The organism is Pseudomonas sp. CFBP 13719 (assembly GCF_014842095.1).
GTDB lineage: Bacteria > Pseudomonadota > Gammaproteobacteria > Pseudomonadales > Pseudomonadaceae > Aquipseudomonas.
The window spans coordinates 1-115,343 of sequence record NZ_JACYVB010000012.1 but is presented as its reverse complement, the minus strand read 5'-3'; the positions used below and the strand labels follow the sequence as shown (position 1 = coordinate 115,343).

General features: G+C 59.9%; 98 protein-coding genes, 2 tRNA genes, 1 other RNA gene and 3 pseudogenes (1 of these 104 running past the window's edge). 40 read left to right on the top strand and 64 right to left on the bottom strand.

The genetic code is table 11. The annotated features are described in order from the left end of the window. Window positions 1-203, bottom strand: partial view of a DNA/RNA nuclease SfsA gene (gene sfsA, locus IFT57_RS25315; protein WP_192153062.1) — the beginning only. It extends 511 nt beyond the left edge of the window; 203 of the gene's 714 nt are visible here — the first part of the coding sequence; it begins with the start codon at window positions 201-203; its stop codon lies beyond the left edge, outside the window. Continuing rightward, window positions 200-1,375 (bottom strand): pyridoxal phosphate-dependent aminotransferase, encoded by a 1,176-nt coding sequence (locus IFT57_RS25310; RefSeq protein WP_192153061.1) that lies wholly within the window; start codon window positions 1,373-1,375, stop codon window positions 200-202. Before IFT57_RS25310 ends, sfsA begins: the two co-directional genes overlap by 4 nt. Window positions 1,376-1,618: 243 nt before the next feature. Between IFT57_RS25310 and dksA the strand changes: the two genes are divergently transcribed. The 13 genes from dksA to IFT57_RS25245 all read left to right on the top strand — a co-directional run bounded on the left by dksA (window position 1,619) and on the right by IFT57_RS25245 (window position 18,529). Beyond that, window positions 1,619-2,062 (top strand): RNA polymerase-binding protein DksA, encoded by a 444-nt coding sequence (gene dksA / locus IFT57_RS25305; protein ID WP_122480168.1) that lies wholly within the window; start codon window positions 1,619-1,621, stop codon window positions 2,060-2,062. A 64-nt stretch (window positions 2,063-2,126) separates the two neighbouring features. Continuing rightward, window positions 2,127-3,014: a tRNA glutamyl-Q(34) synthetase GluQRS gene (gene gluQRS, locus IFT57_RS25300; RefSeq protein ID WP_192153060.1), complete on the top strand. Its 888-nt coding sequence runs from the start codon at window positions 2,127-2,129 to the stop codon at window positions 3,012-3,014. Between the two features lie 92 nt (window positions 3,015-3,106). Next, window positions 3,107-3,283, top strand: a complete 177-nt coding sequence (locus IFT57_RS25295) for a hypothetical protein (RefSeq protein WP_003250005.1) — start codon at window positions 3,107-3,109, stop codon at window positions 3,281-3,283. Next, the gene (locus IFT57_RS25290; RefSeq protein ID WP_192153059.1) at window positions 3,267-6,221 is read left to right on the top strand and encodes a sensor histidine kinase; all 2,955 of its coding nucleotides are present in this window, start codon (window positions 3,267-3,269) and stop codon (window positions 6,219-6,221) included. The genes IFT57_RS25295 and IFT57_RS25290 overlap by 17 nt, the downstream gene beginning before the upstream one ends. 22 nt (window positions 6,222-6,243) lie before the next feature. Next, window positions 6,244-7,677 carry a sigma-54-dependent transcriptional regulator gene (locus IFT57_RS25285; RefSeq protein WP_122800109.1) on the top strand — a complete coding sequence of 478 codons (1,434 nt, stop codon included), beginning with the start codon at window positions 6,244-6,246 and terminating at the stop codon, window positions 7,675-7,677. Window positions 7,678-8,384: 707 nt separating this feature from the next. Next, a complete protein-coding gene (locus IFT57_RS25280; RefSeq protein ID WP_192153058.1) occupies window positions 8,385-9,764 on the top strand; it encodes a polynucleotide adenylyltransferase PcnB in 1,380 nt (459 codons plus the stop codon). Window position 9,765: 1 nt separating this feature from the next. Beyond that, the gene (gene folK, locus IFT57_RS25275) at window positions 9,766-10,242 is read left to right on the top strand and encodes a 2-amino-4-hydroxy-6-hydroxymethyldihydropteridine diphosphokinase (protein WP_192153057.1); all 477 of its coding nucleotides are present in this window, start codon (window positions 9,766-9,768) and stop codon (window positions 10,240-10,242) included. A gap of 284 nt (window positions 10,243-10,526) precedes the next feature. Further along, the gene (panB, locus tag IFT57_RS25270) at window positions 10,527-11,327 is read left to right on the top strand and encodes a 3-methyl-2-oxobutanoate hydroxymethyltransferase (protein ID WP_192153056.1); all 801 of its coding nucleotides are present in this window, start codon (window positions 10,527-10,529) and stop codon (window positions 11,325-11,327) included. Then, window positions 11,324-12,193: a pantoate--beta-alanine ligase gene (panC, locus tag IFT57_RS25265; RefSeq protein WP_192153055.1), complete on the top strand. Its 870-nt coding sequence runs from the start codon at window positions 11,324-11,326 to the stop codon at window positions 12,191-12,193. Before panB ends, panC begins: the two co-directional genes overlap by 4 nt. Before the next feature lie 219 nt (window positions 12,194-12,412). Continuing rightward, window positions 12,413-14,077, top strand: a complete 1,665-nt coding sequence (gene pgi, locus IFT57_RS25260; RefSeq protein ID WP_192153054.1) for a glucose-6-phosphate isomerase — start codon at window positions 12,413-12,415, stop codon at window positions 14,075-14,077. Between the two features lie 110 nt (window positions 14,078-14,187). Continuing rightward, on the top strand, window positions 14,188-15,204 hold the full coding sequence (locus IFT57_RS25255; protein ID WP_122796333.1) for a class I SAM-dependent rRNA methyltransferase: 1,017 nt from the start codon (window positions 14,188-14,190) through the stop codon (window positions 15,202-15,204). A 113-nt stretch (window positions 15,205-15,317) separates the two neighbouring features. Beyond that, on the top strand, window positions 15,318-18,227 hold the full coding sequence (locus IFT57_RS25250; RefSeq protein WP_192153053.1) for a DUF748 domain-containing protein: 2,910 nt from the start codon (window positions 15,318-15,320) through the stop codon (window positions 18,225-18,227). Then, on the top strand, window positions 18,224-18,529 hold the full coding sequence (locus tag IFT57_RS25245) for a DUF2845 domain-containing protein (RefSeq protein ID WP_192153052.1): 306 nt from the start codon (window positions 18,224-18,226) through the stop codon (window positions 18,527-18,529). The genes IFT57_RS25250 and IFT57_RS25245 overlap by 4 nt, the downstream gene beginning before the upstream one ends. A 101-nt stretch (window positions 18,530-18,630) precedes the next feature. On the opposite strand, the gene IFT57_RS25240 is transcribed toward IFT57_RS25245, so the two are convergent. From IFT57_RS25240 to rlmE, 16 genes are all read right to left on the bottom strand, one after another. After that, window positions 18,631-18,981 (bottom strand): BON domain-containing protein, encoded by a 351-nt coding sequence (locus IFT57_RS25240; protein WP_122714829.1) that lies wholly within the window; start codon window positions 18,979-18,981, stop codon window positions 18,631-18,633. 319 nt (window positions 18,982-19,300) lie between these two features. After that, the gene (gene pnp, locus IFT57_RS25235) at window positions 19,301-21,406 is read right to left on the bottom strand and encodes a polyribonucleotide nucleotidyltransferase (RefSeq protein ID WP_122480180.1); all 2,106 of its coding nucleotides are present in this window, start codon (window positions 21,404-21,406) and stop codon (window positions 19,301-19,303) included. Window positions 21,407-21,657: 251 nt separating this feature from the next. Then, entirely contained in the window at window positions 21,658-21,927 is a 270-nt protein-coding gene (gene rpsO / locus IFT57_RS25230; RefSeq protein WP_043190760.1) for a 30S ribosomal protein S15, read from the bottom strand. Window positions 21,928-22,070: 143 nt separating this feature from the next. Beyond that, window positions 22,071-22,988 (bottom strand): tRNA pseudouridine(55) synthase TruB, encoded by a 918-nt coding sequence (gene truB / locus IFT57_RS25225; protein ID WP_192153051.1) that lies wholly within the window; start codon window positions 22,986-22,988, stop codon window positions 22,071-22,073. A 5-nt stretch (window positions 22,989-22,993) separates the two neighbouring features. Then, entirely contained in the window at window positions 22,994-23,395 is a 402-nt protein-coding gene (rbfA, locus tag IFT57_RS25220; protein ID WP_122796337.1) for a 30S ribosome-binding factor RbfA, read from the bottom strand. A 111-nt stretch (window positions 23,396-23,506) separates the two neighbouring features. Then, window positions 23,507-26,023, bottom strand: coding sequence for a translation initiation factor IF-2 (infB, locus tag IFT57_RS25215; RefSeq protein WP_122796338.1), 2,517 nt, complete (start codon window positions 26,021-26,023; stop codon window positions 23,507-23,509). 26 nt (window positions 26,024-26,049) lie between these two features. Then, the gene (gene nusA, locus IFT57_RS25210) at window positions 26,050-27,531 is read right to left on the bottom strand and encodes a transcription termination factor NusA (protein WP_122480184.1); all 1,482 of its coding nucleotides are present in this window, start codon (window positions 27,529-27,531) and stop codon (window positions 26,050-26,052) included. A gap of 59 nt (window positions 27,532-27,590) precedes the next feature. After that, window positions 27,591-28,049, bottom strand: coding sequence for a ribosome maturation factor RimP (rimP, locus tag IFT57_RS25205; protein ID WP_049858705.1), 459 nt, complete (start codon window positions 28,047-28,049; stop codon window positions 27,591-27,593). Between the two features lie 131 nt (window positions 28,050-28,180). Then, window positions 28,181-28,257 (bottom strand) — tRNA-Met (locus IFT57_RS25200). A 96-nt stretch (window positions 28,258-28,353) separates the two neighbouring features. Continuing rightward, window positions 28,354-28,439: transfer RNA gene (locus IFT57_RS25195), tRNA-Leu, on the bottom strand. 54 nt (window positions 28,440-28,493) lie between these two features. Next, on the bottom strand, window positions 28,494-28,880 hold the full coding sequence (gene secG / locus IFT57_RS25190; RefSeq protein ID WP_122480186.1) for a preprotein translocase subunit SecG: 387 nt from the start codon (window positions 28,878-28,880) through the stop codon (window positions 28,494-28,496). Between the two features lie 4 nt (window positions 28,881-28,884). Then, window positions 28,885-29,640, bottom strand: a complete 756-nt coding sequence (gene tpiA / locus IFT57_RS25185) for a triose-phosphate isomerase (protein WP_192153050.1) — start codon at window positions 29,638-29,640, stop codon at window positions 28,885-28,887. 66 nt (window positions 29,641-29,706) lie between these two features. Next, complete coding sequence (glmM, locus tag IFT57_RS25180; protein ID WP_122480188.1) at window positions 29,707-31,047, bottom strand: phosphoglucosamine mutase; 1,341 nt, start codon at window positions 31,045-31,047, stop codon at window positions 29,707-29,709. 16 nt (window positions 31,048-31,063) lie between these two features. Further along, a complete protein-coding gene (gene folP / locus IFT57_RS25175) occupies window positions 31,064-31,915 on the bottom strand; it encodes a dihydropteroate synthase (RefSeq protein ID WP_122480189.1) in 852 nt (283 codons plus the stop codon). Between the two features lie 36 nt (window positions 31,916-31,951). After that, window positions 31,952-33,862 (bottom strand): ATP-dependent zinc metalloprotease FtsH, encoded by a 1,911-nt coding sequence (ftsH, locus tag IFT57_RS25170; RefSeq protein WP_185795388.1) that lies wholly within the window; start codon window positions 33,860-33,862, stop codon window positions 31,952-31,954. 197 nt (window positions 33,863-34,059) lie between these two features. Continuing rightward, window positions 34,060-34,704, bottom strand: a complete 645-nt coding sequence (gene rlmE, locus IFT57_RS25165; protein ID WP_122480191.1) for a 23S rRNA (uridine(2552)-2'-O)-methyltransferase RlmE — start codon at window positions 34,702-34,704, stop codon at window positions 34,060-34,062. A gap of 100 nt (window positions 34,705-34,804) precedes the next feature. On the opposite strand from rlmE, the gene IFT57_RS25160 reads away from it, so the two are divergent. Continuing rightward, window positions 34,805-35,113, top strand: a complete 309-nt coding sequence (locus IFT57_RS25160) for a YhbY family RNA-binding protein (protein WP_049858703.1) — start codon at window positions 34,805-34,807, stop codon at window positions 35,111-35,113. A 141-nt stretch (window positions 35,114-35,254) separates the two neighbouring features. Here IFT57_RS25160 and greA read toward each other — a convergent pair whose 3' ends face one another. From greA to grpE, 7 genes are all read right to left on the bottom strand, one after another. Then, window positions 35,255-35,731, bottom strand: a complete 477-nt coding sequence (greA, locus tag IFT57_RS25155; protein WP_122480192.1) for a transcription elongation factor GreA — start codon at window positions 35,729-35,731, stop codon at window positions 35,255-35,257. Next, complete coding sequence (gene carB, locus IFT57_RS25150; protein WP_122714823.1) at window positions 35,728-38,949, bottom strand: carbamoyl-phosphate synthase large subunit; 3,222 nt, start codon at window positions 38,947-38,949, stop codon at window positions 35,728-35,730. The genes greA and carB overlap by 4 nt, the downstream gene beginning before the upstream one ends. Before the next feature lie 125 nt (window positions 38,950-39,074). Further along, window positions 39,075-40,211 (bottom strand): glutamine-hydrolyzing carbamoyl-phosphate synthase small subunit, encoded by a 1,137-nt coding sequence (carA, locus tag IFT57_RS25145; protein ID WP_192153049.1) that lies wholly within the window; start codon window positions 40,209-40,211, stop codon window positions 39,075-39,077. A gap of 326 nt (window positions 40,212-40,537) precedes the next feature. After that, a complete protein-coding gene (dapB, locus tag IFT57_RS25140; protein WP_122480195.1) occupies window positions 40,538-41,341 on the bottom strand; it encodes a 4-hydroxy-tetrahydrodipicolinate reductase in 804 nt (267 codons plus the stop codon). A 17-nt stretch (window positions 41,342-41,358) separates the two neighbouring features. After that, window positions 41,359-42,486 (bottom strand): molecular chaperone DnaJ, encoded by a 1,128-nt coding sequence (dnaJ, locus tag IFT57_RS25135; protein WP_122480196.1) that lies wholly within the window; start codon window positions 42,484-42,486, stop codon window positions 41,359-41,361. A 187-nt stretch (window positions 42,487-42,673) separates the two neighbouring features. Continuing rightward, window positions 42,674-44,593 carry a molecular chaperone DnaK gene (gene dnaK / locus IFT57_RS25130; protein ID WP_122480197.1) on the bottom strand — a complete coding sequence of 640 codons (1,920 nt, stop codon included), beginning with the start codon at window positions 44,591-44,593 and terminating at the stop codon, window positions 42,674-42,676. 116 nt (window positions 44,594-44,709) lie between these two features. Next, window positions 44,710-45,276 carry a nucleotide exchange factor GrpE gene (grpE, locus tag IFT57_RS25125; RefSeq protein ID WP_122480198.1) on the bottom strand — a complete coding sequence of 189 codons (567 nt, stop codon included), beginning with the start codon at window positions 45,274-45,276 and terminating at the stop codon, window positions 44,710-44,712. Between the two features lie 228 nt (window positions 45,277-45,504). On the opposite strand from grpE, the gene recN reads away from it, so the two are divergent. Further along, window positions 45,505-47,178 carry a DNA repair protein RecN gene (recN, locus tag IFT57_RS25120; RefSeq protein ID WP_122480199.1) on the top strand — a complete coding sequence of 558 codons (1,674 nt, stop codon included), beginning with the start codon at window positions 45,505-45,507 and terminating at the stop codon, window positions 47,176-47,178. 158 nt (window positions 47,179-47,336) lie between these two features. On the opposite strand, the gene fur is transcribed toward recN, so the two are convergent. Further along, entirely contained in the window at window positions 47,337-47,741 is a 405-nt protein-coding gene (fur, locus tag IFT57_RS25115; RefSeq protein ID WP_122480200.1) for a ferric iron uptake transcriptional regulator, read from the bottom strand. Between the two features lie 98 nt (window positions 47,742-47,839). Between fur and IFT57_RS25110 the strand changes: the two genes are divergently transcribed. Continuing rightward, a complete protein-coding gene (locus IFT57_RS25110) occupies window positions 47,840-48,361 on the top strand; it encodes an outer membrane protein assembly factor BamE (RefSeq protein ID WP_192051255.1) in 522 nt (173 codons plus the stop codon). Window positions 48,362-48,422: 61 nt separating this feature from the next. Here IFT57_RS25110 and IFT57_RS25105 read toward each other — a convergent pair whose 3' ends face one another. Together IFT57_RS25105 and IFT57_RS25100 are read right to left on the bottom strand one after the other, a co-directional pair. Next, window positions 48,423-48,734, bottom strand: coding sequence for an RnfH family protein (locus IFT57_RS25105; protein WP_192153048.1), 312 nt, complete (start codon window positions 48,732-48,734; stop codon window positions 48,423-48,425). Next, window positions 48,727-49,161, bottom strand: a complete 435-nt coding sequence (locus tag IFT57_RS25100; RefSeq protein ID WP_122480203.1) for a type II toxin-antitoxin system RatA family toxin — start codon at window positions 49,159-49,161, stop codon at window positions 48,727-48,729. Before IFT57_RS25100 ends, IFT57_RS25105 begins: the two co-directional genes overlap by 8 nt. A 257-nt stretch (window positions 49,162-49,418) precedes the next feature. On the opposite strand from IFT57_RS25100, the gene smpB reads away from it, so the two are divergent. After that, a complete protein-coding gene (smpB, locus tag IFT57_RS25095) occupies window positions 49,419-49,901 on the top strand; it encodes an SsrA-binding protein SmpB (protein WP_043190812.1) in 483 nt (160 codons plus the stop codon). A gap of 32 nt (window positions 49,902-49,933) precedes the next feature. Here smpB and IFT57_RS25090 read toward each other — a convergent pair whose 3' ends face one another. Then, window positions 49,934-50,716, bottom strand: a complete 783-nt coding sequence (locus tag IFT57_RS25090; protein ID WP_185795392.1) for a GntR family transcriptional regulator — start codon at window positions 50,714-50,716, stop codon at window positions 49,934-49,936. 179 nt (window positions 50,717-50,895) lie between these two features. On the opposite strand from IFT57_RS25090, the gene IFT57_RS25085 reads away from it, so the two are divergent. The 6 genes from IFT57_RS25085 to IFT57_RS25060 all read left to right on the top strand — a co-directional run bounded on the left by IFT57_RS25085 (window position 50,896) and on the right by IFT57_RS25060 (window position 55,581). Then, window positions 50,896-52,596: a lactate permease LctP family transporter gene (locus IFT57_RS25085; RefSeq protein WP_122800094.1), complete on the top strand. Its 1,701-nt coding sequence runs from the start codon at window positions 50,896-50,898 to the stop codon at window positions 52,594-52,596. 216 nt (window positions 52,597-52,812) lie between these two features. Further along, window positions 52,813-53,085, top strand: a complete 273-nt coding sequence (locus IFT57_RS25080; RefSeq protein WP_192153047.1) for a hypothetical protein — start codon at window positions 52,813-52,815, stop codon at window positions 53,083-53,085. Between the two features lie 78 nt (window positions 53,086-53,163). Continuing rightward, window positions 53,164-53,556, top strand: a transfer-messenger RNA (tmRNA) gene (gene ssrA, locus IFT57_RS25075). A 193-nt stretch (window positions 53,557-53,749) separates the two neighbouring features. Then, complete coding sequence (locus IFT57_RS25070) at window positions 53,750-54,730, top strand: hypothetical protein (protein WP_192153046.1); 981 nt, start codon at window positions 53,750-53,752, stop codon at window positions 54,728-54,730. A gap of 2 nt (window positions 54,731-54,732) precedes the next feature. Then, a complete protein-coding gene (locus IFT57_RS25065) occupies window positions 54,733-55,014 on the top strand; it encodes an STAS-like domain-containing protein (RefSeq protein ID WP_192153045.1) in 282 nt (93 codons plus the stop codon). Window positions 55,015-55,347: 333 nt separating this feature from the next. Next, window positions 55,348-55,581, top strand: a complete 234-nt coding sequence (locus IFT57_RS25060) for a hypothetical protein (protein ID WP_192153044.1) — start codon at window positions 55,348-55,350, stop codon at window positions 55,579-55,581. A gap of 271 nt (window positions 55,582-55,852) precedes the next feature. On the opposite strand, the gene IFT57_RS25055 is transcribed toward IFT57_RS25060, so the two are convergent. From IFT57_RS25055 to IFT57_RS25030, 6 genes are all read right to left on the bottom strand, one after another. Beyond that, window positions 55,853-56,449, bottom strand: coding sequence for a hypothetical protein (locus IFT57_RS25055; RefSeq protein WP_192153043.1), 597 nt, complete (start codon window positions 56,447-56,449; stop codon window positions 55,853-55,855). A 231-nt stretch (window positions 56,450-56,680) separates the two neighbouring features. Next, a complete protein-coding gene (locus IFT57_RS25050) occupies window positions 56,681-56,899 on the bottom strand; it encodes a hypothetical protein (protein WP_192153042.1) in 219 nt (72 codons plus the stop codon). A gap of 3 nt (window positions 56,900-56,902) precedes the next feature. After that, window positions 56,903-57,088, bottom strand: a complete 186-nt coding sequence (locus IFT57_RS26900) for a hypothetical protein (protein WP_342030379.1) — start codon at window positions 57,086-57,088, stop codon at window positions 56,903-56,905. Beyond that, a complete protein-coding gene (locus tag IFT57_RS25040) occupies window positions 57,021-57,449 on the bottom strand; it encodes a hypothetical protein (protein ID WP_192153040.1) in 429 nt (142 codons plus the stop codon). The genes IFT57_RS26900 and IFT57_RS25040 overlap by 68 nt, the downstream gene beginning before the upstream one ends. After that, entirely contained in the window at window positions 57,446-57,775 is a 330-nt protein-coding gene (locus IFT57_RS25035; RefSeq protein ID WP_192153039.1) for a phage holin, lambda family, read from the bottom strand. Before IFT57_RS25035 ends, IFT57_RS25040 begins: the two co-directional genes overlap by 4 nt. 63 nt (window positions 57,776-57,838) lie before the next feature. Beyond that, window positions 57,839-58,531 (bottom strand): hypothetical protein, encoded by a 693-nt coding sequence (locus tag IFT57_RS25030; protein ID WP_192153038.1) that lies wholly within the window; start codon window positions 58,529-58,531, stop codon window positions 57,839-57,841. 189 nt (window positions 58,532-58,720) lie between these two features. On the opposite strand from IFT57_RS25030, the gene IFT57_RS25025 reads away from it, so the two are divergent. Then, window positions 58,721-59,197 (top strand): hypothetical protein, encoded by a 477-nt coding sequence (locus IFT57_RS25025; protein WP_192153037.1) that lies wholly within the window; start codon window positions 58,721-58,723, stop codon window positions 59,195-59,197. A gap of 107 nt (window positions 59,198-59,304) precedes the next feature. Here IFT57_RS25025 and IFT57_RS25020 read toward each other — a convergent pair whose 3' ends face one another. Genes IFT57_RS25020 through IFT57_RS25010 form a run of 3 tightly spaced genes read right to left on the bottom strand, consistent with a single transcriptional unit; the run spans window position 59,305 to window position 61,155 of the window. After that, a complete protein-coding gene (locus IFT57_RS25020) occupies window positions 59,305-59,679 on the bottom strand; it encodes an antiterminator Q family protein (RefSeq protein WP_192153036.1) in 375 nt (124 codons plus the stop codon). Next, window positions 59,676-59,966: a hypothetical protein gene (locus IFT57_RS25015; protein WP_192153035.1), complete on the bottom strand. Its 291-nt coding sequence runs from the start codon at window positions 59,964-59,966 to the stop codon at window positions 59,676-59,678. The genes IFT57_RS25020 and IFT57_RS25015 overlap by 4 nt, the downstream gene beginning before the upstream one ends. Beyond that, complete coding sequence (locus IFT57_RS25010) at window positions 59,959-61,155, bottom strand: replicative DNA helicase (RefSeq protein ID WP_244657428.1); 1,197 nt, start codon at window positions 61,153-61,155, stop codon at window positions 59,959-59,961. The genes IFT57_RS25015 and IFT57_RS25010 overlap by 8 nt, the downstream gene beginning before the upstream one ends. Here IFT57_RS25010 and IFT57_RS25005 point away from each other — a divergent pair. Next, a pseudogene (locus IFT57_RS25005) lies at window positions 61,145-61,921 on the top strand (tyrosine-type recombinase/integrase); the annotation flags it as partial. The gene IFT57_RS25010 and the pseudogene IFT57_RS25005 overlap by 11 nt on opposite strands. Before the next feature lie 98 nt (window positions 61,922-62,019). Then, a complete protein-coding gene (locus IFT57_RS25000; RefSeq protein WP_192153033.1) occupies window positions 62,020-62,709 on the top strand; it encodes a hypothetical protein in 690 nt (229 codons plus the stop codon). Window positions 62,710-62,952: 243 nt separating this feature from the next. On the opposite strand, the pseudogene IFT57_RS24995 reads toward IFT57_RS25000, so the two are convergent. Further along, window positions 62,953-64,227: pseudogene (locus IFT57_RS24995) on the bottom strand (YfjI family protein). Between the two features lie 871 nt (window positions 64,228-65,098). On the opposite strand from IFT57_RS24995, the gene IFT57_RS24990 reads away from it, so the two are divergent. After that, window positions 65,099-65,437: a hypothetical protein gene (locus IFT57_RS24990; protein WP_192153032.1), complete on the top strand. Its 339-nt coding sequence runs from the start codon at window positions 65,099-65,101 to the stop codon at window positions 65,435-65,437. 211 nt (window positions 65,438-65,648) lie between these two features. On the opposite strand, the gene IFT57_RS24980 is transcribed toward IFT57_RS24990, so the two are convergent. Continuing rightward, the gene (locus tag IFT57_RS24980) at window positions 65,649-66,047 is read right to left on the bottom strand and encodes an Ltp family lipoprotein (RefSeq protein ID WP_244657427.1); all 399 of its coding nucleotides are present in this window, start codon (window positions 66,045-66,047) and stop codon (window positions 65,649-65,651) included. A 177-nt stretch (window positions 66,048-66,224) separates the two neighbouring features. After that, the gene (locus IFT57_RS24975; protein ID WP_192153031.1) at window positions 66,225-66,797 is read right to left on the bottom strand and encodes a hypothetical protein; all 573 of its coding nucleotides are present in this window, start codon (window positions 66,795-66,797) and stop codon (window positions 66,225-66,227) included. 968 nt (window positions 66,798-67,765) lie between these two features. Between IFT57_RS24975 and IFT57_RS24970 the strand changes: the two genes are divergently transcribed. Continuing rightward, window positions 67,766-68,101 (top strand): GrlR family regulatory protein, encoded by a 336-nt coding sequence (locus IFT57_RS24970; protein WP_192153030.1) that lies wholly within the window; start codon window positions 67,766-67,768, stop codon window positions 68,099-68,101. 420 nt (window positions 68,102-68,521) lie between these two features. Beyond that, window positions 68,522-69,838 carry a hypothetical protein gene (locus IFT57_RS24965; protein WP_192153029.1) on the top strand — a complete coding sequence of 439 codons (1,317 nt, stop codon included), beginning with the start codon at window positions 68,522-68,524 and terminating at the stop codon, window positions 69,836-69,838. A gap of 251 nt (window positions 69,839-70,089) precedes the next feature. On the opposite strand, the gene IFT57_RS24960 is transcribed toward IFT57_RS24965, so the two are convergent. Continuing rightward, window positions 70,090-71,574: a hypothetical protein gene (locus tag IFT57_RS24960; RefSeq protein WP_192153028.1), complete on the bottom strand. Its 1,485-nt coding sequence runs from the start codon at window positions 71,572-71,574 to the stop codon at window positions 70,090-70,092. Window positions 71,575-72,013: 439 nt separating this feature from the next. Next, window positions 72,014-73,156: a hypothetical protein gene (locus IFT57_RS24955; protein ID WP_192153027.1), complete on the bottom strand. Its 1,143-nt coding sequence runs from the start codon at window positions 73,154-73,156 to the stop codon at window positions 72,014-72,016. A 522-nt stretch (window positions 73,157-73,678) separates the two neighbouring features. Here IFT57_RS24955 and IFT57_RS24950 point away from each other — a divergent pair. After that, a complete protein-coding gene (locus IFT57_RS24950) occupies window positions 73,679-74,200 on the top strand; it encodes a GAF domain-containing protein (protein WP_192153026.1) in 522 nt (173 codons plus the stop codon). Between the two features lie 48 nt (window positions 74,201-74,248). Here IFT57_RS24950 and IFT57_RS24945 read toward each other — a convergent pair whose 3' ends face one another. Then, window positions 74,249-74,569, bottom strand: a complete 321-nt coding sequence (locus IFT57_RS24945; protein WP_342030380.1) for a helix-turn-helix domain-containing protein — start codon at window positions 74,567-74,569, stop codon at window positions 74,249-74,251. A 23-nt stretch (window positions 74,570-74,592) separates the two neighbouring features. Between IFT57_RS24945 and IFT57_RS24940 the strand changes: the two genes are divergently transcribed. Both IFT57_RS24940 and IFT57_RS24935 read left to right on the top strand, forming a co-directional pair. Beyond that, window positions 74,593-74,898, top strand: a complete 306-nt coding sequence (locus tag IFT57_RS24940) for a hypothetical protein (RefSeq protein ID WP_192153025.1) — start codon at window positions 74,593-74,595, stop codon at window positions 74,896-74,898. Between the two features lie 938 nt (window positions 74,899-75,836). Beyond that, window positions 75,837-78,032: a TonB-dependent receptor gene (locus IFT57_RS24935; protein WP_192153024.1), complete on the top strand. Its 2,196-nt coding sequence runs from the start codon at window positions 75,837-75,839 to the stop codon at window positions 78,030-78,032. On the opposite strand, the gene IFT57_RS27140 is transcribed toward IFT57_RS24935, so the two are convergent. Beyond that, a complete protein-coding gene (locus tag IFT57_RS27140; RefSeq protein ID WP_274605220.1) occupies window positions 78,029-78,151 on the bottom strand; it encodes a hypothetical protein in 123 nt (40 codons plus the stop codon). The two genes, IFT57_RS24935 and IFT57_RS27140, sit on opposite strands and share 4 nt — an antisense overlap. A 180-nt stretch (window positions 78,152-78,331) precedes the next feature. Between IFT57_RS27140 and IFT57_RS24930 the strand changes: the two genes are divergently transcribed. Continuing rightward, complete coding sequence (locus IFT57_RS24930) at window positions 78,332-79,225, top strand: hypothetical protein (RefSeq protein WP_192153023.1); 894 nt, start codon at window positions 78,332-78,334, stop codon at window positions 79,223-79,225. A gap of 74 nt (window positions 79,226-79,299) precedes the next feature. Here the strand turns inward: IFT57_RS24930 and IFT57_RS24925 are convergent, their stop codons facing one another. Next, window positions 79,300-79,581, bottom strand: coding sequence for a BrnA antitoxin family protein (locus IFT57_RS24925; protein ID WP_192153022.1), 282 nt, complete (start codon window positions 79,579-79,581; stop codon window positions 79,300-79,302). Window positions 79,582-79,767: 186 nt separating this feature from the next. Here IFT57_RS24925 and IFT57_RS24920 point away from each other — a divergent pair, with 186 nt between their 5' ends. After that, the gene (locus IFT57_RS24920; RefSeq protein ID WP_192153021.1) at window positions 79,768-80,337 is read left to right on the top strand and encodes an isochorismatase family protein; all 570 of its coding nucleotides are present in this window, start codon (window positions 79,768-79,770) and stop codon (window positions 80,335-80,337) included. On the opposite strand, the gene IFT57_RS24915 is transcribed toward IFT57_RS24920, so the two are convergent. From IFT57_RS24915 to IFT57_RS24890, 6 genes are all read right to left on the bottom strand, one after another. Further along, a complete protein-coding gene (locus tag IFT57_RS24915) occupies window positions 80,250-81,347 on the bottom strand; it encodes an ABC transporter ATP-binding protein (protein ID WP_192153020.1) in 1,098 nt (365 codons plus the stop codon). The two genes, IFT57_RS24920 and IFT57_RS24915, sit on opposite strands and share 88 nt — an antisense overlap. Then, entirely contained in the window at window positions 81,344-82,372 is a 1,029-nt protein-coding gene (locus tag IFT57_RS24910) for an ABC transporter ATP-binding protein (RefSeq protein ID WP_192153019.1), read from the bottom strand. Before IFT57_RS24910 ends, IFT57_RS24915 begins: the two co-directional genes overlap by 4 nt. Then, on the bottom strand, window positions 82,369-83,256 hold the full coding sequence (locus IFT57_RS24905) for an ABC transporter permease (RefSeq protein ID WP_192153018.1): 888 nt from the start codon (window positions 83,254-83,256) through the stop codon (window positions 82,369-82,371). Before IFT57_RS24905 ends, IFT57_RS24910 begins: the two co-directional genes overlap by 4 nt. Before the next feature lie 13 nt (window positions 83,257-83,269). Further along, window positions 83,270-84,220, bottom strand: a complete 951-nt coding sequence (locus IFT57_RS24900; protein ID WP_122480235.1) for an ABC transporter permease — start codon at window positions 84,218-84,220, stop codon at window positions 83,270-83,272. A 60-nt stretch (window positions 84,221-84,280) separates the two neighbouring features. After that, the gene (locus IFT57_RS24895; protein WP_199869129.1) at window positions 84,281-85,957 is read right to left on the bottom strand and encodes a peptide ABC transporter substrate-binding protein; all 1,677 of its coding nucleotides are present in this window, start codon (window positions 85,955-85,957) and stop codon (window positions 84,281-84,283) included. Window positions 85,958-86,079: 122 nt separating this feature from the next. Further along, window positions 86,080-87,414 (bottom strand): NAD(P)/FAD-dependent oxidoreductase, encoded by a 1,335-nt coding sequence (locus IFT57_RS24890; RefSeq protein ID WP_192153017.1) that lies wholly within the window; start codon window positions 87,412-87,414, stop codon window positions 86,080-86,082. A gap of 138 nt (window positions 87,415-87,552) precedes the next feature. Here IFT57_RS24890 and IFT57_RS24885 point away from each other — a divergent pair, with 138 nt between their 5' ends. Next, the gene (locus IFT57_RS24885) at window positions 87,553-88,356 is read left to right on the top strand and encodes an IclR family transcriptional regulator (RefSeq protein ID WP_192153016.1); all 804 of its coding nucleotides are present in this window, start codon (window positions 87,553-87,555) and stop codon (window positions 88,354-88,356) included. A gap of 11 nt (window positions 88,357-88,367) precedes the next feature. Here IFT57_RS24885 and IFT57_RS24880 read toward each other — a convergent pair whose 3' ends face one another. After that, window positions 88,368-89,669, bottom strand: coding sequence for an NAD(P)/FAD-dependent oxidoreductase (locus tag IFT57_RS24880; RefSeq protein ID WP_192153015.1), 1,302 nt, complete (start codon window positions 89,667-89,669; stop codon window positions 88,368-88,370). A gap of 465 nt (window positions 89,670-90,134) precedes the next feature. On the opposite strand from IFT57_RS24880, the gene IFT57_RS24875 reads away from it, so the two are divergent. Further along, entirely contained in the window at window positions 90,135-91,478 is a 1,344-nt protein-coding gene (locus IFT57_RS24875) for an MFS transporter (protein ID WP_122714783.1), read from the top strand. 9 nt (window positions 91,479-91,487) lie between these two features. Here IFT57_RS24875 and IFT57_RS24870 read toward each other — a convergent pair whose 3' ends face one another. Beyond that, window positions 91,488-92,447, bottom strand: coding sequence for a sensor domain-containing diguanylate cyclase (locus IFT57_RS24870; RefSeq protein ID WP_122795791.1), 960 nt, complete (start codon window positions 92,445-92,447; stop codon window positions 91,488-91,490). Window positions 92,448-92,450: 3 nt separating this feature from the next. Then, window positions 92,451-93,449, bottom strand: coding sequence for a response regulator (locus tag IFT57_RS24865; protein ID WP_122800063.1), 999 nt, complete (start codon window positions 93,447-93,449; stop codon window positions 92,451-92,453). Window positions 93,450-93,958: 509 nt separating this feature from the next. On the opposite strand from IFT57_RS24865, the gene IFT57_RS24860 reads away from it, so the two are divergent. The 3 genes and pseudogenes from IFT57_RS24860 (at window position 93,959) to IFT57_RS27345 (ending at window position 97,654) form a co-directional block, all read left to right on the top strand. Next, complete coding sequence (locus IFT57_RS24860; protein ID WP_122714780.1) at window positions 93,959-95,545, top strand: aldehyde dehydrogenase (NADP(+)); 1,587 nt, start codon at window positions 93,959-93,961, stop codon at window positions 95,543-95,545. A 192-nt stretch (window positions 95,546-95,737) separates the two neighbouring features. Continuing rightward, window positions 95,738-96,799: pseudogene (locus tag IFT57_RS27350) on the top strand (methyl-accepting chemotaxis protein); the annotation flags it as partial. After that, the gene (locus IFT57_RS27345; protein WP_446731006.1) at window positions 96,791-97,654 is read left to right on the top strand and encodes a methyl-accepting chemotaxis protein; all 864 of its coding nucleotides are present in this window, start codon (window positions 96,791-96,793) and stop codon (window positions 97,652-97,654) included. The pseudogene IFT57_RS27350 and the gene IFT57_RS27345, both read left to right, overlap by 9 nt. Window positions 97,655-97,761: 107 nt before the next feature. On the opposite strand, the gene IFT57_RS24850 is transcribed toward IFT57_RS27345, so the two are convergent. The 6 genes from IFT57_RS24850 to IFT57_RS24825 form a co-directional block, all read right to left on the bottom strand. Further along, complete coding sequence (locus tag IFT57_RS24850) at window positions 97,762-99,180, bottom strand: hypothetical protein (RefSeq protein ID WP_192153013.1); 1,419 nt, start codon at window positions 99,178-99,180, stop codon at window positions 97,762-97,764. A gap of 76 nt (window positions 99,181-99,256) precedes the next feature. Further along, entirely contained in the window at window positions 99,257-100,153 is an 897-nt protein-coding gene (locus tag IFT57_RS24845; RefSeq protein ID WP_192153012.1) for a LysR family transcriptional regulator, read from the bottom strand. A gap of 68 nt (window positions 100,154-100,221) precedes the next feature. Next, on the bottom strand, window positions 100,222-100,803 hold the full coding sequence (locus IFT57_RS24840; protein WP_122480247.1) for an NAD(P)H-dependent oxidoreductase: 582 nt from the start codon (window positions 100,801-100,803) through the stop codon (window positions 100,222-100,224). A gap of 202 nt (window positions 100,804-101,005) precedes the next feature. Beyond that, on the bottom strand, window positions 101,006-102,220 hold the full coding sequence (locus IFT57_RS24835; protein ID WP_192153011.1) for an aldose 1-epimerase family protein: 1,215 nt from the start codon (window positions 102,218-102,220) through the stop codon (window positions 101,006-101,008). A 158-nt stretch (window positions 102,221-102,378) separates the two neighbouring features. Next, on the bottom strand, window positions 102,379-103,269 hold the full coding sequence (gene mmsB, locus IFT57_RS24830) for a 3-hydroxyisobutyrate dehydrogenase (RefSeq protein WP_122480249.1): 891 nt from the start codon (window positions 103,267-103,269) through the stop codon (window positions 102,379-102,381). Window positions 103,270-103,278: 9 nt separating this feature from the next. Next, window positions 103,279-104,805: a CoA-acylating methylmalonate-semialdehyde dehydrogenase gene (locus IFT57_RS24825; RefSeq protein WP_122480250.1), complete on the bottom strand. Its 1,527-nt coding sequence runs from the start codon at window positions 104,803-104,805 to the stop codon at window positions 103,279-103,281. A gap of 100 nt (window positions 104,806-104,905) precedes the next feature. Here IFT57_RS24825 and IFT57_RS24820 point away from each other — a divergent pair, with 100 nt between their 5' ends. Further along, complete coding sequence (locus IFT57_RS24820; RefSeq protein ID WP_192153010.1) at window positions 104,906-105,841, top strand: LysR family transcriptional regulator; 936 nt, start codon at window positions 104,906-104,908, stop codon at window positions 105,839-105,841. Between the two features lie 28 nt (window positions 105,842-105,869). Here the strand turns inward: IFT57_RS24820 and recD are convergent, their stop codons facing one another. From recD to recC, 3 genes are read right to left on the bottom strand one after another with little or no spacing between them, the layout of a single operon-like run. Beyond that, window positions 105,870-107,951: an exodeoxyribonuclease V subunit alpha gene (gene recD, locus IFT57_RS24815; RefSeq protein WP_192153009.1), complete on the bottom strand. Its 2,082-nt coding sequence runs from the start codon at window positions 107,949-107,951 to the stop codon at window positions 105,870-105,872. Next, window positions 107,948-111,643 carry an exodeoxyribonuclease V subunit beta gene (gene recB, locus IFT57_RS24810; RefSeq protein WP_192153008.1) on the bottom strand — a complete coding sequence of 1,232 codons (3,696 nt, stop codon included), beginning with the start codon at window positions 111,641-111,643 and terminating at the stop codon, window positions 107,948-107,950. The genes recD and recB overlap by 4 nt, the downstream gene beginning before the upstream one ends. Further along, window positions 111,640-115,119, bottom strand: coding sequence for an exodeoxyribonuclease V subunit gamma (gene recC / locus IFT57_RS24805; RefSeq protein WP_192153007.1), 3,480 nt, complete (start codon window positions 115,117-115,119; stop codon window positions 111,640-111,642). The genes recB and recC overlap by 4 nt, the downstream gene beginning before the upstream one ends. Between the last annotated feature and the right edge of the window lie 224 nt (window positions 115,120-115,343).

Genomic DNA, 115,343 nt, shown 5'->3' with positions numbered 1-115,343 from the left:
TCCCACGTGCCTGGAAGCTTGCGTTTGGGGTCGCTGGAGCGGGTGAACCACACGCGGCCACCGGGCATCATGCAGTTGAGCATCGAGCCGGTGTTGGGACAATGGATAGTCATCCGCTCACCGCTTTCAAGTTCGATGTCGGCCAGAAACCGTTTGTAGCGCTGGATCAGACGCCCCTGCTCCAAGGCCGGCGAAAAAATCATCGCGCCTGCCAGCTCTGCAGGCCACGGGCAATTCGCGCGACAGCCTGCTCCAACCGCGGGAGACTTTGGGTATAGGCGAAACGGACGTGGTGGCTGGCCTTGTAGCGGCCGAAATCCAGGCCGGGCGTGAAGGCCACGTGCTCGGTTTCCAGGAAATGCTGGCAGAACGCAAAGGCATCGTCGCTGAATGCACTGATATCGGCATACAGGTAGAACGCACCCTCAGGTTCCACCGCAATCCCAAATCCCAGGGCACGCAAGGCGGGCAACAAATAGTCACGGCGGTGACCGAAGGCTTCGCGGCGCTGCTCGAAGATCTCCAGCGTAGCCGGTTCGAAGCAGGCCAATGCTGCATGCTGCGCCATGCTCGGTGCGCTGATGTACAGATTCTGCGCCAGTTTTTCCAGCTCAGGGATGGCTTGGGGCGGCGCGACCAACCAGCCGAGCCGCCATCCGGTCATTCCGAAATACTTGGAAAAACTATTTAGAACGAAAGCATCGTCGTCCACTTCGAGCACGCTGGTAGCCGTCGTGCCATAGGTCAGGCCGTGGTAGATCTCGTCGACCACCAGATGCCCTTGCCGCGCCTTGACGGCTTGGCTCAATGCGCTAAGTTCGTCCTTGTTCAGGAGCGTGCCGGTAGGGTTGGCAGGCGATGCCACCAATGCACCGACGCTGTGCTCGTCCCAGTGCTGCTCCACCAGTTGGGCGTTGAGTTGATAGCGCTGTTCGGGGCCCACCGGCACCAGGTGCGCGGCGCCCTCGACCAAGCGCAGAAAATGCCGATTGCACGGGTAGCCGGGGTCTGCCAGGAGCCAGTGCTTGCCCGGATCGACCAGCAGGCTGGCGGCCAGCAGCAAGGCTCCAGAGCCGCCCGGCGTGATCATGATGCGCTGCGGGTCGATGTCCAGGCCGTAACGCTGCCGGTAGAAACCAGCGATGGCCTCGCGCAGCGCCGGCAGCCCTCGTGCTGCGGTGTAGCGGGTATGGCCAGCGGCCAATGCGGCCTGCCCGGCGGCAACGATAGGGGCCGCCGTGGTGAAGTCCGGTTCACCGATTTCCAGGTGGATCACGTCATGACCCTGGCTCTGCAATTCATTGGCACGGGCCAGCAGCGCCATCACGTGAAAAGGTTCGATGGCGCGACTGCGGGCGCTGTAGAGCGGAGCCATGGGTATTCCTTGCGACGAAGAAAAAGCCGATTCTACCCAACCTTTGCATCGAACGTTTCGCCGAACGTGCGATCGAAACCCACCAGATCGTGCCTGCGACGCAGGCGTTCCGGGCACGACAACCGGGAGTAGCGCGTGCTGGTTCGATCTGGTAAGTTCGCCGGCTTGCAGTCGCAGGGCCGGCGGGTGTCGGAGAGGGATCATCCTGCGCAATGGATTAGTAGAGCGAGAGGCGGTTGATTCATGCCCACCAATGAAAAGCAACAAAGTACTGGCAACTTTTCCGGCTTCGCTCCCTACGTTGCGACGAAGGGCGAGGAATACATGGGCGCGCCGATGCGTGCTCACTTCACCAAGATCCTGAACAAGTGGAAACAAGACTTGATGCAGGAAGTGGATCGCACCGTCGACCACATGAAGGATGAAGCCGCCAACTTTCCAGACCCGGCCGATCGGGCCAGCCAGGAAGAGGAATTCAGCCTCGAACTGCGCGCGCGCGATCGCGAGCGCAAGCTGATCAAGAAGATCGACAAGACGCTGCAGTTGATCGAAGACGAAGAGTACGGCTGGTGCGAATCCTGCGGCATCGAGATCGGCATTCGCCGTCTCGAGGCGCGCCCGACCGCCGATCTGTGCATCGACTGCAAGACCTTGGCGGAAATCAAGGAAAAACAGGTCGGCAAATGACCTGTCGACAAAGGGACGCCACGGCGTCCTTTTGTTTTTGTATTGCCCGTAGAATCCCGCACCCATGACTACCCTTCCTTATATAGGTCGCTTTGCTCCGACCCCGAGCGGCTACCTGCATTTCGGCTCCCTGGTGGCCGCCCTGGCCTCATGGCTGGACGCGTGCGCCGCAGGTGGTCGCTGGCTGCTGCGTATGGAGGACCTGGACCCGCCCCGGGAAGTCGCCGGTGCGCAAACGGCCATCCTCAAGACCCTGGAACGCTACGGGTTGCAGTGGGATGGCGAGGTGGTTTACCAGAGCCAGCGGCATGCGGCCTACCAACAGATAATCGACCGCCTGTTGGCACAGGGACTGGCTTATGCCTGCACCTGCTCACGCAAGCAGCTCGAACCCTATGGAGGGATCTACCCCGGCACGTGCCGCAATGCCGGACATTCCACGCAGGATGCCGCCATCCGCGTGCGCGTCCCCGAACTGCGGTATCGATTCGAGGACCGCGTACAGGGGATGTATTCACAACATTTGGGAGACGAGTCGGGGGATTTCGTCATTCGTCGTCGCGACGGCCTGTATGCCTATCAATTGGCGGTGGTGCTGGACGATGCGTGGCAGGGAGTGACCGACATCGTTCGCGGTGCCGATCTGCTCGATTCGACGCCGCGCCATCTGTATCTGCAGGAGCTGCTAGGGTTGCCGCAGCCGCGTTACCTGCATGTTCCCTTGATCATCCAACCCGATGGCAACAAGCTGGGCAAAAGCTACCGGTCGCCGCCTCTGGATGCGGACCAGGCTGCGCCACTGCTGGTGCGTGCCCTGCGGGCGTTGGGCCAGCGGCCCGAGGCGGACCTGGCGCACGGCAGTGTGGAAGATGTGTTGCGCTGGGGTGTGGAGCATTGGGACAGCGGTGCGATTCCCCGTGTGCGCACGGTGGCAGAAGCGCAGCTGGAGTAGTGATCGGCTGGTGCCCGGCTCTTCGCAGCGACACGCCGATCCGCTACCATCGCCGCACTGTTTTCGCACACTTACCCTACCCCGAGGCCAGCATGTATATCTATCGTTTGGTCCTGCTTCTGGTGGTGGGGATCTACCTGTTCTCCCCCGCCATCATGGACTGGTGGATCGAGCCCACCGGCGCGTGGTACCGACCTTACCTGCTGTGGCTGATTCTGATCGTGGTGACCTTTATCCTGCAGAGCCAGCGTGATGCCGATGAGCTTTAGCCTTACCCAGATGCTGCTGGTCAGCGCAGCCTACCTGCTGGTGCTGTTCGCCGTGGCCTGGGTCAGCGAGCGCGGCATGATCGCCCGGGCAATCATCCGTCATCCGCTGACCTACACCTTGTCGCTGGGTGTCTACGCGAGCGCCTGGGCGTTCTACGGCACCGTGGGCCTGGCTTATCAGTACGGCTATGGTTTTCTGGCCTGCTACCTGGGGGTTTCCGGCGCATTTCTGCTGGCGCCGGTGTTGCTGTATCCAATACTCAAGGTCACCCGCACCTACCAGCTGTCGTCGCTGGCGGACCTTTTCGCGTTTCGCTTTCGCAGCACCTGGGCCGGCGCGCTGACCACCGTGTTCATGCTGGTCGGCGTACTGCCCCTGCTTGCACTGCAAATCCAGGCGGTGGCCGATTCGATTGGCATCATGACTCGCGAACCGGTACAGAACCGCGTGGCGTTGAGCTTCTGCGTGCTGATCACGCTGTTCACGATCTTCTTCGGCTCGCGCCACATCGCCACCCGCGAGAAACATGAAGGCCTGGTATTTGCCATCGCCTTCGAATCCGTCATCAAGCTGATCGCCCTGGGCGGGATCGGCCTGTATGCCTTGTACGGAGTGTTCGACGGCCCGCACGATCTGGAGCAATGGTTGCTGCAGAACCAGGCTGCACTCGCTTCGCTGCATGCGCCGCTGCAGGAGGGGCCTTGGCGCACGCTGCTGCTGGTGTTCTTCGCCTCGGCGATCGTCATGCCGCACATGTATCACATGGTCTTCACCGAAAACCTCAATCCGCGTGCGCTGGTCAGTGCCAGTTGGGGGCTGCCGCTGTTCCTGCTGCTGATGAGTCTCGCCGTGCCGCTGATTCTGTGGGCCGGCCTGCGCCTGGGCGCGACGACCAGTCCGGAGTTCTTCACCCTTGGCATCGGCATTGCCGCCAACAGCAAATCGTTGGCGCTGCTGGCTTATGTAGGCGGACTTTCCGCGTCCTGCGGGCTGATCATCGTCACCACCCTGGCGCTGTCCGGCATGATGCTCAACCACCTGGTGCTGCCGCTGTATCAGCCGCCGGCCGAAGGCAACATCTACCGCTGGTTGAAATGGACACGCCGGGCGCTGATCGTCGCCATCATCATGGCCGGCTATGCCTTCTACCTGCTGCTGGGCGCCAAGCAGGATCTCGCACACCTGGGGATCGTCGCCTTTGTCGCCACGCTGCAGTTTTTGCCGGGCGTGCTGTCGGTGCTGTACTGGCCCACCGCCAACCGACGCGGATTCATCGCCGGTCTGCTGGCCGGCATGGCTGTCTGGCTGGTGACCATGCTGCTGCCGCTGATCGGCAACCTGCAAGGCTTCTACATTCCGCGCTTGAACATGATCTACGTGCTCGACGATACCAGCTGGCACATGGCAGCCATCGCTTCGCTGGCTGCCAACGTCCTGCTGTTCACGCTGATCTCGCTGTTCACTGCCGCCAGCAGCGAAGAAGTCAGTGCTGCCGAGGCGTGTGCGGTGGATAACGTGCGCCGCCCGCAGCGGCGCGAGCTGCATGCCGCCTCGCCCCAGGAGTTCGCCACGCAACTGGCCAAACCATTGGGCGCCAAGGCCGCCCAGCGCGAAGTGGAACAGGCCCTGCGCGACCTCTACCTGCCCTTCGACGAGCGCCGACCCTACGCCTTGCGGCGTCTGCGCGACCGGATCGAGGCCAACCTGTCCGGGCTCATGGGCCCCAGCGTGGCGCAAGACATGGTCGAGACGTTCCTGCCCTATAAATCGGGCAGCGAGAACTATGTCACCGAGGACATCCACTTCATCGAAAGCCGGCTGGAAGATTATCACTCGCGCCTGACCGGCCTTGCCGCCGAGCTCGATGCGCTGCGTCGCTATCATCGGCAGACCCTGCAGGAACTGCCCATGGGCGTTTGCTCGCTGGCCAAGGACCAGGAGATCCTGATGTGGAACAAGGCCATGGAAGACCTGACCGGCGTGCCCGCCCAGCATGTGGTCGGCTCGCGCCTGGTCACCATCAGCCAGCCATGGCGCAGCCTGCTGATCGACTTCATCAACGTGCCAGATGAGCACCTGCACAAGCAACGCCTGGCGCTGGATGGGCAGACCCGCTGGCTTAACCTGCACAAGGCCGCCATCGACGAGCCGCTCGCGCCGGGCAACAGTGGGCTGGTGGTGTTGGTCGAGGACCTGACCGAAACGCAGATGCTCGAAGACAAGCTGGTGCACTCCGAACGGCTGGCCAGCATCGGCAGGCTGGCGGCCGGGGTGGCCCACGAGATCGGCAACCCGATCACCGGCATCGCCTGCCTGGCGCAGAACCTGCGCGAGGAGCGCGAGGAAGACAGCGAGATCACCGAACTGAGCAGCCAGATTCTCGAGCAGACCAAGCGCGTGTCGCGCATCGTCCAGTCACTGATGAGCTTTGCCCACGCCGGCGGCCACCAGCACAGCGACGAGCCGGTCAACCTGGCCCAGGTGGCGCAAGATGCCATCGGCCTGTTGGCGCTGAACAGGCGCAACTTCGAGATCCAGTTCTACAACCTGTGCGATCCGGAACACTGGGCCGTGGGTGATCCACAACGCCTGGCGCAGGTGCTGATCAACCTGTTGTCCAACGCCCGAGATGCCTCGGTGGCAGGCGGCGCGGTGCGGGTCAAGACCGAAGCGTGCGAACACACCGTCGACCTCATCGTCGAAGACGAAGGCAGCGGCATTCCCAAGAACATCATGGATCGGTTATTCGAACCGTTCTTCACTACCAAGGACCCGGGCGAAGGAACCGGACTGGGGCTCGCTCTGGTCTATTCCATCGTTGAAGAGCATTATGGACAGATCACCATCGACAGCCCGGCCGATCCCCTGAGCCAGCGCGGTACCCGAATTCGGGTGACATTGCCGCGTCATGTCGAAGCGACGTCCGCTGTGAACTGAGACCGTCGAGAGAATTGAATCAATGCCGCATATTTTGATCGTCGAAGACGAAACCATCATTCGATCTGCCCTGCGTCGCCTGCTCGAACGCAACCAGTATCAGGTCAGTGAGGCCGGCTCCGTGCAGGAAGCGCAGGAGCGGTTCAGCATCGCATCGTTCGACCTGATCATCAGCGACCTGCGCCTGCCGGGTGCCCCAGGCACCGAACTGATCAAGCTGGGCGAGGGCACACCGGTGCTCATCATGACCAGCTATGCCAGCCTGCGCTCGGCAGTGGACTCGATGAAAATGGGCGCGGTCGACTACATCGCCAAGCCCTTCGACCACGATGAAATGCTGCAGGCCGCCGCGCGCATCCTGCGCGATCGCCACAACGCACCCGCGGCAGCGGCAGAGCGCCCGGCGAACAAGGCCGGCGCGGAAAAGCCCGCCGCGCAGAATGCCAATGGCGATATCGGTATCATCGGCTCCTGCCCGCCCATGCAGGACCTCTACAGCAAGATTCGCAAGGTCGCCCCGACCGATTCGAACGTGCTCATCCAGGGTGAGTCCGGCACCGGCAAGGAGCTGGTCGCGCGGGCACTGCACAACCTGTCCAAACGTGCGAAGGCGCCGATGATCTCGGTGAACTGTGCGGCGATCCCGGAAACATTGATCGAATCCGAACTCTTCGGTCACGAGAAAGGTGCGTTCACCGGCGCGAGCGCCGGACGCGCCGGGCTGGTCGAGGCTGCCGATGGCGGAACGCTGTTTCTCGACGAGATCGGCGAGTTGCCCCTCGAGGCCCAGGCGCGCTTGCTCCGCGTGCTGCAGGAAGGCGAGATTCGCCGCGTGGGTTCGGTGCAATCGCAGAAGGTCGACGTTCGCCTGATTGCCGCAACCCACCGGGACCTGAAAAGCCTGGCCAAGCTGGGGCAGTTTCGCGAGGACCTCTACTACCGACTGCACGTGATTGCCTTGAAGTTACCCCCCCTGCGCGAGCGCGGCGCCGATGTCGGCGAAATTGCCAAGGCGTTCCTGATTCGCCAGAGCGCCCGGATCGGACGTACCGACCTGCGTTTCGCCGCCGACGCCGAGCAGGCGATTCGTCAGTATTCGTGGCCAGGTAACGTGCGCGAACTGGAAAATGCCGTCGAGCGCTCGGTGATCCTCAGCGAGAGCACCGAGATATCGGCCGAGTTGCTGGGCATCGACATCGAACTGGCCGACCTGCAGGACACTGACGACTTCGTCGGCCTGCCTTCCCAGCAGAACGGGGCGAACAATACGGCCCACGATCCTACCGAAGATCTCTCCCTGGAAGATTACTTCCAGCACTTCGTGCTGGAGCATCAAGACCACATGACCGAGACCGAACTGGCGCGCAAATTGGGCGTCAGCCGCAAGTGCCTGTGGGAGCGTCGTCAGCGCCTGGGGATCCCACGGCGCAAGTCGAGCGTGGCCAGCGAAAGCTGATACGTTTCAGCTCTAGCCCGCGGGTTTGCGCGGGTTGACGGGTAGCCGTGACAAACTGTTACCCTAGGCTTGCGACGTAACAAGACACGGTTCCATCGGTAACGAATCCAGGGTCGATTTCAGCCCTCGATCATCGCCTTCAGACGCGCAAAGCCCCGCTCTACAAGGGTTTGCAAAAGTTGGCATGGGACCTGCTATATCTCTGGTACAAGAACAACAACAAGCAAGCAAACCCATAACAAGAACAAGACGAATCGACTCACGCATAACAAGAACAACACGGCGGAGGCGCAGCTAACTGATTCTTTTGGAGAGGCGTTGTATTCGGGGAAACCCGCAGCCAGGCAGAGAACTACAACAACTGCTTTGAAGCAGATGCCAGAACTGGTTGGATCACATTGATCATCACAGCACAGCGACCAAAGCAATCCGTTTGCTCTTGCTCCCGAATAGGGAGACACCCCCGAACCCAGGTTCGGTGGGCAGGGCACTCAACAAAAACAAAAAGCCCGACAAAAAACAAAAACAGAGCACGCAACTACTTCTTGGGGAGCTTCGGCTCCCCTTGTAGTTTCCGGCTTTTGTCCTGCCGCTTGCGCCGACCGGTGCAGCCTCCTACACCATCCCTCGACTAAATGCTAGAATCCCCGCCCATCATGCGGTCGTTCTTCGTATATGGCCGAAAATCCCTTCAAACAGTGCATCCCATGCTGAAGAAGCTGTTCAAGTCTTTGAATACTCCCGCGCGTCATCCGCAGCACCGGCGTACCACGCCCGAAGTGCTCAATGCTGGCCAACACTCGCTGCAGCGCAGCCAGTTCAGCCGCCACGCCGTGGGCATCGTCGAACGCCTGCAGACCGCTGGCTACCAGGCCTATCTGGTAGGCGGTTGCGTACGTGACCTCATGCTGGGCATCGTGCCCAAGGATTTCGACGTCGCTACCAGCGCCACGCCGGAGCAGGTACGTGCCGAGTTTCGCAACGCCCGAGTGATTGGCCGACGCTTCAAGCTCGTGCACATCCATTTCGGCCGCGAGATCATCGAAGTCGCGACTTTCCGAGCCAATCACCCGGAAGAAGACGACGAACAGGATGTCCATCGTTCCTCGAGCAGCGAGAGCGGACGCATCCTGCGCGACAATGTCTACGGCACCTTGGAAGACGACGCCCAGCGCCGCGACCTCACCATCAATGCGCTGTACTACGATCCGGTCAGCGAGCGCATTCTGGACTACGCCAATGGCGTACACGACGTGCGCAACCGTCTGATTCGCCTGATCGGTGATCCGACCCAGCGTTATCAGGAAGATCCAGTGCGCATGCTGCGCGCGGTGCGCTTCGCCGCAAAGCTGGATTTCGGCATCGAGAAGCACACGGCCACGCCGATTCGCGAGCTGGCGCCGATGCTGCGCGAAATACCCTCGGCGCGGCTGTTCGAGGAAGTGCTCAAGCTGTTTCTGTCCGGCCATGCCGCCGACACATTCGAGATGCTTGTCGACCTGCACTTGTTCGATTCGCTATTTCCAGCCACCACGCAGGCGCTGGAAGACACCCCGACCTATACCCATACGTTGATCAGCGAAGCACTGCGCAACACTGACTTGCGCATCAAGCAAGGCAAGCCGGTCACCCCAGCCTTCCTGTTCGCCGCCCTGCTCTGGCCAGCGTTGCCGGCACGCGTACTGCGCCTGCAGAGCCGCGGCATGCCGCCGATCCCGGCAATGCAGGAAGCAGCCCATGAACTGGTTGCCGAGCAATGTCAGCGCGTCGCCATTCCCAAGCGTTTCACCATCCCGATTCGCGAGATCTGGGACATGCAAGAGCGCCTGCCGCGCCGCAGCGGTAAACGTGCCGATCTGCTACTGGACAATCCGCGTTTCCGCGCCGGCTACGATTTCCTCCTGCTGCGCGAAAAGGCCGGCGAAGAGACCGAAGGCCTGGGTGAGTGGTGGACCGACTATCAGGACTGCAACGACAGTGAACGCCGCGAGATGATCGCAGACCTGGGCGGCAAGGATGAATCAGGTGCGCCACGCAAGCGTCGCCGTACCGGCACCAAACGCAAGCGCGCAGAAGGCGACGAGTAACATGCAGCGCGTGCACATCGGCCTGGGCAGCAACCTGGAAAGCCCGCAACGGCAACTGCGCGAGGCGTTGCAGGCCCTGGCTGCACTGCCGGACACCACGTTGACAGCGGTTTCTTCGTTCTATACCAGCGACTCACTGTTACCCGGCCAGCCTCGCTATACCAATGCCGTGGCAGCCCTCGACACCGAGCTGGCGCCACTGCCGCTGCTCGATGCGCTGCAGGCGATCGAGCACGAGCAGGGCCGCGAACGTATCGAGCGCTGGGGGCCGCGCACCCTGGACCTGGATATCATCACCTATGCCGACCGGGTGATCGACGAACCCCGTTTGAAGGTGCCGCACTACCATCTGCAGGCACGCGCGTTCGTGCTGTATCCGTTGGCCGAACTGGTTGACGAGGGCTTCATGCTGGCGGACGGCCGCAGCCTGCGCGCGCTTCTGGCTGCCTGCCCGTTCGCGGGGCTGGAAAGACAGTAGCGCAGGTAGGGCCTCTTCGCGGGCAGAGCCCGCTCCCACAGGGAACCTGTGGAATTGAGCTCTATGCACAAAGAGGTGGATCTCACACGGAACCTGTGTCAGCGAGCTCTGCCCACGCAGAAGCCTTCAACCCAATTGACTTCCCCGGTCGTGCTCACGACTATAGGCGGCCCGTCGCACCCCTGAGGTGCCAAACGGCGCGAAACCAACCTTTATGAGTGGGTTTCCAAACATCACGACAGATGATGTTGTGTCGATACAGCGCCAGCCCGAGGATACTTTTCATGCCCGAACTTACCCTGACCGCCCTGCAGAGCCTCAAGCTCAAGGGTGAAAAGATCACCATGCTGACCTGCTACGACGCGACGTTCGCCCACGCCGCCTGCGCGGCCGGTGTCGAAGTATTGTTGGTGGGCGATTCGCTAGGCATGGTGCTGCAGGGGCATGACAGCACGTTGCCCGTGACCGTGGCGGACATGGCCTACCATGTCGGCTGCGTGAAACGTGGCAACCAAGGCGCCTTCATCGTTGCCGACCTGCCGTTCATGGCCTATTCCACCTGCGAGCAAACTCTGGCCAACAGTGCGCTGTTGATGCAGGCCGGGGCGCACATGGTCAAGCTCGAAGGCGCTGCCTGGCTCGCCGAGTCGGTGCGCTTGCTGGCCGAGCGCGGTATTCCGGCCTGCGTTCATCTGGGGCTGACCCCGCAATCGGTGAACCTGCTGGGCGGCTACAAGGTACAGGGCCGTCAGGACATCCAGGCACGCCAGATGCGTGCCGACGCCATTGCCCTGGAGCAGGCCGGAGCGGCCATGCTGCTGCTCGAATGCGTGCCCGTGGAGCTGGCTGCCGACATCGCCCAGGCGGTGAAGATCCCGGTGATCGGCATTGGCGCCGGCAGCGCAGTCGACGGCCAGGTGCTGGTTCTGCACGACATGCTCGGGCTCTCCCTGAGCGGCCGCGTGCCGCGGTTCGTGAAAAACTTCATGAACGGGCAGAGTGATATTCACGGCGCCCTGCGCGCCTATGTCGCCGCCGTCAAGGCGGTGGATTTTCCCGCACCCGAACATGGATTCGCCTCATGAACACCGTCAAGACCGTACGAGAACTGCGCGCCGCCGTGGCCCGTGCCCGTGGCGAAGGCAAGCGTATCGGGCTGGTACCGACCATGGGCAACCTGCACAGCGGTCATGCCGCGCTGGTCGCCAAGGCCACCCAGCGTGTCGATTTCGTCGTGGCGAGCATCTTCGTCAACCCTTTGCAATTCGGCGCCGGCGAAGACCTGGACAAGTACCCGCGCACCCTGGCGGCCGATCAGGAACGGCTGGTGCAGGCAGGCTGCAGCCTGCTGTTCGCACCTTCGGCGGCGGAAATGTACCCCGACGGCATGGCCGGGCAGACCCGAGTGAGCGTTCCGCAGTTGTCCGAGGGCTTGTGCGGCAGCAGTCGTCCAGGCCATTTCGAAGGCGTGGCGACGGTGGTCAGCAAGCTGTTCAACATGGTCCAGCCGGACCTGGCCGTGTTTGGCCAGAAGGACTACCAGCAACTGGCCGTGATTCGCGCGCTGGTGCGCGACCTCAATATGCCCATCCAGATCATCGGCGAGCCGACCGTGCGCGCCGAAGACGGCCTGGCCCTGTCATCGCGCAATGGGTATCTGAGCCAGGAGCAGCGTGCTCAGGCGCCTCTGTTGTATCAGGTGCTCAGCCAGGTCGCGGCGCAGATAAGCCAAGGCCGTCGCGACTATCCGCTGCTGCTGGACAACGCCAGGCAGGTCATTGCCCAAGCCGGCTTCGCTCCGGAGTACCTGGAAGTTCGCCACGCCGTGACCTTGCGTCCAGCCACTGCCGAAGACCGCGACCTGGTGATTCTGCTCGCGGCGAATCTTGGCACTACCCGACTGATCGACAACCTGCACCTGGACCTCGATCACGACACTCAACACGGCTGAACCGCGACAGCTTGAAAGTCCCTCGCGCATCGTTCACTAGGCGCAGACAGAACGCGCGCGGCGGTTTAAGGTGGTGCAGCGTCCGAACCGTGCATTGGCAGCCGATCAGCGGCCCGCAACCACCCTGGCCGCCTGTTGGATCTTTTGATGCAGCAGGCACGCAACCGGCCGAGCGTTCCAATGTCCAAAGGCAGTTCAAGAAAAAGGAAATTTGCAGCGATGGCGTACTACCGAACCCCGCATGACGTGACCACCCTGCCCGCTTGGCAGGCGCTAACCCAACACCGCGCTGCCATGCAAGACTTCAGCATGCGCGATGCCTTCAATGCCGACCCACAGCGCTTCGAACATTTCTCCCTGAGCGCCTGCGGCCTGTTCCTCGACTATTCGAAAAACCTGATCGACGCCCAGACCCGCGACCTGCTGGTGCAACTGGCCAACGAAGTCGACCTGCAAGGCGCGATCAAGGCGATGTTTGCCGGCGAACTGCTCAACGCGTCCGAAGGCCGTCCGGCCTTGCACACCGCATTGCGCCGCCCTGTGGGCGACAAGCTCAATGTCAACGGCGTCAACGTGATGCCGGACGTGCACAAGGTGCTCAACCAGATCACCGAGCTGGTCACGCGCATCCATGACGGCCTGTGGCGTGGTTACACCGAGAAGCCGATCACCGACGTGGTGAACATCGGTATCGGTGGCTCCTTCCTCGGCCCGGAACTGGTGTCCGAAGCCTTGCTGCCGTACGCCCAGAAAGGCGTGCGCTGCCATTACCTGGCCAATATCGATGGCAGTGAGTTCCACGAGCTGTCGGCCAAGCTGCGTGCCGAGACGACCCTGTTCATAGTCTCCTCGAAGTCGTTCAGCACTCTGGAAACATTGAAGAACGCGCAGGCCGCGCGGGGCTGGTACCTGGCCCAGGGCGGCTCGGAAGCCGAGTTGTACCGCCACTTCATCGCGGTGTCGAGCAACAATGCCGCAGCCGTCGAGTTCGGCATCCGCGAAGAAAACATCTTCCCGATGTGGGACTGGGTCGGCGGGCGTTATTCGCTGTGGTCGGCCATCGGCTTGCCGATTGCCATGTCGATCGGCATGGCCAACTTCAAGGAGCTGCTGTCGGGCGCCTACACCATGGACCAGCATTTCCAGTCGGCGCCGTTCGAACAGAACATGCCGGTGCTGTTGGCCTTGCTGGGGGTCTGGTACGGTAATTTCTGGGATGCCAAGAGCCACGCGATCCTGCCGTACGACCATTATTTGCGCAACATCACCAAACACCTGCAGCAGTTGGACATGGAGTCCAACGGCAAGAGCGTGCGCCAGGACGGCACGCCGGTGAACATCGATACCGGCCCGGTGATCTGGGGTGGCGTCGGCTGCAACGGCCAGCATGCCTATCACCAGTTGCTGCACCAAGGCACCCACATGATCCCGGCCGACTTCATCGTCCCGGTGGTGAGCTTCAATCCGGTCGCCGACCATCACCAGTGGTTGTTCGCCAACTGCCTGTCGCAGAGCCAGGCGCTGATGCTGGGCAAGAGCCGCAGCGAGTCCGAAGCCGAACTGCGCGAGCGCGGTATGGCCGAAGACGAGGTGCAGAAACTGGCGCCGCACAAGGTCATTCCCGGCAACCGTCCGAGCAATACGCTGGTGGTCGAGCGCATCAGCCCGCGTCGCCTGGGCGCCCTGGTGGCCATGTATGAACACAAGGTGTTCGTGCAGAGCGTGCTGTGGGGCATCAACGCTTTCGATCAGTGGGGCGTGGAACTGGGCAAGGAGCTGGGCAAGGGTGTCTACCAGCGCCTGATCGGTGAAAACGAATCGCTGGCCGAAGATGCCTCTACCCAGGGCCTGATCAACTATTTCCGCGGTCGTCATCGCGGCTGACCCTGGATATCCCGCGGCGCTGCAAGCCAGCGTCGCGGTGGTTCGATACCCCGTTGCACCGGGCAATTGATGTAGAATTGCCTCCCTTCTTTTTGCGTCAGGCACCGTGCATGTCCGCTTTGATCCAGGCGCTGCGCGCCGCCCTCGACGTCCGCTCCTCACTGCTCGAGCAACTGCATGAACAGGGCACTGATTGCTATCGCCTGTTCCATGGCAGCCAGGAAGGTGCCGGTGGCTTGACCGTCGACCGCTACGGTCCGCAACTGCTGATCCAAAGCTTTCATCAGACGCTGACACACGAAGACCTGCTGGCCCTGCACGGCGCCGTCGAGCAACACCTGCAGACGCCGCTGCTGCTGGTGTATAACGACCGTTCACGAGGCAACTCGCGGATCGACCGGGACGACACGGTGTATCGTGCCGAAGACGCGGCGCTGGTCGACATGATCGGACACGAATGGGGTTTGAATTATCGCGTACGCGGACGGCATCCCGGACAGGACCCGTTGCTGTTTCTCGACCTGCGCAACGCGCGCGGCTGGGTCAAGCGAAACAGTGCTGGCAAAAGCGTGTTGAACCTGTTCGCCTACACCTGCGGCGTAGGCCTGAGCGCGGCAGCGGGCGGCGCCCGCGAGGTGTGCAACCTGGACTTTGCCGAAGGCAACCTGGCGGTCGGTGCGGAGAACGGCACGCTGAACCCCGATCTTGCGCCCATGCAGTTCATCCAGTCGGATTACTTTCCCGCCATTCGGCAGCTGGCCGGGTTACCCATCACTGCGCGTCGCGGGCAGAAACTGCCGGACTATCCGCGCCTGCAGCAACGTCAATACGATCTGGTCTTTCTCGACCCGCCCGCCTGGGCGAAGAGCGCGTTCGGCACGGTCGACCTGCTGCGCGATTACCAGAGCCTGCTCAAGCCCGCGATCCTTGCCACGGCCGACAACGGCGTACTGGTCTGCTGCAACAATTTGGCCAAGGTCAGCCTCGACGACTGGCGCGATCAAGTGCTGCGCTGCGCCGAAAAAGCCGGACGGCCTGTGCGTGAATACGCGGTGCTGAGCCCAGCCGCCGATTTCCCTTCCAGCGACGGCCATCCACCGTTGAAGACGCTGATCCTGAATTTCTAGTTTTCCTACAGCAACTGGTGAAAATTCCATGACTTACGCGGCCTGAGTCATAGGAACCGCATTGACGTGCCATACTCCAAGCACCTCAGATCACGTCAGATGGCCTCATTTCCATGTCCAAAGGATTGAAACGCACCGCCGCCACCCTTGTGGCGCTGGTGGCGCTGTACGCTCTGCTCGGCTTCCTGATCCTGCCCGGCATCGCGCTGCGGGTTGCCAATCAGCAGTTGGCAGACTATTCCACTGTTCCTGCCCAGTTGCAGCGCCTGGAATTCAATCCGTTCAGTCTCGAGCTGACCTTGTGGGGGCTGAAAATCGGTGAGCCTGGCGCCGAGCAGGTCGGTTTTGACCGGCTGTACGCCAATCTGCAACTGGACAGCCTGTGGACCGGCGCGCTGCATTTGGTTGCCGTGGAGCTGGAAAAGCCCCGGACCGAAGTGCTGTTCGACAAAGACGGCAAGCTCAATCTGAGCAACTTGTTCAAGCTTCCCGCCGGCGACCCTGCCACACAGGACCAGCCTTCCGAACCTTTCGCGTTGCGCATCGACAGTATCAAGCTGGTCGATGGCTATCTGCATTTCAAGGATCTGCGTCCCAGCCAGCCGATCGAGTTTCTCTACGACTCGATGAACCTGGAGCTGCAGAACCTTAGTACGCTGCCGGACGATCACGCCGATATGACCCTAGTGGCCAACAGCCCTCAAGGCGGTCGTATCGACTGGCGCGGGCGAATTGGTCTGAGCCCGGTGTCTTCCCAGGGCTCGCTGAAGGTGACCGATGCACAGATGAGCGTCTGGTGGCCGTACGTGCGTGACAGCGTGCCCCTAGTTCTGGAAAAGGGCGTACTTTCCCTCAGTGCCGACTACAACCTGAACCTGGCCAAGCAGACCGAGCTCACCCTGAACAAGGTAGCCCTCACCGTTGCGCCCTTCGCGATCGCTGCCCCCGATGGTCGCCCCCTGGCGCGGCTCGAGCACCTGGAGGTCAGCGACACATCGGTCGATCTGGTCAAGCAGTTGGTCAGGGTCGGCCAGATACGCAGTCGCGGCCTGGAAACCTGGGCCGCCCGCGAAGCGGATGGGCAGCTCGATTGGCAAAAGCTGTTCGCCAGCCCGACGACGGCGCAGGTGCAGGCACAGACGCCAGCACCCAGCAAGCCGCCAGCCGCGCCAGCCAAGCCTTGGCAGGTTCTGCTCAAGGATGTGCAGTTGCGCGACTACCGGGTGCATCTGGCAGACCGCGTGCCGACCGACAACGTAGCGGTGGAGCTTGGCCCCCTCAACCTGGATCTGCGTGACTTCGACAGCCTCAACGGCGCTCCCTTCACCCTCAAGCTGGACACCGGGCTGGGCAAGCAAGGCCACCTGCAGGCCAGCGGCGAGGTCAGCCTAGCCCCGGTTGCCGCACGCCTGAAGGTCAGCACCCAAGACATCGACCTGCGGGTCGCTCAGGCCTATATCAGCCCGCTGATTCGCCTGGAACTGCGCAGCGGCATGCTCGACAGCGATCTTGCTGTGCAACTGACCAGCACCGAACCCTTGGCGATGACAGTGTCAGGCCGCGCTGAAATCGATCAGTTGCACACGCTCGATACCCTCAAGGAACGCGATTTCGTCAAATGGCAGCACCTGACTCTCGACGGCCTCGACTATCGCCATGGCGATCGTCTGGAGATCGAGCGGGTGCAGCTGCAACAGCCTTACGCACGCTTCATGATCAACGAAGACCGTACCACCAATATCGACGACCTGCTGATTCCGCAACCCGCGCAGCCCGCCAACTCGGCCAATGCGGGGAAACCCGCAGGTGCTGAAAAACCTCTGGGTATTCGCATCGGCGCCGTGGACATCGACAATGGCTCGGCCAACTTTGCCGACTTCAGCCTCACTCCGAACTTTGCCACGGCGGTTCAGCAACTCAACGGGCGCATCGGTACGATCGACAACCGTCAGGCCAAGCCCGCACGCATCGACATCCAGGGCAAGGTCGACCGCTACGCGCCGGTGACCATCGCCGGTGCGCTGAATCCGTTCGACCCTATGGCCAGCCTGGATATCACCACCAGCTTCAAACGCGTCGAGCTCACCACCCTGACACCCTACTCAGGCAAGTTCGCCGGGTATCGCATCCGCAAGGGCCGTCTGAACCTCGACTTGCACTACTTGATCACCAAGGGCCAGCTCAAGGCAGAGAACAAGCTGCTGGTGGAACAGCTGCAACTAGGGGACAAGGTCGACAGCCCGGATGCAGTCGATCTGCCGCTGCGCCTGGCCATAGCGCTGCTCAAGGATTCCCAAGGCAGGATCGCCATCGAACTGCCGGTGAGCGGCGATCTGAACAGCCCGCAGTTCAGCGTCATGCCGATCGTCTGGCAGACCCTGCGCAACCTGATGGTGCGTGCCGCCCAGGCGCCGTTCAAGTTCATCGGTGGACTGGTCAGTGGCGGCGGCTCGGAAGACCTCAGCACGGTGTCGTTCCGTCCCGGGTCGGATGAATTGAGCGCCGAGGCCCAGGCGGCCTTGATGAAGCTGGCAGCGGCCTTGAAGGAACGCCCCACACTGCGTCTGGAAATCGAAGGCACCAGCGCTCAAGCCAGCGACGGGCCGCTGATTGCCCAACAGCGCCTGGAGCGCGAGTATCAAAGCACCTACTATAAGATGGCTCAGCGCCGCGGCGACAAAGTCCCCGCCACCGCCGCCGAGATGCAAGTACCCGAAGACGACAAGCCTGCGATGCTCGAGGCCATCTACCGCACTCGCCTCAAGGGCCAGCCGCCGGTGGAATGGCAGCAGCTGGAAAGCCGTGTCCGCACCGACCGGCTGCGCGAGGCGGTACTCAAATCATGGGCGTCGAACAATGCCCTGCTGCGTCAACTGGGGCAGGCGCGTGCAGGCAGCATCAAGGACTTTCTGGTCGACAAGGGCCAGTTGGCGGACGAGCGTGTGTACTTCATCGATGCAGCCCTGGGCCAGGCCGAAAAAGATGGGCGCATCATCACTCCCCTGCATCTGGATGCCGAATGAACAAATTGACTTGGATCACCTGCGTACCGTTGCTGCTGGCACTGTGCACCTCAGCCAGCGCCGCCTCGACGATGCGTTGTGGCAATACTCTGGTGTCGCTGAACGACCGCACGGTTCAGGTCGAACAGAAATGCGGCGCGCCTGCGAGCAAGGCTCAGACGGGCTACGAACGATCGGGGCCGATCAATCGACGCGTCGAACTGCCGATAGAAGAGTGGGTGTACGGACCTTCGAACGGTATGAGCCAATACCTGAAGTTCGTCGGCAGCAAACTGGTGCAGATCGAAAGCAGCCGCAACTGACTCATCATTGTCCGACTGCGTTAAAGACGCTCATAAAAAAAGCCCCGTCGCATGGCGCCGGGGCTCTCAGTGGCCACGTCCCTGTGGCCTTCGCATGAAACTCACTCGGCTTTCAGGCCATCGGCGGAAACTGCTTTCACGCCTTTGATTGCCTTGGTGATACGCACGGCAGTAGCTTTCTGAGCATCGGTCACAGCAACGGTCGACGACAGGGATACCACGCCTTTGTTGGTTTCTACCTTGATGTCGGTGCCTGGAATGCCTTTCTCGGTGACCAGATCGGACTTGACCTTGGTGGTGATCCAAGTGTCGGAGGTTGCTTCTTTGGCGTGAGTCACTTCACCAGCAGCAACAACCATTGGAGCCTGGGTGGACTGTTGAGCGAAAGCAGCGTTGGCCATGGTCATGGTCAGCGCGGTAGCAGCAGCGGCAGCAATAGCGAACTTCTTCATACGAGTCACTCCTGTTTTTTGAAAGGTCTGCACCATTTAATGTCTTGGTGGCAGGTGACAAGGATATTGCAGACCTCGTGCCAACCCGCCAACATCGATAAAATCCTTTATTATCAACAACTTGAAATTCTGCCAAAAAACGTCTTTCGTGCAAGTTGCACGTCTGCGGGTAATTTTGCGTGCAAGTTGCAAGTTCGCAAAAGTTCCCTGACGTTTTAGAACGCCTTGACTGAGCACTCCCAACAAAGCGCAAGCTACTGAGCAAACTCTAGTCGAAAAAAAAGAGCCCCGAAGGACTCTTTTTCTCACGCCGGCGAGTTTAGGCGCCCGAAGCCTTTGCAGCAGCAACGTCCTTGATGGACAGCTTGATACGGCCGCGGTTGTCCACGTCCAGTACCAGTACTTCCACTTCTTCGCCTTCCTTGAGGATGTCGGTCACTTTCTCGACGCGCGCATCGCTGAGCATCGAGATGTGAACCAGACCGTCCTTGCCTGGCAGGATGTTGACGAAAGCACCGAAGTCGACGATGCGCTCGACCTTGCCCACGTAGATCTTGCCGATCTCGGCTTCTGCGGTGATACCCAGAACGCGCTGACGCGCTGCTTCAGCTGCTTCCTTGGATTCGCCGAAGATCTTGATCGAGCCGTCGTCTTCGATGTCGATCGAAGCCTTGGTTTCCTCACAGATGGCGCGGATGGTGGCGCCACCCTTGCCGATCACGTCGCGGATCTTGTCGGTGTCGATCTTCATCGCGATCATGGTCGGCGCGTTTTCCGACAGCTCGGTACGCGAAGTGCCGATGATCTGGTTCATCTGACCGAGGATGTTCAGGCGCGCTTCCAGCGCCTGGCCCAAGGCGATTTCCATGATCTCTTCGGTGATACCGTTGATCTTGATGTCCATCTGCAGCGCGGTAACGCCCTTGGCGGTACCGGCCACCTTGAAATCCATGTCGCCGAGGTGGTCTTCGTCACCGAGGATGTCGGTGAGAATGGCGAACTTGTCGCCTTCCTTGACCAGGCCCATGGCGATACCGGCAACCGGTGCTTTCATCGGCACACCGGCGTCCATCAGTGCCAGGGAAGCACCGCAGACCGACGCCATGGAGCTGGAACCGTTGGACTCGGTGATTTCCGATACCACGCGGATGGTGTACGGGAACACGTCGGCGGCTGGCAGCATGGCCTGTACCGAACGACGGGCCAGACGGCCGTGGCCGATTTCACGACGACCCGCGCCGCCCATGCGACCACATTCGCCCACCGAGAACGGAGGGAAGTTGTAGTGCAGCATGAAGGGGTCTTTCTTCTCGCCTTCCAGGGTGTCCAGCAACTGAGCGTCGCGGGCAGTGCCCAGAGTCGCCACGACCAGCGCCTGGGTTTCACCGCGGGTGAACAGGGCCGAACCGTGGGTTTTCGGCAGAACACCGACTTCGATGTTCAGCGGGCGCACGGTCTTGGTGTCGCGACCGTCGATACGTGGCTTGCCGTTGACGATGTTTTCGCGAACGGTGCGGTATTCGATCTCGCCGAAGATTTCCTTCACTTCGGCTGCGGTTGGCTTGCCTTCTTCGCCGGAGAACTTGGCGATCACCTGGTCACGCAATTCGCCCAGCTTGGCGTAGCGATCGGCCTTGACGGTAATGGTGTAAGCCTGGGAAACGGCATCGCCGAATTCGCCACGGATTGCGCCCAGCAGCTCGGTGTTCCAAGCTTTCGGAGTCCAGCTCCAGGTGGGCTTGGCGGCTTCTGCAGCCAGCTCGCCGACGGCCTTGATGACCGATTGGAACTCATCGTGGGCGAACAGCACGGCGCCCAGCATCTGGTCTTCGGTCAGCTCTTTGGCTTCCGATTCAACCATCAGCACGGCGTCTTTGGTACCGGCCACGACCATGTCCAGGCTCGAAGCCTGCTGCTGCTCGTAAGTCGGGTTCAGCAGGTAGCCAGTGCTCTCGTGGAAAGCCACGCGCGCAGCGCCGATCGGGCCGTCGAACGGAATGCCGGAAATGGCCAGGGCCGCCGAGGTACCGATCATCGCAGCGATGTCCGGATCGGTTTTCTTACTGGTGGAAACGACGGTGCAGACGACCTGCACCTCGTTCATGAAGCCTTCTGGGAACAGCGGGCGGATCGGGCGATCGATCAAACGCGAGGTCAGGGTTTCTTTCTCGGAAGGACGGCCTTCACGCTTGAAGAAACCACCGGGAATCTTGCCGGCAGCGTAGGTCTTTTCCTGGTAGTGCACGGACAGCGGGAAAAAGCCTTTGCCTGGATCGGCTTGCTTGGCACCTACCACGGTGACCAGTACGGTCACGTCGTTATCGACGGTGACCAGCACGGCGCCGGAGGCTTGACGGGCAATACGGCCCGTTTCGAGGGTTACGGTCGATTGACCGAATTGAAACGTCTTGATTACCGGGTTCACGGTTTCCTACCTTCTGTTGGCTCTTGGGGGAACTGGTTTCTTGCGAAATTCTTGGGCAGAGCGGGGAATCGGCCCCGTTGACCGTCCAGATACAACTTGAGGCTGGAAACCTGCCCGCCCCCGCGGAAAACCCGCTGGGGTACGACAGACAACCAACCTCAGGATTGCGCGTGGCGCCCTCGCAGGCCCGGACTTGAGCCCAGGCCTGCGAACATGGCAAACCACGCTTGTCACCGCGTGTCGAGCCGCTATTAGCGACGCAGACCCAGACGACCGATCAGGGCGCTGTAACGGGTGACGTCCTTGCCCTTCAGGTAGTCCAGCAGCTTGCGGCGCTGGTTGACCATACGGATCAGGCCACGACGCGAGTGGTGGTCCTTGCCGTTGGCCTTGAAGTGACCCTGCAGCTTGTTGATGTTGTGCGTCAGCAGTGCAACCTGCACTTCTGGCGAACCGGTATCACCAACGGCTTGCTGGTAGTCGGCAACGATTTGAGCTTTGTCTTCAACGCTAAGAGCCATGAGGCATCTCCACTATCAAGGGCACTGCACGCAGTGTCCAACAGGCCAGGGCAAAACCCTGTTTTCATGAGAAGAGGTGCGACCGTGCCTGTTGACAGCCGTCCTCGACCAGCCGCCACGAATACCGTGGCGACCGGGATCGGTCATTCCGACCGAATCAAGCGACGTGGCGCAATGCGCCCGTCTTCGCTCACTTCACCGATACCGATGAAGCGACCATTGTGATCCTGTACCCGCACCATGCCGAACTTGGGAGCTTCGGGAGCCCTCACCGGCTGGCCGTGGAGCCAGTAGAACGCGCTGTGCTCCGAGAACTGCAGCAGAGGCCAATCCTGCAAGCCGCTGTCCGAAGGCAGCAGGAACCTGTCCACTGCCTCGTTGCCGCCCTCGGCATGCACGGCTTCGAGCTCTTCGAGCGTAACCGTCTGCGTCAGGCTGAACGGGCCCGCTTGCGTGCGACGCAGTTCTGCCACGTACGCACCGCATCCCAACGCCTCGCCGATGTCTTCGACCAGGGTCCGAATGTACGTGCCTTTGCTGCAGTCCACGGCGAACCTTGCAGTGGTCTGCTCGCAGCCAAGCAATTGCAGCCGCGCAATAGTAACAGAACGCGGCTCGCGCTCCACTACTTCACCGGCACGTGCCAGCTTGTACAACGGCTGCCCATCGCGCTTGAGCGCCGAGTACATCGGCGGTATCTGGCTGATCTGGCCGCGGAAACGAGGCAATACCGCCTCGATGTCGGAGTGACCGACGGTCACCTCGCGGGTCTGCAGAACCTCGCCCTCGGCATCCGCCGTGGTCGTGGTCTTGCCCAGCTGCGCCAGGGTCTCGTAGCCTTTGTCGGATTCGAGCAGGTACTGGGAAAACTTGGTCGCCTCGCCAAAGCACAGCGGCAGCACACCGGTCGCCAATGGATCGAGACTGCCGGTGTGACCGGCCTTCTCGGCATTGAGCAGCCAGCGCACTTTCTGCAGCGCGGCGTTGGATGTGAACCCCAGTGGCTTGTCCAGCAGGATGATGCCACTGACATTGCGACGGATACGCTTGACCTGAGCCACCGGGATTACTCCTTGGGCTCTTTGGCCGACTCGTCCACGTGATGCTGGCTGTCTTCGGCCACGGCACGCTCGATCAACGCCGACAGATGAGCGCCGCGGCTCACACTCTCGTCGTAGTGGAAGTGCAACTGCGGCACGCTGCGCAGCTTCATTTCCTTGGCCAACTGCATGCGCAGGAAACCGGCGGCCGAGTTCAGCACCTTGATGCTCTGGGCGATATCAGCAGCGCTGTCCTGGCCCATGACGGTGATGAAGATCTTGGCATGACCGACATCGCGGCTGACTTCGACCGCTGTGATGGTGACCAGGCCAACGCGCGGATCCTTGACCTCGCGACGGATCAGTTGCGCCAGCTCGCGCTGCATCTGATCGCCGATACGCTGGGTACGGCTGTATTCTTTTGCCATGTTTCATTACCTGTAACTAGAGCGGCAAACGCCCGATCAGGCTGGGCCGGATCGGGCGTTGCGTTTAGAACCGGCCCGGCACTGGCCGGACAGGTTCCTGGAGGTCGCAGCTTAGAGAGTACGAGCCACTTGGACTTTCTCGAAGACTTCGATCTTGTCACCGACCTTGACATCGTTGTAGCTCTTGACGCCGATACCGCATTCCATGCCGGCACGCACTTCGGACGCATCGTCCTTGAAGCGACGCAGCGATTCCAGCTCGCCTTCGAAGATCACGATGTCTTCGCGCAGTACACGGATCGGACGGTTGCGGAAGACCACACCCTCGATGACCATGCAGCCGGCGATCGCACCGAACTTCGGCGAACGGAACACGTCACGCACTTCGGCGATACCCAGGATGTTCTCGCGAACATCGCTGCCCAGCATACCGGTCAGCGCTTTCTTGACGTCTTCGATGATGTCGTAGATCACGTTGTAGTAACGCATATCCAGACCTTCCTGCTCGACGATCTTGCGCGCGCCAGCATCGGCCCGCACGTTGAAGCCGAACAGTACCGCTGTCGAAGCCAGCGCCAGGTTGGCATCGGATTCGGTGATACCACCGACGCCGCCACCGACCACACGCACTTGCACTTCGTCGTTGCCCAGGCCGTTCAAGGCCCCCTGCAACGCTTCCAGCGATCCACGGACGTCGGATTTGAGGACGATGTTGAGCGTCTTCTTCTCTTCCTGGCCCATGTTCTCGAAGATGTTTTCCAGCTTGCCGGCATGAGCACGGGCCAGCTTGACTTCGCGGAACTTGCCTTGACGGAACAGAGCCACTTCACGGGCTTTCTTCTCGTCGGCAACCACGCTCATCTCGTCGCCCGCATCCGGGGTACCGTCAAGGCCCAGGATCTCGACCGGAATGGCCGGACCGGCTTCCTTGATCGGCTTGCCGTTCTCGTCGAGCATGGCACGTACGCGGCCGTAGTTCGAACCGACCAGCACCATGTCGCCCTGACGCAGCGTACCGTCCTGAACCAGCACGGTGGCCACTGGGCCACGGCCCTTGTCCAGGCGCGATTCAACGACCACACCGCGGCCGGGAGCCGATGGCGTTGCGGTCAGTTCCAGTACTTCAGCCTGCAGCAACACGGCTTCGAGCAGTTCGTCGACGCCAGTACCCTGCTTGGCCGAAACCGGTACGAACGGGGTGTCGCCGCCCCACTCTTCCGAAGTCACACCGTGAACCGACAGCTCGCTGCGGATACGGTCCAGGTCGGCACCTGGCTTGTCGATCTTGTTCACTGCAACCACCAGTGGCACGCCAGCGGCTTTCGCATGCTGAACGGCTTCGATGGTTTGCGGCATCACGCCGTCGTCCGCCGCGACCACCAGGATCACGATGTCCGTCGCCTTGGCACCACGGGCACGCATCGCGGTAAACGCGGCGTGGCCCGGGGTGTCGAGGAAGGTGACCATGCCGCGTTCGGTTTCGACGTGGTAGGCACCGATGTGCTGGGTGATACCGCCGGCTTCGCCTGCAGCAACCTTGGCACGACGAATGTAGTCGAGCAGCGAGGTCTTGCCGTGGTCGACGTGGCCCATGACGGTCACGACCGGTGCACGAGCGAACGCCTCACCCTCGAACTTCAGCGATTCGGCCAGGGAATCTTCCAGGGCGGTGTCGCTGACCAGGGTCACCTTGTGACCCAGCTCCTCGGCAACCAGCTGGGCAGTTTCCTGATCCAGCACCTGGTTGATGGTGGCTGGCGTGCCCAGCTTGAACATGAACTTGATGATCTCGGCAGCCTTGACCGACATCTGTGCGGCCAGATCGCCAACAGAGATGGTCTCGCCGATTTTCACGTCACGTACCAGCGGCCCGGTAGGGCTCTGGAAACCGTGGGCGTTGCGCTTCTTCAGCTTGCCCTTGCCACGACCGCCACGACGGAAGCCATCGCTCTCTTCGTCGGTGGTACGCGGTGCGGCGCGCGGCGTCGGAGCCTTTTCCTTGACGGTGGCACGGTGAGGCTGGTTCTTGCGCTCGCCATCACTGTTGCCACTGCCGCTGCGACGGTCGTCGTTGCGCGGCTTGTCGGGACGACGAGGCTCTTCCTTCTTGCGCTCGGGAGCCGGTGCAGGTGCCGGGGCGACCGCAGCCACTTCGACGCTTGGCGCCGCAGGAGCTTGGGTCGCGACGGCAGGGGCGTCGGCCTGAGCGGTGCTAGGCTGCTTGCGCGTTTCTTCTTCGGTACGCGAACGCGTGTCCTGCTCAACCTTCTGACGGGCAGCATCATTCGCTGCGCGACGCTCGTCGAGCTCGCGCTTCTGCTCGGCCTGGATCTCTTCCGGGCTGCGCTGAACGAATACCTTCTTCTTGCGTACTTCTACGCTGATGCTCTTGCTACCGGCCACACGCAGGGTGCTTTGGGTCTTGCGCTGCAAGGTAATCTTGCGCGGTTCTTCCGCTTTCGCCTTGTGGCTGCTTTTCAAATGAGTCAGCAGAGCCTGCTTCTCATTGTCGGTCACAACTTGTCCGGCGTCGGTGTGCGGCAGACCTGCCTCACGCATCTGCTGAAGCAGGCGCTCTACCGGTGCGGCGACCTCTTGGGCCAATTCTTTCACCGTGACTTGCGTCATGCACTTCTCTCCTCAGGCCGCGCCAATTACTCGAACCAATGGGCTCGGGCGGCCATGATCAACTTGCCGGCACGATCTTGGTCAATGCCGTCGATGTCGAGCAGGTCGTCAATCGACTGCTCGGCCAGGTCTTCGCGGGTAACTACGCCGCGCACCGCCAGTTCCATCGCCAAATCCTTGTCCATACCCTCAAGCGAGAGCAGGTCTTCGGCCGGATGGGCGTCTGCCAGCTTTTCCTCTGTAGCGATGGCTTTGGTCAACAAACGATCCTTGGCCCGAGCGCGAAGCTCGTTGACGATGTCTTCGTCAAAGCCGTCGATGTTGAGCATCTCTTCCAACGGTACGTAGGCAATTTCTTCCAGGCTTGTGAAGCCTTCGTCGACCAGTACCTGGGCCAACTCTTCATCGACTTCCAGCTCGTCGATGAAGTTGCGCAGGATGTCACCGGTTTCCGCTTGCTGCTTGGCCTGAATGTCCGACTCGGTCATCACGTTCAGTGTCCAGCCGGTCAACTGGCTGGCCAGACGCACGTTCTGCCCGCCACGGCCAATTGCCTGGGCCAGGTTGTCGGCACCCACGGCGATGTCCATGGCATGGGCGTCTTCGTCGACGATGATGGCCGCGACTTCCGCCGGGGACATGGCATTGATGACGAACTGTGCCGGGTTATCGTCCCAGAGGACGATGTCGACGCGCTCGCCGCCCAACTCGCCGGACACAGCCTGCACACGCGATCCGCGCATGCCGATACAGGCACCTTGCGGGTCGATGCGCTTGTCCTTGGAGCGAACGGCGATCTTGGCGCGCGAACCCGGATCACGGGATGCGGCCATGACTTCGATAAGGCCTTCAGCGATTTCCGGCACCTCGATACGGAAAAGCTCGATGAGCATTTCCGGCGCGGTACGCGAAAGAATCAGTTGAGGACCTCGGTTTTCGGTACGAATTTCCTTGAGCAGCGCGCGCAAGCGCACACCGACACGGAAGGTTTCGCGCGAAATGATATCTTCCCGAGCCAGCAAGGCCTCGGCATTGTTGCCCAGATCGACGATAACGTTGTCACGGGTCACTTTCTTGACCGTGCCAGAGATGATCTCGCCCAGTCGTTCACGGTAAGCATCCACCACCTGGGCGCGCTCGGCTTCGCGAACTTTCTGCACGATCACCTGCTTGGCGGTCTGGGCAGCGATGCGACCGAACTCGATGGAGTCGATCTTCTCTTCGATGACATCACCCACTTTGGCTTCGGGGTGCGTCAGTACAACCTTGCTTGGCCAGGTTTCGATGGCCGGATCGTCCAGGTCGTCTTCTTCGACGACTGTCCAGCGACGGAAAGTTTCATAGGAGCCAGTGTGGCGATTGATTTCCACACGAAGATCCACTTCGTCTTCGAAGCGTTTCTTGGTCGCGGTCGCCAGAGCAATCTCCAGCGCTTCGAATATTACGCCTGCCGGTACACCCTTTTCATTGGATACCGACTCAACAACCAGCAGTACTTCTTTGCTCATCGTACGCCTCGCCTTTCGCAAGCCATTGGATCCGCGGGACCCGCAGTATCTGGCACGTCTCAGTCAAAACTGGGAATGATATTGGCCTTGTCGATCGAATCGATCGGCAGCAGGAACTCGTGTTCGTCTACTCGAATCACGACATCCTGGTCCTCCACACCATGGAGAAGGCCCTGAAAGTTGCGTCGTCCTTCGAAAGGGGCGCGCAGCTTTATCTTTACTTGTGCTCCGGCGTACGCGGCAAACTGTTCGATGGTGAACAGCGGGCGTTCCATGCCTGGAGAAGAAACTTCAAGGGTGTATTCGACGGTGATTGGATCTTCAACGTCCAGTACACCACTGAGCTGGCGGCTGACAATGGCGCAATCGTCCACCAGCACTCCGCCCTCTTTATCGATATAGACACGCAAAAGTGAATGGCGGCCTTGAGCCGAAAACTCAATACCCCAGCATTCATAGCCAAGGGCCACGACCACCGGGGCCAACAAGGCCTGCAACTGTTCTAGCTTGCTCGACACCTGAACCCCCTCGTGCATGCTGTGCAAATAAAAAATGGGCGAAGCGCCCATCCCGGATACGCCGTTGAATACCGGCGCTAAGAACTGTCCAGCTAACAAAAAGCCCCTTTGAAAAGGGGCTTTGCTAAAACTGGTTGCGGGAGCTGGATTTGAACCAACGACCTTCGGGTTATGAGCCCGACGAGCTACCAGACTGCTCCATCCCGCGACAAAGCTGGGGCGAAAGTATACGACCGAACCCGTTTTGGGTCAATCCAAGCTTCCACCGACAAGAAAGCCCGCAACAGCGGGCTCTCCTGATAATTGGTACCGAGAAGGGGACTCGAACCCCTACACCCTATGGGCACAACCACCTCAAGGTTGCGTGTCTACCAATTCCACCACCTCGGCAATACAACGTGTGAAACCCTTACCGCTTTTGTAACCCTGACACTCTTGCGAGTATCACTTTTGCCCTTGAGCCTGAGGAACGTCGGTAGCAGGAGCTACGTCGGTCTTTTGCTCTTGGAGCACCGGAACATCATCTGCTGCCGGCTTTTGCCTAGGTGCTTCGATGACCGCTGGATCTGGCAAACCTACTTGAGTCAGCTGTTGAGCTTTCTCTTTAGCAAAGTAACCTAAACCCAAGCTGGTTATGAAGAAACAGGCGGCAAGTATAGCAGTAAACTTACTAAGAAAGGTAGAGGAACCTTGGCTTCCGAAGACAGTATTTGATGCACCTGCCCCGAATGACGCGCCAGCGTCCGCACCTTTGCCCTGTTGCAGCAAAACCAGAGCGACAACGCTCAGTGCACCCAACAGATGAAGAACGACTACGACTGTTTCCAGCATTTTCTCAGTTTCCCGCGGCGCGACAGATCGCACCGAAATCATCTGCATTCAGGGAAGCACCACCAATGAGGCCCCCATCGATATCCGGCATGCCGAACAGTTCGGCCGCATTGGCCGCTTTGACGCTACCGCCGTACAACAGCCGCACAGCTTGTGCGACCTTGGCATCTTCTGCCGTCAACTGAGCCCGGATGGCGGCGTGCACATCCTGAGCCTGTTGCGGCGTGGCAGTCAGCCCGGTGCCAATAGCCCAGACCGGCTCGTAGGCAATCACCGCATGGGTGAAGGCTTCGATACCCAAGGCTGCAATGACGCTGCCCAGCTGACGACCTACAATTTCCAAAGTCTGACCGGCTTCGCGCTCTTCAAGGGTTTCCCCCATGCAAAGCACTGGCGTCAGGCCGGCCGCTTGTGCGGCGCGGAATTTCTCGATCAGTTGCTGCTCGCCTTCGCCGATGACCTGGCGACGCTCGGAGTGACCGATCAGAACCAGCGAACAACCGGCATCGACCAACTGGCTCGAGGCGGTTTCGCCGGTCAATGCACCTTGCTCGGCCTGAACCGCGCAGTTCTGCGCACCGACAGCGATGCGGCTGCCCTGCAGACCCTCGACCACATGGTCGACGAACAACAGGGGCGGGAACACCGCAACCTCGACAGAGTCGGGCAAGGACTGTTCGGACAGACCCTTGATCAGCTCGGCGACGCTGGCGCGGGTACCGTGCATTTTCCAGTTACCAGCTACCATGGGGCGACGCATGCTGTACCTCGTCGATCAAAGTGGGCGCAGATGTTACCCAACGCAACGTTCACTGGCAAGCCGTATTCAGGCGCAAACTTCACTCACCAGCCTGGCAAGCTCATCGGCGTAGCCACGCACGACTTTTTCGTCGTCGCCCTCGACCATTACCCGCACCAGCGGCTCGGTCCCGGACTTGCGCAACAGCACGCGCCCACGACCACCCATGGCCTCGGTCACCCGCGCGCAGGCTTCCTTGACAGAGGGGTGCTCGACCGGATTGACGTCGCCACCGGCAAAACGCACGTTGACCAATACCTGAGGGCACTTGCGCAGCCCCTGACGGGCGTGTGCAAGGGTTTCGTCACGGCGTTTGAGGGCCAGCAGCACCTGCAGCGCAGCGATGATCGCATCGCCCGTGGTGGTGTGATGGCAGCAGACGATGTGCCCGGAATTCTCGCCACCCAGCTGCCAGTCGCGCTCCTTGAGCTCGGCCATCACGTAGCGGTCGCCAACGCTGGCGCGAACGAATGGGATGGACAGGTCCTGGAAGGCCAGCTCAAGGCCAAGATTGCTCATCAGGGTACCGACCACGCCACCGTGCAGCTTGCCGCGCTCGTGGAGATCGCGGGCGATGATGAACAGCAAGTCGTCACCATCGACGATGGCGCCCGTATGGTCGACCATCAATACGCGGTCACCGTCTCCGTCGAAGGCGATGCCCAGGTCGGCATGGCCTATCAGCACGGCAGCCTGCAACGCTTCCATGTGGGTCGAGCCGCAATTGTCGTTGATGTTCAGGCCATCGGGCGCGGCAGACAGCACGGTGACCTGTGCGCCCAGCTCGCGAAAGACATTGGGTGCGACCTTGTAGGTGGCGCCATGGGCACAATCGATCACCAGCTTGAGGCCGGCGAAGTCAGTCGTGGTGGGCACGCTGCTCTTGCAGAACTCGATGTAGCGGCCGGCGGCATCGTTGATGCGCGAGACTTTGCCCAGCTTGCTGGACTCGGCCACCGTCATCGGCGCATCCATGAGCTCTTCGATCATCGACTCGACTTCGTCGGGCAGCTTGGTGCCCTGGCCGGAGAAGAACTTGATGCCGTTGTCATCGTGCGGATTGTGCGAAGCACTGATGACGATGCCGGCCTCGGCATGGAACGTACGCGTCAGGTAGGCAATGGCGGGCGTGGGCATCGGGCCCAGCAACAGGACGTCGGCGCCGGCCGCAGACAGACCGGCCTCCAGCGCCGATTCGAACATGTAGCCGGAGATCCGCGTGTCCTTGCCGACCAGCACGCGGCAGGCGCCCATCTTGCGGAACGCCATGCCGGCCGCCCAGCCCAGCTTGAGCATGAAATCAGGGGTAATCGGGTACTCGCCGACACGACCACGAATGCCGTCGGTGCCAAAATATTTCCTGCTCATAAGTACTCCGTAATTCTTATTCGGCCGCTTCAACGGCGGCGATCATCCGAACGACATCAATCGTTTCGGCCACATCGTGGACGCGCAAGATCTTCGCACCCTTGGTCATCGCCAAGGCCGCCAGGGCCAAGCTGCCATTGAGGCGCTCAGCCACCGGCTTGTTCAGGGCCAACCCGACCATGCTCTTGCGCGAAACACCTACCAGCAAGGGCCGCCCGAGCGCATGCAGCGCCTGCATATGCTTGAACAGGCTGAGATTGTGCGCATGCGACTTGGCGAAACCGAAGCCTGGGTCGAGCAGTATACGCTCTGCAGGGATGCCGACCGAAGCACAGGCGTGCATGCGTTCGGACAGAAAGCCTGCCACCTCGCCCAGCAGGTCGTCGTAGTGGGGATGGTCCTGCATGGTGCCAGGCTCGCCCACCATGTGCATCAAACACACCGGAAGGCCAGTGGCCGCAGCAGCGTCCAGTGCGCCGTCACGGCGCAGCGCGCGCACGTCGTTGATCAAACCGGCGCCGAGCCGTGCACTTTCGCGCATGACTGCCGGCGTGGAGGTGTCCACCGAAATGATCACATCCAGTTCGCGGTTGATCGCTTCGACCAAAGGCGCGACACGCTCAAGTTCTTCCACCGCAGACACAGCTCGAGCGCCTGGGCGTGTCGATTCGCCACCGATGTCGATCAAGGTTGCGCCGGCATCGACCATCGCCTGCGCATGACGCAGGGCCAGATCGCGCTGGTTGAAGCGGCCACCATCGGAAAAGGAGTCGGGGGTGATATTGAGGATGCCCATGACGTGCGTCTGGGCCAGATCGAGAACCCGGTTGCCGCAAGGCAACCGAGTGGGGTATTGCGAAGGGGTCATGTCAAACCTTAGGTATCGAGCGTTGAGGCGTCTGTATCAGACCTCGGCCGCTGGCCCACCGATGGGTGTTTCAGGACGCGGATCCGGTGCGATGGTCGTGCCCGACGAACCCGAACCACCGCCGGACCAATCGCGAGGCTCACGCGGTGTACGGCCCGCCATGATGTCATCGATCTGATCGGCATCGATCGTCTCGTACTTCATCAGCGCGTCCGCCATCGCATCCAGCTTGTCACGGTTATCCGTGAGGATCTGCCTGGCCGTGCCGTAGCACTGGTCAATGATACTGCGCACTTCGGAGTCGATCACCTTGGCAGTTTCGCCCGACACCGCAGCTGCACCACCGCCACCGCCTCGACCCAGGTAACCCTGGTCTTCGTCTTCCGCGTAGAGCAATGGCCCCAGCTTCTCGGACAAGCCCCACTTGGTAACCATGTTTCGAGCGATCTGGCTGGCGCGCATGATGTCGTTGGACGCACCGGTGGTGACGCCATCGAAGCCCAGTGTCATCTCTTCGGCTATACGACCACCGTAAAGCGAGCAGATCTGACTGATCAGTGCGCGCTTGGAGAGGCTGTAGCGATCCTCTTCGGGCAGGAACATGGTCACACCCAGCGCGCGACCGCGCGGAATGATCGAGACCTTGTAGACCGGATCGTGCTCGGGCACGACGCGACCGACGATGGCATGGCCCGCTTCGTGGTAAGCAGTGTTCTGCTTCTCTTTCTCGGACATGACCATGTTTTTGCGCTCGGCGCCCATCATGATCTTATCCTTGGCGAGCTCGAATTCCTTCATCTCGACAAGGCGCTTGCCATTGCGGGCAGCGAACAGCGACGCTTCGTTGACCAGGTTGGCCAGATCGGCACCGGAGAAACCCGGTGTACCGCGAGCGATGACCGCAGGGTTCACGTCGTCGCCCAAGGGCGCTTTCTTCATGTGAACCTTGAGGATCTGCTCGCGACCGCGGATGTCCGGCAGACCGACCACAACCTGACGGTCGAAGCGGCCTGGACGCAGCAGCGCAGCGTCGAGTACGTCTGGACGGTTGGTCGCGGCAATGACGATTATGCCGTCATTCATTTCAAAGCCGTCCATTTCGACCAGCAACTGGTTGAGTGTCTGCTCGCGCTCGTCGTGACCACCGCCCATGCCGCCGCCACGATGGCGACCCACGGCATCGATTTCGTCGATGAAGATGATGCAAGGCGCGTGCTTCTTCGCCTGCTCGAACATGTCACGTACACGGCTGGCACCGACACCGACGAACATCTCGACGAAGTCCGAACCGGAAATGGTGAAGAACGGTACCTTGGCTTCGCCGGCAATGGCCTTGGCCAGCAGCGTCTTACCAGTACCGGGCGGGCCGACCATCAGCACGCCGCGGGGAATGCGACCGCCCAGGCGCTGGAACTTGCCTGGATCGCGCAGGAATTCGACGAGTTCGCCGACTTCCTCCTTCGCTTCGTCGCAACCGGCCACGTCGGCCAGGGTGGTCTTGACCTGATCTTCGGAGAGCAGGCGCGCCTTGCTCTTGCCGAAGCTCATCGGGCCGCCCTTGCCACCCGCCCCGCCTTGCATCTGGCGCATGAAGAACATGAACACCGCGATGATCACCAGGATCGGGAAGCTGGCTACCAGTAGCTGGGTCCAGATGCTTTGCTGTTCAGGCTGCTTGCCCTCGACCACGACCTTGTTGTCCACCAGGTCGCCGATCAGGCCGTTGTCCTGTATGGCAGGCCGGATGGTCTTGAAGGCATCGCCATCGGTACGCTTGCCGGTAATGACATAGCCATCCACGGCAACGCGCTCGACCTTGCCGTCCTTCACCTGCTGGATGAAGTCGGAATAGTTGAGGGTCTGCGGCTCATTGGGGCTGGAGAAGTTGTTCATGACCGTCACCAGGACGGCGGCGATGATCAACCACAGGATCAGATTCTTTGCCATATCGTTCAATTCGCTACCCTCTGAAGCCTGCTACCCGCAACCCGCGCAGGCGTGCTTCGCATGATGTTCACCGGCCAAACTTACTACATTGCCTACGGCTCCGCAGGCGGCGTCTGTAACCTTTTGTGAAACTTTGACTGCGTAATCTTCGTTTATGCTCAGCATGCCGCGCCATTTAATAAAAGCTATCGACAGCCTCAGACCTCATGGTCCGGCTTTTCCGCACCCTTGAAACCACGGCCCAGCAGGTACTGCTCGCGCGAACGGTCACGGGACGAGGAAGGCTTGCGCATCTGGACCTTCTCGAACATCTGCCGAACGGTCTTGTGATACACGTCGAAACCTTCACCCTGGAAGACCTTGATCAGGAAATCCCCGCCCGGACGCAGCACCCGGCTGGCCAGGTCGAGCGCCAGCTCGCAGAGGAACATTGCACGCGGCATGTCGACTGCGGCCAGTCCACTCATATTGGGGGCCATATCGGAAATCACAAGGTCGACCTGCGAATTACCGACAGCTTCGAGGATCTGCGCCAGCACTGCATCCTCGGTGAAGTCGCCCTGGATGAAGGTGACATCTGGGATGCTGTCCATTTCCAGGATATCGGACGCAATGAGTCGACCCTGGCCACCAATCAGACGACTGGTCACCTGGGACCATCCGCCAGGCGCTGCGCCCAGGTCGATGACACTCATGCCGGGGCGGATCAGGCGGTCGCGCTCCTGTATTTCCAGCAGCTTGTAGCTTGCACGCGAACGATACCCGTCTTTCTGCGCCATCTTGACGTAGGGATCGTTGAAGTGTTCTTTCAGCCAATTGAGGCTTGTCTTGGAACGGGCCACGGGGCACCTCGAATAACGGGTCGTGATTAACTGGGCGGAGCCGAGGGCGCTCGGGTAAACTGGCCGCCGCTTTTTACAAGATCAGATGAAGGGTCAGATTATGCCGCTCACTCAAGAGCAGAAGAAACAGTACAAATCGATTGGTCACCATCTGAAGCCGGTTTTGATGGTTGCCGACAATGGTTTGACTGAAGGTGTTTTAGCAGAATTCGAACGCGCCTTGAGCGATCACGAGCTGATCAAGATCAAACTCAACATCCTCGACCGCGAACAGCGCCTGCAAGCCGTTGCCGAGCTGTGCAAGGTCGGCCGTGCCGATCTGGTTCAGGTCATCGGCAAGATGGCCCTGGTTTACCGCAAGAATCCGCAAGTGAACAAGCAACTGTCGAACGTGCATCGCTTTCGCTGATGCGCGTGCCGATCCTCGAGGTCGCGCCATGCGCACCCTCGAGGGCACCGGCTTCTCTACCGGCATCAGGCCGGTAACGCCCAATACCGGTAGTACCATAGCGCCCGGATGACGGCACTCACGCGCCGCCACGGTAGCCGATCAAACGTGGGCGACTTCGACGATCTCGTACTCGATCACACCGCCGGGGGTTTTCACCGTGACCACGTCGCCTTCTTCCTTGGCGATGAGGGCACGCGCGATGGGCGAGCCATGGGACAGCTTGCCGCCCTTGATATCGGCTTCGTCCTCACCAACGATCTTGTACTTCACGCGTTCGTCGGTTTCGACATTGGCGATTTCCACGGTCGTGCCGAAAATCACCTTGCCGGTTTTCGGAATCGTGGTGACGTCGATCACCACGGCGTTCTGCAAGCGCCCCTCGATGTCACGGATACGCGCCTCGACCATGCCCTGCTCCTCGCGGGCCGCATGGTATTCGGCGTTTTCCTTGAGGTCGCCCAACTCGCGCGCCTCACCGATGGCCTGGCTCAGGCGCGGACGCTCGACCTTGCTGAGTTTTTCGTGTTCTTCCTCCAGGGCACGATGGCCCTGGACGGTCATTGGGTACTTGATCATGCGTTGAGTCCTGCGTGGAGATCCTGCAAACGGCGCACGGTCTTTTCAGGACCGAACTTGAGCGCTTCACAGATCGCTTCGCCAGCGGCAATGGTCGTGGTGCAGTAGATCTTGTGCTGCAAGGCGTTGCGACGGATCGAGTAAGAATCGGCGATCGACTGACGGCCTTCGGTGGTGTTGATGATCAAGGTGACTTCGTCGTTCTTGATCATGTCGACCACGTGCGGACGACCTTCGGTCACCTTGTTGACGCGACGTACCTTCAAACCGGCGGCTTCGATGACGCGTGCGGTGCCTGCGGTGGCAACCACTTCGAAGCCCAATGCGATCAGGTCGCGGGCCACGCCAGCCACCAGCGGCTTGTCGTCGTCACGCACGCTGATGAAGGCCGTACCGCCGGTCGGCAGCACTTCGCTGGCGCCCATCTGCGCTTTGGCGAAGGCTTCGCCGAAGGTGTCACCGACACCCATCACTTCACCCGTGGATTTCATTTCCGGGCCAAGGATCGGGTCGACGCCAGGGAACTTGGCGAACGGGAACACCGCTTCCTTGACGCTGTAGAAGTTGGGAATGATTTCCTTGGTGAAGCCGATTTCCTTCAGGGTCTTGCCGGCCATGACGCGTGCGGCAATCATCGCCAGCGAAGTGCCGATGCACTTGGACACGAACGGCACGGTACGCGAGGCACGCGGGTTGACTTCGATCACGTAGATCTTGTCGCCCTGCAGGGCCAGTTGCACGTTCATCAAGCCGATGACACCCAGCTCCAGGGCCATCTTCTTGACCTGCTCGCGCACTTCGTCCTGCACGTGGGCCGGCAGCGAGTACGGTGGCAGCGAGCACGCCGAGTCACCGGAGTGAACACCGGCCTGCTCGATGTGCTGCATGATCGCGCCGATGACCACGTCGGTGCCGTCGCACACCGCATCCACGTCCATCTCGATGGCGCAGTTGAGGAAGTGGTCGAGCAGCACCGGGCTGTCGTTGGAAACCTGTACGGCTTCACGCAGGTAGCGCTTGAGCTCGTCGAGTTCGTAGACGATCTCCATGGCGCGGCCGCCGAGCACGTACGACGGGCGCACGACCAGCGGATAACCGATCACGCCAGCAGCGCGAATGGCTTCTTCTTCGCTGCGCACGGTCGCGTTCGGTGGCTGCAGCAGGTTCAGGCGCTGGACCATCTGCTGGAAGCGCTCGCGGTCTTCGGCGCGGTCGATGGAATCAGGGCTGGTGCCGATGATCGGCACGCCGGCTTCTTCCAGGGCGCGGGCCAGTTTCAGCGGGGTCTGGCCGCCGTACTGGACGATGACGCCCTTGGGCTTCTCGACGCGCACGATTTCCAGCACGTCTTCGAGCGTCAATGGCTCGAAGTACAGGCGGTCAGAGGTGTCGTAGTCGGTGGACACGGTTTCCGGGTTGCAGTTGACCATGATGGTCTCGTACCCGTCGGCGCGCAGGGCCAGGGCCGCGTGAACGCAGCAGTAGTCGAACTCGATGCCTTGGCCGATACGGTTCGGGCCACCGCCCAGGATCATGATCTTGTCGCGGTCGGTCGGGTTGGCCTCGCACTCTTCCTCGTACGTGGAGTACAGGTAGGCGGTGTCGGTGGCGAACTCGGCGGCGCAGGTGTCGACGCGCTTGTAGACCGGGAACACGTCCAGCTTGTGACGGTGACGACGCAGATTCTTGTCCGTGATGCCCAGCAGCTTGGCCAGACGCTGGTCGGAGAAACCCTTGCGCTTGAGGCGGAACATCAAGGCCTTGTCGATATCGGCCAGACCCAGGGTCTTGACCTTCTCTTCTTCCTTGATCAGGTCTTCCATCTGCACCAGGAACCAACGGTCGATCATGGTCAGGGCGAAGATGTCGTCCACGCTCATGCCGGCGCGCATGGCGTCGGCAACGTACCAGATGCGCTCGGCGCCCGGCACGGTCAGTTCACGCTTGAGGATGCCGTTGGCTTCGGGGCTGCTCAGGTCGACTTTAGGGTCCAGGCCACTGACGCCCACTTCCAGGCCGCGCAGGGCTTTCTGCAGCGATTCCTGGAAAGTCCGGCCGATGGCCATGACTTCACCCACGGATTTCATCTGGGTGGTCAGGCGCGCGTCGGCTTTCGGGAATTTCTCGAAGGCGAAGCGTGGCAGCTTGGTGACGACGTAGTCGATCGACGGCTCGAACGACGCCGGGGTCTTGCCGCCGGTGATGTCGTTCTGCAGTTCGTCGAGGGTGTAGCCGACGGCCAGCTTGGCCGCGACCTTGGCGATCGGGAAGCCGGTGGCCTTGGAAGCCAATGCCGAGGAACGCGACACGCGCGGGTTCATCTCGATCACGACCATGCGGCCGGTGTCCGGGCAGATACCGAACTGCACGTTGGAACCGCCGGTTTCCACGCCGATTTCGCGCAGCACTGCCAGCGAGGCGTTGCGCAGGATCTGGTATTCCTTGTCGGTGAGGGTCTGCGCCGGTGCGACGGTGATCGAGTCACCGGTGTGCACGCCCATCGGGTCGAAGTTCTCGATGGAACAGACGATGATGCAGTTGTCCTTTTTGTCGCGGACCACTTCCATCTCGTACTCTTTCCAACCGATCAGCGATTCGTCGATCAGCAGTTCCTTGGTTGGCGACAGGTCCAGACCACGGGCGCAGATCTCTTCGAACTCTTCACGGTTGTAGGCGATACCGCCGCCGGTACCGCCCATGGTGAACGATGGACGAATGATGCACGGGAAGCCGAGCTTCTCCAGCACGGCGTTGGCTTCTTCCATGCTGTGGGCGATGCCCGAGCGTGGACAGGCCAGGCCGATGGACTTCATCGCCTTGTCGAAGCGCGAACGGTCTTCGGCCTTGTCGATGGTGTCGGCATTGGCACCGATCATTTCCACGCCGAACTTGGCCAGAACGCCTTCGCGCTCCAGGTCCAGGGCGCAGTTCAGGGCAGTCTGGCCACCCATGGTCGGCAACACGGCGTCCGGACGCTCTTTCTCGATGATCTTGGCCACGGTCTGCCACTTGATCGGTTCGATGTAGGTGGCGTCGGCCATGTCCGGGTCGGTCATGATGGTGGCCGGGTTGGAGTTGACCAGAATGACGCGGTAACCCTCTTCGCGCAGGGCCTTGCAGGCCTGGGCGCCGGAGTAGTCGAATTCGCAGGCCTGGCCGATGACGATCGGGCCGGCGCCAAGAATCAGGATGCTTTTCAAGTCTGTACGTTTTGGCATGGTTCTCACTCAATTGCGCAGTTCAGCCGGCTGCCCGCCTGAACTTTATTGGGCGGCGCCCTGGCGGCCTGTCCGTCTTCGACGGGGCCAGCCGGGGCGCGCGTTACACACGGGTCCGACAGTGATCAGCGGCGCTTGGCCATCGATTCGATGAAGCGGTCGAACAGCGGCGAGACGTCGTTCGGACCGGGGCTGGCTTCAGGGTGACCCTGGAAGCTGAACGCGGCCTTGTCGGTCAGCTCGATACCTTGCAGGGTGCCATCGAACAGCGATTTGTGGATCGCGCGGACATTGCTCGGCAACGTCGCTTCATCTACTGCGAAACCGTGGTTCTGGCTGGTGATCATCACCACGCCGCTGTCGACATCCTGCACCGGGTGGTTGGCACCGTGGTGACCATGACCCATCTTGACGGTCTTGGCGCCGGCGGCCAGGGCCAGCAACTGGTGGCCCAGGCAGATGCCGAAGACCGGAATCTCGGTCTGCAGCACTTCCTTGATCGCCTGGATAGCGTAGTCGCAGGGCTCTGGATCGCCAGGGCCGTTGGACAGGAAGACGCCATCGGGGTTGAGCGCCAGCACGTCGGCGGCCGGGGTTTGCGCAGGTACCACGGTGAGGTGGCAGCCGCGCTCGACCAGCATGCGCAGGATGTTGACCTTGACGCCGTAGTCGTAGGCGACCACATGGTAAGGCAGCTCGCTGTTGGGCACATCGGGGTGGCTGTCGGATTTCAGCTCCCAGACACTGGAGCGCCACTGGTAGGTGTCCTTGGTGCTGACTTCCTTGGCCAGGTCCATGCCCTTGAGGCCGGGGAAGGCGCGCGCGGCGGCAATGGCGGCCTCTTCGCTGATGTCGTCACCGGCCATGATGCAGCCGTTCTGCGCGCCTTTCTCTCGCAGGATGCGGGTCAGGCGGCGGGTGTCGATGCCGGCGATGGCAACCACGTTGTTGGCTTTCAGGTAGTCGTCCAGGGCCATGGTGTTACGCCAGTTGCTGGCCACCAATGGCAGGTCGCGGATCACCAGGCCTGCGGCCCAGACGCGATCGGACTCGGCATCTTTCGGGGTGGTGCCAGTGTTGCCGATGTGGGGGTAGGTCAGGGTGACGATTTGCTGGGCATAGGAAGGATCGGTAAGGATTTCCTGATAGCCGGTCATGGCGGTGTTGAACACCACCTCTCCAACGGTTTGCCCGTCGGCTCCAATGGCTTCGCCGCGAAAGATGCTGCCATCGGCAAGGGCGAGTATGGCTGGCTTAGTCAAGAAGACCTCCCGTAAATAAAGCCTGAAAGGGCGATCGCAGGTTGTAAAAAAGCGGAATGCCGTATGGATACGTCACCCCGCTTCTTTTCATCGAATTATCTGCGCGCTTTTAGTGGACACACTAAAGCTGTAGCTTACAGAAAAGAGGGGTTTTGGTCTACCGCGAATGCGGTGCAGACTTGAGGGAATGCGACTTTGGGCCGCCTCCCCCTTGTAGGAGCGGTCATCGGCCGCGAAGAGGCACCGCGGTGTGTCAGCAAGACCGCGGCGTCTGGTTCGCAGCCGATGACCGCTCCTACGGGAGGAGCGAGCCTGGCGCAGCTGGATCAATGCAGGTCCAGCACGTCCTGCATGTCGTAGAAGCCTGGGGCGCGGCCGTCGAGCCAGAGGGCGGCGCGTACCGCTCCCTTGGCGAACGTCATGCGGCTGGACGCCTTGTGGGTGATCTCGACGCGCTCGCCGTCAGCGGCGAACAGCACGGTGTGGTCACCCACCACGTCGCCAGCACGCACAGTGGCGAAACCAATGGTCTGGCGCTCGCGCGCGCCGGTCTGGCCTTCTCGACCATACACCGCCACCTTTTTCAGATCGCGACCCAACGCGCTGGCAATCACTTCGCCCATGCGCACGGCCGTGCCCGATGGGGCATCGACCTTGTGCCGGTGATGGGCTTCCATGATCTCGATATCGACGTCGTCGCCCAACACGCGCGCAGCGGTGTCGAGCAACTTCAGGCACAGATTGACGCCGACACTGAAGTTGGCGGCGAAGACGATGGGGATATCCTTGCCCGCCTCGGCCAGCAACGCCTTTTCTTCGGCACTGAAACCGGTGGTGCCGATGACCATGGCCTTGCCCGCCTTGCGGCAGAACGCCAGGTTCTTCAGCGTTACCGTCGGATGGGTGAAGTCGATCAACACATCGAACTCCTCCGCCACCTTGGCCACGTCGCCCGACAGCGGTACGCCGATCCGCCCCAGCGCAGCCAGCTCGCCGGCATCGGCGCCCACCAACGTGCTGTCCGGCCGATCGACCGCCGCCGTCAAACCGGCGCCGGGCGCCAGTTGGACCGCTTCGATCAAGGTCTTGCCCATGCGCCCGGCGGCGCCCATCACAGCTATACGTCGCATGCTCGAATCCTTATGCCTTACAGGTCGCCGAAGAAACGCTTCACACCCTCGAACCAACCATTGGCCTTCGGCGAATGGGATTCGTTGCCCTCAAGCGAAGTGCGGAATTCTTCCAGCAACTCACGCTGACGACGGTCGAGGTTGACCGGCGTTTCTACCGCCACCCGGCACATCAGGTCGCCGGCACCGCCGCCGCGCACGGGCGCAACGCCTTTGCCACGCAGGCGGAACTGCTTGCCGGTCTGGGTGCCTTCCGGAATCTTCAGCTTGACCCGACCGTCGAGGGTCGGCACTTCCAGCTCGCCGCCCAATGCCGCATCGGTGAAGCTGATCGGCACTTCGCAATACAGGTGCTTGCCGTCGCGCTGGAAGATCGCGTGCTCGCGCACGTTGATCACCACGTAGAGGTCGCCGGTCGGGCCACCCTGCATGCCCGCCTCGCCTTCACCCGACAGGCGAATGCGATCACCGGTGTCGACGCCCGAAGGCACCTTGACCGACAGGGTCTTGTACTCTTCGACACGGCCTTCGCCATGGCACGAGTCGCACGGGTCAGAGATGATCTTGCCCTGGCCATGGCAGCGCGGGCAGGTCTGCTGCACCGAGAAGAAGCCCTGCTGCATGCGCACCTGGCCGATACCGCCACAGGTCGGGCAGGTGATCGGCGCCGAGCCTTTCTTCGCGCCACTGCCATCGCAGGGCTTGCAGTTGACCAGCGTCGGCACACGGATGCTGACCGTGGTGCCGCGCACAGCTTCTTCCAGGTTCAGTTCGAGGGTGTAGCGCAGGTCGCTGCCACGCTGGGCGCCACCGCGGCCATTGCCGCCGCGACCGCCACCGAAGAAATCGCTGAACACATCGCCGAAGATATCGGAGAAATTCTGGCCGCCGAAACCCTGGCCACCGCCCCCCATGCTCGGGTCTACGCCGGCATGACCATACTGGTCGTACGCCGCGCGCTTGCTTGCATCGGACAGCACTTCATAGGCCTCGTTGGCCTCTTTGAAGGCTTCTTCCGACTCCTTGCTGTCGGGGTTGCGATCCGGGTGATGCTTCATCGCGAGGCGGCGATAGGCCTTCTTCAGATCTGCTTCGCTGGAGCCGCGCTCCACCCCCAGAACCTCGTAATAGTCACGCTTTGCCATAAGTCTTTTTACTCTTTTGGGAGCCAGCACGCAGGGGCGCCGCTGACCGCGCCGCCAACATCCGATCGCTGTCGCATGTTGTTAAAATTCGTGTATTCCAGACACGCCAACGCGGGAGCAAGCCCCCGCGCGGCGACATCCTACCAGTCACCGTGCAAGCACAGTCAACCGGCCGACCAACAAGTGTTTACTTGTTGTCTTTGACTTCTTCGAACTCGGCATCGACAACGTCGTCGTGCTTGCCGGCTTCTTCCGCTGGCTGGGCAGCAGCACCTTCAGGCTTCTCGGCCTGGTCGGCGTACATCTTCTGCGCCACTGGAGCGGAGACCTTGGACAGCTCTTCGACCTTGGCATCGATGGCCGCCTTGTCGTCGCCCTTGACCGCAGCTTCCAGCGCCACGACGGCCGCTTCGATGGCGGTCTTCTCGTCGGCAGTGACCTTGTCACCTGCGTCGGCGACCATCTTGCGCGTCGAGTGCACCAGTGCATCACCCTGGTTGCGGGCAGCGGCCAGCTCTTCGAACTTGCGGTCTTCTTCGGCGTTGACTTCAGCGTCACGCACCATCTGCTGAATCTCGTCCTCGGACAGACCGGAGTTGGCCTTGATCACGATCGACTGGGTCTTGCCGGTAGCCTTGTCCTTCGCGCCGACATGCAGGATGCCGTTGGCGTCGATGTCGAAGGTCACTTCGATCTGCGGCACGCCACGTGGCGCTGGCGGGATCTCGGCCAGGTCGAACTTGCCCAGCGACTTGTTCTGCGCGGCTTGCTTGCGCTCGCCCTGCAGGACGTGAATGGTCACAGCGCCCTGGTTGTCGTCGGCCGTCGAGAATACCTGCGATTTCTTGGTAGGAATCGTGGTGTTCTTCTCGATCAGCGCAGTCATCACGCCACCCATGGTTTCGATACCCAGGGTCAGCGGGCTGACGTCGAGCAGCAGCACGTCTTTCACGTCACCGGCCAGTACGGCGCCCTGGATGGCAGCACCCATGGCGACGGCTTCGTCAGGGTTGACGTCCTTGCGGGCTTCTTTGCCGAAGAAGTCGGTGACCAGCTTCTGGACCAGCGGCATGCGGGTCTGACCGCCGACCAGGATCACGTCGTTGATCGCGCCGACGTCGATACCGGCGTCTTTCATGGCGATGCGGCAAGGCTCGATGGTGCGCTGAACCAGGTCTTCGACCAGCGATTCCAGCTTGGCGCGGGAGATCTTCACGTTCAAGTGCTTCGGACCGGTCGCATCTGCAGTGATGTACGGCAGGTTGACGTCGGTCGACTGGCTCGAGGACAGCTCGATCTTGGCTTTCTCAGCGGCTTCTTTCAGGCGCTGCATGGCCAGCGGGTCACCCTTGAGGTTCATGCCGCTTTCTTTCTTGAATTCGTCTACGAGGTAGTCGATCAAGCGGATGTCGAAGTCTTCGCCGCCCAGGAAGGTGTCGCCGTTGGTGGCCAACACTTCGAACTGGTGCTCGCCATCGACTTCGGCGATTTCGATCACGGACACGTCGAAGGTACCGCCACCCAGGTCATAAACGATGACGGTGTGGTCGCCCTTGGCTTTGTCCATGCCGTATGCCAGTGCAGCGGCAGTCGGCTCGTTGATGATGCGCTTGACGTCCAGACCGGCAATACGGCCGGCGTCCTTGGTGGCCTGACGCTGGCTGTCGTTGAAGTAGGCCGGCACGGTGATGACCGCTTCGGTGACTGCTTCGCCGAGGTAGTCTTCGGCGGTCTTCTTCATCTTTTTCAAGATTTCAGCCGAGATCTGCGGCGGTGCCATTTTCTGGCCGTTGACTTCGACCCAGGCGTCCTTGTTGTCGGCTTCGACAATTTTGTACGGGACCATCTGAATGTCTTTCTGCACGACGTCTTCGGCGAAACGACGGCCGATCAGGCGCTTCACTGCATACAGCGTGTTATGCGGGTTGGTGACGGCCTGACGCTTGGCCGACTGACCGACGAGAATTTCGCCGTCGTTGGCGTAAGCGATGATCGAAGGTGTGGTCCGAGCGCCTTCGGCGTTCTCGATGACCTTGGCCTTGCCGTTTTCCAGAATGGAGACGCAGGAGTTGGTTGTCCCCAGGTCGATACCGATAATCTTGCCCATGTTTCTTCTCCTGGCACTAAGGCCCGAAAATTTTGGATTTGGTTGCCGCAGCAGTGGTGGCTGTCTGCGGTAGCACTTAAACGCTTGACACTAAGATGGGGGCCACTTGGCCGATTTCAAGCCTGCTCGTCGATCGAAGGCGAAACCGGTGCGGCGGCCTTGCTGACCACGACCATGGCCGGGCGCAGCAGGCGTCCATTGAGCTGATAGCCCTTCTGGAAAACCTTCAAGACACTGTTGGGCTCGACATCCGCGCTTTCCTGCATCGCCATGGCCTGGTGATGCTCGGCGTTGAATGGCTGGCCGTGCGGGTCGATGGCTTCCAGGTTGTAGCGCTTGAGGGTGTCCTGAAACATTTTCAGGGTCAGCTCCATGCCTTCGCGCATCGGACGAATGCTTTCGTCGTCGGCGCTGGACAGCTCGATACCGCGCTCGAGGCTGTCGAGCACGGGCAGCAGGTCGCCGGCGAACTTCTCGAGGGCGAACTTGTGCGCCTTTTCCACGTCCTGATCGGCACGACGGCGAACATTCTGCAGGTCGGCTGCTACACGTAGCGACTGGTCCTGAGCAGTGGCGAGCTGCTCTTCGAGCAGCTGCACGCGTGCGGTGAGGTCTTCGGCGCCAGCGCTGGCAGCCTGATTAGCGTCTAGATTCTGATCGTCCAGATTCTGTTCATCAGCCATTGGTTCTCTCCTCTCGATAACGTCCGCGAGGTCGACTCGCGCTTCTGACCGGTATATGGGGTCGCAAATTCGCTCTTCAAGGGCTGACGACCAGCGGCTGAGTGCGGACTTTCGAACGAAGCGATAAAAAACCCAGGCATCAGGCGAAAACGAGCTAAGGACCAATATTGTCAGCCCTGTATAAAACACTGTATAAATAACCAGACATTCATGCCTGGGGGCGGTCTTATGCTGGTGCACCTGTCCGTACACAACTATGCCATCGTCGAACATCTCGACCTCGAACTCGAGCGCGGGATGAGCGTGATCACGGGCGAAACCGGCGCCGGCAAATCGATCATGCTCGATGCGCTGGGCTTGGCCCTGGGCGACCGCGCCGACAGTGGCGTGGTCCGGCCCGGAGCAGACAAGGCCGACATCCTTGCCACTTTCGATCTGGTCGATATCCCCGAGGCCAGCACGTGGCTTGCCGAGCGCGACCTGGAAACCGACGGCCCCTGCATCCTGCGCCGGGTGATCACGGCCAAGGGCGGTTCGCGCGGCTATATCAACGGCACCCCCTGCCCGCTCGGCGACCTCAAGTCGCTGGGTGAGCTGCTGATCGATATCCATAGCCAGCACGAGCATCAGTCGCTGCTCAAGACCGATACCCATCGCCGCCTGCTGGATGAATACGCCGGTGCCAGCGACCTGGCCCGGCAGGTGCACCTGGCTGCGCAGAAATGGCGCCAGACCCGCCAGGAACTCGAGCGCCTGTCGGACTCCGGTGACGAACAGCGCGCACGTCACCAGTTGCTCAGCTACCAGCTGGAAGAGCTGGAGAACCTCGGGCTGGGCGAGAACGAGCTGGAGCAGCTGGAACAGGAACACAAGAACCTGACCAACGCCGAAGCCCTGTTCGGCATTTGCCGCCAGGTCATCGACCATTGCAGTGAAAACGATTCGGGCAACGTGCTCAGCGCGCTGACCGCCAGCCTGAATCGCCTGGGCGGCGTCAGCAATGCTCCGAACGCGTTGGGCGAAGCGGCCTCGATGCTGGCAACGGCGCAGATCCAGGTCGAAGAAGCCGTGGGCGAACTCAATCGCTTCCTTGATCATTTCGAGGCCGATCCGGCGCGCTTGCAGCATATCGAGGAGCGCCTCGACACCATCTATACCCTGGCGCGCAAACACCGCGTTCACCCGACCGAAGTGGTGGCGCTACAACACCGCTTGCTCGAAGAGCTGGAAGGGTTGAACGCCAGCGACGAGTCAATCGAGCAACTGGGTGAAGAGCTGGCGGCCTATGCACGCCACTACCAGGAAAAAGCCGGTGAGCTGACCGGACTGCGCACCCACGCCGCCGCGCAACTGGCCGCCGCAGTGGAGGTGGAAATCCAGCGCCTGGGCATGCCCGGCGGACGATTCACCATCGAGCTGCGCGCCAATGCCCACGAGGACTTGCACCCCAATGGCCTGGAGCAGGTCGAGCTGTTGGTCAGCGCCAACCCTGGCCAGCCGATGAAACCCTTGGCCAAGGTGGCTTCGGGTGGCGAGCTGTCGCGGATCAGCCTGGCAATTCAGGTGATCACGGCGCAAACCTCGCGGGTTCCGACGCTGGTGTTCGACGAAGTGGACGTGGGCATCGGTGGGCCGACAGCCGAGATCGTCGGGCAGTTGCTGCGGCGCTTGGGTGAGCGCGGGCAAGTGCTGACCGTGACCCACCTGCCGCAGGTGGCGGCGCAGGGGCACCATCACCTGTTCGTGCACAAGGTGCGCGGCAGTGACGAGACGCGCACGGCGGTGTCGAACCTGGGCAAAGGTGAGCGCGTTGAAGAGGTGGCGCGGATGCTGGGCGGGATTGACCTGACCAAGGAATCGCTGGCACATGCGAAGAAGATGGTGGTGACGGCCAAGGGGTGAGGGTGGCCGGGCGGGCCTCTTCGGGGGCACTGCCCCCCTCCCACAGGAGGTGTGGCCCTACTCCTGTGGGAGCGGGTTCTGCCCGCGAAGAGGCTCTGACTGATTCACCCCAACAAAAAAGGCGACCCCAGGGTCGCCTTTTTGCATCACTCCTGAAGTTACTTGGGCTTGCGCACGTACAGCACCAGGTTGTGATCCACCAGCTCGTAACCATGCTCGCTGACGATTTCCTTCTGGCGGCGCTCGATCTCGTGGTCGGTAAACTCGATCACGTCACCCGAGTCGACATCGACCATGTGGTCGTGGTGCTCGCCGTCTGCCAATTCGAACACGGCATGGCCGCCATCGAAGTTGTGACGTGCTACCAGACCTGCCGCTTCGAATTGGGTCAGAACACGGTAAACCGTGGCCAGACCCACATCTTCGCCCGCTTCCATCAGCGCCTTGTAGACTTCCTCGGCGCTCATGTGGCGTTGCTGTGCCGACTCCAGCATTTGCAGAATCTTGACCCGTGGAAGGGTCACCTTGAGGCCGGCTTTACGCAGTTCGCTATTATCAACCATGGTCAGCTTTCTCAACGATGCGGCTTCGCAGCATCTCTTAATACGGGTATGATCGGGGTTTACGTTGTCCCAGCCAAGATAGTGGAAGTCGCCCACCGATGCAAAACACCAAGCACTTGCTAACCAGCCTCACCTTCGTGGGACTGCTCGCACTCGCCGGTTGTTCATTCCCCGGGGTTTACAAAATCGACATCCAGCAGGGCAATGTCGTCACACAGGACATGATAGACCAGTTACGGCCCGGAATGACCCGTCGGCAAGTAAGGTTTATCATGGGCAACCCCCTGTTGGTCGACACGTTTCACGCCAATCGCTGGGATTACCTGTACAGCCTGCAGCCAGGCGGCGGCGAACGCCAGCAGGAACGCATGAGCGTCATGTTCAACGGCAACGACCAACTGGTCGGCCTCTCTGGCGATTTCATGCCGGGCGTGAGCAAGGACCAGGCAATTCTGGGCAGCGACACCGACACCAACGCTACGCCCCAGCAGGGCGAGCCACAGAAGGCCGAAGAGCCACCCAAGCCTGGGTCGATGCTCGACGATATCCAGCGCGACGTGGACGGCGTGAAGACCGTTCCCGTCCCAGCGCCTCAGCCGCTGGACGTTTCGCCGCAGTAAGCAGGCGATACGAAAAAAGCCCGGTCATGCCGGGCTTTTTCATGGGCGGAGGAAAGTTATCTCAACGCGCTTTGCGCCCTTGCGCCGCTTTGGCCGCGCGCAATCGTCGCACCTCTTTCGGGTCCGCGAGCAACGGCCGGTAGAGCTCGATGCGGTCACCGGATTGCAGCACGTGCTCGGCGGGCGAATCCAGCAGCTTGGCAAAGATGCCTACCGGGCACTGACTGAAATCTACATTTGGGAAGCGCTGGACAATGCCCGACATCTCGATCGACTGGGCAACGGTTGTGCCCTCAGGCACTTGCAGCCCGATCAATGCCTGATCATCGACCGCGGCATACGCCACTTCGATGTCGATCAGGTGCTCAACCATGCAGTTGCTTGGCGCGCTGGCAGAAGGCATCCACCAAGGTGTTGGCGGCCTGATTGAACAGCGGACCCAAGGTGGCGCGAATGATCGGGCCGGCGTAGTCGAAGGAGAGGTCCAGACTGATCTTGCAGGCCTTCTCGCCCAGCGGCTTGAACACCCACACTCCGTGCAACTGGTTAAACGGACCTTCTTCCAGGTTCATTTCAATGGAGCTGCCGGGCACCAAGGTATTGCGAGTCACGAAATGTTGACTCAGCCCACCCTTGGCAATGTCCAGGTTGGCGCGCATCAGAGTGTCGGTTTCTTCGAGGATGGTGGTGGACGAACACCAAGGCAGAAACTCGGGGTAGCGGGACACGTCGTTGACCAGGTCATACAGGGCCTGAGCAGGATAAGGCAGCAGGGCCGAGCGTTGAATATGGGTAGTCATGCGGGCGTCACTTCCAAAGCTGGGCGGCGGACGCGAGAATCCGCGCCGGCCGAACGACGCCAACGGCGCCTTGAAAATAAGGTAGGCATGCCAGCAGACAGGGGGCACGCCAACGAAATCACGGGGCTTCTTTGTCGACAGCGGCAAAGCGCAGGCTATCCATAAAGATCAGGTATTGTCCGGTATTCATTGCAAGCGCTCAAGCGCATAGCAATACCGTAGCCGAGAGCGCAACGACTGCCTATAATGCGCGCCCTATGGCCAAATTAAAGAAACACCCTACAGGGACCATCGCGCAGAACAAGAAAGCGCGACACGATTACTTCATCGAACACCGTTTCGAGGCTGGCTTGGTCCTGGCCGGTTGGGAAGTAAAAAGCCTGCGTGCCGGCAAGGCGCAACTGGTGGACAGCTACGTGCTGCTCAAGGACGGCGAAGCCTGGCTGATGGGTAGCCACTTCACCCCCCTGACCACGGCCAGCACCCATGTGATCGCCGACCCGACGCGCACCCGCAAACTGCTGCTCAACCGCCGCGAGCTGGAAAAGCTGTTCGCCCAGGTTCAGCAGAAGGGCTATGCCTGCGTGGCCTTGTCGATCTACTGGAGCAAGCACTTGATCAAGTGTGAAATCGCTCTGGGCAAGGGCAAGAAGGAATACGACAAGCGCGATACCGAGCGCGAGCGCGATTCCAACCGCGAGCTGCAGCGTGCCGTGCGCAACAAGGGCAAGGAAGACTGATTCCTTCCTCCTGCAGCACTGCCTTGCCGCGTCTACCGGCCTGATTCCTGCAGGCCGCTGCGGCGCTGCGCGCGAGCGGTGCGTTGCACCGTCTGCCGTGCCTCGTCGAGCACGCCCTGCACATAAGTGATATGCAGGCTGGCCAATTCACGTGCCTGCTCCGCCTGACCGCTCACGATGGCCTGAAACAGCTGGCGATGCTGCGCGATCAACTTGTCTCGGGTTTCTCCGCTGTGCCGGTGCATGCCACCGATGTTCACCACCATGTTGCGCTTGAGCATGTCGAACAGCCCTCGCACGGTGTGCAGCAACACCGCGTTGTGACTGGCTTCGGCAATGGCCAGATGGAAGTTGGCATCGGCCACACCCTCCTCTTCCCGCGTGGCGTCCTCGACTCGGCGGTAACAGTCTTCCAAGACATCCATGGCCTGCCTCAGTCGATCGCGATCAATCTCGGTGGCGCGCTGCGCTGCATAGAAGGCGCACGACGCTTCCAGGGTATGACGAAACTCGAGCAGGTCACGCTGGCTTTCCGGATTGCTTTCCAGCAACGCCAACAGCGGATCGCTGAAGGTTGAGCCAAGCGTGTGGCAGACATAATTGCCCCCACCCTGACGGCTGACCAGCATGCCCTTGGCCACCAGTTTCTGGATGGCTTCACGCAACGAAGGCCGCGACACACCGAACTGCTCGGCCAGCGCCCGCTCGGCCGGCAAACGCTCGCCTGCCCTTAGCGTGCCTTCGAGAATCATGGCCTCCAGACGCTCGACGATGCCATCGGACAAACGCCGCTGACGGACTTGCTCAATACCCATGGGTGGCTCCAACACACGATTGCCCTGGCCGCACTCGACCAAAGTAATAGACAAGGAAATTGACAGCCCCACGGCTGCGTCCTAACCTGACCGGAACTTATTGTAAATTGGTATTACCAATTCCTGCAATACAGCGCCGTAGCGCCAAGCCTTCCAAAAAAAACAAGGGGCCTCAGTCTATGCAAACCTGGCAGCAGATATACAACCCGCTCGGCAGCCTCGGGCTATCCGCCCTGGTAGCTGTCATTCCCATCGTGTTCTTCTTCTTGGCGCTGGCCGTATTCCGCATGAAGGGGCACGTCGCCGGCAGCATCACCCTGGCGCTGTCCATCGTGCTGGCGATCTTCGCCTACGGCATGCCGGCCGACATGGCACTGGCTGCCGCTGGCTACGGCTTCATGTACGGGCTGTGGCCGATTGCCTGGATCATCGTCGCCGCCGTGTTCCTGTACAAACTCACGGTCAAGAGCGGTCAGTTCGAGATCATCCGCAGCTCGGTACTGTCGATCACCGACGACCAACGCCTGCAGGTGCTGCTGATCGGCTTCTGCTTCGGCGCGTTTCTGGAAGGCGCCGCAGGCTTTGGCGCACCGGTCGCCATCACTGCCGCCCTGCTGGTAGGCCTGGGCTTCAATCCGCTGTACGCGGCAGGCCTATGCCTGATCGCCAACACCGCACCTGTCGCTTTCGGCGCATTGGGTATCCCGATCATCGTGGCCGGCCAGGTGACCGGCATCGACCCGTTCAAAATCGGCGCCATGACCGGCCGCCAACTGCCGTTGCTGTCGTTGATCGTACCGTTCTGGCTGGTGTTTATCATGGACGGCCTGCGCGGCGTCCGGGAGACCTGGCCGGCAGCATTGGTTGCAGGCCTGAGCTTCGCCATCGTGCAGTACCTGACCTCCAACTTCATTGGCCCGGAACTGCCGGACATCACCTCGGCGCTGACCAGCATCGTCTGCCTGACCTTGTTCCTGAAAGTATGGCAGCCCAAGCGCAGCGCCAGCACTGATCAAGTGGCCGTGAGCGGTGGTGCTGCGGTAATGGGTGGCGGACCTGCGGGCAAAACCTCGGCGGTGGGCGGCTCCACACCAACGCCCTACAGCCTGGGAGAGATCCTCAAGGCGTGGTCGCCGTTCCTGATCCTGACCGTGCTGGTCACCATCTGGACTTTGAAGCCATTCAAAGCCATGTTCGCGCCGGGCGGCGCCATGTACAACTTCGTGTTCAACTTCGCCATCCCGCACCTGGACCAAATGGTGCTCAAGACCGCGCCCATCGTCGCCACCGCAACGCCAATGCCCGCCGTGTTCAAGTTCGACCCGATCTCGGCCACTGGTACAGCGATCCTGTTCGCCGCGATCATCTCGATGATGGTGCTGCGCATCGACATCAAGACCGCATTGAAGACATTCGGTGAAACCCTGTTCGAACTGCGCTGGCCGATCCTGTCCATCGGCATGGTGCTGGCGTTCGCCTTCGTCACCAACTTCTCGGGCATGTCTTCCACCATGGCGCTGATCCTGGCAGGCACTGGCTCCGCGTTCCCGTTCTTCTCGCCGTTCCTGGGCTGGCTGGGCGTGTTCCTGACCGGCTCGGACACCTCGTCCAACGCCTTGTTCGGCTCACTGCAAGCCACCACCGCGCACCAACTGGGCGTCAGCGATGTACTGATGGTGGCCGCCAACTCCAGCGGCGGCGTGACCGGCAAGATGATCTCGCCGCAGTCCATCGCCGTCGCCTGCGCCGCCACCGGCCTGGTGGGCCGCGAGTCCGACCTGCTGCGTTTCACGCTCAAGCACAGCCTGTTGTTCGCCACCATCATCGGCTTGATCACCCTGGCGCAGGCCTACTGGTTCACCGGCATGCTGGTGCACTGATTCCTGGCCGATATGCGTCCAACACACCCAACCTGGGGGCGATGTCGCCCCCTTTTGGTGCTAACTGAATTTATTTACATCCGCACACGTTTTCAACAGAACCCCTGCAAATGGGCGAAGTCCATTCATCAGGCCCGCAAGCAATCGGGCTATTTCTGACTGCGGACGCCGATCCTACCGAGGAGCGCCGAGTCCACCTTGAGTAAGGAGATTCTTATGAAGCGTACCTATCTGTCCGGCCTGATCGTAGCCTCTGCCCTGACCGCATCCCCTGTGTTCGCCGCTGACGACCTGTGCGAAGTGAACATGCAGAAGCTGAACGACGCCAAGACCACCTCGATGCAGCTCGGCGACCCAGCCAAGAGCCAATACGACGACGCGTACAAAGCCGCCATGGCCGCCCACGCTGCCAAGGACGAAAAAGCCTGCATCTCGCACTCCACCGACGCCATGAACATCCTGATGGATGCTCAGAAAAGCAAAGGCTGATCGCCAAGCCAACCATGGGGTTGGCCTGACGCCGCAAAATGACGTAGACTACGTCTCCCCTGCCTAACCGCAGGGACTGGGGCCGATTAGGATTCGACGCCGGTTGCGAAACTCTAGGTGCATGCCGACTTGGTAACAGAAGTCGTAAATCAACTGTTGCAACTTTCTATAGTTGCCAATGACGAAACCTACGAGGGCCAAGCTCTCGCTGCCTAACGGTAGCTGAGCCGCTCTTCTGGCTACTTCGGTGCCAGCGATCATCAGGGGATGCCTGTAAACCCAAAGTGATCGTCACGCAGAACAGGATCGTCGTGTAGCACGCTGTGGGCAAAGCGACTAAAACTTACACAGCTCGTCCAATGCACCCTGCCAGTCGGGCGGCTGCGGATTAACTCAGTAGACACGGCTAAGCATGTAGTACCGACAGCGGAGTACTGGCGGACGGGGGTTCAAATCCCCCCGGCTCCACCAAACAAGTACGGCAAATCAAGCACTTAGCGAAAATCGCAGGTGCTTTTTTTGTGTCCGAATGGGCTGGTTTGGCTCAGGAATGACAGCTTAATGACAGCACAGCGATTGGTGCCTGGCTGATCACGCGTCTGCGGGCAAAATGCGTTGTTCAAGCGCAGTTCATAGTTTTTTATCCCCTTACAGGACGTTACCGTTGGCCGGACTCATTGCTGCACTCAACATGCTTCCAGAGCGCTTAGCACTCCATGATGGCGAGCATTTGGCGCTTCCAAAGCAGTACTACAGCTCCGGCTATGTAGCAGTGTTGGCGGCTTTTTTACGGAATCAGGGCCTCGCCTCTGAGCAGTTCTCTTGCCACCACGAGTACAACGATGGGTACCTGAGAGCGATCGGCCTGTCTAAAGCGGTTTGGGGTATTGATAACTACAAGCAAAAACGCATAAATGCGGGTGCAACCTACGCACCACTTACGCATTTGGGATCAAGAGACGCAGTTGATGAAGGAACCGGTCAGATCAACGGCTGCCTCAGGGCTATGGCCAATTCTTCATCGGTAAATTACGCTCGTAGTCCGGTTTTTGCTGAACTGTTAGCTGTCGTTGGTGAACTTCACGACAACGTTTGGTCTCATGGTATGGACAGTGGGTTTTCGACGGCTCAGCGTCGGAATTGTCCGAAAGATGGACCTCTCATTGAGTTTTCTTTAGCAGACTGTGGAATGGGCTTTCGCAATGAGCTACAGCGAGCTAAAGTCAAGGACGTCGACACTGATCGCGCTGCCATTGAGTGGTGCATTCAGAAGGGAAACAGTAGCAAGCTGGCAGCGAAAATCGATCCTTGGGCACAGAGCGTCCCGGAAGGATTCGTAGGCAGTTCTCCGTTTGCTAAGGGAGTGGCCACTTATCAGAATACCGGGAATCATCACCAGGGTTTGGGACTCGCAAAGCTTTTTAGCCTTGCCAAGCAGTACGATGGGCTTCTGTATCTGGCATCCGGAAGCCACTACCTAGCACTTCAGAATGGCAATATCGCGTACCACGAGCTTGCTTATCCCTGGCAGGGTGTCGCTATCTCCTTAGCGATCAAGGAATCCAGCTTCATTGTTGGAGGCTATCCTGCCCAAGACGTTGATTCTAACGACATTTTCGAATTGATGAACGCATTACGAGGCTAATCATGGAAGCGTATACCTTTCAGCGCACCGACCTAGCGTCCCGCTCATTAGCAGCTCAGGAACGAGCAACCATCGAGACACTGCTCCAGAATAGCGATATGGTAAATGTCGATCTGGGCCGTGTGTCGTCTATCTCGGAGTCCTATGCGGATGAGTTATTCGGGGTACTCGTGCTTCAACGCGGTCTTGAGTACGTTACCAAGCATCTCCGCATCATTAATGCTGCCGACAACGTACTTCGTCCCATCGCTGTCGCCATGAAGCGCAGAACCATCGCTGCCTAATGGTTGCCGAAGAAAAAACCCCACACGACCCTGTGCTGGGGTTTTTTTATGCAAAAAATCAGAAAGCTTCTCAGTCCTCGCCGAAAGCTTAGAGCTCCTCGCCTCCTCGGCATCAAGCCACGGTAGGCGCGACAAGCAGCAAACCGTCCAAGGATCTGGACCGCATATATCGGCCTACTCAAGCGCCTGCAACGCATCACCTGGCACCTCATAATCCGATGCCATGCTGGCGTACGCTGGGGGTGACGACGCCCAATTTAAGCTGATGTTTTGCAAATAGAATCCGGCTGCAATAGGGTGGTTAGAGACCATCTATACCCTAGGAAATCGTTCATGGCTTTTTCTCCCGATGAAATTGAAAAGATACGTCAGATGCTCGCCAATGCTCCCCAGTATCCCGATCTCGCAAAGCTCATCGCAGATGGGCAGATTTCCAAAAAAGCAGGGGGCTATGAACCCATCACTCAAGCTGGATTTGACGCACTCCGCCCGTTCGCCAGGAGCGTCACTGTCAACCAAGAAACTCATAAATCAATTATTAAGCTGTACCCCAATCGGCGAAAGTAGGCGCTATAGAAGCGCCCGCCGTACGCCTTCGCTCACCACCACATCCAAGTAGCTGTAGTTGGCATTCTATTGAGCCATGATATCCCCACGAAAGCGCACTGTAGCCATTCGGCTTGGGTCGACTTCGCCGCTGGGCTTGACTCCCACCGACCGGACGTAAGCCCCAATGTCGTTCTCTACCCTCGGCGAACAGCGACCGATAATGGCCTTGACCATCTTCAGGACCTTGCTTTCGCTGGTATGTAAGCGGGGCTTGGCCGCCTACGCCGTATCAGTTGCCGTTGTAGAAGTAGTCGCGGAACGGCTGAACAGTGGCATCCTTGGTCAGGTTTAGCTTCATCAGCCTCAGCCTGCCGACGCCACCCAAGCCCTGGAATCGGGTCCAGACCTTTTTGGTATTAGCGCCGGTAGTGAACTGAAGCGACCAGCGAGTTTCCGTTGCAGCCGCCACGAATCGACTGGACGCCAGAGTGGTGCCGGGGAAAGCATGGCCGGCGCCATCGTCTGCGCCGGTGTTGATCTGCAACTGAGGGTAGTTCCCGGTGAAGCTGGCGGTTCTGGTACCGCTGACAATGTATGTCGTGGACGGCTCCACAGCCAGGCCTGAGGCAGCGTCGTTCGACGTGGTGAAGTTGTCGAAATTTCCAGATGCGCCGGTGTACTCGATAAATGGATTGCCGCCGTTGAAGCCTGCTTCGGTCTTTCGTACGTAGGCGGGGTCAGCGGACCACCCAGCGAGATCGGCCGCGAACTTGTAGTTCTGGATCAGCTGCAGACCGCGGCGATCGCCGCTGCTGGCAATGACTCCTGGAATTGAGGCTTTGATGCCTGCTCCAGCAGTTATTCCATTGCCTGCCGCGACGGTCATAGCTCGTCGATCTCATAGATGGCGTTTCCAGTCGGAGTTACACGGAATAAGCCGCGCCCTAGCCATAAGGCCTGACAGGCAGTTTCTGAAAATGTGAACGCAGGAACCCACTTATCGCCGACTGGTTTCTCCACAACAACCGTGCCGGACGTGATTGCAGCAGTTACCACAAGTGGCGAATTGGACCAGCGCCAGGCGCGGCTCTACCCGCTTAAGTACTAGCTTCATGAGTTACTCCGCGCCACGAAATGGCGGTGGTGAATTTGTGGAGCGGCCTGCATCGGCGTTCAGCGCGCGGCGTCCGCTCCGGGCCAGCACCATGTCTTGGCACCGATGGATAGCAGCGCAGAACTCGGTCTGCTCCATCGGGTGCTCAACAGGCAGCGCCAGGTAGGCGTTCCACACTTCGCCGAGCAGCCGCGCTGTGGTGGCTTCCTGATCGGTGGGCATCGGCTATTTGCTCTGGCTGCGCTTGATCTGCGCGTCGACTTGATCGGCACAGGTATCGAGCAGATTGACCGCGCGATCCTTCAGCGCCCAAAGGTCGCCGTTCAGCGCCAGGTTGTCATCGCTATCGCTGACCCGCTCGCACGGCACCATTATCGGCGCTTCCAGCCTTACCGCTGATGTCTTTACCACCGCCGGCTGCGGGCTTGCCGCGCAGGCCGTCAGGCAAAGGCTGATCAGCCCACTTGCGAACAGCCGGGCTCTTACGCTTGAGGTCTTCAAAGTCCTTCCTCGCTTGGCGGGCCTTGTCTTCGCTGGCCTTGAGGCGCTGCTGCAGATCGGCCATGTAGTTGGCGTTACGCTTGGCCTCGGCCTGGAGCGTCGTGATGGTCTTCAAGCTTTCGGTGTTGGCTTCGGTTGCATCCTTGGCCGCTCGTGTCTGCACCGTCACCTGCCCCTCTAACGCGATCACGCGGTACTGCTGGATGGCAATGAGCAGTGCAGCCACCAAAGCGATGATCAGTGCAGCGGCAATGTTTTTGAGCAGGCTCATAGGCTTTCCGCCTTGCGTCCCAGGAACTTCACGATCATTTCGCGGATGACGGTCACACCGACAAAGCCGATTGCACCGCCGGCGGCAACGGACAGGCTCGAAGGCCACTCCATCCACTCGATGACGCTGCTCGCGGACAGGCTCAGCCCGCCACAAATCAGCGACTCCAGCAGGACGCGCCGCTTGCTGGTCTCTTTGGCCTCGTACAACACCCGAAGCCCAGAAATTACCGTTGCCATGATCGCTCCTTGCCAGAGAGGGTTGGCCAGGTACAGGCGAAGGTGCAGCCATACCTGGGCCCAGAGGTCAGGGTCTTTCTCTGGCATGATTGAAATCCGAATGCCTCCCCGGGCGGGGAGCGGTTGGTGAATAGGCCGGCGGCGCCTGCATCAGCGCGCGGCGCGAAAGGCTTTGTAGATCAGTCCACCCGGCTCCAACGCTTTCCGTACGATTTCGTTCAGATGCGCCGGATTGTTCAGCCGAGCCTCCACCGCGCCGATTCTCGCAGCGATTGCATAATCCGATGCGGTGCGCTCCGACATCTCTTTGAGAACCAAGTCGACCGATTTGGGCTTGGGTATTTGCGCGGATTTAATATCGGCAACGCCAATGTTGAAGCCTGCGGCCACGTACTTTCCGTCAAGCACCTTCAATGTCACGCCCATCTTGGCATTACGAACTTCCGCCTTGGGGATGTAAGTGACGCCGTCAATGACGACGAAGGGATCTGGCTGTGGCGCTTGGGCACCTTCCGACAGCACCACACGTATTACCCCGCCGACCTCCAGTCTTCCGCCCTTGTGCATTTTCCAGCCGGAGACACCCGGCACATAGTTATGACTTTGCATCGTGTGCTCCATTTGCGAAAAAGGCCCGCCGAAATGGCGAGCCTTGGAATAGGTGCAGATGCCGGGTGCTGATCGGCCCGGTTGCTTCGTCTTGGCACTCAATGGGCGGTTCACCCTCGAAGCGCATTCCGCTCTGCGCGCATCAGCCTGCGCATTCATCTGCATAACGCGACGTCTTTCCACCAGTCCATTGAGGCCGCCTTGGAGCAAATCACGATGTTTGGGGCGCTTCAATTGTCGGTGTTCTTCGTGTCATTAACGACCGTAAATACCGTGTATAGGCTTGAACAAGCCAGGGTAGGATTTGGTGAAATTCATATTCGATTTGACACCGCTTTCTCAAAATCAAGTCTATATTTTCTCTACACCTGTTTTTTGCGGTAGGTGGCAACCGATATCGGAGCCAACCACAAGGAACGCCTAATGAAACGAAGCATCTTGATTCTTCTCGCTGCACTCCTTCCCTCGATCGCGCTGGCCAACTGCCCTGAGGGATTCGTTCGAATCGGCACCATGGAGAAAGAAAGTAATGGCCAATTCGGTAGAGAGGCAAAAGTTCCAGCCGAGCTTGCGCAAGTGAACCTTCCCCCAAGATTCGTGGTAGACACCAATTACCAGCAAGGCGACTTTCAGGCGGCGGGCGGGGACGCGAGACCGGTTATGAATGCTGGCGATATTCCACCAGGATTCTTTCTTAAGGCCAAAGGTTCTGAGTCGCCCAACTGCGCAGGCTGGTCTATACAAAAGCCTGAGACAAAAGTGCTACAGCGGAATGGAAATGTCATTCTACAGGAGGCCTTAGCTATCCGTTTGTACTGCCATTCAGGTAGCGGAGAAATCTGCAAAAGCGGCTCAGGATGCAACGTTTCGGTCGAGGTTTGCGCAAAGCAGGGCAAATAACAAGAAGCCCAGAGGGCGTATAGCGCTCTGGGCTTTCCTGTCGTGTCGCGCTGAAAGCTAAACACCGTGCCATGAAAACAGGTGTTTATCCGCCCGGAAAGAACTTTTTACGGAGCCTCACGCAAATGCTCCCGCGCTGAGTCAATCCAGGCCACCCCGGCCTTGATAATCTCCCGCGCCTTACGCTCAGCCATCCGGTTCTGTTCACCAATCCTGATGGCCGTCCACTTGGCCCCGAAGTAGAGCCAGACGAAATCGCCCATCTGCTGGTAGGGCTTGATCAGCCTGGCCACTGCGGCATCGACGACGAGTGCAGCGTCGTCGGTCAGCGTGTAGGTGATGCCCGAGGTGGCCGCAGCAGCCCCGTGCGATGGCGAGACATACCGAGGCACGCCCATGCCGTCCATGCGCCAGCTCCCCCACTGCTCGAGCAGCCACTCGGTGTCGCCCAGGGGTTTGTTAATGTAGGTACGCTTTTTCATGCAGCCCTCCGGGGCGGGTTCGGATCAGTGTCGAGGCCAAACAGTTCACGCAGCAGCGCGTTGGCGATCTTGTTCTTCGCGTTGCCGTCGGCCACCCAGCTTTCAGCGTACGCGCCGAACTTCAAGGGACCTTGATACCCGTGCCAGTCGGCCACCAGATCCATGAATGCGGCGGAGCCGATGCGGCCATTGGGCTTGTCCAACAGCAAGCGGTTGGCGCGCTTGAGGAACGTGCGTTCGCCTTCGTTGAGGGTCTTGCGCTGCACTACCGACGATAAATTACTCATGATCTTTCCTCCCCTCCCGACTGCTAAACCTGACTACTCGCCCCATCTCGACCTGCTCTTCAGTGGGCGGCTTGCCAGCGAACGGCACGAAGCGCACGTAATGCCCCTGGGCCTGCACCATGCAGGACCCCGGCGTGGCGTGACGGCATTTGCCCACGATCAGCTCGGTAGCACCGTTCTGGCCTTCCTCGCTTTCCTTGTCGCAATGCACCAGGATCACCACGTCGGCATCCTGCTCGATCTGGCCGGAATCACGCAGGTCGCTCGGGCGCGGCTTCTTGTCGGGGCGATTGGTGGGGCCTCGGTTCAGTTGCGCCAGCACGATCACGGGCACTTGCAGTTCCTTCGCCAGGTTCTTCAGTCCGGTCGAGATCTTGCCCACCTCGAGCGTGCGGTTCTGCCCACCACCCTCTGAGGCGATCAGGGTGATGTAATCCACGACAATGACGTCGAGGCCTTCATGCTTCTGGCACTGCCGCGCGATTGAGCGGATGCGCGCCAGGGTCATCCCGGCCTGATCATTGACGTAAAGCCGGGCCTTCTGCAGCTTGCCCACGGCACCGGTGATCTTTGGCCAGTCGTCATCCTGGATGGTGCTGCCTTCGTCCAGTCGACTGAGATTGACGGCGCCCATGGAGGCGATACCGCGCGTGATCAGCTCTTCCTTGGTCATCTCCATTGAGAACACCAGGCCAGCACCGCCGAGCTGGGTGGTGACGTGCTGTGCGACCTGCAGGCCGAGGATCGTTTTGCCCGACCCGGTGAGGCCGGCCACCACGATCATGTTGCCCTTGCGCAGCCCTCTCACAATCTCGTCCAGATCCGGCAGGCCAGTCGAAAGGCCGCGCGGGGCGTTGCCGTTGTACTTGGCGTCTATCAGGCTCACCACGCCCGGCAGGATGTCAGCCGCCGAGTGATAGTCAGGCTCGCCATCGTCTAGATCCCGCAGATCGGCAGTAGCTTGCTGAGCCAAAGCAATAATCTCCGCCACAGGGCGGTCATCGCTTGCGCTGTCGCGGATGACTTCGGCGGCATGTACCACGCGCCGCAGAGCTGAGCGCTCCAGCACCACACGGAGGTAGGCCTTCCAGTTCGCTGTGCTGGGCGTGTTCTTGGCGATGATCCCTGCGAAAGCCATGGTCCTTTCGCCGCTGGGCAAATACGGATGCACGTCGTCGAGGGTCAGCAATAAGACGCTGAGCAACATCCAGAGCTGCCTCCGTTCGGCTCTTAATGATGCATGCGACGAGGAGCTGATCGAGGTCAACCCGCTGGCTGGCTGGACGTATTCCCGCAAGGAGGCGCCGCCGAAAGACGATGACGTAGACCCGTTCAGCCCGGATGAACAGGCCGCAGTCCTGGGTGCTCTCAATGGCCAGACACGCAACCTAGTGCAATTCGCGCTGTGGACCGGCCTGCGCACAAGTGAACTGGTGGCCCTCGACTGGACAGACGTTGACTGGATTCGTGGTGAGGTGGTTATCAGCAAGGCCATGACCCAAGCGGCAGGCGGTGTAGCAGAAATGACAAAGACCTCTGCGGGTCGACGGAGCGTGAAGCTACTACGCCCTGCCCTGGAGGCGCTGAAAGCTCAGAAGGCTCATACCTTCCTCGCTGACCAAGAAGTGTTTCAGAACTCCCGAACTCTTGCGCGATGGGCCGGAGATCAACCGATCCGCAAGACCATGTGGATGCCAGCCATGAAAAGGTCAGGTGTTAGGTACCGCCGCCCTTACCAAACCCGACACACCTACGCCTCGATGATGCTGTCCGCCGGCGAGCATCCTATGTGGGTGGCGCAGCAGATGGGGCATACCGACTGGACGATGATCGCGCGAGTCTACGGTCGCTGGATGCCTTCAGAAAGACATGACTCTGGCGCGAAAGCGGTAGATCTGTGGGCGCCTCAAGCTTATACCTGCATAATACCGGCTTTGAATAATCGCTACGAATAGGTTGCCTCGCGCTTACGGTACGGGGGGCGGAGATAGAAATGGCAAGGAAGTTAGAAGTTGACGAGTATGTATTCGTCCCAGCATCAAGATTTAATGGCATGGAAGACTTGTCCTCTGTGGTTTGGAGGACGAAAGTCGTAGAGGCTGGGCACGGAAAAGTAAAAATCCAGATGCGCGATGGAAGCATCTCGGACTGGATTGGATCATCACTATGCCATAGGAACATAGGGGTACTGATTGTTACGCTGGGTGATCTCGCGACGGAAGATACGTTGTTGGACCCACTGGCAAAGTCGGTTCTGCAGTTTTGTCGCTTGCTTGTCCCCGACGACCAAGTCAGGGCCTACAAGATTAGATCAGTAAATGAGCTAAAGGCTATCTGGGGCAAAGACCACGCGAACTACTCCCACGTGATTTTTGTAGGGCATGGGAGCAAGAGAGGTCTCAATTTCGCCATCGATGGTTGGGCGACGCCGGAAGTATTGAATGAAGCTTTCCGGAAACGGGGCGCCGCCCCAAAAGTGTTCATTTCGTTGTGCTGCCAGACCGGATTTCAAGCAGTGGGAGGTGTGCTTTCCAAGATGCCGATCTGCTCGCAGTTTATTGCTCCGTTCCACAGCGTCCACGGAGCAATAGCTTCTCAGTTCGCGCAAACATTTTTGGCATTCCATTTGCTGCAGGGCGAGACCACGGGTGTTGCATTCAATCATGCAAGAGAGAGCACGCCTGGCAGCACTAGCTTCAGGCTGTGGAGAAATGGGCGATTGAAAGCCGGCCCTGCCGTATGACCATTTGACCTTAATGACAGCAAAATGACAGCCTTCGCGATGCAACCCGCGCAAAGTGCGCATGGGACGGGGGTTCAAATCCCCCCGGCTCCACCAAATCTGCAGAAGAAGGCGCCTTAGGGCGTCTTTTTTTGTGTCTGGAATTCAGTGAATACATAAATGTCAGCGACACCAGCGGCTGCTATTCGAGCGTCTGGCTCCTTTCGACGCTGAGCGGGTTGATTTCGTAGCGCTTCATGAGGGTTAAATATGGCGCACCTCGAACGTGGGGCCGTCGGTGATCAGCCGCTGGTGATCAAGCAACTCGACCAGAAGCTTGGCGGGATGGCGACTGCTCTTACGGGCAAATTGGGGACTGACGCGATTCAATTCACAGATACTGAAACGCGGCCAATCTTTGACCTGTAGCCATCGCAGCAACCGGTCCGCCTCTTCCTTTACCCGACACACTAGCTCCTGCTTAGTCAGACGTGGGATCTAGGTGAGGTAGTAGCCGACTAAAGCGGAGGCCCGTTGGATATGGTCGACCTCCACGACTCTGCTCTCCTCCACAGCTGAGAGGATGCCGGCGACGCGCAGCAGGTTATCGGCGACCTTTGATCCGCTGGGCCGTACGCTGGCTAGCTCGCCAAACTCTCCTAGCTGAGCTTCGATAGCATCATGCAAATCAAACCAGCGACGACGTGCCAGCGGACTAAGGCTCAGCTCTGACAGCTGCAAGGCTCCGTCAGCGGCTAGTAACCAAGGCTGATAAAACAGAGCTGAAAGGCGGTAATGATAGCGCTTGAGGGCGGCGTGTTTAGACAAGTCGACAGCCTGGTAGCTACGTTGCCCGGCTAGACTGGTGGGCCAGGTCATCAAGCAGCGCCCTAGAATGTCTTGTCCTTGTAGCAACGGGTCACTGAGTAACTGCATTGCCAAGTACGGTTGCAGCATCAGGTGCAGGCTTAGGCGTCGGCCATAGGCTCGTAGGCTTTCGCCGGCCATGGAGCGAGCGCGATCAATCGGGCTACCGTCCCAATGCGACGACAAGGTCGTGACCGCTTTTAAACGGTTGTCCCGACTCGTGGTGCTGCTGCCAAGGAACTGTCCGCCTTCGTCACAGAACAGCCCCATGCTCGGCAAATCATGGCAGAGCCCCTTGATCAAGGCCTCGATCGTCGGGTCTGTGGTGATCAGCCGAGGGGCCGAAGGCTCCGCTTCAAGCGGTATGCTGTTTGTAGGGTCGGAATCGGCAGAATTGTTACGCTGCGCCTGTCACTGTGCGGCACGGTATCGGGCAAGTTGTTCGCGATAGCGCTGCCACTGCTCACGCTCCCATTGCCGTGCCGGCAGCAATGCAAATCAATCTGCCGCTATTTTACGATCCCCTGACGCAGCCACCGTGATCAGGTACAGCGACAGGGGATAATGTCTCCCGTCGAGCTGTAAGCCCGCATGACCTTGGGTGGCCAGCGCCAAGGTGGCCAACACCGATTGCGCGGCCAGTGCTTAGGGCGCGCCGATGACCTCGGCCATGCGCTCAACCGCAGGCCCAAGAATCCCACCCAGTGCCTGCACCGGATAAGGCTTGACCTCCGGATTCGACTCAATCAGCAGTCGAGATGGTCATGGTAGTTCAAGCTTCGGATCTAACTGCTGCATGGGCCCTCTCTCGATCATTACTGGTTGTCCTTACATAGTCCCGCCACGGGCGTTGAGTGTTATCAGAGATCAAGGCCCCTGCGCCCTGTGAGGTGTTCACTGACGCGGAACGAACGGCTCCTTACGCCCGGGAGCAAGGGCAGGAACCCATTAATCTGGTCTCCTTAAACGGATCCGGAGATGCGGGCGGATGGAGGCAGCGCCGACTGACGAGTTCGGCACCTGGAGATGCTGGGTGGGAGAAGGCAACAACATCGACACCTGGCGCATGCCTGAATGTCAGTCAGGTGCGGCCCCTCCATGGCTGCGGCACCGGTGCCTGTGTCGTTGCGGATGGCGACGAACCGGATTTGTCAGGCCGATTGTTTCGGGGAGATTTGCGGCAATGCCCTTTACGACGTGGCTTGCAGCAGTGGTACGTGCGCCCATCTCTTTCCAGGAGAAAGAGACGGACGTAGTCTGGCGCAGCGAAGTGTGCCGGAAGGTGAGGTTGCTGCAACGCAGCGAGGTAGGTTCATCGTCTGCCGCAGTAGACAGATTGGTAGAGAATGCATCCGTCACTCTTGGGGAGTGACCGTGCGAGCCGCCGGACGCTAATCGCACTTCGGGAGAACCACCACGTAAGTGGCATAGCCTTGAAGGTTCTGGCTACCTGGGCAGGTGCTGTCAACGACAGCGGTCCGTGCGCCAATTTTTATACTCACTCAAAATAGCGCTCAAGCGTAATAGTCAACGCGTGCAATAAGTGGCGACTGTCGCCGATTTTGTCGCCATGCTCCAGACCACGTTCTACGTGGGTTGTCGCGGGCGTCGCCGCTGTCGCCACACATACATCCATGCTCAACGAAAAGATTCGCGCACATTGAATGGCGCTGCGCTTGATGGAAATCGCGGGCAATTACTGACGAGTGAAAGCAGGCGTGGCGTTCATGAAGTTGAACATGGAGGGGTGGAGCGCGGCGGCGGAGAGAAAAAGCGAGTGAACCCTCTGATCGGCGCGATCAAAGATCGCTTGATCGGAGGGTTTGGCGAGAAAAGCAAATCTCAAATATCAATTACAGACTCAGGCATCAAAACTGGATGATTGGGAGGTGACTGCCTCACGTCGCATGATCAGCGTCTGCTGCAACCGCAGCAAAAAACCTGCTTCAAACGCCTCTTGCGGATCACCTGGACGATGACGTTTTCGGTTCTGAGACAGCGCCCACCATAACGGTAATGATGAGCCCTCAAGCCAAGTCTATGCGTAACGAACACCCTCCTTTATTACCGGAGCGAACTCATCAAGCCGTTTTTCAGCAACCATCTGCATGTTTTGCCCCGTAGGTTGCTTGGTCCACAGTGTATTTTTCTCCAGCACTCGAGGAGAGTTGCTTAATGAGGCCTTTGCACGAGAAGCCCATCATATTGAGATACTGCTTCGCAGACCTAACCGCCTGCTGGTTCCAATCAATATTCATGCTGTCCACTGCTATCGTAGCGTCAGAAACGTCGAAACCCTGTCCAGCATCAGATGAAAGCTGATGAATAAGCCCATTCCGTGAGAAGCCCGTCATGCTGAGATACTGCTTCGCTGATCTGACTGCATTATTTTGAGGTCCAGTCAAATCTCCAGCCCATGAGGGAGCAGCAGCAAAAAAAGCGACAGCCAATATTACTTTCAAAAAATTCATCGGAATATCTCTAGAACCCATGTAGCGCCTCTAACGGCCTTAAAATTCTTGTCTTACGGCTCAACTTTACATGACACGTCCCTTTGAGGGTACTAAGCGAATTTCCTCGGCTTTCACCTGGTCAATCAGTGCCTGCAGCTGCGGAGATAGGCCAAAAATCACGTTTATTGCGAGAGTCATTTTTTCCTTGATACTGAGCTACCGGACGACGTTGAACTCAACAGACTCGTGGCTAGCTAGACAAGCCGCCTTCTTGTCGACGCCATTTAATTTTAAGTCATAGGTTAGACGTACTGAGCCGTTCGGAGCTTCGTAAAAGCCTTGGTTGGCAATTGTAGCGCCGGGAAGTTTCTCAGCCAATTGGACTGCACAACGAGGTTCAGCATACGCACGGGAAACCGGATCACTCGTAGCCGGCGTGCCCATCTCGATCTGTGTCCGAGTGTAGAAGGTGTTGTAAAGCTGGCCGCTTCTCACTTCTTTGCACTGTACATAAAACTTCGGGTCCACTGGGTCAGAGTCGGTATCGGGCATCGCATACTCAACTGAGGAGCACTTCTCCTGCCTGCGGTGCATTTCAACCAGCGGAGCGAGCAGCGGTTGCCACTTAGCAAACTTGTCCAGTTTCTTACAACCTTCCCCGCAGCCGCCGATCTTTTCGGGAATGGCGCCGGGTGTGATCGGAGCAAGGTGAAGTACAGCTGCTGGCTTGGATTCCTGACCACAGCCGGCCAAGAGCACGGTGACGCTTAAAACGATGAGATATTTCAATGCGGAGTTTCCTTTTTCCGTCAATTAGTATTTTCGAGACTTCGTTTTGCTGAGTTGACGCAATCGCCGTATCCGCTAGCGTCCTCGCTGTCATCGTAAACTTCATCGCAGATCTGCTTCGCTTGCTGGGTCGAGGATGCTGTATGTGCCGGTGGATTGCAGGCTGAAGTATTCGCCGCAATTATCGCGGCGATAATCAAACCCAAAGCTATCAGCGTATGACGGGGCTCCATGATTCGGTTTCCTCGAACAGTTTGTCAGTCGTTGTCCTTGCCTACCGTCACTCCATCCACTGTCAGGGTCAGGAAAACAGGCCAAGTCGAGCCGTTCTTGATATCCCACACATAAAAGTGCTTGCCAGGAGTGCCCATGATCTGTGAGTTGTCCTCGACCTGGCGTCTCGCCTGCTCATCCGGCGCGATTACCTGGAGGGCGTAACACGGACGGCCGGTATCTAAGTCATACGGACCAGCCTGTCGCCGCAATCGAGAGCCGGGGGGCAGAGTGATTTTGTGTTCGTTTTTACCACTGCCAATGATCTTTTCCTCGAACTCGTTGCTGCATTGATAAAGCGTTCATAAGTCCTCGGCCATAGACGCCTCAAGCTTGGCCCAAGCAAGCTTCTTGAAAGGCAATATTAAAACACCTGAAGGGCAGCAATCGGCCGATTCTGTTGAAAAAGTCGGCTTCGAATTCCACCGCAGAAAAATACGCGCCTCAGATTGAAATCTGAATTTTTCGCAGTAGGTTCAGGACTTGGATTTCTCGTAACGACGTGCAAAACAGGTGTCTTCACCCATCAGTATTCGAGCATTTCGTGCAAACCGACTTTTTCAACAGAGTCGGCCAATAGCAGTCAGTCGGATGCTCCCAGCAAAGAAGTACGATTCACGCTGTTACAAAATACCTTCTCAGTATTTTTCAGGGTACGACTACGCTCAGTGATCCTAGACCATTGAGGTTTCGTTATGACAAATGGAATTTTTCACGTTGATTTTCGCGCAAGCACTGGTGACTACGGTGATGGGTTGGTGGTTGTAAAAGATGGCACAGTAAATGGAGGTGATCCTCACTACTTATATCCAGGGAAAGTACCTACCGAATCGGGCTCGTTTGAATCTCAATTCATTGTGAGAAAGTGGCGCGATGGTAATACAAATGTGTTTGGGGTTGATAATTACACCCTTGACGCAAAGGGACACGTCAACTACGAAAATGGAACCCTTGAATTGCAAGGTAGCGTGTCCGGTGCCCCTCACCTGACCATCCAACTGAAAGGGAAAAAAATTCAAAGCGCTATCTAAGTCAGTTGAGTAGATCAGTTGAGACTGTCGCTAATAATAGCGGCAGTCTCTAGTGCGATCTGAACGGCCGAGGCTGAGCTGTGACGACCGACAAAAAGTCGGCCAGAAACCGCCGGTCAAATGCGACCCGAAACATAGCCCCCATAGTCAAATCTCGTAGTGAGTTGGCTTCCCTAGGAAAATTGTATATGATTCGACCTTGATCGCGATAAAGGCCAGCGGCCATTATTGATATAAGTACAACTGAATGATTTAAGAGCAATCCAGATAGATTTATTTGTCGCCCTCAGATTGAGCACCAATAACTCTATCGAAAACTAAACCGCAGGTGTAAAAATCGAAACATCACAATACGCTTCGTAAGTTAACTGAAAGACCTATCGCTGAATTGGAGATCACGTGAGGACTCTGGAAAGTATTTTGAATGACCTACAAACTCTCGAGGTGAGGTTTCAGGCGCACGAAAGAGAGTGGAAGTATCTTAAAAGTCATCATGAATTTCAATTCGATGCAGGTATGAACTTCAAGATTGCAAAACTTTATGAAGAAGGTTGCAGCTGTGCTCATTACTTGGCTGGTGGTTTGAACACCAATGACCTCAAAAACTCCTCGGTACTACTTGATGAATACATTTCACAGGTGATATCCGCCACGCCAGAAGAAGACTACTACAAAAATATACGCAAGCACGCAGAGGGTGAGGCAAATAGTAAGTACCCAACAAACTACACTGTCAAATACATGCTCAGGCAGTATGAGCAACAGTGGGCGGACATACAGCGAGCGCAGCAATTCATCAATGAACTTAAAGGCCTTTCAAATTATCAACCGCTGCGTATGCTTGACCCTATGCAGGTCATTCGAACACGCGTGAAGCACTGGGAGCAGAACGCCCAACTTCACGTGAATGCTAGCGAAACCAATTTAAGATCTCATCTTGTCTCAGAGCTACGAGAAAAAGGATTCAATGCCACCGCTGAAACCCATGCTTTTTTGGGGCATTGCGATATTGTAATCAGCCACCATCAAGGATCAGAGGAAATTGGAAATTTATTAGTTTCAGAGTGCAAATTCTGGGATGGTCCGATGGTACTGTTCGACGCGATATCACAGGTTTGCGGCTACACAACTCCTAATGACATACACGCTTCTGTAATAATGTTTGTTAGAACAGATTTTAAAGATGCCTGCGACAAAGCGCTGCAAACCCTTATCACGCACCCAAGCTATGGAGGTAACGCGAAAGGAAAAGACTATATAGAATTCTTATTGAAGCCCGCTCAAAATCCGGACCTTAAGATTCAAGCCTCCCTACTGCTATGTAACTTAACCATAAAAAAATATACTCGCGCGGATATCATCCCGTCCCCAGTCAGGCAATTCAACAAATATTTAGAAGATGCATTTGCAGAAGGTGAATGCAGGTGCTCCCGCTGCAAGGAAAGTGGAGGTGACGAAACTGGATATTCCCTCAAGCATACGTTTGAATTTTCTGGAGGCCCTGGCAATCGCCGGTTCTCCATAACCACCGCAGATACTGTTTTGAGCGCATTGAAAAAATCCTGGCTATCCTTCTATAAAAAAGAAATGATAACCCTTGGTGATTTCCCATTAGATTTTATCGAAAAATTTGTCGACTCAGAGCTTCAAGATCGGTTGAGACCGCTGTTTTTGGCTAGTGGGTTGGCGATCGAAAAAGACGAAAAGCTAATTTTTAACTATCACTCAAACTACTAGGCTAACGACTGCCATCGGTGAGCTACTGGTTCCGCACACAACTGTATGGGTTAGGTGCCGCACCAGCCCATGTAGCTCCATCAGGGCGACAGCTTAGGCGCTGGCCTATGCCTTCGAGCAGGAAGTAGATAGCATCCGCTTTTGTAGATGCTCGACGTCCGCTCCTGGCCGATTTCTGTCTGCCACGACAGGCGGGAGTCGGCCAAGAGCGAAAAGTGCCCACTAGATCTGTCCTCTTTCTGTATATTCCATTAGTTATAGTTTTTTGCCTTAGATGCCAACGAAGCCACCAGCAGGCCTACTGATATCAAACCAAAAAATGACATGGCTGCCCCGATCATATTAAGTGCTTCACTGGCCTGATTTATTTCCAGTATCGAGACATTCGTATAAGACTGAAAGGAAAATGTAATCGATCTTAACGCATCGCTATAGGTGCTAGAGTCTTGCTTGAAATAACCGAGTGACGAAGTTATAGAAATAATAACTATTGAAAATAGTATTATATTAAAAGGTCTCTCCCCATACCCCCAATATAATTCTTGTATAGACATCCATAAGTAACCAATCAGCGCATATAATCTGCCCCCTATTCCTGTGGCAGACTTAGCACTTGAGAAAGTTTCCCACCTGTGTTTTCGGTCTGATTTCTTCTCTGTCAAAAAATGCTTTCCAGCCAAATCAGGATACCCTAAGTGTGAAAAAATCATTTTTGCAGACTTGTGGAAGTTTTTCTTTTCATTGGGTGAGGAATTAAATATATCAGAGTATTCTAAGCGACAATCTAAAAGCTCGGTAGCAGACAGCTTCAGATCAAGTCGCCGCGACCTTATCGAAGACCTGTCAAGCTTTGAGTTGCTCAGCTCAATCTTGTGATCGCCATGCTCAAACTGACAGGAAGATAAACCGCCGTTTTTTACGGTAATTTCAACTGAACATTGATGAAACGTTATCGCGTGAATCGAACCAACAACTTTGAAGTTTCTCAATTTAGAAAATGCGATGATTTGAAAGCTGGTGATGATTGGAGAGATAAGCGTCAGGTTGTCAATGTTTGTAAATTCGAGATTCTTTTCTCCCACTACACCGTCTGCTATTTCTACTCCGCCTCCACCAAGCTTGAGCAGTTCGAGCCTCGGTGGAGCTTTTACAAAAGGCATTGATTTTAATGAGTCCGCGGTAAAGCGCGGCATGAATAATGGTATGTTGAGTTGTATGTTTGAATTACTGTTCAAATAGTCTGAGGATTTTGACGTTCTTCCTGAAGGCGTAAAGAACAGAGCGATACCCCTGATGTCTTTTAGCTTGTTAGGAAAAGCCCATTCCATCCTAGAATAGGCCCAATCAATATAGCTTACAAAAAAAACCTGTCTCAAAATCTTAAAGCGAGCTGTATTTCCAGATTCGTTTTTTCCAAAAAACTCATATCTTACAACTTCATTGGCGGGGAATTCTTTAAAAATTGAGACTCCCACGTCGTGTTCGATATACGTTGCATTTTCTCCGTAGGATTTTATGAATCTGGATGGGCCGTGAAACAACAAATCTGCTTCAGTCAATCCAACCTGTTCAGAAAGCCATAAGGAAAAATAAGGTAAACTATCAAACAAGAATGCGACAATCCTAGGGAAGTCATGCTGTCGCCTCCAATTATTAAAGTCTTCATCCTTCCAGAACAACCAGTCACTTGGCGCAAGCTCAATATTTTCTGTGTATTGCTTACTACTTGCTAACATATTATCTTTCCTTGTGGATCGAAGAAGACACGCTCGTACATTAATTTAAGCCAATAAACTTTTAATCAAAAGTTGTAGGATGTCTACTTACTATATCAACGCCAGCATTTTGGCATGACAGTCGCGCTCATAACCTTGTCTATTTTCTCCAGCCTTCTCACTGAGATCAGCAAGGATCGTTGACCGGCCGAATTGGGCACGTTGCACTTCATTGGTAAGCAATAGCTTCAGTAGTCCCCCTCGGCAGCCGCGGTTGATTCGCGATAGATCGGGGGATTTGCTTAAGAAAAAAAGGGGAAATATTGATTATGCAGACTGTCCGCTTTTGGCCGGAAGCTACAAGCGGAACTGAGTTATTAATCCACCTTCTACGTCTTGCTGATCGATATCACCTTCTCCCGCGCGGCTAAAACCCTGAAGAAAATTGTGCCAGTTTAAATCAGACGGCGTCCGCATCGATTGAAGTAATAAATTGCCGAGACACCAATGATTTATCATTATGTTTTGATGTCATTGACATACTTAAAGGGTCGAAATCATTCTGAGCTATCTCTTTTGCTAAAAATAAGTCTTTAGGTAATGGTATCTCTGCAAACGGATTGTAGTATAGGTGTAGACCATCTAGATGAGTTTCTCGGTGATTCGAGGGCTTGCATAGCGTAACGTCTGAACCACAGACTAAATGGCCGTTAAAGTATCTATGAGAAAATATATCGTGACCGGATTCAATTTCTACATGATGCTTACCTATCATGTCCAAACCCTCTTTTACCATAAACTCTACGACACCCATTTCTCGGTATCTTGTGGACTTCACAAAGCCATCAACATTCGTGCCTATTAGAGCTTTGCTAAACATCCCTACGGTTGAGAAAATTATCGCGCTAATTTCCTTGTGGCTATCGTTTGTGAATATTCCGAACTCGACTGGCTTACTATTTTCGTTTAGTGCTCGGTGAATGACCGGTCTGCCATTACCTGTTTTGCTGTCGACACCGTATAGTGCACGATTAATTGCGATATTATTTTGAGAAAATGACAAGTGAGTATCAAAAGGAGCTACCGCTAACACAAATGGATTGCCCTTGACGTGATCTAGTGACGAATATGGGTGCTTCTTTTTTCCTGCCAAGAATAATTCGCGCTTATCCCTTATTTTGCCCACCAGCTTTATTGCACTTAGATCATAGAATCGTTCACCATCCAATTTATTTTCAGCAGCTCGCCCTTTTGCACTGTGATATTCGACCGCTCCATTAGATCTATGATTAGAGGTGACCGCCTCAATATTTAAAATCCTACCCGACGAATGAATCAAACAAAAGTCCGGGCTTTCCTTTGAGTAGTCAACCTTAAACCCAAGATCACCGAAAGCTTTATTTAGATATAATTCCCAAAAGCTGGAGTTGAATGACAACTGGAATTCTTTAACAAATTTTTTCCACTCTTTTCTGCGCTGACTGAGACCGGCAGACCATTCATTTATATTATCTCTGGCCTGTGCGTAACAGGCCTGATCGATTATATTTTTGACATCTGGGTGTAAATTTCTCTCTTCAACTTCAAGCTTGAATAAATCCATTTAAATTAACTCTCTAAGGCGCGATGGTTACGTGTTTTCTGTAGGGACGCAGATCTTACCTCATAGGCGAAAAATTATTTAGAGCCTGATCGCTGACCGGCTACTATTGGCCGGGTTCTGCCGTTCACCACCTTCAGCCTCCTATCAAGCGCAACCTGTATCCCGAGAGCGGCAGGAAGATCACCCCCAAATCAAAGATGAGAAGCAAAGGCGTAAAATCGATTACAAGCGCCAGGCCAGAGCGTGGATATCTCGTGGGGTATTCCAGTTGGTATTCCAATCAAAAATAAAAAATAAAAAATAAATTTATCTTCAATAATCAATGCCATAGGATGTCAATTCAGATTACCCCGGCCACCAAACAAGCTTAACAAACCAGACACCTTGCGTAGCGCACAACGGCTTTTCTGTACCTGAATGCTCGGTTTTGGCTGCATAGCGCCCGTGTCACAACATCGCTCCATCTCCCCCTTGCAGAACCTCGCCCACAGGTCGAAACTGCACCAAACGACGAGGTACCCCATGGCACTCGACTACCCGCCCAGCCTTCTGTCCCAAGAAGAACGAGCAGCCATTGCTGAAATCGAAGCCACCACCAACATCCTGCGGTTAGTGACCAGGCTCACCAACATGCGCTTCGCCGCGATCACCAAATTTGGCGATGCTGAATTGGTAATCTGCTCCGTGCACGATTCCGCCGACCTGGGAATTAATGCGGGTGAGGCTTTTCCGCTGGAAGACACGATCTGCAGCGAGTTTCAGCGGGACCCTGTGCCCTTACTTATTCCGAAAGTCAGCCATGACCACAGCTTCGCCTCACGACTGATCGTCAAGACTTATGATCTGGACAGTTATGTAGGCGTGCCCATTTTCCTGCCTGATGGCCGGTTGTACGGAGCGCTTTGCGCGATTGATTCACGACCTGTGCTGTTCGAAGATCCTGATCTGTGCGAAACGCTCGAGATTTTTGCCCGGTTGATCGGGTGTATATTCTTTGCAAGCTTGGTGGTGAAGGTGGCGAGTTCCGCGATTGAGTTGGAGTGATTTTTGGAAGGTGACGGCAGGGTCAGTTACACATGCACACCTTCCCCTTCACACCCCTCGCATCACCTCCCCTCCTTCCACCCCAATCGCCTCACAAATCTCCAGAAACTCCACCACATCCAACCTCCTCTCCGCATTCTCCACCTTGGAGATATAAGACTGTGGCCTCCCCACCCGCCGTGCAAGCTCAGTCTGGCTCAGTCCCTTTTCTTTCCTGCACGCGATGAGTGCCCGGATCAGCGTGGAATAGCGTTCTGTATGGATGGATTTCATAAGGACTGCCGAATGACGATTCGGCTCCTTAAGTAAACCCAAAACAGGATTATCCCAAAATAGGATAGTGATGCTATGGTTAGCTTCAGCTTTCACATCAGCCAAGAAGGGGAATGGTCATGGAACGTCCATCACAATCGCTCAAGCTCGTCGGTTCGGATTTCACTGTAGGCAGCCGAGAATTCTTGCCGGCTCCGATCACCAAGGAAGAGATCCTCGAAGGCATCTGCCACTGCGTGCTGGAGCGCTGGCATCAGCTTGCTCCTGAAAACCAGACCGCGTTGGGTCTGGACACCAGCACTGCCGAATCGCCCGACGAGCAGGCAATACAGTCGGTGACTTGGCTGCTGCTGGAAGCCGCAGGTTTAGCTGCACGGAAGGCGAGGCAAGAACAGAACAAGCGATTGGACACTGCCGATTACTAACGGCGAAGCGTCCTACCCCATCGGACTAAACCCCGAACCCGCCGAACAATACCGCTCCCGCAGTGCCGGATTCCGCTCTGAACGGCACTGCTCCTTGAACCACTGCTTCGCGCCTTTCCTGCACTCGCGGTATTCAATCGATCCAGTCCGGTAACCGCTGCACACGCTACCGTAATCCACCCGGTTATCGCTGACACTCCATGAAGCGGTGTATGAATTCTTCCTGTCCCAACCGAGTATTTGGTGCGACTCAGAGCTACTGCTGCTACCAGCGCGCCGAACTGGCGTAGAACCCTGCCCCGCCTTGTACTCCGCCAGATACTGCGCCGACACCATCCCCTGCACCGCCCGTTCTTCCCGCGTAGGCCGAGGCGCATCTCCATACCGACAGCGCAACGTCTGATCAGTAATCGCGTTGTTAGCGCCCATGCACTCCTGCAGGCTTTTTGGCACAGCTGGAGCTACTGCTCGCACAACGGGCGCAGATACAGGAGCAGGTTCAACAACTGGTCGTTCCGCCCGCTCAACCAATTGAGTCGCCGGCACAGCGCGAACCGGCTCCAGATGCGCCGTAACCCGAGACCAGTTCATCCCCACTGCAACCACTGGCACCAACACCCAACACCACCACTCCGGATGCACACGTTGTTGAATACGCGGACGCGGCGCTATGGGCTCGTCGAACAGGTCGTCTTGAGGGCTCATTTGAATTCCATTTCCCAGACAAAGGTAGAAACACCATCACTGAACTACCTATCGGTAGCCCTTTGCCATTCTTTAGTCGTTGCCCCTGCGCTGCACCTTCATGGTGCCGTGTGAAAATCCCCTCAAAAAATCGTTAACGCTTTGTGAAACTCTTGTTAGGATATTCGACTGAGATTCATTCGCACCTGCCAGGAAGGCACCCTTTAACTTCTTTCATCGTCGGAATCCCTTCCATGGCCCTTCGTTTTCCTTCTCGCCCTACTCTTCTGGCGGTGTGCTGCTCTGTGAGCATCGGCGCCCACGCTGCGGATGCTCTCGTGCTCGATGCCACGTCGATCGACGCGCAAACCAACAAGACCACCAAAGGCGCTTCACCCGATGTGTTTGCCGGTGGCCAAGTCGCGCGCGGTGGGCAGATGGGTGTGCTGGGCAATCAGGACAACATGGATGTGCCGTTCACGCTGACCAGCTATACCTCGAAGCTGATCGAAGATCAGCAGGCGGAGGACGTGGGCGATGTGTTGCTCAATGATCCGTCGGTGCGTCAGTCGTTTGGTTTCGGCAACCAGGCGCAGGTGTTCGTGATTCGTGGTTTGCCGCTGTCCAGTGATGACATTTCCTACAACGGTTTGTATGGGGTGTTGCCGCGGCAGATCATTTCCACCGATGCGGTGGAACGGGTCGAGGTGTTCAAGGGGCCAAACGCTTTCATCAACGGCGTGAGCCCGACGGGGACCGGGCTGGGCGGCAGTGTGAACCTGGTGCCCAAGCGGGCAGGTGATGAGCCTATCCGTCGTTACACGCAGGACATCAGTACCGATGGCCGCGTGGGCGAGCACCTGGACCTGGGCCAGCGGTTCGGCGAGGACAACCGTTTCGGTGCGCGGGTGAACCTGGCGCAGCGCGAGGGTGATACGGCGATCGACGACGAGGCGCAGCGCACCAAGCTGTTTACGCTGGGGCTGGATTATCGGGGCGACAACTTCCGCCTGTCCGGCGATTTTGGTTATCAGAAACAGCGCATCAACAACCTGCGCAACTCGGTGCGCCTGGGCACGATCACGAGCATTCCGCGGGCGCCGGATGCCAGCCATAACTATGGCCAGGATTGGACCTACAGCCAGACCGAGGACACCTTCGGCATGTTGCGTGGCGAGTGGGACCTCAACGAGGACTGGACGGCCTACGTGGCGGGTGGCGCGAAGCACACGCGTGAGAACGGTGTGTACGGCACGCCGGTACTGACGGATTCGAACACGGGCGCGGCGACCATCGGCGGATCGAAGATTCCGCACGACGAAGACAATGCCACGTTCATGACCGGGATCAACGGCAACCTGCAAACCGGGCCGGTCAGCCATCAGATCAGCCTGGGCGCGTCGAGCATCTGGACCGAGCAGCGCAATGCCTATGAGTTCTATCAGTCCACGGGTACCACCAACATCTACAACACCGCCTCCTTGGCGAAGCCGACTGCGGTGAGCTTCGCGGCCGGTGACATGAGCGACCCAGGCATCACCGGCAAGACGCGCAACCGCAGCCTGGCGGTGTCGGATACTTTGGGTTTCTTCGACGACAAGGTGCTGGTGACGGCCGGGCTACGGCGCCAGCAGTTGCTGGTGCAGAACTATGCCTATGAGTCGACCACTGGTGTCGGTGGCTCGCGCACTTCCATGTACGACGAGGCGATCACCACGCCGGTGTATGGCATCGTCTATAAGCCAGTAGAGTCGGTGTCGCTGTTTGCCAACCGTATCGAGGGGTTGTCGGCAGGGCCAACGGCGTCGGGTCAGGTCGTCAACGTGGGTGAGGCGTTTCCGCCGGGACGCACCAAGCAGGTGGAAGCCGGGATCAAGCTGGACAAGCAATCGTGGGGTGCCACGTTGGCGGCGTTTCGTATCGAGCGGCCGACTGACGGCTTCACGCAGAGCTTTGCAGCCCCCGGTGGCGGCACCGTCGATGTGTACGTACGCGATGGCAAGCAGGTCAACCGCGGGGTGGAGTTGAGTGTGTTCGGCGAGCCGGTGGAAGGCTTGCGCTTGATGGCCGGCGGTACACGCCTGCAGTCAGAACTCGAGGACACAGCGGGCGGCTTGAACGACGGCAACCACGCCATCGGCGTGCCGACGTTCCAGCTCAATGCGACGGTGGACTGGGACGTGCCGGGGCTGAACGGCCTGGCGCTCAACGCCCGTGCACTGCGCACCGGCGGCCAGTATGCGGACCAGGCGAACACATTGAGCCTGCCCACCTGGAACCGCTTCGACGCGGGCGCGCGTTACACCTTCAAGGTCGAGCGCAAGGCCGTCACCCTGCGCATGAACGTGGAGAACATCACCGACAAGAACTACTGGGCTTCGGCCAACGGCGGCTACCTGACCCAAGGTGAGCCACGGCTGGTGAAGTTTTCCGGGACGGTGGATTTCTAAAGGGTGATGGTGTGCGGGCGCGGACGCAGCAGGAGCAATTCCTGGTCCACGCCCAGCGCGTCGATGCACTGCAGTGCGTTGTATGCGCGTAATGCTTGGCCAACTACCACGTCACCCATTTCAGTTTCGAGTTATTACCTCGGCCTTTTCTTGAAAAACAGTCCTGTTAGGATGCCCCCCCTCTTGATGGCCTGGCAGGACAAAACACCTCCAGCCGCATTGGACAGGGTGGCCAACGGCTGGCCATTTCCTGTGACTCAAGCTTTATTGATCCTCCGGGTAAGGTTTCAGGTACTGATATGCAATGGTTGAAGGACAAGTACGCGGCCACTTCAGTGGCACATCGGCTTTATATGGTTTCGATAGTTCTAGTCTGCTTGGGTTTGTTACTGTCCAGAAGCTGGGGCACGGCCGCTTTGGATGTAACCAGCATGATCGCTGCTGGCTTCATGATTGCGGGCTTCATCATGTGGTGTCTGCCAGTGGCCCGCTGGATGCGTAAGAAATGGCATAAGCCGTTGTACAAAACGCCTATCGTTCTGTTGCACTTGTTAGCACTGCTGGTCGCAACCGGGTTATCGCGCTTTGCAGTTTCCGAAGCATTGGGCTTGCCGCCGCAGTCTTTCGATCTGACGGTTGGCCTGCTGGCGTTGCTGTTCTATATACCGGCGTGGATGGTGGTGGTGGCGCTTTTGCTGTTCCTTGGTGGACTGCTGCTGCTTGCAGTCACAGGTGTTGCGGTGGTTGTTTTTGCTGCTATTCAGATGGGTGCCTCATTCCTGAAGATCTTCGGCGTTAGTTACTCTCCTCAGTTCAATCCGGGTATGGCGTTGTTCCACTCCGGAGGCGCTATTGCAGCTGGCATGGTGCTGGTTGCGTGCTATTCGTTCTTCACTGACAGCTATCAGCCTTGGGTGCTGTCGGCGATCAGAACGACTGCCGTGATCGCCGACTTTCACCCCGCCCCGAATTACCCCGATGTAAGACCCGGCGAAAGAATTCACCCGTTGGATAACGGTTACACAGCCTATGCACAGGAGCAGCCTGACCACAGCATCGTGATTGGCGTCAGGACGCAGGAAGCCAACGCACATGATCAGCCGTTGGCCAATCCCATCCCCTCTCCGGGGCAGCTGATGAAACCGCTGTTTGAGCGGTTGTCTGTTCCGGTAGAGTCGGGAAAGGCGTCCTGAACGAAGCAGCAGAACCGCGCGTTCATCCGTAAGAAGCTGGGCATGGCCGCGATGTTCGCGACGAAAACCCGCCGTTAACTCTGCAGATCCGAAGGGTCATGGGTCTTGAGCCAGTCCGCCAACGCCGCATTCATACGCGTCTGCCAACCAGGTCCAGAGGCTCGGAATTCAGCAAGCACGGCAGGTTCGATGCGAATTGAAATGCGCTCTCGCACAACACCGGCCTTGGGCCTGCCGCGACGGATCGCTCGAGTACCTTCGTACTCGTCGGCGCGCTCGAAAAAGGCGTCGGTCAGCTCCGGAGCATCGTCAGGGTCGATCCAGTGGATGTCGGTAGCGGTCTTGTTCTCGCTCATTGGCTTTCCTCATGGAAATGATGCGGCGGACGGGATCCACACCTCGAGGATCACCCGCGCGTGCACAGGCCTGCGGCGCTGAAGATCATAGCTGTTTCAGGTACGCCTGCCACGCACCCCCCCATTGAACGCCCCTGTCCCTTACCGCACACTGCCCCCCATTCTTTTCCAATCAAACGGCCTTCCATGAGCGACCAGCCCAACCCCATCCCTCTCATCATCCTCGACGTGCAAGACGCCATCGACCAGCCGAAGTGGAATGGCAAGAGCAACCCCGGCTACCTGGAAACCATTCAGCGGCTGCTGCAGCTTTGGCGTTCGAATGGCTGGCCGGTGATGCACGTGAAGCACGATGAACCCACACCCACTTCGACCTACCACACCCACGGCCCATGGAATGGCATCAAGCAAGAAGTTGCCCCGCTGGACAGTGAACCGGTCATTACCAAACAGCAGAACTGCGCGTTCATCGGTACCGATCTGGATGCCGCGCTCAAGCAGATGCAGGTGACGCGTTTTGTGCTGACGGGCGTGGTTATCCACAACAGCATGGACGCCACGGTTCGGGTGGGGAAAGCCTTGGGTTACAACATCATTCTTCCATCGGATGCCACGACGGCGGTGCCGGTCACCGCAGCGGACGGCACCGTTTGGGATGCTGAAACCGTTCATGATCTGACGTTGGCGATACTCGGTAGCGAGTATGCCGAGGTGGTGCTAGCCAGCGATGTCGTCGAGGCGCTCGGGCTGGCGTGAGCGGTGAGCGGCGAAACCAACTTCAAATCATCCCGAATACACGCCACCCCATGCGCCACTCCTACCTCCCTCAACAGCGGCCGATCCTGCGCGCAGGCGGGCAGCACGTACGGGCAGCGGGTGCGAAACGCACATCCCGAAGGCGGTGAAATAGGGCTTGGGATATCGCCCTGCAGCACGATCCGCTGCCGCCGCTGCCCCGGTTCGGGCATGGGGATCGCCGACATCAGTGCTTCGGTGTACGGATGGCGCGGGTTGCTGAACAGCTCGCGGGTAGGCGCGATTTCGACGATGCGGCCCAGGTACATCACGGCCACGCGGTCGGCGATGTGACCGACCACGGCCAGGTCGTGGGTGACGAACAGCATGGTCAGGTTCATCTGCCGGCGGATGCGCGCGAACAGGTTGAGCACCTGAGCCTGGACCGATACGTCGAGGGCGGACACCGGCTCGTCGGCCATGATGAATTCGGGTTCCAGGGTCAGGGCGCGGGCGATGCCGATGCGCTGGCGCTGACCACCGGAAAATTCGTGGGGGTAGCGGTCCAGGTACTGCGCCGCAAGGCCGACGGTTTCCAGGGCCTGGCCAGCTTTTTCGCGGCGCCCGGCGCCGTCGAGTTCGGGGTTGTGGAAGCGCAGCGGCATGGCGAGGATTTCGCCGACGCTCATGCGCGGGTTGAGGGAGCCGTAGGGGTCCTGAAAGATCATCTGCATGCGCTTGCGATAGGGTTTGAGCAGGCGGTCGTTGAAGGGCGTGATTTCAGTATTGTCGAAGACGATGTGCCCGTCGGTGGGCGGGTCGAGCATCATCAGGCTGCGGCCCAGGGTGCTCTTGCCCGAGCCGCTTTCGCCTACCAGGCCGAGCACTTCGCCACGGGCGATGCTCAGGTCGACGCCATCCACGGCGCGGACCAGGTTGTCGTCGCGGTCGCGGCGGCTGGCGAGAAACGTCTTGCGCACGGGGAAGTGTTTTTTCAGGCCGACGACGTCGATCAGGGGACGTTCTTTCATCGTGCACCTCCGTGTTCGACGGGCAGTTCGCGCCAGCGCACGCAGCGCAGGTCATGGCCCAGTTCGATTTCTTCGAGATCGGGCGCCTGGCTGTCGCAGCGGCCGGCGATGCTGTAGGCGCAGCGCGGGTGGAACGCGCAGCCGCTGGGCGGCGAACTGGGGTCGGGGACAAAGCCGGCGATGGTGCCCAGTTCACCCTGCGCCAGGCCGGCCTGTTCGAAGCGCGGCACGGCGGCCAGCAGGCCGCGGGTGTAGGGCATGCGCGGCGAGGACAGCACCTGGCTGACGCTGCCCTGTTCGACGATACGCCCGGCGTACATCACCATGACCCGGTCGGCGATTTCTGCGACGACGCCGAAGTTGTGGGTGATGAACAGGATGGCCATGCCGTTCTTTTTCTGCAGGCTGCGCAGCAGGTCGAGAATCTGCGCCTGCACGGTCACGTCCAGCGCCGTGGTGGGCTCGTCGGCGATCAGCACGTCCGGCTCCATGGCCAGGGCGATGGCGATCATCACCCGCTGGCGCATGCCGCCGGACAGCTCGTGCGGATAACAGTCCAGGCGCTTGACCGGCTCGGGGATGCCGACCTGCTCCAGCAGTGCCAGCGCTCGAGCACGGGCGTCGGCCTTGCTCAGCGACTGGTGGAAGCGGATCGCTTCGGCGATCTGGTCGCCCACGCGGTGCACCGGGTTCAGCGAGGTGAGCGGTTCCTGGAAGATCATCGCCACCCGATTGCCGCGCACGTGGCGCATCTGCTGCTCGCCCATCGCCACCAGGTCGATGGGCTTGCCGTGGTGGTCGGCGACGATGGCGCTGCCGTCGATGCGGGTTTTCGGCGCCTCGGCCAGCAGCTTCATGATGGCCAGACTGGTAACGCTCTTGCCTGAACCACTTTCGCCTACCAAGGCGAGGGTTTCGCCGGCGCCGATGGTGAAGTTGATGTCGTGGACCACGGGGACGTAGCCGACACCCTTGCGGAAGGCGACGTTGAGGTGCGCCACGGCGATCTTTTCATCTGCGTTCATTTAAGGTCGCTCCTGCCGTCCAGCGCGTCGCGCAGGCCGTCGCCGATGAAGTTGAAGCTGGTCACCGCCAGGGTGATGGCCAGCCCGGGAATGATCGCCAGCCAGGGCGCCTTGCCCAGGTACTGTTGGGCGGCGTTGAGCATGTTGCCCCAGCTGGGCAACGGTGGCTGGATGCCGTAGCCGAGGAAGCTGATATAGGCCTCCAGCAGGATGGCGTTGGCGATGGTCAGGGTGGCCGCGACGATGATCGGGCCGATGGCGTTGGGCATCAGTTCGCGGAACATGATCCAGCGGTTGCTGGCGCCGATCATGCGTGCGGCCAGGGTGAAGTCGCGCTCGCGCAGCGAACGGATTTCAGCCTCGACGATGCGCGAGATTTCCATCCAGCTGGTCACGGCGATGATCAGGGTGATCATCATCGGGCTGGGCTTGGTGAACGCTGCCAGCACCAGCACCAGGAACACGCTGGGAAAGGACAGAAAGGCATCGACGAAGCGCATCAGGCCGGCGCCGACCCAGCCGCGGTAGTAACCGGCAACGACGCCGATCAGGGTGCCGATGACGATGCTGATGAGCATGGCGCAGAAACCCACCATCAGCGAGATGCGCCCGGCGTTGAGCAGGCGCGCGGCGGTGTCGCGGCCCAGGGCGTCGGTGCCCAGGTAGTGATTACCGGTGAGCGGTGGCGCGAAGCGGTTGCGGATATCGATAGTCAGGTCGTTGTAGTGCAGCAGGTAGGGGCCGAACACGCAGGCCAGCACCAGCACGGTGATCATCACCACGCCGAGCACGGCCAGTTTGCGGCGCATGAAACGGCGCAACGTCGGGTTGGCCAGCCATACCCAACGGGGCGAAGCAGGCAGGCAGCGAGTGGCAGTGGTCATCGGCAGTACTCCTTCAGGCCAGCCGCACGCGGGGGTCGGCGACGCCTATCAACAGGTCGGCGAGCAGGTTGCCCAACAGCACCAGCACCGCCGAAAACATCAGGATGCCCATGATCACCGGGTAGTCGCTGTAGCCCAGGCTGTCGAGGAACAGCCGGCCCATGCCGGGCCAGGTGAACACCGTTTCGGTGACCAGCGCGCCACCGAGAATGGTCGGGATCTGCAGCCCGGCCAGGGTGATCATCGGCAGCAGCGCGTTGCGGATGACGTGGTGGGTGAGCACCCGGCGATAGGGGACGCCCTTGGCGCGGGCGGTCCGGACGAAATCCTGGTCGATCACGTCCAGGGTGGCGGAGCGCATGTAGCGGCTCCAGATCGCCACGTTGACCAGGGCCAGCACCAGCACCGGCAGTACCAGGTGAATGGCGTAGTCACCCAGGGATTGGTCACCGATGGTGTACATGTTGCCGGCCGGCAGCCAGCCCAGGTGCAGGGAGAAAAAGAAGATCGCCACCAGGCCGAACCAGAACGTGGGAATCGACAGCGCCACCATCGCGCCCACCGTGGCCAGGGTGTCGAACACCGAATAGCGGCGCACTGCGCCGAGCACGCCGACCCAGGTGCCGATGACGATCGACAGCACGGTCGAGGTGCCCATCAGCAGCAACGTTGCGGGCAGGTGTCCGGCGATCACGCTGAGCACCGGACGGCCGTCGCGAAACGAGTGGCCCCAGTCGCCGACGAACAGGTGGCTGAACCAGTCGATGTACTGCACTAGCAGCGGCCGCTTCAGGCCCAGCTGCTCGGCGATGCGGTCCAGTTCGGCCTGGCTCATGCCGGGGTTCAGGGCGAACTGCGACATGGGCCCGCCGGGGGCCAGGTTGAGCACCATGAAGCCGATCAGCGAAACCAGCACCAGCACCACGGCGCTCTGCCCCAGGCGGTTGAGAATGTAGTTGGGCATGCGTCAGATCCTCTGCAGTACGAACGACGCCGGGCCGTGCGGCCAGGCGTGGGCGTGCATTCAGGTCCAGGACCAGGTGTTGACGTTCCAGGGTTCGATGCGCAGGTTGATGTTGCCGGTGAAGCCCTTGAGGCCCGATTTGTAGCCGCGCACGTAGGTGTACTGGAACAGCGGCAGAATCGGCAGGTCCTGACGGATGAGGTCCTGAACCTGCACGTACACCGCCTTGCGCTGGGCGACGTCCTGCATAGAGGCGCCCTGGGCCAACAGTTCGTCGACCTTGGCGTTGACGTACTGCGAGTTGTTCTGCCCGGCGCCACCCTTGGCATTGGTCGACTGCGAACCGAAGTAGTCGCGGGTGTCGGGGTCGGCCCCGGTGAGGAAGTTGTTGCCGACGATCACCGAGTCGAATTTGGACTGCACCCAGTACTCGCCCCACATCACGGCGGGCGGCAGGTTGGAGATTTTCATTTCCACGCCGATGGCCAGCCAGGTCTGCTGGATGAACTGCTGGGCCTGTTCACGGATCTGGTTGCCAGCGGTGGTGGAGTTGGTGAACGACAGGCGCACCCCGCCCTTCTCGCGAATGCCGCCCGCACCCGGTTTCCAGCCCGCGTCATCGAGCAGTTTGCTGGCCGCTTCGATGTTGAAGCTTTGCTTGGGCAGGTTGGGGTTGTAGTAAGCCGACTGCTGCGGCATGTAGGTTTCGGTGGGCAGCACCAGGCCGAAATACAGCTCGTCGATGATGGTCTTCTTGTCGATGGCCATGTACAGCGCCTGGCGCACGACGGGGTCCTTGAACTGCGGGCGCTCCATGTTCAGCGTTACCGATTCGATGGTGGCCACCGGCAGGATCACCACGGTGCGTCCGGCCAGGTCTTTGGCTTCTTCGTAATGGTCGGGGGTGATGCCCTGCATCGCGGTGACGTCGATGTCGCCGGTCTTGAACTGGGTATAGAGCACGGTGAGGTCGGGGATGTACTTGAAGATCACGCTTTCAAGCTGCGGTTTGGTGCCGTAATAGTCCGGGTTGGCCTTGAGCTGGATATGGTCGCCCGCCACCCGCGTGCCCCACCTGAACGGGCCGGTGCCGATCGGCGCATTGTTGAACGGCGCGGTGTTGACGTCGGCGGCAGCCGAGAGGATGTGCTTGGGCAGTATGAACGTGGACGACAGAATCGACGCGTAGGGCGCGTAGGACTTCTCCATGCGCCAGTGGATTTCGGTGGGCGACACCACGGTGATGTCGCGGAGCAGGTCATGCCCCGCGCGGCGGCCACTGCGGAAATTCGGCGAGACGATCAGTTCCAGGGTGTACTTCACGTCATCGGCGGTGAAAGGCCGACCGTCGTGCCACTTCGCGTCGCTGCGCAGCTTCACCTTCCATTGCAGGCCGTCGGCAGAGATACCGCCGTTGGCCACGGTCGGCACTTCGGTGGCCAGGGCCGGGACGAATTCGCCAGTGGGCGCAATGCCGAACAGCGGGTCGAACACGTTCCAATGGATGCCATCATCCACCTCGATGTGCGGCATGTGCGGGTTGAACACCGTGGGCTCCTGGGACAGGCCGATGATCACCTGCCCGGACGGCGGCGCGGCCATGGCCGCGAACGATTGGCTGCTGCGGCCCAAAGGCAGCAAGGTGCCCGCAGCACCGATGATGGCCATGGCCAGCGCCTGGCGGCGGGTTGGGTTCAACAGGCTGTTACCTTTGTTCGAGTCATCGCGTCGCGACATGCTGAAGCTCCCACTGTGAGGAAGAAAGGGCAGGTGGCAGGCGCTGGAAAGCGTCATGGACGCTGGACCCGGGCTCGTTCGGACGAGCTTCTGAAGGGGTGTTGCCGTTTGAACGGGTGGTTCTAGAATCCGGAAATGGGCCGTGGGTTGGAGCCGTCGGTAAAGCGCGAGAGACGGAACGCTTGCGGGTCGACGATCGGGGTTTCGCCGGTGACCAGGTTGGCCATCAGCCGCCCGGCCGCCGGGCCGATGCCAAAGCCATGACCGGAGAATCCGGTGGCGATGAAAAAGCCAGGTACGCCATCCACGGCCGAAATCACCGGCACGGCATCGGGCGTGACATCGATCATGCCGCCCCAGCGCTGCGCGACCCGTACGTTGGCGAACACCGGAAAGGCGCGGGTCAGGCTGGCCAGGGCGCGGTTGGATTGGCGGATCGACGGCACCGGGTCGAGCACGCGGCGGTATTCGAAGGGGCTGGCTTCGTCCAGCGCCCAACGCTTGGGCAACACCGCTTCCTGGAAGAAACGCTGGCCCAGGCGAAACGACAGGGACTTGTGCTCCTGCTGCAGAGCAGGCCAGAACTGCCGCGCGTAGCGAAAGGAGTCGGGCACGATGTCAGCAATGTTCTCGTGGCCAGAGGCAACCGTGTAGCCACCGTCCTGGCGTTTGCGCACGGCAAAATCCATCGCCCAGATGGCTGCTTCCGGACCGCCCTGCAGCGGCGTGGTGCGGATCACTGAATTGAGTACCTTGAGCTGGGGCAGGTGCACCTTCAATGGCGAGCAGAACAGGCTCGACCAGGCGCCGCCGGCCAGCACCACGGACGTGCAGGCGATCGGGCCACGCTCGGTGATGACGCCACTGACCCGGCCCGCTGCGCGCTCGATGCCGCGCACCGCGCATTCGGTGAGGATCACCGCGCCCCTGGCCCGGGCCGCTTCGGCAATCGCCGGAGCGGCCTGCTGCGGCTCGGCGCGACCGTCGTCGGGGGTGTACAGCGCGCCCTTGATCGGTAGCCGCGCGACACCAGGCAGCAAGCCGGCCAGGTCGGTGCCCGAGACCATCCGCGCACGCACCGGGTACTCGTCCAGGTTGGCCTTCCAGCGCTCATGCTCCGCGTAGCTTTGATCATCCGCGCAGGTGAAGAGAATGCCGGAGCGGGTGTAGCCGACGTCCTTGCCAATGCGCGCGGCCAGGTCGTTCCAGATGCTCAGCGCATGAGCCATCAAGGGCAACTCGCGCGGATCACGGCGCGAGATGCGTACCCAGCCCCAGTTGCGGCTCGACTGTTCGTGGCCGATGCCACCTTTTTCGCACAAGGCCACTTTCAAGCCGCGTTCGGCCAGCTCCAAGGCTGTGGATGCACCGACGATGCCGCCGCCGATCACCACCACATCGACTCGGTCCGGCAGGTGTTCATCGCCCTGTACAGGTACTACGCGAGGTCCAGGCATCGGTTGCTGTCATCCCTGTGGATCGTGGTGAGAAGGACCGTGAGGGCCCGGATATTGCACTGCACTTGCCGCGCCTGCCAGACCTGGCCTTTTGCTTGGTGCGGGTTCGGCCATTGTCGTTTCCAGGGAGAGCTACACATGCCCCAAACCGACTCATCCCCAGCTCGTCTGCCGCGCTGCACGACCCAGGGCACGCAAACGCTGGACCGCTCCTTCGACATTCTTCAGGCGATTGCCGCGCGCGGCGAGCCTGGCGCGACCATCGAAGAACTCAGCGCCGATACCCGGCTCAGCCGCGCGACCCTGTATCGGCTGCTCAAGGCAATGAAATCCTACGGCTTCGTGCGCCTGCCACGGCTGCGCGGGCCTTACTTCCTGGGTTACCAACTGCTTAGCCTGGGTGCCCAGGCCGGCAACACCGGTGGCGTGCGCGAGCTCGCCCGCCCGGCCCTGCTGCGTCTGTGCGAGACCTTTCAGGACAGCTTCTTTCTGTTCGTTCAGGATGGCTACTACGCCCTGTGCCTGGAACTGCACGAGGGCGCCAACCCCACCCAGAGCTTTGCCGATTGCGTGGGCGCGCGAGTGCTCAGCGGTGTCGGCCAAGGCTCGCTGGCCCTGCTCAGCCACCTGCCGACCGCAGCACGCGCGCAGATTCTGGAGCACAACGCGCCGCGCCTGCTGCGTGAATACGCCATCAGCGACAGCGCCCTGCGCTCGACTTTCAAGCAGGTGCGCCAACAGGGTTACGCCTGTGGCCTGGCTGATCGCGTACTGCCGCTGCACACCGGCGTGGCGGTGCCGATTCTGGACGCCAACGCTGCCCCCGTGGGCGCGCTGAGCTGCGCCCTGCCGAGCGTGCGCATGACCCCGCTTTATCAGCAACGGCTGGTGCAAGCCATGCGCCAGGAAGCGGACCGCATCGCGCAACGGCTCGGGGCTTGAATATGAGCGTGTCATCGGGCGAACCGAGCGAAACGAAACGGCGCGGGATCGACCAAAGGCGCGCTGCCGGTAATCAGGTCCGCCATCAAATGCCCAGCACCCGGACCGATACCGAAACCGTGCCCGGAGAAGCCGGTGGCCAGGTAGAAACCGGGCAGGCTCTGCACCTGGTCCATCACCGGCACGATATCGGGCGTGACGTCGATCAATCCGGCCCAGCGCTGCTCGATCCTGGCCTGGGCGAAGATCGGAAACTGCTCGGCAAGCATGCCTAGTGCCTGGTCGAGGTAGGCATCCACCGGCTTGGGGTCATACAGGCGCTGTGTCTCGAACGGTGAAGCCTGGGCATTGCTCCAGCGCTTGGGCGTGTTGAGCTCTTGCCAGCTCTGGCGGGTCAAGCGCAGGCGGTATTCATGGTGATGGGCCCTGACCATGGGCAGAAAGTCAGGCAGGTAGCGAAAGCTGTCCGGTACCAACGCCGCGACGTTGGCGTTGCGCAGGGCGACGGTGTAGCCGCCATCGGCACGCTTTCTGAAGGAGACTTTTTCGGTAGCTACCGCGCATTCCGGCCCGCCCGGTAACGGCGCCGTGCGCATCACCGAACCCAGCACGCGCAGTTGCGGCAGGCGGATACCCAGGTTGCCGCAGAACAGGCTCGACCAGGCACCGGCCGCGAGCACCACGCTGTTGCATTTGATTTCGCCCAGCTCGGTAACTACGGAGCTGATCTTGCCGCCCGAGGTTTCGACACTGCGCGCGGCGCAGCGCACGAACAGCTTCGCGCCCCGTGCTCGGGCGCCTTCGGCGATGGCCGCGGTGGCGATGTCCGGCTCGGCGCGGCCGTCGCTCTCGGTGAACAGCGCGCCGGTCCAGGAAGACGGCACCTTGGCCTGGAGGCGGGCTTGAATCTGCGCGGTGTCGAGCAACCGCGCTTCGATACCCAACGGCTTGGCCTGATCCAGCCAGGTCACCTTGGCCGCCAGCTCCGCGGCGGACTCGCAGGCATAGAGAATGCCTGAGCGGGTGAAGCCGGTGTCGTGCTGCAACTTCGCGGCCCAACTGTCCCATAGCTTGAGACTGGCAATCGCCAAAGGCACTTCAGCGACATCGCGGCCCATGGTGCGCACCCAGCCCCAGTTGCGTGAGGACTGCTCGTGGGCGATGCCACTCTTTTCCACCAGCACCACCGACACGCCCCGTTCGGCCAGGAAGAACGCGGTGCACACACCGACGATGCCGCCACCGATGATCACTACATCGGCACTGTCAGGCAGTGAGGCGTCGCTGTCGACGTGGGAAATGAGCGGGTACATGGGACTTCCTGCCAATGTCGATACCCAAGGTTTACGCTCCGACACGGCCAACGGCAACCCTTCTGGCAGGGATGCGGCCATGCTCTCACATGCTGAGACGAAGGCATGACCCGGGCTGATTCTGGTATTTTTTTTCAGTCATTTTTTGCAACACCTTAGCCGCCATGAGACGTGGCCTGCGGCCATTACCACCGGGCACGTTGTCGCAGGCAAAGCCAGTCCAAGCGGTTGCGCTGAATCGTTTCAGATGCGATAACAAATAGGCAAACGGCGCGAAAATCTCGAATAAAGCAGATCAAAGGGCCCATGCACGCCGTACATCGGCGATCCTCATGTGCCCGCCCCCGCCGTTTGTGCCATCCCTTCGTGGCGTTCTCCTGCTCCTGACCGAGCCTGCCTTTCAACCTCATCGAGGCCATTCATTCGGCGCGCCCAAGCGCCGTGCTGCACACAAGGAACGGACCATTGAGCAATCAATCCACTCCGAACACCCCCCTCTCTCGCCTGTGCGACAAGATCGGCATTCCCTATCCCCTGTTCTGGGGCTTCGTCGGGCTGCTGATTTTCATGATCGGCGACGGTGTCGAACTCGGCTACCTCTCCCCTTTTCTCAGCGACCGCGGCATGCCCGACGGTGAAATCGCCATGGTGTTCACGCTGTATGGCGTCACCGTGGGTATCTCGTCATGGCTGGCCGGTGCCCTGTCCAATATCTGGGGCCCGAAACGGGTGATGATGCTCGGGCTGTTGATCTGGAGCGTGTTCGAAGTGCTGTTCCTGATCTACGGCCTGGAAACCCTGAGCTACCAGATGATCTTGCTGACCTATGGCCTGCGCGGCTTTGGCTATCCGCTGTTCGCCTACGGATTTCTGGTGTGGATCGCCGCGGCGACGCCGTCGCGCAAGATGGGCCTGGCCGTGGGCTGGTTCTGGGTGGCCTATGCAGCCGGTCTGCCGACCCTGGGTTCATTAGTGGCGAGCGTGAGCATTCCGTTGATCGGCGCGCTGCAGACGTTCTGGCTGTCGTTCGCGCTGGTAGTGGTTGGCGGCGTGATCGGCCTGGTCGGCATGCGTGAGGCGCACGGCATGCGGCGCCTGGCACCCGAAGGTGAAAAGCCGCTGGTGTCGATGGCCAAGAACGTCACCATCATGTGGTCGCACCCCAAGGTGACCCTCGCCGGTGTGGTGCGCATCATCAATACCTCGTCGATGTTCGGCTTTCTCGTGGTGCTGCCGGGGTTCTTCATGGACACGGTGGGTTTCACCCTGGAGCAATGGCTGCAACTGCTGACCATCGTCTTCGTGTTCAACATCATCGGCAACATGGGTTCCAGCGTCATCAGCACGCGCATCGGCTACCGCAATACCATCCTCTGGCTGGGTGCGGTGGGCAGCACGATCACCACGCCGCTGTTCTTCTTCATGCCGCAAGCCTTCCCGGATAACTTCCTGCTGGCCTCGGTGTTCGGCGCGCTGTATGGCCTGACGCTCGCGTGCTTCGTGCCGCTGTCGGCACTCGCACCGGCACTGGCGCCCCACAACAAGGCAGCGGCGCTGTCGGTGCTGAGCCTGGGCGCGGGTGCTTCCACCTGGGTGGGGCCTGCGGTGGTGGCGATCTTCAACGAAAGCTTCGGCCTGGAAGGTGTGGTGTGGGCGTTTACCGGCCTGTACGCGTTGAGTGCGGTGCTGACGGTATTCCTGAAGGATCCGGAGCCGGTGCACGAGCCGTTTTTCAGCAAGGCCCAGCGCCGGATCAAGGTCCGCGCGCCACGCCTGGATTATCGCTGGGCGCATGCCACCAAGGACTGATCGGCGCTGTCAGGGCCGCTCGTAGACGCTTACGCGATTGCGGCCACCGCGCTTCGAGGCATACAGCGCCTGGTCGGCCCATTCGATCAGTTGCTGGTGCTCGTTGCTGGGGTAGCCCAGGTCGGCGACGCCCAGGCTGATGGTGAACCGCACCGGGCCGCTTTCGTGCTCCACCACCTCGGCTTCCACGGCCAGCCGCAGGCGATCAGCCAATATGGCACCGCCCGCCTTGTCAGTGTCCGGCAGCAGCACGGCGAACTCTTCGCCGCCGTAGCGTCCGGCGATGTCCGAGTCACGGACCATCGCGCGCAGCACCTGCGCCACGCGCTGGATGACCTGGTCGCCCACCTGGTGGCCATAGGTGTCGTTGACCCGTTTGAAGTGGTCGATGTCGAACATGATCAACGAGGTCGCGTGGCCATAGCGCCCGTGTCGGGCGTACTCGACCTTGAGTGCTTCCTCCCAGTGACCACGGTTGTACAGCCCGGTCAGGCGATCGGTACTGGAAAGCTTCTGCAGTTGCAGGTTCGATGCCTGCAACTGACGGCGGTTGGTGGCCACGTCGGTCACATCGTAGATGACCACGCAGATGTGCTTGATCTCGCTGTTGGTGGAGCGCAACGGCAGGATAGTGGTGTTCTGGTACATGAACGCTTCGTGCCCGGTGATCGGCTGATAGTTCTTGAAGCGCACCAGGTACGGGCGTTGTTCCCAGATGGTGAAGGCCGGCGTGCCGAGGGTGACCACGCTGCTGACCTTCTTGCGGAACCACTCGCGGTCGATCTCCGGGAACAGGCTGAAGAAAGCCTGGCCGATGGCGTCCTTGGGTTGCACGCCGGAGCGGTTTTCCATGAAGGTGTTCCAGACCTGCACCTGGTAGTCGCTGTCGAGCACCACCACGCCAACGTCGATGCTCTGCGTGATCGCCAGCAGCCAGTGAAATTCGTCCAGTTCGATAGGTCTGTTCATGGCTCAGTTCATCAGGTAGTCGAGCTTGTCGCGCAGCAATTGCACCGAGTCTTCGGTGAACAGCAACAGCAAGTCGAAATGAATGCAGTGGCCTTCCAGCGCGTAACTGATTTCGACAGTCAGGGTCTTTTTCCAGCGGTGTCTGCCAACTTCGATCAGGTCGTCGATCGCGCCGTGGTCGCCGAGGAGGTGCGGATGGCTCTGGGAGAACATCACGTCCAACTGCTGGGCCAGGCCGCTGAGACAGGCGCCGATGATGACCGACGAGAGGTCCAGAAGCATTTCCTGGTCGGAGTAGTCCAGCGCGCTGCGGTTCATCAGTCGAGCCAGGTCGGCGATGTCACAGTCGTGGAAGATCAGCATCGCTTCACCGGCGATGCCGCCGCCGATGAAGCCTTGGCAGATTGCCGTGATCGGCTGTGTACTCTGCACGTCCGCCAGGACCATGTGCAACTCGCTGGCTTCGAGCAGGTTGACGTTGGGTACGGGCAAGTGTATGAACACGCCGAGCACCTTGGCCAGCATGGCAGCAGCCTGGCCCATGGCAACGTTGATGGCCTCGCGCAGGGCGTCGATGAAGCCGATGTGGATGGTGCTGTCGCTGCCGCCGCGCAAGGGGCCGCCGGTGCTCTTTTCCAGCAGACCGGCCTGGAGAAGTACTCGGCGCAACTCGTCGGGTTCGGCCGGCTTCTTGATGAAGGCCAGCGCACCGAGTTCGCGTACCCGGCGCAGGGCCTGATCCTGCACGTCGCCGGACACGACGATGACCTTGCAGCGCAACCCGTGCTCACGCAGGGCTGCCAGGACCTGGTAGCCGTCCATGTCGGGCATGGTCAGGTCGAGCAACATGACATCACCCTTGCCCTCACGGATGGCCTCGAGCGCCTGGCGGCCGTTCACCGCTTGAGTGATGGTGGTATCCCAATCCGCCGGCAGGGCGCGCAGCAGCTGCTTGCGGGCCATGTTCGAGTCATCGCAGATCAGCAGGGGAATGGGCGGCATGTCCTCTCGTTCTCTTCCTGGGGCGACGCGCGTCATCGCCATTGATGCATCATTGCCCACCTTACCTCTAAGGCGCTGTTCGCCGCTACCTTGCGTGCTGGCTATTTGCTTTCTTTCGGCGCGAATGCCGATGTGGCTTACCGCGTTCAGCCTGATTCACCGCATCAACCGCCGACGCGGCTTGCGCCGCTGCTACAGGGGTTGCGAATCGATCACGACCGGCCTCTGTAGCAGCGGTGCAAGCCGCGTCCGGGCTTACCGCGTTCAGCCTGATTCACCGCATCGACCGCCGACGCGGCTTGCGCCGCGGCTACAGGGGTTGCGAATCGATCACGACAGGCCTCTGTAGCAGCGGTGCAAGCCGCGTCCGGACGCACCGCGGTCTGCCTGATTCACCACATCTGCGGCCGAGGCGGCTACAGTAGGTGGTTCGGGGGGCAACTTGCCCGGTATATGCTCAAGTTGTATGATGTCTGTTAACAACCCGCCCACAGGACACGGAGACAACAATGCCTAACATCCTCGGTCACAACTTCATCGGCGGCAACCGCAGCGCCAGTGGCGAGCCCAAACTCAAAAGTGTCGACGCCACTACCGGCGAGGCGCTTCCTTATAGCTTCTACCAGGCCACCGATGCCGAAGTCGACGCCGCCTGCCAGGCCGCCGACGACGCTTTTCTGGAATATCGCCAGCTGAGCCCCGCTCGCCGCGCCGAATTCCTCGATGCCATCGCTGACGAACTCGATGCCCTGGGTGATGATTTCGTGGCAGTCGTCTGCCAGGAAACCGCCCTGCCTGCCGGCCGCATCCAAGGCGAACGCGGTCGCACCAGCGGCCAGATGCGTCTGTTCGCCAAAGTGCTGCGTCGTGGCGACTTCCTCGGTGCCCGGATCGACCTCGCCCTGCCCGACCGCAAGCCGCTGCCGCGCGTCGACCTGCGCCAGTACCGCATCGGCGTCGGCCCGGTTGCCGTGTTCGGCGCCAGCAACTTCCCTCTGGCGTTCTCCACTGCCGGTGGCGACACCGCCGCCGCGCTGGCCTCGGGTTGCCCGGTTGTATTCAAGGCCCACAGCGGTCACATGGCGACAGCCGACCTGGTCGGCACCGCCATCATCCGCGCGGCAGAAAAGACTGGCATGCCCAAGGGCGTGTTCAACATGATCTTCGGTGCTGGCGTCGGCGAGCCGCTGGTCAAGCATCCGGCCATTCAAGCAGTCGGCTTCACCGGCTCGCTGAACGGCGGCAATGCGCTGTGCAAAATGGCCGCCGAACGTGCCCAGCCGATCCCGGTGTTCGCTGAGATGTCCAGCATCAACCCGGTAGTCCTGCTGCCTGATGCCTTGGCCACCCGTGGCGAAACCGTGGCCAAGGAACTGGCGGCGTCCGTCGTGATGGGCGGTGGCCAGTTCTGCACCAACCCCGGTTTGGTGATCGGCGTTCGCTCGCCGGCCTTCAGCGGTTTCCTCGAGCAGCTGCAAACGCAAATGGCTGCCCAGGCGCCGCAAACCATGCTCAATGCCGGTGGTCTGCGCAGCTACAGCAAAGGCGTCGAACACCTGCTGGCCCATGAAGGCATCACGCACCTGGCTGGCAACCCACAGGAAGGCCAACAGGCTCAGGCGCAGCTGTTCAAGGCTGATGTAAGCCTGCTGCTCAATGGCGATGAACTGCTGCAGGAAGAAGTGTTCGGTCCGGCCACCGTGGTGATCGAAGTCGCCGATGATGCCGAGCTCAAAACCGCGCTGCAATCGCTGCGCGGACAGCTGACCGCCACCCTCATCGGCGAACCGGCCACCGACCTGGTCAAGTACCAATGGCTGGTGCCGGTGCTGGAACAGAAAGTCGGCCGCATTCTGGTCAACGGCTACCCGACCGGCGTGGAAGTGTCTGACGCCATGGTCCACGGCGGCCCTTACCCAGCCACCTCGGATGCGCGCGGCACCTCTGTCGGCACCCTGGCGATCGACCGCTTCCTGCGTCCGGTCTGCTACCAGAACTACCCGGACGCGCTGCTGCCCGAAGCGCTGCGCAATGCCAACCCGCTGGGCCTGCAACGCCTGGTGAACGGCGAGTGGAGTTCGCAGCCGATCGCTTGATGCAACGGCCGCAACAGCCAGACGGCGCGATCTCGATCGCGCCGTTTTTTTTTGCCTCGGTGATCCGATTTTTGTTTCAGCTCTGCGACAAGGTGCCGATACGGGGGGATCAAGAAGACCTTTTCATGGCGACCACCCATAACCACAACGACGGTCGTCCAGGTCTGACCCTTTACTGTCAGGAGCACATTTATGAACGGCTGGTTCGGCAATATCAGCGTTACCCGAAAACTCGCACTGGGCTTTGGCCTGGTGCTGGTATTGACCGCGCTGTTGGCGCTGACCGGCTGGACCAGCTTGAGCAGCCTGATCCAGCGCAGCAACTGGATGAGCGACATTTCCGAACTGAACAACAGCCTGACCAAGCTGCGTATCGTGCGCCTGCAATACATGCTGGCCAACGGCGATGATACTTCTGCGCAAACCGTACAGACCCAACTGGACGCCTTCGAGACTCAGCAGAAGAACTTGATCGACGGCTTCAAGAGCCCCGAGAACCTGCAACGCCTCAAGGCCCAGTCCGAGCAGATCGATGCGTATCAGAAGTCGCTGAACCAGATGCGCGACGGCTACAAGGCCAGCAATGTCGCGCGGCAGAACATGACCGCCACGGCGACGGCTGCCACCGAGCTGGTCAACCAGATCAATCAGGCGGTGCTTGCAGTGCCCGACGGCGACCTGCGCTTCGACGAATTCCAGGCCATCACCCGCGTCCGTGAACTGATCCAGCAGACGCGCTACGACGTGCTCGCCTATACCAGCAACGTCAATGAAAAATCCGAACAGGCCGCCTTCGCCCAGATGGACCGCGCCGTGGCCGAGCTGCAGCAGCTGTCCGCTCGCCTGCCCACCGAGCAGTCTCGCTTCCAGCAACTCAACGCCGCGCTGGGCAACTACCGCAATGCAGTCGCCGGCTTCAAGGCGGCAATCGCCAACATCGCTACGGCGCGTGCCGAGATGACCGTAGAAGGCGCCGAAATCGTTCGCCTGAGCGACGAGTTGTACAAGATCCAGATCCAGCGGCGCGATGCCGAAAGCGCCGAAGCGCGCAGCTATCAGATCGGCGCCGCACTGCTGGCCCTGATCTTCGGGATCCTTGCCGCGTGGATCATTACCCGCCAGATCACCCGCCCGCTGCAGCAGACACTTGAAGTTGTCGAGCGCATTGCCGGCGGCGACCTGAGTCAGAACCTGCAAGTCACCCGCAAGGATGAGCTGGGCGTGCTGCAACAAGGCATCCAGCGCATGGGCGCAACCCTGCGCGAGCTGATCGGCGGCATCCGCGACAGCGTCACCCAGATCGCCAGCGCTGCCGAAGAATTGTCCGCCGTCACCGAGCAGACCAGCGCCGGGGTCAACAATCAAAAGGTCGAGACCGATCAGGTCGCCACTGCCATGCACGAGATGACCGCGACCGTTCAGGAAGTGGCGCGCAACGCCGAACAGGCCTCGGTGGCCGCCACCACCGCTGACGACGAAGCGCGTGAAGGCGACAAGGTGGTGGGCGAAGCCATCGCGCAGATCGAGAAACTGGCCGACGAAGTCCGTCGTTCCACCGAAGCGATGAACGCCTTGCAGAAAGAAAGCGACAAGATCGGCAGTGTCATGGACGTAATCAAGGCAGTCGCCGAGCAGACCAACCTGCTGGCCCTCAACGCAGCCATCGAAGCAGCCCGCGCAGGCGAGGCCGGACGTGGCTTTGCCGTGGTGGCCGATGAGGTTCGCGGCCTGGCCCAGCGCACGCAGAAATCCACCGAGGAAATCGAAGGTCTGGTGGCCGGTCTGCAGATGGGCACGCAACAGGTGGCCAGTGTGATGTTGAGCAGCCGTGGCCTGACCGACAGCAGTGTCGAGCTGACCCGCCGCGCCGGCACTTCGCTTGCGAACATTACCCGCACGGTGTCCAGCATCCAGGCGATGAACCAGCAGATTGCGGCCGCGGCCGAACAGCAAAGCTCGGTTGCCGAGGAAATCAGCCGCAGCATCATCAACGTGCGCGATGTATCGGAACAGACGGCCGCTGCCAGTGAAGAAACAGCTGCCTCAAGCGTCGAGTTGGCGCGTTTGGGCAATCAGTTGCAGATGATGGTCAGCCATTTCCGCGTCTGAGCAAGCGCAGCCAAATCCTGACGCGGCTCGCGCCGCTGCTACAGAAACCGATCCCCTGTAGCAGCGGCGCAAGCCGCGTCCGGCAACGACGCAACCAAAAAGCCCCCTCACTCCACTTCCTTCAACACCCGCTCCTCGTGAAAGAACGCGTTCGGGTCCACACCCGCGCGGAAGAAATACCCGTAATCCTCCAGGTAATACAGCGTCTCCACCCGCTTGAGGTTGTCTTCCAGGTGCGCACAGCGCAGCTTCTTCGCCTGACCGCTCAAGCGGCCATTGACCTGGGTCGCAGGCAACTGCTGCTCGACACGGCAGTCGAACGCCTGCCGCGGCTTGCCGTACTCGCCGACCACGCTGTTGCTCATCTTGCCGTCGGTCACATAGCCCAGCTGCGCACCCACCGGCATGTTCTTCCAGTCCCCGCTGAACGTAATGGCATTCAAACCGACGTTGTCCACCATCGGCGCTTCGCCGCTGTACACGGTTTGCTGGGCCAATGCGACCAAGCCGCGAAAGCTCACCGCCTGCCCCTCGAAATTGCTGCCTTTGGTGCGCACCGAGAGCAGCCCCGAAGCCTTGTCCTGGCTGAACGATTTTTCCTCGGTGAACGGTGCGCTCTGCCCTTTGAGATGGGCCGTACCGGTTTCCACTACCCGTTTCAGCACTTTTGCCGGTTTCGGCAGGTTCAGCTGCTTGACCGCCGACAACGCCGGCGCCTGCACCCGTGGGGTAGCCAGCACCAACGGCGCTTTGGTCCGCGGCTTGAACGCCGGCAATCCGGCCAGGCCTTCGGGCTTGCCGCAGGCAGCGTCGAACACCCGTCGATAATCCGGGTCGCTGTCCTTCACGTTGTAAGTCTTGGGCTCAAAGAACACCCCACCATCGGTCACCGTGTTGTGCTCATCCAGGTCATACCCGGCCAGCAGGCTGAACGTCTGCTTGGCGCAGTCCAGGGCATAGCGCTCGCGTTTCTGTGCATAGGGCGCGTTGTGCGGCTGATCGTGGCCGATGGTCGGCGAGTCGTAGGCCGCCCAGAACTGCAACTGCCCGTCGACGGTAGCCAGACTGTTGCGGTCAATCAGCACCCATTGCTCATCGCCCTTGCCCAACAGCACCCGCCAATCAGGCTGGGGAGTGGCGGCGCAGGCGCGCTGGAAGGCGGGATTGGCATTCAGCGCCGCGACCTGCGCCGCCGGGATCGGACGGGCCGGCGCATACTTGCCATCGGGGCTGGCGAAATAGATGCGTTTCACCCCGTCCAGATAGATGAGGCTGGCGCTGGGGCTGGAGCACGCCGCGTCGACTTGCAGCAAAAAGCCGAACGGTGAGGTGTCGGTCTTGGGCTGCAGTAACATGAAGCTCAAGCGATCACCGTTGCGCAGCACACTCTGCGGCACGGGTGGCTGCGACATTGCCTCCTTGAACATGTCCTGCGCCTGTTCGTTGCCAAGGCTGCCGTCGTCGGGCCCCTTGCTGGAACAACTGGCCAGAGTGACGAGGGCGGCGAGCAATGCGATGCGCTTCATGATGAGTCTCGGGAATGGCGATCAGACGTCATGGTAAGCGGCGTATCGAAAGCGGCGCAATCCACCTGCCGCCGCTTCAGCAGGCGTAGGCCGCCAACTTGTCCTGGATGAAGTCCAGAAAGCACTGAATCCGCAGTGCCAGCTGTGAGTTGCGGTAGTACACCGCATTGATCGGCTGGCGGTAACCGCTGTTGGCATCGGCCAGCACCACCTGCAAGCGCCCTTGGCGAATGTCTTCGTGGGTCATGAAATGCGACAGACAGACGATTCCCTGCCCTTCCAGCGCCAGTTGCCGCAACGTTTCGCCACTGGACGCCGCCATGCGTGGCTGGATCTGCAGTCGATCGCCCTCGGCATGGCGCAACGGCCAGTGGTTGAGCGTCTCGGTCTGGGTGAAGCCCAGCAGCACGTGCTGGCTCAAGGCCTCGACCGTTTCCGGCACGCCGTGGCGCTCGAGGTAGGCAGGGCTGGCAAGGATGTTCAGCGGGCTGCAACCCAGCGACCGTGCGTGCAGGGTAGAGTCGGCCAATATCCCGATACGGATGGCGACATCGGTGCTGTGCTCGATCAGATCGATGATCAGATCATTGCTGTTGAGCTCCAGCAGAATGTCCGGGTAGCGCTGACGAAACTCCGCCACGTACGGCACGATCGCGTGCAGCATGAACGGTGACGCGGCATTGATGCGCAAGCGTCCGGCCGGCGTCTGGTGACGCAGCGCCAAGCGCTCTTCCAGCTCGTCCATGCGCGCCAGGATCTCCTTGGCCTGCGCGAAGAAAAACCGCCCCTCTTCGGTCAGGTCCATACGCCGCGTGGTGCGGTTGATCAAGGTGGTGTCCAGCTTGGCCTCGAGCCTGGACAAGGTGCGGCTGACCGCCGAAGGGGTCTGACCGAACTGCTCGGCGGCGGCAGAAATGGAGCCGCTCTGAATGACGGCGACGAAGACTTGCAGCTCATCGGATCGAGATTTCAACGCAGGCCTCATCGGATCTACCAGGACCTGCGAAACATACACCAATCCCCGCCCTGGCGAGCGTGCCGTCAGCCCAGCACCTTGGCCAGGTGCGCCTGATACCGTGCGACATCGTTGTCGATGTTCGGCATCTTCATCACGTCGACGCTGAGGAAGGTGGGCAAAGCGGTCATGTCGAGAAATTCGTTGGCTTTGTGGAACGGAAAATACACCGCGTCCACGCCTTTGCCCTCGAAGAAGTCGGCCGGATCGTCGAACGCCTGCTGCGGCGCGTTCCAGGTGGCCGAAATCATGTACTGCTTGCCCTTGAGCAAACCACCGCTGCCATATCGCTGCGACGCATCGGAACGGGTCCGGCCGTCATTGGCATACAAGCTGCCATGGCCTTCGGTGAACACCTCGTCGATGTATTTTTTCACGGTCCACGGCGCCCCCATCCACCAGCCCGGCATCTGGTAGATGACCACGTCGGCCCAGAGGTATTTCTGCACTTCCTCGGCAATGTCGTAGCCACCGTCGATGAAGGTCTGCTTCACGTCAAAGCCGGCGCGGTCCAGGTAGGCCACGGCGGCGTCATGCAGGGTCTGGTTGTAGCGACCGTCGGAGTGGGCGAACTGCTTGCCGCCGTTGAGCAGGAGAATCTTTTTCATGAATGTGGCCTCGTTGACTGTGCGAGAAATGTCGATGGCAGCAGTCTAGAGGCCTTGCCCGTGGGGAGTAAGCGGGCAGCGCGCAAATCTCTCTTGCTTGAGAGTCACGAATGAATGGCCATTGTTGCGTAGTTGTCGGCAGCAACGCGCCCTGGCCCCACCGTCGCGGAGCAAGGCTGTTCGGTTGCCGCCAACGCTGTTGCTACTCCTTGGTCAGGTCCACCAGCGGCGTCTGCCGCACTTCGGTCTGGCGCTCGCCCTGAATCGTCTCGATGGTTTTCAGCGCCTTGTCCACGGCCGGTTTGTCCGCCAGCAGGCTGTAGCTAATGCTGAAGTGCTTCTGCTGTTTGGGCTCGATGGTCGGGACCAGATTCAGAGGCCGCTGGTAACGACGGTTGTAGGAAAAGCTGGTGCCCGGCTCCAGCCCGGTCACATAGCCCTGGCCTTGCGTGTCGGTGTTCTTCCACAACGAAAACACCGGCAACTGCTGGACGTTGAAACCCACCGCCACGCCCAGGCTGCCGGCCTTGTTGTGCAGCACGGTCAACGTGTCGCCCTTGGCATCGCCATAGGGCACCACGTTGTACACCGTCTCGTCATAGTCCTTGGTGGGTGCGCGATAGCTCTGCCAATCGCCCAGATCAGCCTTGGCCTTGTCGTTGAAAGGTGACACCTGCTTCACCGCCGCCGCAAAACGCGCGCCCTCTTCCAGGAACGGCGTGCTGAAATTGCTGTGGTACAGCGCCTGGTATTCCTTGGGGTAGTCGCCATTGTTGGTCAGCGTATCGTTGAGCACGAAACGCGCCGCCCCCGGCTCGGTCACCAGCTCGGTCTGCGCGGTGAAATCGACCTTCTTGAAGGCCTGCTCCTGCAGCTCGCCGCGCACATGAATCGCATACGGCGGCGCTTCGTCGATGTGCACCGTGACCTTGCTGGCCGGGATGTTCGCAGCGCGACCGTGCAGGGTCAGCAGCTCACCGTTGTCCATGCCCGGATGGCCGACCCATTCGTAGCCGCAGCGCGTCACCAGTTCGTTGAAGCCCTCCAGCCAGCCGAGGCCTCCCCGGCCATTGAGCTCGATGAAGGCCGGATTGACCACTTCTTTCACGGGCGAATCCCAGCCCATCCGCGCGTCGCCCACCTGGGCGTAGAGCACATTCATGCCCCGTGTAGGCACCAGCGTCAGCTTCATGGTGCCGTTATCGATGTCGATCAGGCTGACACCTTCCTGGCGCCCCCCGTGCAGCGTGCGCATCGTGATGGAGAATGGCTTGTCGAGCTTGATGCCCAATTGTTCGCTGGTGATGCGCTGGTTCTGCGCAGGCTTGTCGCTGTCCAGCAACACGAAGTCCCAGGCCAGAGCGTGGGAGCTGAGGGTGAATGCGGAGATGGCACAGGCGAGGGGAAGCAGTTTCATGAGGGGGCCCTTTCTTGGAGTTATGGATCATGCGGTGAATCGATTCAGCTATCAACCGAGTCTAGTCCCCTTGCGCCCATTTGGAAATCCGCGTGTAGCAGCGGCGCAAGCCGCGTCCGCTGCACCGCGTACTCTCCCCCGGTTGCTATGTGAACGTGTTACTCAGCAGGACGCTGATACGCCTTCACGATCGCAGAAAAATCCAGCTGCCCTTCTCCCCGCAAGCTCATTGCCTGATACAGCTGTTGTGCTACGGCACCCAGAATCACCGGCTGGCGTGCCTGCTTCGCCGCTTCGGTAGCCAGCCCCAGGTCCTTCAACATCAGCTCGGCGCCGAAACCCCCACTGTACCCGCGGGCCGCTGGCGCTGTTTCAATGACCCCTGGCCATGGATTGTAGGTATCCGAACTCCAGCAACGCCCGGTAGAGCTGTTGATGATGCCTGCCAGCACCTGTGTGTCGATGCCCAAGGCATTGCCCAATGCCATGGCTTCCGACACGCCGACCATGGAGATGCCCAGCAGCAGGTTGTTGCAGATCTTGGCGATCTGCCCGGTGCCGACCTCGCCACAATGGACGATGTTGCGGCCCATCTGCGCCAGCACCGGCTGCAGCTGGCCGAACAATTGCGCCGACGCACCGACCATGAAGGTCAAGGTACCCGCCTGAGCGCCACCGGTGCCGCCCGACACAGGCGCATCGGCCAGATCAACGCCCTGCCTGGAAGCTGCAGCAGCGATATCGCGCGCAGTCTGCGGATCGATGGTGCTGCAATCCACTGCTGGCGTACCCGCACGAATGCCAGCAAGGACGCCTTCCTCACCCAGGTAGACGCTGCGCACGTGCGCCGCTGCCGGCAGCATGGTGATCACCAGTTCGCCCTGGGCAGCGGCGTTCTTGGGCGAGGCGCTGACGTGGCCACCCAATTGCGCCAATTCGGCCAGTACGTCCTGGTTCAGATCGAACACATGCAGCGTGTGGCCTGCCTTGAGCAGGTTGCGCGCCATGGGCGCGCCCATGTTGCCCAGGCCTATGAAAGCAATGTTCATGGCAATGCCCTATTTCAAGTTGATGGTGGTGTTGACGCCGTCGTTTACGCTGTCATCGTCGAACCAGCGCGCTGTGACCGTCTTGGTCTGCGTATAGAACTGCACCACCTGCTTGCCATAGGGTCCGAGGTCACCAAGCTTGGAGCCACGCGACCCGGTGAAGCTGAACGACGGCACCGGTACGGGAATCGGGATGTTGATGCCTACCTGGCCCACGTCGATCTCGCTCTGGAACTTGCGCGCCGCCGCGCCGCTCTGGGTGAACAAACCCACGCCGTTGCCGAACGGGTTGGCATTGACCAAAGCGATGGCTTCATCGAGGGTATCCACCTCCAGAGTGATCAGCACCGGCCCGAAAATCTCCTGGGTGTAGATCTGCATGTCCGTGGTGACACCGCTGAACAAGGTCGGGCCAACGAAGTTGCCCTGCTCGTATCCAGGCACCTGCACACCGCGACCATCGAGTTCCAGCGTCGCGCCTTCCTCGACACCACTGTCGATCAAGGCAGTCACACGCTCCAGCGCACGGCGGGAAATCACCGGGCCGACGTCGGTGCCCGGTTCATTGCCAGCGTTGACCTTGAGCTTCTGTGCCAGCGCCTTCATATCGGGAATCCACTCGCGCGACTTGCCTACAAGCACGGCGACCGAGGTGGCCATGCAACGCTGCCCAGCTGCACCGAAGGCGGCCCCGACCAGTGCGTTAAGCGTTTGCTCGCGGTTGGCGTCCGGCAGTATCACGGCGTGGTTCTTCGCGCCCATCATCGACTGCACGCGCTTGCCATGCCGGCCGGCCAGGTCATACACGTGAGTGCCGACAGCGGTCGAACCGACGAACGACACCGCTTTGATGTCGGCATGGGTGCACAGTGCATCGACGACGTCCTTGCCACCGTGCACCACGTTCAATACACCCGGCGGCACGCCCGCTTCCAATGCCAGCTCCACCAGCTGGACCGTGGAAAGCGGATCCTGCTCCGAAGGCTTGAGCACGAAGGTGTTGCCGCAGACGATCGCCATGGGGAACATCCACAGCGGAATCATCGCCGGGAAGTTGAACGGCGTGATTCCCGCGCACACACCGATGGGCTGACGCAACGTGTAGGTATCGACACCACCGGCGACGTTCTCGGCGAACTCGCCCATCTGCAGGCTACCGATGGAGCAGGCATGCTCGACCACTTCCAGGCCGCGGAAGATGTCGCCCTCGGCATCGGCAATGGTCTTGCCCTGCTCGGCACTCAAGGTCTGCGCAATGCGCTTGGAATGTTCCCGGATCAATGCCTGCAGCTTGAGCATGATGCGCATGCGCGCACCTAGTGGCGTCAGGCGCCAGGTCTTGAACGCACGCTGCGCGGCGGCTACTGCGGCATCGACCTCGTCGGTCGTGGCGAAGGGCACCCGCGCCAGCACTTGCTGGGTGGCGGGGTTGACGATGTCACGCCATTCCTGGGTGGTCGAGGCGACCCACTGCCCATCGATCAGCAGTTTTACATCGTCGATCTTGCTGGCATTCGGTTGAACGGACACGTTCATGGATGACCTCCGCGTATTTATTGTTGTGGCGAGACGGTTCTGCGATGGAGTATAGATGCTGCAAACATCTAACAAGAACTCACAATAAAGCCGGTCCAACATGCAAAAAGACCTTAGCAGCCTGAACTGGGACGATCTCAAGTTCTTCCTCGAAGTGGCCCGCACCCGCAAGGCCAGTATCGCGGCCAAACGCCTGGGTGTGGACTACACCACCGTATCGCGGCGCATCGGCTCGCTGGAAAATGCCTTGGGTACCCTGCTGTTCGAGAAGTCGCGGACCACAGGCTTCGTCCTCACTGCCGAAGGGCAGCGCCTGCTCGCGTCGGCCGAGTCGATTGAAAGCACCCTGCACATGGCCTGCGAGCAGGTTTCCGGGTCCGGCGTGGCGCTGTCAGGGCATATCCGCATGGGCTGCACCGAAGGCTTCGGCAGCTTTTTCATCACCCCGCAGCTGAGCCATTTCGTCGACACCTACCCGGCCATCTCGGTCGATATCCTGCCGCTGCCGCACTTCATCAGTCTGTCCAAACGCGAAGCCGATATCGTCATCGCCCTGGAGCGTCCCGAGCATGGGCCCTATGTCTGCTGCAAACTCTGTGACTATCGGCTCAAGCTGTATGCCACACGGACCTATCTGGATCGTCATCCTCCCATCGAAAGCAGCGCCCAACTCAGCGAGCACCGGTTCATCAGCTACGTCGACGACCTGGCCTTCAGCTCCGAGTTGCTGTACCTGAACAAACTGCTGCCCAACGTCAACGCCGGGCTGCGCAGCACCAGCGTGATTGCCCAGTACACCGCAGCGCTCCAGGGACATGGGCTGGTCATACTGCCGTGCTTCCTCGCCGCCCAGGACGAACGCCTGGTGGAAGTCCTGCCCGAAGAAGTCGATATCACTCGGCAGTTCTGGATGTACTGCAGGGAGGACCTGCGCAAGCTGAAACGGATTACGCTGTTGTGGGATTACATCCGCAACGTCACCGACCGCAACGCTGCGCTATTGATGGGCCAGTCCCGCACCACGCAACCCCTGTAGCAGCGGCGCAAGCCGCGTCACGCACGTCTCACGACTTCCATTCAAGCATCAACCCACTGAGTCTCTTCACCCGGCGCCGCACAGCCTCTTCGAACACACCCTTGCGGGTCTCGACCAAGGTGAACCAATGCTTGGCACGCGTGATGCCGGTGTAGATCAGCTCCTTGGTCAACACCGGATTCAAGGCGTCGGGCAGGATCAGCGCCGTGTGCGCGAACTCCGACCCTTGGGATTTGTGCACCGTCATCGCATAGACCGTTTCCACGTCATTCAAGCGACTTGGCAGCACAAAGCGGATGCCGCCCTGCCCGTCGTTGCGGGGAAAGGCCACGCGCAGCACCATTCGATCGCGCTCGCCACCCTCGGGCAGCATCAGGGCAATGCCGATGTCGCCGTTCATCAAGCCCAGGCCATAGTCGTTGCGTGTCATCAATACAGGCCTGCCCTCATACCAGGGTTGGCCACCCTCAATGAGGTGCGCTTGGGTCAGGGCCTGGGTCGCGCGGGCGTTCAGGCTTTCCACACCCCAGGGCCCCTTGCGCACGGCGCACAGCAACTGGAACTCATCGAAAGCGTTCAGCAACCCACGGGCCCAGGTGGCCCAGGCTTCATCTTCCAGGCGCGTGTCGGCCGGCGGGCGGGCGGCGTCGATCTGCTCCAGGTAACGCCGGTAGCCTTGCGGTCCGTCGGCGTTGCGACCATGCCCGTCCAGCAACAGGCGCAGCAACGCCACATCGTGTTCGCCCTTGAGCGGCAGCCAATGAACATCGGGATATTGGCCCTCCTGCAGCAAGGCACGGGCGCCGTCGGCGTCCTGCAGGTTGACCCTGGCTGCCAGTTGGCCAATGCCGCTGTCCTCGCCGAATCGGCGCGAGTGCCGCAGCATCACCACCTGCTGCGCCAGGGCGTGGTCATGCTCGTTGCCTTCGAGCAGCCCGCTGCGTGCGAGGTCCTCGCCGCTGACCTGCTCCAGCCAGGCACGCGTCGCCGGGCTGTAGTAGCCGGCCTCGGCCTGGCTGCACAGGTCGCCCAGCACCGCACCTGCCTCGACCGAGGCCAACTGGTCCTTGTCGCCCAGCAGCACCAGCCGGGCATGGGGCGGCAGCGCATCGAGCAGGTTGGCCATCATCTCGAGGTCGATCATCGAGGCTTCGTCCACCACCAGTACGTCCAGGGGCAAAGGGTTGGCCGCATCATGACGAAAATGCCGCGTGCCCGGACGGCTACCCAGCAGGCGATGAACCGTGGTCACCTCGGTCGGAATACGCGCCTTGATTGCGGCGTCTACCTGCAGGCTCTGGACCTGCAAGCTGATCGACTCGGTCAGCCGCGCCGCCGCCTTGCCGGTCGGTGCCGCCAGCCGAATACGCAACGGTTTGTCCTGCGCCACCGCGGGTCCTTGCAGGAGTGCCAGTAGACGCACCACCGTGGTGGTCTTGCCCGTTCCCGGGCCGCCCGTAACGATACTGAAAGCACCCCGCACGGCGAGCGCGCAAGCCAGTTTCTGCCAGTCGATCCGAGCCCCGTCGGTGGCCCCGAACAATTGCGTCAGACGTTGTGCCAGGTCCTCCGGTACCGGCTCCCGCGCGTCCAGCCGCTGACGCAGCGCATCACCGATACGCCGCTCGTACGCCCAGTAACGACGCAGGTACAGGCGCTGGCTTGAAAGCACCAGAGGCGAGCTGCCTGTCGGGTCATCTGCGCTCCCCACCAAGGAGCTTTTAGCCAGGCTGGCCAGCCAGGCTTCGGCACCCAGGCCTTGAAGCAACTGCGATGGCAGCAGGGCTACGCCCCCTTGCAAGTCGCCTTCGGGTGGCAGGGACAAGGCAAAATCCGGTGCCTGCAGCGTCGCCGCCAGATCCAGGCAGACATGCCCATGCCCCAGCTGGTGGCTGGCGAGGGCGGCAGCGAGCAGTACCAGAGGGTCGCCCTGCGGGTCGAGGTCGGCAAGAAACGCTACGAAGGCTTTGTCCAGCGCACGCAGCCAACCGCGCTCCACCCAGCGCTCGAGCAACGCCAACAGGTCGGCCGTATGTGTGCGGGGCTGCAATTGAGCAAGGCTGTGTGCATCCAGCGGGGTGGGCAGCAGATCGGCAAACGAGCGGGTCATGGTGCACTTTCCTCGAACAGGTCGGCCTGGACATCACGGCGTCCACCTTTGAAAAGCGCATCTAGTTCCTCGATGAGCTCACGGGGTGGCCGTGTGAAGTAAACGCCCTGGCTGGGCGCCCCCAGGCCGCGCAGAAACACGAACGCCGCACCGCCCACGTGTTCGTCGTAGTCGTACCCTGGCAGCCGCGCCTTCAATTGGCGGTGCAAGGCAAGCAGGTAAAGCACGTATTGCAGGTCGTAGCGGTTGGCCAGAATGGATTCGGTCATCGCAGCGTGGGTATAGGCGGCATCATCCGGACCCAGCCAGTTGGATTTGTAGTCGGCAACGTAATACTGCCCCTGATGCTCGAAGCACAAGTCGATGAAGCCCTTGAACATGCCGTTGAGCATGGCGCCTTCGGCTGGCATTCGAAGCACGCCGGGATGCGTGTACTGGCGCACCAGGGTATCGAGACGGCTTACGTCGACCTTGTGGCTGGCGAACCAGAACTCCATCTCGATCTGATATTGGTCAAGATCGGCCATGCGTACCGGGGCTCGTTCGGACCCAAGCTGCAATGGCTCGTCGATGAAGCGCCGCAACCAGTCGTCGAGGGTGGGGATCCAGCCGCTCCAGCCGCGTCGACTGCAACGCCGCGCGACGTTGTCGGCCAATCGTTCCGGGGCCGCGGCAACGCTGGCGAAGCCTTCGCGCCCTGCCCATTCCAGCAAGCCGTGCAGAAAAGTACCCGGCCCGGGGCCACGGGGAAAACGGTGAATGTCACCACTGGTGGCCGGCACCTCGCGCGGCACCTGCGCGTCCAGGCGCTCATCGTCCATCAGTTTCTGCTCGAGAGCGCTGTCGGGCGCCTGGTCATCATCCGCGCCCAACGTGTCGCTGATGCGCAACGCGCTGTAGGACGCTATCCACCAGCTCTCCCGCGCACTGCGCTTTGGCAGGCGCACCTTGAGCAACGCGGCGTCGCTGCGCATCGGTACATAACGGGTATCGTCCGCCTCCGGCACTGGCACGCTCACGATATCTGCGCACCCCGCACTCGACGCCTCCAACCAACTCGCAAGCTGGCTTGCGTCGGCAAGCGGCTGCCCGCCGCCAAGCAGGTAACCGATGGCCGAGCGATGGAACACCGACTCCTTGGTTGTGCCACGCTTGAGGTCGGCGATGCCGAGCCAACAGCCGTGCTGTGCCCGGGTCAAGGCCACGTAGAGCAGGCGCAAATCCTCGGCCAGACGCTCGTCATCCGCCAGCGCCACCTGTTCGGATGTAGGGCTCAGCGTCAACTGCGCGCGGTGGCTCGCGTCGTGGTAGATCAATGGCAATCGCTTGCCATCGACCGGTTTGCAACTGCAGATGAAAGGCAGGAAGACCAACGCATACTCGAGCCCCTTGGACTTGTGGATGGTCACCACCTTGACCAACTGCTCGTCGCTTTCCAGACGCAGGATGTGCTCCTCCGCCGCACTGCCGGACAGCGCCAGCTGTTCGCTCAGATGACGAATCAGCGCCTGCTCGCCGTCCAGCTCGCTGGACGCCTGCTGCAACAGTTCGCACAGGTGCAGCAGGTTGGTCAGGATACGCTCGCCATCGTCGCGGCCGATCAGCGCCAATGGCAGGTCGAAATCGTGCAGCAGGCGGCGCAGCATCGGCAGCACGCCCTGGGTGCGCCAGATATGTCGATAGCCACGAAACTGCATGACTCGCGCTTCCCACTCCAGCTCGCTCAGGTTCAACTGCTCCAATTCGTGCAACGAGCGGTTCAGCGTCACGCTCGCCAACGCGGCGCGAAGCTGCCGCTCCGAGTCAGGCTCGGCGCACGCCTTCAGCCAGGCCAGCAAATCGTGGGCCTCCTGCGCGGCAAATACCGAGTCCTTGTCGGACAGGTACACACTGCGGACTCCACGGTCGGTCAGCTCGGCACGCACGGCCTGGGCCTCCTTGCCATCGCGCACAAGAATGGCGATATCGGCCGGCAGAATACCGCTGACCCTGCGCTGTTCCACCTGAAAGCCTGCGTGCCCGGCTTGCCCCGCGTTCAACAGGCGCACGACTTCCGCCGCACAGGCGCCGGCCAGCGCCTTGCGGTAGGCGACGCCGGAAACAGGCTGGTCGCTGGGCAGATGCCAGAGCGTCAAGGCCGGTACGGCCTGCCCCTCCACGATCAACGACTCCTTGCGCCCTTGCGCCCGCACATCCAGAAACGGCACAGGGTTTTCATCCCCTTGTCGGAACAGGAATGCACCTCGCCCCTGCGCGCGCTGCTCGGCCTGCATGAACATGTGGTTGACGGCCCCGACCATGGCCTTGGTAGAGCGGAAGTTGGTACCCAACGTATGCAGCCTGCCCTCGGTCGCCCGACGTGCCTGCAGGTAGGTATGGATATCCGCACCCCGAAAGGCGTAGATCGCCTGCTTGGGGTCACCAATCAGGAACAGGCCGGTTTCCTGGTCGTTGCTCTCGATGTGATAGATACGTTCGAAGATGCGGTACTGAACCGGATCGGTATCCTGAAACTCATCGATCAGGGCTACGGGAAACTGTTCACGAATCAGCTCGGCCAACTGTTCGCCGCCGGCGCCCTGCAGGGCTCGATCCAGACGCACCAGCATGTCGTCGAAGCCCATCTCTGCACGCCGGCGTTTTTCTTCCTCGAAGCGCGCGCCGATCCACTGCGCTGCATGCTTGAGAACCGCGCTCTCAGGCGTTGGCAGAGCCGCCAGTGCCGCAGGCAACTCGACCATCGCCCGCAAGCCGGCGTGCTCCGGCGCCTCACCTTTCCAGGCCTCGGCCATGCCATCGGGGGTCAAGCGGGTAAAACCGGTACCGATATCCAGGTCGTGTTGGTTTGGATCCGTAGCCCAGGCAGTGATCTTTTCAAACCAGGGTTCGAAGTAGCGTGCCTGCATCTTGCGGCCATCGACTGCCTTGGCCGCCACCGCCTGCAGGCAAATTTCACGCAACTGGGTGGCCCACTGCGGCCAAGGTTCCTTGAGTTCGACCAAGGCTCGCTCACGCTCGGCCAGGCAGCGTTCGATCAGCTCGCCGGGCTCATCGCCCGAGACATCTCCCTGCACATGTGCGAACAACCCCCGCACCCGGCCAAGCAATGCCGCAGGCCCGCCAAGATGAGCGCGTACCCAATCCAGCGCAGCACCATGCATCGGGTAATAGAACCGCCGCCAATAGTCACGCACGACCTCGCCCAGCAGTTCGCTGTGATCGGTTTCCAGACTCTGGGTGAACAGGCTGCCGCTGTCGAACGCGTGTTCGCGCAGCATGCGCTGGCACCAACTGTGAATCGTGGAAACAGCGGCCTCATCCATCCACTGGGCAGCGATATCCAGTCGACTGGCACAGGCCGGCCACTGCGTCAGCTCTAATTCGTCGCGCAACTGCTCGACGAGTGCATCCGGTGCCGTTATTTCGTTTCGGAAAAACCGCGCGGCTTCGGCCAAACGGATCCGAATGCGCTCGCGCAGCTCCTTGGTTGCGGCATCGGTGAAGGTCACAACCAGGATCTGCGGGGGCAGCAGTTCGCGCCCGAAGCCGTTGATATCGCCACCATGGCCGAGTATCAAACGCAGATAGAGCGCGGAAATGGTGAATGTCTTGCCGGTGCCGGCGCTGGCTTCGATCAGTTGGCTGCCACGCATTGGAAAAGCCAACGCCAGTGGACGTTCGAGCGATGTCATGAGCGCGCCTCTCCATCATCAACCGAGCGCCAGGGCGCCTCCAGCATGGGCTGGTACAAGGCTTGCGCCCAGCCTTCGAATTCTTCCCCATCCATCAAGGCATCGAAATCAGCGAACTGGCGCATCAGTGCCATCGCTTCCCTACGCTCGCCATTACTGGTCACGCCATCGCCCTCGTACGCTTTGCGTGCTGCCACCAAAGCCTTCTCCTCATCGGTATTCGAAAGCCAGGCCACGGCCGTCTTCACCGCTACCGGCAGCGGCCGGGTCATTCCTGCCTGCCGGGCCAGCAGCAAATCGCTCAGGGCGTTTCGAGCCTGGTCCAGGGGCAGTGGATCGAGCAGCAGGGTATCGTCACTGGCAACTACCGCCGTGGTCAGCGGCAACCCAACGGCGCAGGACGCCAGGTGCAGCACCCACGGGCGTACCAGCCGATGCCACTTGCGCGAGCGCACGCCGCCAATGGCGTTGGCAATCGTTGAAACACTGAGGTAGTTGCCGTCTTCACGCTGGTAGACACCCGCCAGCCATCCCTCCAGCACGACGCCCTCGGCCTGGAAGGTGATCGGCAGGGCGCTGTCCAGTCGCGACGGCCACGTGACGAGCAACTGACGGTACCGCTCGAGCAGATCGGGCAGCGGTTCGATCAACTCCTCGCGCAACCGCGTGCCGAACTCCGCCATGGGCAACAGCCCGCTGCCCTGCAACTTGCGCGCGTGGTTTTCCAGCGAGTCGGCGATTTCATCGGTACTGGCCATGCCGGCTGCCAGCAGGCTGTCACTTAGCGTGTAACGCTCCAACGCATCGAGCACGAAGGGCTCAATGTCGGCTACGGGCTTTTCCGCCGATTCGAAGAAAACTTTCAGCCGTTGGCTGAAGAAATGCCTGACAGGATTGCGCAAAAAGTCCTGCAACTGAGCCACACTCAGTGGCTCATCCTGGATATGAGCCGACAGAGGCGACTGTGCATGGGGTGCGGCTACCTGCGCATGCAAGTGCTGCCACTCCCTTGCAAAGCTGAAAAGAGCTGGGTTGCCCTGATGAAAATACCGGGCGCTGAAAGGTTGGAGAGGATGCTCCAGCGTGAGCGCATGCAATAGCTTCTCCCCGCTTGCCGAGTTGTCCAGCGCCTCATCGCCCGACAGCCTCCAGCCACTGGCCAAATGATCTCGCAGTTGCCCGACCAGTACCGATGGCGGCCGTTCGCTGTTGTCTCTGATACTGCGTCCTACCCAACTGATATACAGCTGTTCGCGGGCCGAGAGCAGCGCTTCCAGCAACAGATAGCGATCATCCTCGCGCCGCGAACGGTCACCGGGGCGATAATCGCTGCCCATCAGATCGAAATCGAGCGGCGGTTGCGCCCGAGGGTAGTCGCCGTCATTCATGCCCAACAGGCACACGATCTTGAATGGAATTGCACGCATCGGCATCAAGGTGCAGAAGTTGACGGAGCCTGCCAGAAAGCGCTGGCTCAAGCGGCCCTGATCCAGGCCCGCAAGCCAGGCTTCACGCACCACTGTCAACGGCAACGCTTCGACCAGCCCTACGGCCTCGCAGGTTTGTAGCCACTCTTCACGCAGCTCTTCGAGCTGGTTGAGCAGGTACTCGTCGTGCTCGGTGTCGGCGGTGAAGAACAGCTGCAGCATTTGATGCAGGCGAACACCCCACTCTGCCGGGCTGGCCGTGCGATCAAGTTGCTGACAGGCCACTTCCAGGGCATCCAGCAGCGCTGCCAGCGGGCCAATGAGCGCTGCGTCCAAGCCGCCGATCTCGTCATAGGGCTCGATATCGCTGCAGCCCACACCGGTTCCGACAGCATAGCCAAGCAACATCCGCCGCAGGCCAAAACGCCAGGTGTTCTGTTCCAGCTCGATCGGCAAGCCTAGGTGCTGGCGGTGCGGCGCGTGGAGGCCCCAGCGAATGCCCGCGCCTTCGATCCAGCGACGTAAGGTCGGTAGATCACGCTCCTGTATCGCGAACCGACGCCGCAGGGCAGGCACGTCCAGAAGATCGAGAATCTCGCTCACCGGGAATCGGCTGTCCGGCAGCTTGAGCAGATGCTCGACCGCTATGAGCAGTGGATCTCGCCCACGCTGCCCCTGATCGGTCAGTGTGAAGGGAATGAATCGGCGGTCTTCCCGGTCCAGTTGGCCAAACACTGCGCGAATGTGCGGCGCATAGCTGTCGATATCCGGCACCATCACGATCACGTCGCGGGGACGTAGTCCCGCATCGGCACTGAACCGTGCCAACAACTGGTCGTGAAGAATCTCCACTTCGCGCTGTGCACCATGAGCGACATGGAAGCGAATGCTCTTGTCGGTCTTGATGTCCACGCTTGGCCAGGTGGACTGCGTTTCACCCAGAGGGCGCAGCTCCAGAATGTCGTCTTGCAACTGAGCTAACAGATGCTGTGGCTCGCTTTCGCTGAAGAGGTCGATGCGACCCTCTTGAAACGCCGACTGATAGCTGGCGGGATCGTCATAGCTGTCGAGCAGGTTGATGTAGTCACGGCCTTGCTTGCCCCATGCAGCGAGCAATGGATGTGCATGCTGATGAAGGCTGTCGGCGTCCAGCACCGCTGGCATCCCTTGTTTGCGAGCCTGGCGCTTGTATTGATGACGCAGGAGGTCCTTGTCCGCCACGATATCCGTCCAATGATGCCGACAGGGGTTGTGCACACACAACAACACCTGGCTGAATCGACCCAGCGCCGCCAGGGCTTCCAGGCCTTGTGCAGGCAATGAAGAGATACCGAACACGATGACCCGCGAGGGTAGCGCTGACGGCGCTCGATCCAGCGCCGCTGCCGCCTCCATGAAACGCTGATGCACGCCTGCCCGGCTTTGCGCCATGCCTTCGGAGCCGACATCCTGAAGCAGTGCCCGCCACAGTTCCGCCTGCCAGCAGTTGCCTACCGGCAGAGGCTTGCTCAGCCCCCTGCCATTGCGCAGCTGATGCTTGCCCTCCGCCCAGTCCTGCAGCCAATCCGCGCGGTAGACCTGGTATTGGTCGAACAGGTCCGCCAGACGCTCGGACAGCTGGTAGCGCTTGCGCAGGTCGTTGTCGTCGAGCAGGAAGCGCTGCAGGGGTTCGAAATGTGGCTGGTCAATCAGTTGCGGCAGAAGGCGCATCAAGCGCCAGGTGAGCGGCGCCTTGTCGAGCAGCGAGGAAGAAGGGATCTGGTCTTGCCCCAGTACGCTCCGATACAACTGCCACATGAAACTACCCGGCAACTGCACGTCTACCGCTGCGGAAATGCCTACGCCGCCCTCGTCATCCGGGCCTTCGTCCGCAGCAAGCGCGAGCTTGAGCCACTGGGCAATACCATTGCTCTGCACCAGGATGATTTCATTTTCCAGCGGACGCAGTGGATACAGGCGCATCCAGCTGACGACAAGACTGCGCAGTTCGTCCAGACGATTGCCGTGTACAACCATGAAACCGGGGGTAAGAGGCGACACAGCCGACATGGGCGAAGTCCTTGAGATAAGCGTGAATCAAGGTTCAACCTTATCAGATGTGGCTTCGCGAGTTGAGCCAGCCGGATCTGCCCTACCTGTAAGAGACAGCTGAGTGTTGAACTAATAAGTAGGAGGGGTCTTACAAAAAACGCTAAAAAGACAAAACCCCTACCTGCTGGCGCAGATAGGGGTTTCGGAATTCAATCTTGACGATGACCTACTCTCACATGGGG

Coding starts and splice junctions, on each gene's coding strand:
- IFT57_RS25310 (WP_192153061.1), bottom strand. CDS start 1,375: ATGGCTCCGCTCTACAGCGCCCGCAGTCGCGCCATCGAACCTTTTCAC.
- dksA (WP_122480168.1), top strand. CDS start 1,619: ATGCCCACCAATGAAAAGCAACAAAGTACTGGCAACTTTTCCGGCTTC.
- gluQRS (WP_192153060.1), top strand. CDS start 2,127: ATGACTACCCTTCCTTATATAGGTCGCTTTGCTCCGACCCCGAGCGGC.
- IFT57_RS25295 (WP_003250005.1), top strand. CDS start 3,107: ATGTATATCTATCGTTTGGTCCTGCTTCTGGTGGTGGGGATCTACCTG.
- IFT57_RS25290 (WP_192153059.1), top strand. CDS start 3,267: ATGCCGATGAGCTTTAGCCTTACCCAGATGCTGCTGGTCAGCGCAGCC.
- IFT57_RS25285 (WP_122800109.1), top strand. CDS start 6,244: ATGCCGCATATTTTGATCGTCGAAGACGAAACCATCATTCGATCTGCC.
- IFT57_RS25280 (WP_192153058.1), top strand. CDS start 8,385: ATGCTGAAGAAGCTGTTCAAGTCTTTGAATACTCCCGCGCGTCATCCG.
- folK (WP_192153057.1), top strand. CDS start 9,766: ATGCAGCGCGTGCACATCGGCCTGGGCAGCAACCTGGAAAGCCCGCAA.
- panB (WP_192153056.1), top strand. CDS start 10,527: ATGCCCGAACTTACCCTGACCGCCCTGCAGAGCCTCAAGCTCAAGGGT.
- panC (WP_192153055.1), top strand. CDS start 11,324: ATGAACACCGTCAAGACCGTACGAGAACTGCGCGCCGCCGTGGCCCGT.
- pgi (WP_192153054.1), top strand. CDS start 12,413: ATGGCGTACTACCGAACCCCGCATGACGTGACCACCCTGCCCGCTTGG.
- IFT57_RS25255 (WP_122796333.1), top strand. CDS start 14,188: ATGTCCGCTTTGATCCAGGCGCTGCGCGCCGCCCTCGACGTCCGCTCC.
- IFT57_RS25250 (WP_192153053.1), top strand. CDS start 15,318: ATGTCCAAAGGATTGAAACGCACCGCCGCCACCCTTGTGGCGCTGGTG.
- IFT57_RS25245 (WP_192153052.1), top strand. CDS start 18,224: ATGAACAAATTGACTTGGATCACCTGCGTACCGTTGCTGCTGGCACTG.
- IFT57_RS25240 (WP_122714829.1), bottom strand. CDS start 18,981: ATGAAGAAGTTCGCTATTGCTGCCGCTGCTGCTACCGCGCTGACCATG.
- rpsO (WP_043190760.1), bottom strand. CDS start 21,927: ATGGCTCTTAGCGTTGAAGACAAAGCTCAAATCGTTGCCGACTACCAG.
- rbfA (WP_122796337.1), bottom strand. CDS start 23,395: ATGGCAAAAGAATACAGCCGTACCCAGCGTATCGGCGATCAGATGCAG.
- infB (WP_122796338.1), bottom strand. CDS start 26,023: ATGACGCAAGTCACGGTGAAAGAATTGGCCCAAGAGGTCGCCGCACCG.
- nusA (WP_122480184.1), bottom strand. CDS start 27,531: ATGAGCAAAGAAGTACTGCTGGTTGTTGAGTCGGTATCCAATGAAAAG.
- secG (WP_122480186.1), bottom strand. CDS start 28,880: ATGCTGGAAACAGTCGTAGTCGTTCTTCATCTGTTGGGTGCACTGAGC.
- tpiA (WP_192153050.1), bottom strand. CDS start 29,640: ATGCGTCGCCCCATGGTAGCTGGTAACTGGAAAATGCACGGTACCCGC.
- glmM (WP_122480188.1), bottom strand. CDS start 31,047: ATGAGCAGGAAATATTTTGGCACCGACGGCATTCGTGGTCGTGTCGGC.
- folP (WP_122480189.1), bottom strand. CDS start 31,915: ATGACCCCTTCGCAATACCCCACTCGGTTGCCTTGCGGCAACCGGGTT.
- ftsH (WP_185795388.1), bottom strand. CDS start 33,862: ATGGCAAAGAATCTGATCCTGTGGTTGATCATCGCCGCCGTCCTGGTG.
- IFT57_RS25160 (WP_049858703.1), top strand. CDS start 34,805: ATGCCGCTCACTCAAGAGCAGAAGAAACAGTACAAATCGATTGGTCAC.
- greA (WP_122480192.1), bottom strand. CDS start 35,731: ATGATCAAGTACCCAATGACCGTCCAGGGCCATCGTGCCCTGGAGGAA.
- carB (WP_122714823.1), bottom strand. CDS start 38,949: ATGCCAAAACGTACAGACTTGAAAAGCATCCTGATTCTTGGCGCCGGC.
- dapB (WP_122480195.1), bottom strand. CDS start 41,341: ATGCGACGTATAGCTGTGATGGGCGCCGCCGGGCGCATGGGCAAGACC.
- dnaJ (WP_122480196.1), bottom strand. CDS start 42,486: ATGGCAAAGCGTGACTATTACGAGGTTCTGGGGGTGGAGCGCGGCTCC.
- dnaK (WP_122480197.1), bottom strand. CDS start 44,593: ATGGGCAAGATTATCGGTATCGACCTGGGGACAACCAACTCCTGCGTC.
- grpE (WP_122480198.1), bottom strand. CDS start 45,276: ATGGCTGATGAACAGAATCTGGACGATCAGAATCTAGACGCTAATCAG.
- recN (WP_122480199.1), top strand. CDS start 45,505: ATGCTGGTGCACCTGTCCGTACACAACTATGCCATCGTCGAACATCTC.
- fur (WP_122480200.1), bottom strand. CDS start 47,741: ATGGTTGATAATAGCGAACTGCGTAAAGCCGGCCTCAAGGTGACCCTT.
- IFT57_RS25110 (WP_192051255.1), top strand. CDS start 47,840: ATGCAAAACACCAAGCACTTGCTAACCAGCCTCACCTTCGTGGGACTG.
- IFT57_RS25105 (WP_192153048.1), bottom strand. CDS start 48,734: ATGGTTGAGCACCTGATCGACATCGAAGTGGCGTATGCCGCGGTCGAT.
- IFT57_RS25100 (WP_122480203.1), bottom strand. CDS start 49,161: ATGACTACCCATATTCAACGCTCGGCCCTGCTGCCTTATCCTGCTCAG.
- smpB (WP_043190812.1), top strand. CDS start 49,419: ATGGCCAAATTAAAGAAACACCCTACAGGGACCATCGCGCAGAACAAG.
- IFT57_RS25090 (WP_185795392.1), bottom strand. CDS start 50,716: ATGGGTATTGAGCAAGTCCGTCAGCGGCGTTTGTCCGATGGCATCGTC.
- IFT57_RS25085 (WP_122800094.1), top strand. CDS start 50,896: ATGCAAACCTGGCAGCAGATATACAACCCGCTCGGCAGCCTCGGGCTA.
- IFT57_RS25080 (WP_192153047.1), top strand. CDS start 52,813: ATGAAGCGTACCTATCTGTCCGGCCTGATCGTAGCCTCTGCCCTGACC.
- IFT57_RS25065 (WP_192153045.1), top strand. CDS start 54,733: ATGGAAGCGTATACCTTTCAGCGCACCGACCTAGCGTCCCGCTCATTA.
- IFT57_RS25060 (WP_192153044.1), top strand. CDS start 55,348: ATGGCTTTTTCTCCCGATGAAATTGAAAAGATACGTCAGATGCTCGCC.
- IFT57_RS25055 (WP_192153043.1), bottom strand. CDS start 56,449: ATGACCGTCGCGGCAGGCAATGGAATAACTGCTGGAGCAGGCATCAAA.
- IFT57_RS25050 (WP_192153042.1), bottom strand. CDS start 56,899: ATGCCCACCGATCAGGAAGCCACCACAGCGCGGCTGCTCGGCGAAGTG.
- IFT57_RS25040 (WP_192153040.1), bottom strand. CDS start 57,449: ATGAGCCTGCTCAAAAACATTGCCGCTGCACTGATCATCGCTTTGGTG.
- IFT57_RS25035 (WP_192153039.1), bottom strand. CDS start 57,775: ATGCCAGAGAAAGACCCTGACCTCTGGGCCCAGGTATGGCTGCACCTT.
- IFT57_RS25025 (WP_192153037.1), top strand. CDS start 58,721: ATGAAACGAAGCATCTTGATTCTTCTCGCTGCACTCCTTCCCTCGATC.
- IFT57_RS25020 (WP_192153036.1), bottom strand. CDS start 59,679: ATGAAAAAGCGTACCTACATTAACAAACCCCTGGGCGACACCGAGTGG.
- IFT57_RS25015 (WP_192153035.1), bottom strand. CDS start 59,966: ATGAGTAATTTATCGTCGGTAGTGCAGCGCAAGACCCTCAACGAAGGC.
- IFT57_RS25000 (WP_192153033.1), top strand. CDS start 62,020: ATGGAAGACTTGTCCTCTGTGGTTTGGAGGACGAAAGTCGTAGAGGCT.
- IFT57_RS24980 (WP_244657427.1), bottom strand. CDS start 66,047: ATGGGTTCTAGAGATATTCCGATGAATTTTTTGAAAGTAATATTGGCT.
- IFT57_RS24970 (WP_192153030.1), top strand. CDS start 67,766: ATGACAAATGGAATTTTTCACGTTGATTTTCGCGCAAGCACTGGTGAC.
- IFT57_RS24960 (WP_192153028.1), bottom strand. CDS start 71,574: ATGTTAGCAAGTAGTAAGCAATACACAGAAAATATTGAGCTTGCGCCA.
- IFT57_RS24955 (WP_192153027.1), bottom strand. CDS start 73,156: ATGGATTTATTCAAGCTTGAAGTTGAAGAGAGAAATTTACACCCAGAT.
- IFT57_RS24950 (WP_192153026.1), top strand. CDS start 73,679: ATGGCACTCGACTACCCGCCCAGCCTTCTGTCCCAAGAAGAACGAGCA.
- IFT57_RS24940 (WP_192153025.1), top strand. CDS start 74,593: ATGGAACGTCCATCACAATCGCTCAAGCTCGTCGGTTCGGATTTCACT.
- IFT57_RS24935 (WP_192153024.1), top strand. CDS start 75,837: ATGGCCCTTCGTTTTCCTTCTCGCCCTACTCTTCTGGCGGTGTGCTGC.
- IFT57_RS27140 (WP_274605220.1), bottom strand. CDS start 78,151: ATGGGTGACGTGGTAGTTGGCCAAGCATTACGCGCATACAACGCACTG.
- IFT57_RS24930 (WP_192153023.1), top strand. CDS start 78,332: ATGCAATGGTTGAAGGACAAGTACGCGGCCACTTCAGTGGCACATCGG.
- IFT57_RS24925 (WP_192153022.1), bottom strand. CDS start 79,581: ATGAGCGAGAACAAGACCGCTACCGACATCCACTGGATCGACCCTGAC.
- IFT57_RS24920 (WP_192153021.1), top strand. CDS start 79,768: ATGAGCGACCAGCCCAACCCCATCCCTCTCATCATCCTCGACGTGCAA.
- IFT57_RS24915 (WP_192153020.1), bottom strand. CDS start 81,347: ATGAAAGAACGTCCCCTGATCGACGTCGTCGGCCTGAAAAAACACTTC.
- IFT57_RS24910 (WP_192153019.1), bottom strand. CDS start 82,372: ATGAACGCAGATGAAAAGATCGCCGTGGCGCACCTCAACGTCGCCTTC.
- IFT57_RS24905 (WP_192153018.1), bottom strand. CDS start 83,256: ATGACCACTGCCACTCGCTGCCTGCCTGCTTCGCCCCGTTGGGTATGG.
- IFT57_RS24900 (WP_122480235.1), bottom strand. CDS start 84,220: ATGCCCAACTACATTCTCAACCGCCTGGGGCAGAGCGCCGTGGTGCTG.
- IFT57_RS24895 (WP_199869129.1), bottom strand. CDS start 85,957: ATGTCGCGACGCGATGACTCGAACAAAGGTAACAGCCTGTTGAACCCA.
- IFT57_RS24890 (WP_192153017.1), bottom strand. CDS start 87,414: ATGCCTGGACCTCGCGTAGTACCTGTACAGGGCGATGAACACCTGCCG.
- IFT57_RS24885 (WP_192153016.1), top strand. CDS start 87,553: ATGCCCCAAACCGACTCATCCCCAGCTCGTCTGCCGCGCTGCACGACC.
- IFT57_RS24880 (WP_192153015.1), bottom strand. CDS start 89,669: ATGTACCCGCTCATTTCCCACGTCGACAGCGACGCCTCACTGCCTGAC.
- IFT57_RS24870 (WP_122795791.1), bottom strand. CDS start 92,447: ATGAACAGACCTATCGAACTGGACGAATTTCACTGGCTGCTGGCGATC.
- IFT57_RS24865 (WP_122800063.1), bottom strand. CDS start 93,449: ATGCCGCCCATTCCCCTGCTGATCTGCGATGACTCGAACATGGCCCGC.
- IFT57_RS24860 (WP_122714780.1), top strand. CDS start 93,959: ATGCCTAACATCCTCGGTCACAACTTCATCGGCGGCAACCGCAGCGCC.
- IFT57_RS27345 (WP_446731006.1), top strand. CDS start 96,791: ATGGGCGCAACCCTGCGCGAGCTGATCGGCGGCATCCGCGACAGCGTC.
- IFT57_RS24850 (WP_192153013.1), bottom strand. CDS start 99,180: ATGAAGCGCATCGCATTGCTCGCCGCCCTCGTCACTCTGGCCAGTTGT.
- IFT57_RS24840 (WP_122480247.1), bottom strand. CDS start 100,803: ATGAAAAAGATTCTCCTGCTCAACGGCGGCAAGCAGTTCGCCCACTCC.
- IFT57_RS24835 (WP_192153011.1), bottom strand. CDS start 102,220: ATGAAACTGCTTCCCCTCGCCTGTGCCATCTCCGCATTCACCCTCAGC.
- mmsB (WP_122480249.1), bottom strand. CDS start 103,269: ATGAACATTGCTTTCATAGGCCTGGGCAACATGGGCGCGCCCATGGCG.
- IFT57_RS24825 (WP_122480250.1), bottom strand. CDS start 104,805: ATGAACGTGTCCGTTCAACCGAATGCCAGCAAGATCGACGATGTAAAA.
- IFT57_RS24820 (WP_192153010.1), top strand. CDS start 104,906: ATGCAAAAAGACCTTAGCAGCCTGAACTGGGACGATCTCAAGTTCTTC.
- recD (WP_192153009.1), bottom strand. CDS start 107,951: ATGACCCGCTCGTTTGCCGATCTGCTGCCCACCCCGCTGGATGCACAC.
- recB (WP_192153008.1), bottom strand. CDS start 111,643: ATGACATCGCTCGAACGTCCACTGGCGTTGGCTTTTCCAATGCGTGGC.
- recC (WP_192153007.1), bottom strand. CDS start 115,119: ATGTCGGCTGTGTCGCCTCTTACCCCCGGTTTCATGGTTGTACACGGC.